At 32.9% G+C, this 115,343-nt stretch carries 115 protein-coding genes, 2 tRNA genes and 1 pseudogene (2 of these 118 cut by a window edge); 38 read left to right on the top strand and 80 right to left on the bottom strand.

The genetic code is table 11. The features are described from left to right. From fdhF to hxlB, 4 genes are all read right to left on the bottom strand, one after another. Positions 1-1,387, bottom strand: partial view of a formate dehydrogenase subunit alpha gene (gene fdhF, locus QZU90_RS05140; protein ID WP_295608003.1) — the 5' portion only. The gene continues 665 nt to the left of window position 1, outside the view; only the first 1,387 of its 2,052 coding nucleotides appear in the window; its start codon is at positions 1,385-1,387; its stop codon lies beyond the left edge, outside the window. A gap of 517 nt (positions 1,388-1,904) precedes the next feature. Beyond that, positions 1,905-2,726 (bottom strand): formate/nitrite transporter family protein, encoded by an 822-nt coding sequence (locus QZU90_RS05145; protein ID WP_296855920.1) that lies wholly within the window; start codon positions 2,724-2,726, stop codon positions 1,905-1,907. Between the two features lie 865 nt (positions 2,727-3,591). After that, positions 3,592-4,164: an FmdE family protein gene (locus QZU90_RS05150; RefSeq protein ID WP_295607998.1), complete on the bottom strand. Its 573-nt coding sequence runs from the start codon at positions 4,162-4,164 to the stop codon at positions 3,592-3,594. A gap of 147 nt (positions 4,165-4,311) precedes the next feature. Continuing rightward, positions 4,312-4,902 carry a 6-phospho-3-hexuloisomerase gene (gene hxlB / locus QZU90_RS05155; protein ID WP_296855921.1) on the bottom strand — a complete coding sequence of 197 codons (591 nt, stop codon included), beginning with the start codon at positions 4,900-4,902 and terminating at the stop codon, positions 4,312-4,314. 246 nt (positions 4,903-5,148) lie between these two features. Here hxlB and QZU90_RS05160 point away from each other — a divergent pair, with 246 nt between their 5' ends. Further along, entirely contained in the window at positions 5,149-6,084 is a 936-nt protein-coding gene (locus QZU90_RS05160; protein WP_296855923.1) for a LysR family transcriptional regulator, read from the top strand. Between the two features lie 161 nt (positions 6,085-6,245). Here QZU90_RS05160 and thiC read toward each other — a convergent pair whose 3' ends face one another. Both thiC and QZU90_RS05170 read right to left on the bottom strand, forming a co-directional pair. Further along, positions 6,246-7,544, bottom strand: coding sequence for a phosphomethylpyrimidine synthase (gene thiC / locus QZU90_RS05165; RefSeq protein ID WP_296855925.1), 1,299 nt, complete (start codon positions 7,542-7,544; stop codon positions 6,246-6,248). 477 nt (positions 7,545-8,021) lie between these two features. Next, positions 8,022-8,951, bottom strand: a complete 930-nt coding sequence (locus QZU90_RS05170) for a carbohydrate kinase family protein (RefSeq protein WP_296855927.1) — start codon at positions 8,949-8,951, stop codon at positions 8,022-8,024. A gap of 686 nt (positions 8,952-9,637) precedes the next feature. On the opposite strand from QZU90_RS05170, the gene QZU90_RS05175 reads away from it, so the two are divergent. Next, positions 9,638-10,462: a hypothetical protein gene (locus tag QZU90_RS05175; RefSeq protein ID WP_296855929.1), complete on the top strand. Its 825-nt coding sequence runs from the start codon at positions 9,638-9,640 to the stop codon at positions 10,460-10,462. 350 nt (positions 10,463-10,812) lie between these two features. Here QZU90_RS05175 and lysS read toward each other — a convergent pair whose 3' ends face one another. From lysS to QZU90_RS05205, 6 genes and pseudogenes are all read right to left on the bottom strand, one after another. Beyond that, entirely contained in the window at positions 10,813-12,399 is a 1,587-nt protein-coding gene (lysS, locus tag QZU90_RS05180) for a lysine--tRNA ligase (RefSeq protein ID WP_296855931.1), read from the bottom strand. 483 nt (positions 12,400-12,882) lie between these two features. Further along, positions 12,883-15,119 (bottom strand): annotated as a pseudogene (nrdD, locus tag QZU90_RS05185) (anaerobic ribonucleoside-triphosphate reductase). Between the two features lie 391 nt (positions 15,120-15,510). Further along, a complete protein-coding gene (polC, locus tag QZU90_RS05190) occupies positions 15,511-18,924 on the bottom strand; it encodes a DNA polymerase II large subunit (RefSeq protein ID WP_295607980.1) in 3,414 nt (1,137 codons plus the stop codon). A 373-nt stretch (positions 18,925-19,297) separates the two neighbouring features. Further along, the gene (locus tag QZU90_RS05195; protein WP_295607977.1) at positions 19,298-19,459 is read right to left on the bottom strand and encodes a preprotein translocase subunit Sec61beta; all 162 of its coding nucleotides are present in this window, start codon (positions 19,457-19,459) and stop codon (positions 19,298-19,300) included. A 201-nt stretch (positions 19,460-19,660) separates the two neighbouring features. Next, entirely contained in the window at positions 19,661-20,266 is a 606-nt protein-coding gene (locus QZU90_RS05200; protein WP_295607974.1) for a site-2 protease family protein, read from the bottom strand. Between the two features lie 118 nt (positions 20,267-20,384). Next, complete coding sequence (locus QZU90_RS05205) at positions 20,385-21,188, bottom strand: CPBP family intramembrane glutamic endopeptidase (protein ID WP_295607971.1); 804 nt, start codon at positions 21,186-21,188, stop codon at positions 20,385-20,387. Positions 21,189-21,317: 129 nt separating this feature from the next. On the opposite strand from QZU90_RS05205, the gene QZU90_RS05210 reads away from it, so the two are divergent. Next, positions 21,318-21,701 carry a hypothetical protein gene (locus QZU90_RS05210; RefSeq protein ID WP_295607968.1) on the top strand — a complete coding sequence of 128 codons (384 nt, stop codon included), beginning with the start codon at positions 21,318-21,320 and terminating at the stop codon, positions 21,699-21,701. Between the two features lie 140 nt (positions 21,702-21,841). Here QZU90_RS05210 and QZU90_RS05215 read toward each other — a convergent pair whose 3' ends face one another. The 6 genes from QZU90_RS05215 to QZU90_RS05240 form a co-directional block, all read right to left on the bottom strand. Beyond that, positions 21,842-22,651 (bottom strand): hypothetical protein, encoded by an 810-nt coding sequence (locus QZU90_RS05215; RefSeq protein ID WP_295607965.1) that lies wholly within the window; start codon positions 22,649-22,651, stop codon positions 21,842-21,844. 59 nt (positions 22,652-22,710) lie between these two features. Beyond that, positions 22,711-23,574, bottom strand: coding sequence for a DUF4013 domain-containing protein (locus tag QZU90_RS05220; RefSeq protein ID WP_295607962.1), 864 nt, complete (start codon positions 23,572-23,574; stop codon positions 22,711-22,713). Positions 23,575-23,655: 81 nt separating this feature from the next. Further along, entirely contained in the window at positions 23,656-24,390 is a 735-nt protein-coding gene (locus QZU90_RS05225; protein ID WP_295607960.1) for a DUF4013 domain-containing protein, read from the bottom strand. A 63-nt stretch (positions 24,391-24,453) separates the two neighbouring features. Beyond that, entirely contained in the window at positions 24,454-24,696 is a 243-nt protein-coding gene (locus QZU90_RS05230) for a helix-turn-helix transcriptional regulator (protein WP_295607957.1), read from the bottom strand. Between the two features lie 237 nt (positions 24,697-24,933). Further along, positions 24,934-25,734 (bottom strand): CPBP family intramembrane glutamic endopeptidase, encoded by an 801-nt coding sequence (locus tag QZU90_RS05235; protein ID WP_296855935.1) that lies wholly within the window; start codon positions 25,732-25,734, stop codon positions 24,934-24,936. A gap of 95 nt (positions 25,735-25,829) precedes the next feature. Continuing rightward, positions 25,830-26,636 carry a CPBP family intramembrane glutamic endopeptidase gene (locus tag QZU90_RS05240; RefSeq protein WP_296855937.1) on the bottom strand — a complete coding sequence of 269 codons (807 nt, stop codon included), beginning with the start codon at positions 26,634-26,636 and terminating at the stop codon, positions 25,830-25,832. A gap of 349 nt (positions 26,637-26,985) precedes the next feature. Between QZU90_RS05240 and purB the strand changes: the two genes are divergently transcribed. Together purB and QZU90_RS05250 are read left to right on the top strand one after the other, a co-directional pair. Beyond that, positions 26,986-28,335, top strand: a complete 1,350-nt coding sequence (gene purB, locus QZU90_RS05245) for an adenylosuccinate lyase (RefSeq protein ID WP_295607949.1) — start codon at positions 26,986-26,988, stop codon at positions 28,333-28,335. Positions 28,336-28,477: 142 nt separating this feature from the next. Further along, positions 28,478-28,951 carry a pyridoxamine 5'-phosphate oxidase family protein gene (locus QZU90_RS05250; RefSeq protein ID WP_295607946.1) on the top strand — a complete coding sequence of 158 codons (474 nt, stop codon included), beginning with the start codon at positions 28,478-28,480 and terminating at the stop codon, positions 28,949-28,951. A gap of 5 nt (positions 28,952-28,956) precedes the next feature. Here the strand turns inward: QZU90_RS05250 and QZU90_RS05255 are convergent, their stop codons facing one another. Then, entirely contained in the window at positions 28,957-29,670 is a 714-nt protein-coding gene (locus QZU90_RS05255) for a tRNA threonylcarbamoyladenosine dehydratase (RefSeq protein ID WP_295607943.1), read from the bottom strand. A 141-nt stretch (positions 29,671-29,811) separates the two neighbouring features. Here QZU90_RS05255 and QZU90_RS05260 point away from each other — a divergent pair, with 141 nt between their 5' ends. Further along, positions 29,812-30,561 carry a TatD family hydrolase gene (locus tag QZU90_RS05260; RefSeq protein ID WP_295607941.1) on the top strand — a complete coding sequence of 250 codons (750 nt, stop codon included), beginning with the start codon at positions 29,812-29,814 and terminating at the stop codon, positions 30,559-30,561. Positions 30,562-30,596: 35 nt separating this feature from the next. On the opposite strand, the gene QZU90_RS05265 is transcribed toward QZU90_RS05260, so the two are convergent. Further along, entirely contained in the window at positions 30,597-31,223 is a 627-nt protein-coding gene (locus tag QZU90_RS05265) for a sister chromatid cohesion protein PDS5 (RefSeq protein WP_295607938.1), read from the bottom strand. A gap of 252 nt (positions 31,224-31,475) precedes the next feature. Here QZU90_RS05265 and QZU90_RS05270 point away from each other — a divergent pair, with 252 nt between their 5' ends. The 7 genes from QZU90_RS05270 to QZU90_RS05300 all read left to right on the top strand — a co-directional run bounded on the left by QZU90_RS05270 (position 31,476) and on the right by QZU90_RS05300 (position 38,931). Beyond that, on the top strand, positions 31,476-32,801 hold the full coding sequence (locus QZU90_RS05270) for a GNAT family N-acetyltransferase (protein ID WP_295607935.1): 1,326 nt from the start codon (positions 31,476-31,478) through the stop codon (positions 32,799-32,801). A gap of 20 nt (positions 32,802-32,821) precedes the next feature. Beyond that, the gene (locus QZU90_RS05275; protein ID WP_295607933.1) at positions 32,822-33,559 is read left to right on the top strand and encodes an NAD(P)H-dependent oxidoreductase; all 738 of its coding nucleotides are present in this window, start codon (positions 32,822-32,824) and stop codon (positions 33,557-33,559) included. A gap of 92 nt (positions 33,560-33,651) precedes the next feature. Continuing rightward, positions 33,652-34,761 carry an acyltransferase gene (locus tag QZU90_RS05280; protein ID WP_296855940.1) on the top strand — a complete coding sequence of 370 codons (1,110 nt, stop codon included), beginning with the start codon at positions 33,652-33,654 and terminating at the stop codon, positions 34,759-34,761. A gap of 54 nt (positions 34,762-34,815) precedes the next feature. Beyond that, positions 34,816-35,508, top strand: coding sequence for a uracil-DNA glycosylase (gene ung / locus QZU90_RS05285; RefSeq protein WP_295607927.1), 693 nt, complete (start codon positions 34,816-34,818; stop codon positions 35,506-35,508). 133 nt (positions 35,509-35,641) lie between these two features. Then, a complete protein-coding gene (locus QZU90_RS05290) occupies positions 35,642-36,091 on the top strand; it encodes a MarR family winged helix-turn-helix transcriptional regulator (RefSeq protein WP_295607924.1) in 450 nt (149 codons plus the stop codon). Between the two features lie 33 nt (positions 36,092-36,124). Then, a complete protein-coding gene (locus QZU90_RS05295) occupies positions 36,125-37,489 on the top strand; it encodes an MATE family efflux transporter (RefSeq protein WP_295607921.1) in 1,365 nt (454 codons plus the stop codon). Between the two features lie 56 nt (positions 37,490-37,545). Then, a complete protein-coding gene (locus tag QZU90_RS05300) occupies positions 37,546-38,931 on the top strand; it encodes an MFS transporter (protein ID WP_295607918.1) in 1,386 nt (461 codons plus the stop codon). A gap of 185 nt (positions 38,932-39,116) precedes the next feature. Here QZU90_RS05300 and trpA read toward each other — a convergent pair whose 3' ends face one another. The 7 genes from trpA to QZU90_RS05335 all read right to left on the bottom strand — a co-directional run bounded on the left by trpA (position 39,117) and on the right by QZU90_RS05335 (position 45,971). Next, positions 39,117-39,902 (bottom strand): tryptophan synthase subunit alpha, encoded by a 786-nt coding sequence (gene trpA, locus QZU90_RS05305; protein ID WP_296855943.1) that lies wholly within the window; start codon positions 39,900-39,902, stop codon positions 39,117-39,119. A gap of 17 nt (positions 39,903-39,919) precedes the next feature. Beyond that, positions 39,920-41,104, bottom strand: a complete 1,185-nt coding sequence (trpB, locus tag QZU90_RS05310; protein WP_296855945.1) for a tryptophan synthase subunit beta — start codon at positions 41,102-41,104, stop codon at positions 39,920-39,922. A gap of 91 nt (positions 41,105-41,195) precedes the next feature. Beyond that, complete coding sequence (locus tag QZU90_RS05315) at positions 41,196-41,837, bottom strand: phosphoribosylanthranilate isomerase (RefSeq protein ID WP_296855947.1); 642 nt, start codon at positions 41,835-41,837, stop codon at positions 41,196-41,198. 15 nt (positions 41,838-41,852) lie between these two features. Next, the gene (gene trpC / locus QZU90_RS05320) at positions 41,853-42,629 is read right to left on the bottom strand and encodes an indole-3-glycerol phosphate synthase TrpC (protein ID WP_296855949.1); all 777 of its coding nucleotides are present in this window, start codon (positions 42,627-42,629) and stop codon (positions 41,853-41,855) included. Positions 42,630-42,657: 28 nt separating this feature from the next. Continuing rightward, positions 42,658-43,665 carry an anthranilate phosphoribosyltransferase gene (gene trpD, locus QZU90_RS05325; protein ID WP_296855951.1) on the bottom strand — a complete coding sequence of 336 codons (1,008 nt, stop codon included), beginning with the start codon at positions 43,663-43,665 and terminating at the stop codon, positions 42,658-42,660. A gap of 96 nt (positions 43,666-43,761) precedes the next feature. Beyond that, the gene (locus tag QZU90_RS05330) at positions 43,762-44,331 is read right to left on the bottom strand and encodes an aminodeoxychorismate/anthranilate synthase component II (protein ID WP_295607299.1); all 570 of its coding nucleotides are present in this window, start codon (positions 44,329-44,331) and stop codon (positions 43,762-43,764) included. Continuing rightward, a complete protein-coding gene (locus QZU90_RS05335; protein ID WP_296855953.1) occupies positions 44,328-45,971 on the bottom strand; it encodes an anthranilate synthase component I family protein in 1,644 nt (547 codons plus the stop codon). Before QZU90_RS05335 ends, QZU90_RS05330 begins: the two co-directional genes overlap by 4 nt. Before the next feature lie 356 nt (positions 45,972-46,327). On the opposite strand from QZU90_RS05335, the gene QZU90_RS05340 reads away from it, so the two are divergent. Together QZU90_RS05340 and QZU90_RS05345 are read left to right on the top strand one after the other, a co-directional pair. Beyond that, entirely contained in the window at positions 46,328-47,806 is a 1,479-nt protein-coding gene (locus QZU90_RS05340) for a TrkH family potassium uptake protein (protein WP_296855955.1), read from the top strand. A gap of 64 nt (positions 47,807-47,870) precedes the next feature. After that, positions 47,871-48,710: a hypothetical protein gene (locus QZU90_RS05345; RefSeq protein ID WP_295607305.1), complete on the top strand. Its 840-nt coding sequence runs from the start codon at positions 47,871-47,873 to the stop codon at positions 48,708-48,710. Between the two features lie 93 nt (positions 48,711-48,803). Here QZU90_RS05345 and QZU90_RS05350 read toward each other — a convergent pair whose 3' ends face one another. Together QZU90_RS05350 and QZU90_RS05355 are read right to left on the bottom strand one after the other, a co-directional pair. Continuing rightward, complete coding sequence (locus tag QZU90_RS05350; RefSeq protein WP_296855957.1) at positions 48,804-51,284, bottom strand: heavy metal translocating P-type ATPase; 2,481 nt, start codon at positions 51,282-51,284, stop codon at positions 48,804-48,806. 128 nt (positions 51,285-51,412) lie between these two features. Beyond that, on the bottom strand, positions 51,413-51,625 hold the full coding sequence (locus tag QZU90_RS05355) for a heavy-metal-associated domain-containing protein (protein WP_295607308.1): 213 nt from the start codon (positions 51,623-51,625) through the stop codon (positions 51,413-51,415). 227 nt (positions 51,626-51,852) lie between these two features. On the opposite strand from QZU90_RS05355, the gene QZU90_RS05360 reads away from it, so the two are divergent. Next, positions 51,853-52,104, top strand: a complete 252-nt coding sequence (locus QZU90_RS05360; protein ID WP_295607311.1) for a hypothetical protein — start codon at positions 51,853-51,855, stop codon at positions 52,102-52,104. Positions 52,105-52,193: 89 nt separating this feature from the next. Here QZU90_RS05360 and QZU90_RS05365 read toward each other — a convergent pair whose 3' ends face one another. After that, positions 52,194-53,432, bottom strand: coding sequence for an amidohydrolase family protein (locus QZU90_RS05365; RefSeq protein WP_296855960.1), 1,239 nt, complete (start codon positions 53,430-53,432; stop codon positions 52,194-52,196). Positions 53,433-53,534: 102 nt separating this feature from the next. Beyond that, the gene (locus tag QZU90_RS05370) at positions 53,535-53,924 is read right to left on the bottom strand and encodes a DUF126 domain-containing protein (RefSeq protein WP_295607314.1); all 390 of its coding nucleotides are present in this window, start codon (positions 53,922-53,924) and stop codon (positions 53,535-53,537) included. 261 nt (positions 53,925-54,185) lie between these two features. Here QZU90_RS05370 and QZU90_RS05375 point away from each other — a divergent pair, with 261 nt between their 5' ends. Genes QZU90_RS05375 through QZU90_RS05385 form a run of 3 tightly spaced genes read left to right on the top strand, consistent with a single transcriptional unit; the run spans position 54,186 to position 56,900 of the window. Then, positions 54,186-55,031, top strand: coding sequence for a pyridoxamine kinase (locus QZU90_RS05375; RefSeq protein WP_295607317.1), 846 nt, complete (start codon positions 54,186-54,188; stop codon positions 55,029-55,031). A gap of 26 nt (positions 55,032-55,057) precedes the next feature. After that, complete coding sequence (locus QZU90_RS05380) at positions 55,058-56,260, top strand: cytosine permease (RefSeq protein ID WP_296855962.1); 1,203 nt, start codon at positions 55,058-55,060, stop codon at positions 56,258-56,260. A gap of 58 nt (positions 56,261-56,318) precedes the next feature. Then, positions 56,319-56,900 (top strand): TMEM175 family protein, encoded by a 582-nt coding sequence (locus QZU90_RS05385; protein ID WP_295607323.1) that lies wholly within the window; start codon positions 56,319-56,321, stop codon positions 56,898-56,900. Between the two features lie 31 nt (positions 56,901-56,931). Here QZU90_RS05385 and truD read toward each other — a convergent pair whose 3' ends face one another. From truD to QZU90_RS05435, 10 genes are all read right to left on the bottom strand, one after another. Continuing rightward, complete coding sequence (gene truD / locus QZU90_RS05390) at positions 56,932-58,290, bottom strand: tRNA pseudouridine(13) synthase TruD (RefSeq protein ID WP_296855964.1); 1,359 nt, start codon at positions 58,288-58,290, stop codon at positions 56,932-56,934. A gap of 90 nt (positions 58,291-58,380) precedes the next feature. Then, positions 58,381-58,454, bottom strand: a tRNA-Arg gene (locus tag QZU90_RS05395). Between the two features lie 140 nt (positions 58,455-58,594). Continuing rightward, a complete protein-coding gene (locus QZU90_RS05400) occupies positions 58,595-59,050 on the bottom strand; it encodes a hypothetical protein (protein ID WP_296855966.1) in 456 nt (151 codons plus the stop codon). Positions 59,051-59,351: 301 nt separating this feature from the next. Beyond that, positions 59,352-59,738, bottom strand: coding sequence for a hypothetical protein (locus QZU90_RS05405; RefSeq protein ID WP_296855968.1), 387 nt, complete (start codon positions 59,736-59,738; stop codon positions 59,352-59,354). A gap of 85 nt (positions 59,739-59,823) precedes the next feature. Continuing rightward, positions 59,824-60,234: a pyridoxamine 5'-phosphate oxidase family protein gene (locus QZU90_RS05410; protein ID WP_295607337.1), complete on the bottom strand. Its 411-nt coding sequence runs from the start codon at positions 60,232-60,234 to the stop codon at positions 59,824-59,826. A gap of 91 nt (positions 60,235-60,325) precedes the next feature. Continuing rightward, positions 60,326-61,699, bottom strand: coding sequence for an AIR synthase-related protein (locus QZU90_RS05415; RefSeq protein WP_295607340.1), 1,374 nt, complete (start codon positions 61,697-61,699; stop codon positions 60,326-60,328). Between the two features lie 54 nt (positions 61,700-61,753). Continuing rightward, a complete protein-coding gene (locus QZU90_RS05420; protein ID WP_295607343.1) occupies positions 61,754-62,011 on the bottom strand; it encodes a 4Fe-4S dicluster domain-containing protein in 258 nt (85 codons plus the stop codon). A gap of 219 nt (positions 62,012-62,230) precedes the next feature. Next, positions 62,231-63,229 (bottom strand): GGGtGRT protein, encoded by a 999-nt coding sequence (locus QZU90_RS05425; protein WP_296855970.1) that lies wholly within the window; start codon positions 63,227-63,229, stop codon positions 62,231-62,233. An 11-nt stretch (positions 63,230-63,240) separates the two neighbouring features. After that, positions 63,241-63,933 carry an iron-sulfur cluster assembly scaffold protein gene (locus QZU90_RS05430; RefSeq protein WP_295607349.1) on the bottom strand — a complete coding sequence of 231 codons (693 nt, stop codon included), beginning with the start codon at positions 63,931-63,933 and terminating at the stop codon, positions 63,241-63,243. A gap of 230 nt (positions 63,934-64,163) precedes the next feature. After that, positions 64,164-64,700, bottom strand: coding sequence for a cytochrome c biogenesis CcdA family protein (locus QZU90_RS05435; RefSeq protein WP_296856165.1), 537 nt, complete (start codon positions 64,698-64,700; stop codon positions 64,164-64,166). Here QZU90_RS05435 and QZU90_RS05440 point away from each other — a divergent pair. Then, positions 64,627-64,791, top strand: a complete 165-nt coding sequence (locus QZU90_RS05440; RefSeq protein WP_296856174.1) for a hypothetical protein — start codon at positions 64,627-64,629, stop codon at positions 64,789-64,791. The genes QZU90_RS05435 and QZU90_RS05440 overlap by 74 nt on opposite strands. 17 nt (positions 64,792-64,808) lie before the next feature. On the opposite strand, the gene QZU90_RS05445 is transcribed toward QZU90_RS05440, so the two are convergent. The 4 genes from QZU90_RS05445 to QZU90_RS05460 all read right to left on the bottom strand — a co-directional run bounded on the left by QZU90_RS05445 (position 64,809) and on the right by QZU90_RS05460 (position 68,679). Next, complete coding sequence (locus tag QZU90_RS05445) at positions 64,809-65,423, bottom strand: thioredoxin family protein (protein ID WP_295607355.1); 615 nt, start codon at positions 65,421-65,423, stop codon at positions 64,809-64,811. A 176-nt stretch (positions 65,424-65,599) separates the two neighbouring features. Further along, positions 65,600-66,193 (bottom strand): imidazole glycerol phosphate synthase subunit HisH, encoded by a 594-nt coding sequence (gene hisH, locus QZU90_RS05450; RefSeq protein ID WP_295607357.1) that lies wholly within the window; start codon positions 66,191-66,193, stop codon positions 65,600-65,602. 176 nt (positions 66,194-66,369) lie between these two features. Then, complete coding sequence (gene cfbD, locus QZU90_RS05455; protein WP_296856168.1) at positions 66,370-67,479, bottom strand: Ni-sirohydrochlorin a,c-diamide reductive cyclase catalytic subunit; 1,110 nt, start codon at positions 67,477-67,479, stop codon at positions 66,370-66,372. A 12-nt stretch (positions 67,480-67,491) separates the two neighbouring features. Next, positions 67,492-68,679 (bottom strand): redox-regulated ATPase YchF, encoded by a 1,188-nt coding sequence (locus tag QZU90_RS05460; protein ID WP_295607361.1) that lies wholly within the window; start codon positions 68,677-68,679, stop codon positions 67,492-67,494. Between the two features lie 243 nt (positions 68,680-68,922). Here QZU90_RS05460 and QZU90_RS05465 point away from each other — a divergent pair, with 243 nt between their 5' ends. Beyond that, entirely contained in the window at positions 68,923-69,552 is a 630-nt protein-coding gene (locus QZU90_RS05465) for a DUF1847 domain-containing protein (protein ID WP_296856170.1), read from the top strand. Positions 69,553-69,708: 156 nt separating this feature from the next. Here QZU90_RS05465 and QZU90_RS05470 read toward each other — a convergent pair whose 3' ends face one another. From QZU90_RS05470 to hpt, 14 genes are all read right to left on the bottom strand, one after another. Continuing rightward, positions 69,709-70,500 (bottom strand): proteasome assembly chaperone family protein, encoded by a 792-nt coding sequence (locus QZU90_RS05470; RefSeq protein WP_296855973.1) that lies wholly within the window; start codon positions 70,498-70,500, stop codon positions 69,709-69,711. Positions 70,501-70,670: 170 nt separating this feature from the next. Then, entirely contained in the window at positions 70,671-70,841 is a 171-nt protein-coding gene (locus QZU90_RS05475) for an RNA-protein complex protein Nop10 (protein ID WP_295607407.1), read from the bottom strand. A gap of 12 nt (positions 70,842-70,853) precedes the next feature. Next, complete coding sequence (locus QZU90_RS05480) at positions 70,854-71,636, bottom strand: translation initiation factor IF-2 subunit alpha (protein WP_295607410.1); 783 nt, start codon at positions 71,634-71,636, stop codon at positions 70,854-70,856. 153 nt (positions 71,637-71,789) lie between these two features. Beyond that, entirely contained in the window at positions 71,790-71,969 is a 180-nt protein-coding gene (locus QZU90_RS05485) for a 30S ribosomal protein S27e (RefSeq protein ID WP_292788071.1), read from the bottom strand. Between the two features lie 9 nt (positions 71,970-71,978). After that, positions 71,979-72,257 (bottom strand): 50S ribosomal protein L44e, encoded by a 279-nt coding sequence (locus QZU90_RS05490; protein WP_295607415.1) that lies wholly within the window; start codon positions 72,255-72,257, stop codon positions 71,979-71,981. 464 nt (positions 72,258-72,721) lie between these two features. Further along, positions 72,722-74,086 (bottom strand): hypothetical protein, encoded by a 1,365-nt coding sequence (locus QZU90_RS05495; RefSeq protein WP_296855977.1) that lies wholly within the window; start codon positions 74,084-74,086, stop codon positions 72,722-72,724. Positions 74,087-74,307: 221 nt separating this feature from the next. After that, on the bottom strand, positions 74,308-75,042 hold the full coding sequence (gene pcn / locus QZU90_RS05500) for a proliferating cell nuclear antigen (pcna) (RefSeq protein ID WP_295607420.1): 735 nt from the start codon (positions 75,040-75,042) through the stop codon (positions 74,308-74,310). Between the two features lie 386 nt (positions 75,043-75,428). Then, positions 75,429-77,123, bottom strand: a complete 1,695-nt coding sequence (locus QZU90_RS05505; protein ID WP_296855979.1) for a hypothetical protein — start codon at positions 77,121-77,123, stop codon at positions 75,429-75,431. A 183-nt stretch (positions 77,124-77,306) separates the two neighbouring features. Beyond that, a complete protein-coding gene (locus tag QZU90_RS05510) occupies positions 77,307-77,642 on the bottom strand; it encodes a transcription factor S (RefSeq protein WP_296855981.1) in 336 nt (111 codons plus the stop codon). A 390-nt stretch (positions 77,643-78,032) separates the two neighbouring features. Beyond that, on the bottom strand, positions 78,033-78,467 hold the full coding sequence (locus QZU90_RS05515) for an NUDIX hydrolase (protein ID WP_296855983.1): 435 nt from the start codon (positions 78,465-78,467) through the stop codon (positions 78,033-78,035). A 147-nt stretch (positions 78,468-78,614) separates the two neighbouring features. Next, complete coding sequence (locus QZU90_RS05520) at positions 78,615-78,887, bottom strand: DNA-directed RNA polymerase subunit L (RefSeq protein WP_296855985.1); 273 nt, start codon at positions 78,885-78,887, stop codon at positions 78,615-78,617. 73 nt (positions 78,888-78,960) lie between these two features. Continuing rightward, positions 78,961-79,527, bottom strand: a complete 567-nt coding sequence (locus QZU90_RS05525; protein ID WP_296855986.1) for an exosome complex RNA-binding protein Csl4 — start codon at positions 79,525-79,527, stop codon at positions 78,961-78,963. A 423-nt stretch (positions 79,528-79,950) separates the two neighbouring features. After that, positions 79,951-80,958: a diphthamide biosynthesis enzyme Dph2 gene (gene dph2 / locus QZU90_RS05530; protein ID WP_296855988.1), complete on the bottom strand. Its 1,008-nt coding sequence runs from the start codon at positions 80,956-80,958 to the stop codon at positions 79,951-79,953. Positions 80,959-81,086: 128 nt separating this feature from the next. Beyond that, positions 81,087-81,653 (bottom strand): hypoxanthine/guanine phosphoribosyltransferase, encoded by a 567-nt coding sequence (gene hpt, locus QZU90_RS05535; RefSeq protein WP_295608208.1) that lies wholly within the window; start codon positions 81,651-81,653, stop codon positions 81,087-81,089. A gap of 310 nt (positions 81,654-81,963) precedes the next feature. Between hpt and QZU90_RS05540 the strand changes: the two genes are divergently transcribed. The 10 genes from QZU90_RS05540 (at position 81,964) to QZU90_RS05585 (ending at position 90,048) form a co-directional block, all read left to right on the top strand. Then, a complete protein-coding gene (locus QZU90_RS05540) occupies positions 81,964-83,304 on the top strand; it encodes a signal recognition particle protein Srp54 (RefSeq protein ID WP_295608210.1) in 1,341 nt (446 codons plus the stop codon). Positions 83,305-83,367: 63 nt separating this feature from the next. Beyond that, positions 83,368-84,501 (top strand): tRNA pseudouridine(54/55) synthase Pus10, encoded by a 1,134-nt coding sequence (locus tag QZU90_RS05545; RefSeq protein WP_296855991.1) that lies wholly within the window; start codon positions 83,368-83,370, stop codon positions 84,499-84,501. Positions 84,502-84,953: 452 nt separating this feature from the next. After that, a complete protein-coding gene (locus tag QZU90_RS05550; protein WP_292788089.1) occupies positions 84,954-85,244 on the top strand; it encodes a 50S ribosomal protein L21e in 291 nt (96 codons plus the stop codon). Positions 85,245-85,249: 5 nt separating this feature from the next. After that, positions 85,250-85,600 carry an RNA polymerase Rpb4 family protein gene (locus QZU90_RS05555; RefSeq protein ID WP_295608214.1) on the top strand — a complete coding sequence of 117 codons (351 nt, stop codon included), beginning with the start codon at positions 85,250-85,252 and terminating at the stop codon, positions 85,598-85,600. A gap of 406 nt (positions 85,601-86,006) precedes the next feature. After that, a complete protein-coding gene (locus tag QZU90_RS05560) occupies positions 86,007-86,744 on the top strand; it encodes a DUF655 domain-containing protein (RefSeq protein ID WP_295608216.1) in 738 nt (245 codons plus the stop codon). Between the two features lie 132 nt (positions 86,745-86,876). Further along, positions 86,877-87,680: a 16S ribosomal RNA methyltransferase A gene (locus tag QZU90_RS05565; RefSeq protein WP_296855994.1), complete on the top strand. Its 804-nt coding sequence runs from the start codon at positions 86,877-86,879 to the stop codon at positions 87,678-87,680. Between the two features lie 56 nt (positions 87,681-87,736). Further along, entirely contained in the window at positions 87,737-88,321 is a 585-nt protein-coding gene (locus QZU90_RS05570; protein ID WP_296856172.1) for a HemK2/MTQ2 family protein methyltransferase, read from the top strand. An 8-nt stretch (positions 88,322-88,329) separates the two neighbouring features. Next, entirely contained in the window at positions 88,330-88,926 is a 597-nt protein-coding gene (locus QZU90_RS05575) for a DUF6434 domain-containing protein (RefSeq protein ID WP_296855996.1), read from the top strand. A gap of 102 nt (positions 88,927-89,028) precedes the next feature. Then, entirely contained in the window at positions 89,029-89,757 is a 729-nt protein-coding gene (locus tag QZU90_RS05580) for a 4Fe-4S double cluster binding domain-containing protein (protein ID WP_296855998.1), read from the top strand. An 87-nt stretch (positions 89,758-89,844) separates the two neighbouring features. After that, a complete protein-coding gene (locus tag QZU90_RS05585) occupies positions 89,845-90,048 on the top strand; it encodes a hypothetical protein (protein ID WP_296856000.1) in 204 nt (67 codons plus the stop codon). Between the two features lie 134 nt (positions 90,049-90,182). Here QZU90_RS05585 and dapF read toward each other — a convergent pair whose 3' ends face one another. Together dapF and lysA are read right to left on the bottom strand one after the other, a co-directional pair. Beyond that, complete coding sequence (gene dapF / locus QZU90_RS05590; RefSeq protein ID WP_295608226.1) at positions 90,183-91,046, bottom strand: diaminopimelate epimerase; 864 nt, start codon at positions 91,044-91,046, stop codon at positions 90,183-90,185. Between the two features lie 16 nt (positions 91,047-91,062). Further along, positions 91,063-92,346 carry a diaminopimelate decarboxylase gene (lysA, locus tag QZU90_RS05595; protein ID WP_296856002.1) on the bottom strand — a complete coding sequence of 428 codons (1,284 nt, stop codon included), beginning with the start codon at positions 92,344-92,346 and terminating at the stop codon, positions 91,063-91,065. A gap of 696 nt (positions 92,347-93,042) precedes the next feature. Here lysA and QZU90_RS05600 point away from each other — a divergent pair. Continuing rightward, positions 93,043-93,480 (top strand): NUDIX domain-containing protein, encoded by a 438-nt coding sequence (locus tag QZU90_RS05600; protein WP_295608230.1) that lies wholly within the window; start codon positions 93,043-93,045, stop codon positions 93,478-93,480. Positions 93,481-93,545: 65 nt separating this feature from the next. On the opposite strand, the gene QZU90_RS05605 is transcribed toward QZU90_RS05600, so the two are convergent. The 8 genes from QZU90_RS05605 to QZU90_RS05640 all read right to left on the bottom strand — a co-directional run bounded on the left by QZU90_RS05605 (position 93,546) and on the right by QZU90_RS05640 (position 100,149). Next, complete coding sequence (locus QZU90_RS05605) at positions 93,546-94,190, bottom strand: YitT family protein (RefSeq protein WP_296856004.1); 645 nt, start codon at positions 94,188-94,190, stop codon at positions 93,546-93,548. A 131-nt stretch (positions 94,191-94,321) separates the two neighbouring features. Beyond that, positions 94,322-95,335: an NADH-dependent flavin oxidoreductase gene (locus tag QZU90_RS05610; protein WP_296856006.1), complete on the bottom strand. Its 1,014-nt coding sequence runs from the start codon at positions 95,333-95,335 to the stop codon at positions 94,322-94,324. A 60-nt stretch (positions 95,336-95,395) separates the two neighbouring features. Then, positions 95,396-96,169 (bottom strand): ABC transporter ATP-binding protein, encoded by a 774-nt coding sequence (locus QZU90_RS05615; protein WP_296856008.1) that lies wholly within the window; start codon positions 96,167-96,169, stop codon positions 95,396-95,398. Between the two features lie 8 nt (positions 96,170-96,177). After that, positions 96,178-97,260 (bottom strand): ABC transporter permease, encoded by a 1,083-nt coding sequence (locus QZU90_RS05620; protein WP_295608236.1) that lies wholly within the window; start codon positions 97,258-97,260, stop codon positions 96,178-96,180. Positions 97,261-97,530: 270 nt separating this feature from the next. Then, positions 97,531-97,851: a hypothetical protein gene (locus QZU90_RS05625; RefSeq protein ID WP_295608238.1), complete on the bottom strand. Its 321-nt coding sequence runs from the start codon at positions 97,849-97,851 to the stop codon at positions 97,531-97,533. 202 nt (positions 97,852-98,053) lie between these two features. Beyond that, complete coding sequence (locus QZU90_RS05630) at positions 98,054-98,479, bottom strand: hypothetical protein (protein WP_295608240.1); 426 nt, start codon at positions 98,477-98,479, stop codon at positions 98,054-98,056. Positions 98,480-98,490: 11 nt separating this feature from the next. Further along, on the bottom strand, positions 98,491-98,823 hold the full coding sequence (locus QZU90_RS05635) for a DUF2085 domain-containing protein (protein WP_295608242.1): 333 nt from the start codon (positions 98,821-98,823) through the stop codon (positions 98,491-98,493). A 150-nt stretch (positions 98,824-98,973) separates the two neighbouring features. After that, positions 98,974-100,149 (bottom strand): aspartate aminotransferase family protein, encoded by a 1,176-nt coding sequence (locus tag QZU90_RS05640; RefSeq protein ID WP_295608243.1) that lies wholly within the window; start codon positions 100,147-100,149, stop codon positions 98,974-98,976. A 231-nt stretch (positions 100,150-100,380) separates the two neighbouring features. Between QZU90_RS05640 and QZU90_RS05645 the strand changes: the two genes are divergently transcribed. Then, positions 100,381-101,424: an aldo/keto reductase gene (locus QZU90_RS05645; RefSeq protein ID WP_296856011.1), complete on the top strand. Its 1,044-nt coding sequence runs from the start codon at positions 100,381-100,383 to the stop codon at positions 101,422-101,424. A gap of 132 nt (positions 101,425-101,556) precedes the next feature. Continuing rightward, positions 101,557-101,985, top strand: a complete 429-nt coding sequence (locus QZU90_RS05650; protein ID WP_295608247.1) for a peptidylprolyl isomerase — start codon at positions 101,557-101,559, stop codon at positions 101,983-101,985. A 188-nt stretch (positions 101,986-102,173) separates the two neighbouring features. Here the strand turns inward: QZU90_RS05650 and QZU90_RS05655 are convergent, their stop codons facing one another. Further along, positions 102,174-102,308, bottom strand: a complete 135-nt coding sequence (locus tag QZU90_RS05655) for a hypothetical protein (RefSeq protein WP_295608249.1) — start codon at positions 102,306-102,308, stop codon at positions 102,174-102,176. A gap of 155 nt (positions 102,309-102,463) precedes the next feature. Here QZU90_RS05655 and QZU90_RS05660 point away from each other — a divergent pair, with 155 nt between their 5' ends. Both QZU90_RS05660 and QZU90_RS05665 read left to right on the top strand, forming a co-directional pair. Beyond that, positions 102,464-103,144, top strand: a complete 681-nt coding sequence (locus tag QZU90_RS05660; protein ID WP_295608251.1) for a TIGR00266 family protein — start codon at positions 102,464-102,466, stop codon at positions 103,142-103,144. 201 nt (positions 103,145-103,345) lie between these two features. After that, a complete protein-coding gene (locus QZU90_RS05665; RefSeq protein WP_296856014.1) occupies positions 103,346-103,936 on the top strand; it encodes a TetR/AcrR family transcriptional regulator in 591 nt (196 codons plus the stop codon). Between the two features lie 349 nt (positions 103,937-104,285). On the opposite strand, the gene QZU90_RS05670 is transcribed toward QZU90_RS05665, so the two are convergent. The 4 genes from QZU90_RS05670 to QZU90_RS05685 form a co-directional block, all read right to left on the bottom strand. Continuing rightward, positions 104,286-105,302, bottom strand: coding sequence for an SLC13 family permease (locus QZU90_RS05670; protein ID WP_296856016.1), 1,017 nt, complete (start codon positions 105,300-105,302; stop codon positions 104,286-104,288). Positions 105,303-105,463: 161 nt separating this feature from the next. Then, positions 105,464-106,855 (bottom strand): MFS transporter, encoded by a 1,392-nt coding sequence (locus tag QZU90_RS05675; RefSeq protein WP_296856018.1) that lies wholly within the window; start codon positions 106,853-106,855, stop codon positions 105,464-105,466. A gap of 103 nt (positions 106,856-106,958) precedes the next feature. Then, complete coding sequence (locus QZU90_RS05680; protein WP_296856020.1) at positions 106,959-108,347, bottom strand: MFS transporter; 1,389 nt, start codon at positions 108,345-108,347, stop codon at positions 106,959-106,961. 21 nt (positions 108,348-108,368) lie between these two features. Then, positions 108,369-108,818, bottom strand: a complete 450-nt coding sequence (locus tag QZU90_RS05685; protein ID WP_295608261.1) for a MarR family winged helix-turn-helix transcriptional regulator — start codon at positions 108,816-108,818, stop codon at positions 108,369-108,371. 215 nt (positions 108,819-109,033) lie between these two features. Between QZU90_RS05685 and dtd the strand changes: the two genes are divergently transcribed. Further along, complete coding sequence (gene dtd / locus QZU90_RS05690) at positions 109,034-109,477, top strand: D-aminoacyl-tRNA deacylase (RefSeq protein WP_295608263.1); 444 nt, start codon at positions 109,034-109,036, stop codon at positions 109,475-109,477. An 83-nt stretch (positions 109,478-109,560) separates the two neighbouring features. On the opposite strand, the gene QZU90_RS05695 is transcribed toward dtd, so the two are convergent. Genes QZU90_RS05695 through hisF form a run of 3 tightly spaced genes read right to left on the bottom strand, consistent with a single transcriptional unit; the run spans position 109,561 to position 112,766 of the window. Further along, complete coding sequence (locus tag QZU90_RS05695) at positions 109,561-110,781, bottom strand: succinylglutamate desuccinylase/aspartoacylase family protein (protein WP_296856023.1); 1,221 nt, start codon at positions 110,779-110,781, stop codon at positions 109,561-109,563. A gap of 39 nt (positions 110,782-110,820) precedes the next feature. Next, the gene (locus tag QZU90_RS05700) at positions 110,821-111,900 is read right to left on the bottom strand and encodes a DNA glycosylase (protein ID WP_296856025.1); all 1,080 of its coding nucleotides are present in this window, start codon (positions 111,898-111,900) and stop codon (positions 110,821-110,823) included. A 32-nt stretch (positions 111,901-111,932) separates the two neighbouring features. Beyond that, positions 111,933-112,766: an imidazole glycerol phosphate synthase subunit HisF gene (gene hisF, locus QZU90_RS05705; protein WP_296856027.1), complete on the bottom strand. Its 834-nt coding sequence runs from the start codon at positions 112,764-112,766 to the stop codon at positions 111,933-111,935. 246 nt (positions 112,767-113,012) lie between these two features. On the opposite strand from hisF, the gene QZU90_RS05710 reads away from it, so the two are divergent. Beyond that, positions 113,013-113,088: transfer RNA gene (locus tag QZU90_RS05710), tRNA-Arg, on the top strand. Between the two features lie 94 nt (positions 113,089-113,182). Here the strand turns inward: QZU90_RS05710 and QZU90_RS05715 are convergent. The 3 genes from QZU90_RS05715 to QZU90_RS05725 form a co-directional block, all read right to left on the bottom strand. Next, positions 113,183-113,350, bottom strand: coding sequence for a hypothetical protein (locus tag QZU90_RS05715; protein ID WP_296856028.1), 168 nt, complete (start codon positions 113,348-113,350; stop codon positions 113,183-113,185). A 74-nt stretch (positions 113,351-113,424) separates the two neighbouring features. After that, complete coding sequence (locus QZU90_RS05720; RefSeq protein ID WP_296856030.1) at positions 113,425-114,123, bottom strand: M48 family metallopeptidase; 699 nt, start codon at positions 114,121-114,123, stop codon at positions 113,425-113,427. Positions 114,124-114,192: 69 nt separating this feature from the next. Continuing rightward, a protein-coding gene (locus tag QZU90_RS05725) for a helicase C-terminal domain-containing protein (protein ID WP_296856032.1) crosses the window boundary here: on the bottom strand, positions 114,193-115,343 show its 3' portion. It continues 793 nt past the right edge of the window; the window shows 1,151 of its 1,944 coding nt (coding positions 794-1,944); the start codon falls outside the window, past its right edge; it ends in the stop codon at positions 114,193-114,195.

Here is a 115,343-nt window from a genome sequence, read left to right on the forward strand (position 1 = left end):
CTTTACGTAACCATTGAACTCTTCTTTCACCGGAAGTGAAGGTACCTTCTTGTTCACCCCAACCTGCTGCAGGTAATACAACATCTGCTTCAGCAGCGGTATCGGTCATGAACAATTCTTGAACGATTAACATTTCTAAGTTTGCAATTGCTTCTTTGGTGTGTTTAATATCTGCATCGGAGAGTACAGGGTCTTCCCCGTGGATGTATAATACTTTTAAGTCACCAGAGTGAGCAGCATTCATCATTTCAACTAAGGTTAAACCAGGAGTGGTTGGTAAGTCGATTTGGTAAGCTTCTGAGAATTTTTTGGTAATTTCAGGGTTTGCAACTTTTTGGTAACCTACATAATCAGAAGGTAATGCACCCATATCACAAGCACCTTGTACGTTGTTTTGTCCTCTTAATGGGTTTACTCCTCCACCGATTTTACCTAAGTTACCGGTTAACATTGCTAAGTTAGCAGTGGACATTACGTTGTCTGCACCGTGAGAGTGTTCGGTAATACCTAAGGAGTATACAATAGCTGCGTTTTCAGCTTGTGCATATTCAATAGCTACACGTTCAATTTGTTCAGGGTCGGCTTCAGTAATTTCTGCTACTTTGTCAAGGTCGTATTTCATTGCAACTTCTTTCATTTCTTCGTAACCTTTGGTTCTGTTCTTAATGAACTCATCATCTTGTAAACCGTTTTCAATGATGATTTTGATCATACCGTTCATTAAAGCTACGTCAGTACCGGTTTTGAATTGCATGTATTCGTGTGCTAATTTTGCAGTAGGAGTGTATCTTGGGTCTGCTACTACTAATTTAGCACCGTTTTTAATAGCTCTGATAATTTTACGACCGAATAATGGGTGTGCTTCCATGTTGTTAGAACCAATACAGAAGATGAAATCAGCTTCTTCAATACTGTCATAACCGTTGGTGGATGCACCGGAACCGAAGGTGGTTGCAAGACCAGCTACAGTAGGACCGTGACAGATACGTGCACAGTGGTCTACGTTTTGAGTACCACATCCAGCTCTTGCTAATTTCTGGGTTATGTAAATGTTTTCGTTAGGAGATCTAGCACATGCGTAGAAACCTAATTTGTTAGGGTCAGTGTCAGCATATTTTTTAAGGGTGCTAGCTACTAAGTCTAAAGCTTCATCCCAGGAAGCTTCTCTGAATTCACCATTTTCTTTGATTAACGGAGTAGTTAATCTGTCTGGGTGGTTAATGAATTGCCATCCAAAGTTACCTTTTGGACATACTTTTCCTTCATTAACAGGGTGTCTTTTCCATGGTTCGACACCAATGATTTTTCCATCTTTGACTACAAAGTTAATACCACAACCGGTACCACAGTAAGGACAAATAGATGGTACATATTTTATCTCAACCATTTTATAATCTCCATAATAAAATCAAGGTTTTATTTTTGTTTAGTTTACATATTGACAAAATCAATTATTGACTAACAACTGAAAACTTTTTAATAATAATTTATTAAAATCTTTCCTGGATTATTGTGAATTGTGTCGAGTATTGTGAATTGTGTCTTTTGTTATAATCCAATAAAAGATTATTGGCAATAATATCAAAGTACATTTATAATATAATATTATATTATCATGAAATGTGAAATTTAGAGTCTTTTAAAAAAAGCTCTAAATTGAGAAACAATCAAGTTTCTAAAGTATCATGAGGAATTTTAAATTCCCCTATAAATATGATTTCTATTCAATTGAAATTTTTTAAAGAAATTTCTAAAAACTTTAATAAATTATGTAAATACTTATTGATATTTGAATTAAATAGGTTTCACTCAAATATTTCAATAAGTAAATACAAATTTAGGGATTTATAAAAATCCTTTGTGTTTGACTAATAGAATATTAGATCCAAACTGATTTTGTACATTTAGTCACGTAAGTATACGAACCAGTATGCACATGCTACAAATACTGCAGCACCAACGATGTTACCTAAGGTTACAGGTATTAAGTTGTTGATGAAGAATTGTGCCCAGGTTACTTCAGCACCTAAGAAGATACCTAATGGGATGAAGAACATGTTTGCGACACTGTGCTCAAATCCAATACATACAAACGCCATGATTGGGAACCAAATACCGAAGAATTTACCTACTACATCATCAGCTGCGTTAGCTAAGTATACTGCTAAACATACTAACCAGTTACAACCAATACCTCTAAGGAAACATTGTACCCAAGTTAAAGAAGCAGTTGATTTTCCAGCTGCCATAAAGGTTGCTCCACCTAAAGCTTTGGTGTTAGCAATGGTAATTGCACCGCCAGCGAATGCTTCAGGTACCATAATACCAGTTAAGTAAGCAAGTACGTAAGCAACAAAGAGACCACCGACTAAGTTGAATACCCAAGATCCAACCCAGTTTTTGAGTAATCCCATAATATCAGTTTTACCATCTAAAAGACCCATAGTCATAAACATTACGTCACCAGTGAATAATTCAGATCCACAGATAACAACCATAATTAAACCTACAGGGAACACTCCCCCGAAGATTAATTTAGAAATACCTATTGGTACGCCACCAGCTACTGCACCAGTGTTTGCTACTTCTGCAAGTAATCCACCGAATGCAATGTAAGCACCTGCTAAGAAACCTAAAACAGCAAGTTTTAAGATAGGCATTTCACCTTTTGCGGTAGCTGCAGATGCAATTGCTTTTGCAGTATCTGCAGGACTTTTAAAACTCATATATCTCAACCTCTTTTTTAAATTATCCCATATAATAATCAATACTCTCGAGGTTCATGTCAAACCTTACATAAAGAGAGCATTAATTATAATTATTTATCATTCATATAAAAAGACTTTGCTATTAAAATAAAAACAAAACATTTATATAGTAAGGATGTGCATTTTTTCCAATAGAAAATTAATTCATATCGATAAAAAAATAACAAAAAATTAAAAAATATTCAATTTGTCCATATTTTTGTGAAAAAGTGTGTAAAAAGAAATAAGTAAAAATTATTTTATTAAATAAAAAATTAATAATTTGTTTCCATATAAAAATATATTCATATTGATAAATAATGATAAATTAAAAAATCCTCATTAAAGGATTTAAAATGGTTAAAAAAGAATTAAAATATTTATTTTAAGAATATAATAAATATACATATCATTGAACTATTAAAAATTATTAAATATATTACGAACATAAGGAATATAGCAATTGACACTACGAATTAAAAAATCTTGAAAAAATTCTTAAAAATACAACAGTTAACTCAATTAAATTCGTTATTTTGCTAAAATAAGCGAAAATAGCCCAACATGAAAGACATATGTAAAACGATAGAAAAAATTGCTTGAAAAATTTTTTTAAAACAAAGCCCCGACATTAAAGAAATCATGATAAATCATGATAAAATAATCTAAAAAATAGTAAAAAATTAATGAAAAAAAGTTATTTGAAAGTTTTTTTGAAAAAAATTCAATGAGAAAAATTTATTTGAAGCTTATTTTGAAAAGAATTCAATGAAAATTAATAAAAAATTAATGAAAAGAAGAATGAAAATTGGAAGTTGGGGGTTATGAAAATGAATAAATGCATTTATTCATCAATGATCTCATAATAAGCCCCTTCAGCACATGGCATGCATACTGGCTTTCCACCACGATTCAAGTGACGCCCATCAGTGATCTTTTCACCACAAACTGAACAGAATACACTGGTGTGTGGCTTACCAGGCATTTGAGAAGGGTTTAAGTCAACATGAACCTTTTCCACTTTAAATAAATCTTCAGCAGGAGTCATTTTAAACCTTTCAATCATTTCATCTTTGGTTTCCTTGATCTTTTCTTGCTTATTGGCATCAGCATCAGAAACCCTGATGGCTTCACCTGTATCCATATTATAGAAAGTTGCTGCAAACTTGCCATAATACATCTGCTTTAGGGTCCTTTTACCCATGGTGCATCTGGTGACAGCTTGAACTGCATCTGCCATGCATCTATCAATTTCCAAAAATACGATAAGATTCTTATGACGCTTGTTCAATTCAAAGCCCATTAATTCCATACCGTACATTGCAAGCTTGGTTCCGATGGCAATCCCACCGCAAATCTCTCCATGGAATTCACCAGCTTTAGCTAATTGCTCTTCATAGTCTTCTACACTTACCATATTAACACCCTTAATAAAAATCAATAGAATTTGAAAAATTAAAAAAAATAAAAAAATGAAATTGTTTATGAAATATTTTTGAATAATTTATGAATATTTTATGAATGATAAAAAAATTAAAAAAAGAAAAAAGGAAAATAGATAGGCTTATTCTAAAACAGTATGCCTATTTTTCAAGTCCTCTTCAGTTTTTCCCATAGCTTCCATCAATTCAGAAACCAATCCATCAAGGAAAACCAAGGAAGTCAATTCAAAAGCAGTTCCAAGAGGAGTCAATGAAGTATAATTTCCCTTAATTTGTCTTTTAAGGTAATTTTCATCATCCACTTCAACTTTTGTTCTGCCTTTAACATGAATTATACCATCTGCCAATTGACCTAAGCTGCTTTCTGGATAAGAGGTCAATGCCAATACTTTTGCTCCTCTTTTTTTAGAAATTCTAGCTGCGGTTACGATGGTATTGGTTTCTCCAGAACCTGAAATGGCCAAAATGCAATCTCCTGCATTGATAGCTGGAGAAATGGTTTCACCTACAACATATGAACTTAGACCTAAGTGCATCAATCTCATTGCAAATGCCTTAGCTGCAAGCCCAGATCTGCCTGCACCAGTTACAAAGATGTTGTCTGCAGTTGTAATGATTTCAATAAAATTTGCTATATCCTCTTCAACTAAATAATCTTCTGCATCACGAATATTGTCTAAAATTGCCTCAATTGCTGATAACATAAACTCCATTTAAATCTCTACCTAAACTTAATACATAATTTCAATAATTATTAAATTAACTTAAAAAGCATGAAAAGAAAATAAAAAAACAAAAATTTAACAATTTAACTAATAAATATTTTGAAATTAGATAATAATATTATATTCATTAATATATTTAAAATTAATCAGTGCTAAAAACAAAAACTTTTTTTAATATTTTAAATAAAAGAAAATATATATTTTCAAATTAAAAATGGATTTTAGAGGGAGTATATGCCAAGCAGTGAAAATCAAAATCAGGAAGATGTATTCACAGATGATAAGAACAACATTAAGCCTGAGATTGGAATTGAAATAGATGGAATATCATTTAATTACAAATTCTTTGAAACCCTGGAATCATTATCAAAAACATATTCCCAAAGAAAAACCGCAAAGGAATTGAAAGTGTCTCACTCTGTGCTTAACAGAAGAATCAAAAATGCTGAGGACAAACTTGGCGAGAAATTGGTCATTACAGTAGGTTCCGGTTCTGAATTAAGCGAAAGGGGATATGAACTCCTGGACATTTACTACAAATACAAAAATCGATTGGAGGATAGAAAAGAGATCATAATCGCCGGAGGACACATCATTACAGGCCTGCTTCAGGCAATAAGTTATGACTTGCCATTCAATACATTGATTTACAGCAGTGATGACGAAAGCGCATATGAGCTTGCAAAACAGGATTTGGTTGACATTTTAGCATTGGACGACCCATTACTTGCTTTTGAAAATGACTTGAACTTTACAGCTATTGCATATGACCATCTAGTGTTAATCTCTCCAAATCATGGAAAGACAATTGAAAAGATAGAAGATTTGGAAGGATTGAAATTCATTGGAGTCAAAGGAAGTGCTCAAAGGTTGGCATGGAGCACATTAAGACAGGAAAACATTAATTTTACAATAGATAGAGAAGTGAAATCACAATTTGATGCATTTAAGATTGTTAAAAACTCTGACGAATACTATACTTTCTTAAACGCAAGCTATTTCAATGGAAATGAAATCCTAAAAAATGAAACCCGCCACGTAATAAGTTTGGTTCAAATCAATGATACAAAAGATGACATTTATAATTTAATTGAATATTTACTTTTTGATGGGCAAATAAAAATAGGGGAACAAGGATTTATACCAATGAAACCTTGGAAAACTAGGTAAGTATTCAAATTTTATAATCAGATTATCATTAAAAAAAAATAGAAAAGTAGAAAATTACTCCCAACTATTAGAAAAAAATTTTGGTCCAGGTTTTGAGCTTCAGCTCAAAAGCTGGGAAAAAGTTTTGGTCAAGGTTTTTAGCCGAAGGCTAAAAAGCTTGTCTATTTAATTAATTCAGAATCAGATTGGTCTAACCATTGATTTACTATTTTTACAGCACAATAGTTACCGCACATGGTACAGGTGTCCTCTTCTTCAGGAGGTCTTTCATCTCTTTTTGCACGTGCAGCTTCAGGGAACATTGCACATTCATATTGAGCTTCCCAATCTAATCTTTTTCTTGCTTCAGCCATAGCCAAGTCTTGTGAACCATCAATTTGGCCGCTAGCTAAGTCACCTGCATATGCACCTATTCTAGTTGCAATTACCCCTTCTTTTACATCTTCAGGAGATGGTAAAGCCAAGTGTTCTGCAGGAGTTACATAACAAATGAAGTCTGCTCCAGCTTTTGCAGATGAAGCTGCACCGATTGCAGATACGATATGGTCGTAACCAGGTGCCACATCACATACAATAGGCCCTAACATATAGAAAGGAGCGTTGGAACACATTTTCTTTTGAATCATTACATTGGTTGGAATTTCATTGATAGGAATGTGACCTGGACCTTCAATCATACATTGCACTCCAGCATCACGGGATCTGTCAATCAATTCTCCTAAAATAATCAATTCTTGGATTTGAGCCCTATCGGTTGAATCAGCAATTGAACCTGCTCTCATACCATTTGCAAGAGAAAGAACAACATCATGTTCCTTTGCAATTTCCAATACATAATCAAAGTTAGAGTATAATGGGTTTTCCTTTTCATTTTCTACAATCCAACCGGACATGAATGATCCTCCACGGGATACGAGTCCAGTTACACGGCCTTGTCTTTTAAGTCTTGTCAATGTTTCAATATTGATACTGCTGTGAACAGCCATGAAGTCAATACCGTCTTTTGCTTGCTTTTCAATGGTATTGAATAAGTCATCTTCATCCATATATATTACAGAGCCATGCTCTCTAATGCTTTCAATTGCAGCTTGGTATACAGGTACGGAACCTACTGGCAAAGGAGACATGTCCAAAACTCTTCTTCTGATTACATCCAAGTCTCCACCAATACTCAATTCCATTAAACAGTCTGCACCATGGTCAATTGCAATTTGTGCTTTCAATACCTCTTCATCAAAGTTTACGATATCTGTAGATGTTCCTACAGTTGCATTCACTTTTGTTCTAAGTCCTGCACCGATACCTGATGCTTCAATATCCCTATTTACGTTGGATGGGATTACAATGGTACCGTTAGCAACGGAGCTTAATATAAAATCTTCGCTAACCCCTTCAATTTTAGCGACATGTTTCATTTCTTCTGTTAATATGCCTTTTTTTGCATCACTTATTTGAGTCATTATTTATCTCCATTGTATTTTGATTATGCTAGATTATTATAAAATCAATATTCCTAAGAATCCTTTATTTTCTTTGAATCATGTTGAGGAATCTCTAAATTTAAATTCAAATATATTTTATTAAAGTAAAGTTTAATTTAATTCTATTTGATTTGATTTTATAATTTTATTTAATATTTTTATCTATATAAAGATATCTATTTTATATGGCCTTTATTCGCAAAATAAAGCACTCACAGACCTTTTTTATCAAATAGTTTTGATATATATCAAATACATTTTATAAAATTTTAAGTTTTTTTAAAAAATGAAAAAGGAGATAATAATTTGAAAAATATGATGAAAAAAATAAAAAAGGAATAAAAATTAGTAAAAATTATGAAAAAAATAAGAAAAAAGAAAAATTATCACTCCACAGTCGTGGAAAAAGTTTTGGACAAGGTTTTTAGCCGAAGGCTAAAAAGCTTGGCAGAAGGCTCAAAAAGATTGGTTGTAGAAATCAATCATTCTATTATATGCATCATCATAAGTAGGCATATTTGTTTGGCATCCTTGCTTTTCAACAACAAATGATGAAACGGATGAAGCAAACTTAGCCGCTTCCTCTAATGAAGCACCGTAAATAAGTCTAGATACAAATCCTGCCTTGTAAGAGTCTCCAGCACCAGTAGGGTCTACAGCAGGCCTATAAATAGATTCAACTTCTATTTTGCCTTCATCAGGACTATAGATGATACTGCCTTTTGAACCACAGGTCATTAGAACAACCTCTGGACCTAAATCCATCAAACCATTGATATCAACATTCATTGACTCTTGAATGCGTTTGATTTCATGATGATTACCAAATAAGATATTTACATTGGAGATGACTTCCTTCAATTTCTTAGGACTGTACATTCCTAAGTCTTGACCTGGATCGAAGGATACCAATCTTTCCTCTTCCTTAGCAACGATTCCTGTTTTGCAATTGAAATGAGGATCACCTGTTGCCAAATGAACTGCCTTAAATTCCTTTATCTTATCTCTTGGAACTTCACTGTCATGAAACTCCTTTCCTGCACCCCAGTAGAAATAACTGATTTGATCTTGATTGTTGTTAGTCATTACAAATGCTGTTGGAGTACTCTCCTCTTGGGATATGATTAAAGCTTCAGTGTCAACACCTAACTTTTGCATATTCTTGTGATAATGAGAATCAATGAATTCACATCCTACAGCAGAAACCAATCCAGTTTTCATTCCTAAAGTCGCCCCAATCATTGCAACATTTGCTGCTGCACCACCATTCAAGTTTTTCATGGTTTTCATAGGTGCAGAATTATTGGCTTTAGGAAACTCATCAACTGTGATGATATAATCCAATGCAGTATGTCCCACCGCTAATAAATCTTTTTTTACACTCAAATAAATACAACCCTTTCACTCTTGTTTTTAACTGTTTAAACCGTTTTAACTGTTAATAAAAAAATCACTGATAAAGATAAGAAAACTCCCCTCAATGACTTTTTTTAGATAAAATAAGATTAAATATGATTATTTTTAAAAAAATAATGCCAATTATCATCTTATTAATGAATTAAATAATATTTGCTGATTTAAATTTAGAAAAAATTCAATCAAAAAATATTATTGAATTGAAAAATTTTTTTCTAAAATTAGTACAATATTATTTTAGACTTCCCAATATTTAATGATTTTTATTAACATATGTTATGTGCTAATTTTCAATAAAATCGAAACAAAAAAATCATCAAGAATCAAGTAATAAATACTTTATTTTTATAATAATTTTAACTTGCGATAGCATTTGAAAACTAATATTTTAAAATTAAAAATTTTTACAATAAATGAATCAGAACAATCGATTAAAAAGCATTTTTATTATTAAAAAAAATTTATTAATTAAAAATTACCATATACTAATATACAGATAACATTTAATTAAATTTATAAAAAATTTAATTTTTAGATAAAAATCAATTTAGCTGTTTAAAAAATCAATGGTTAAGTTGAGAAGTAAACAAATTATGAAAAATAATTGATTTTCTGATATCCTATGATTAGAATATTGGATAGTTGATAAGAGGACGGTGGTTTTTATTTCCGAAGAAGAAATTGAAACTTTAAAAGAGAAATTAGCTAAAAAAGATGAGAAACTTAAAAATCAGGCAAGTGAATTGAATCATTTAACCAATGAAGTAATTCCTGATTTGAAAAAGGAGAACAAAGAATTAAAAGCACTTAAAATTGAACTTACTGATGCATTGGAAACAAGCACAAAGAAATATTTTGATCAGCTTGAAATCAATGCAGACTTAAGTGAAAGCGTTGCAAAAAAAGGTGCTGGTCTTCAATTAGCTAAAGTCAGATTGGATGAGATTGAGAAACTTGTTGTCGAACTTGAAGAAAAGGCTAATGAAAAAGAGGTAGAAATTGCATCTGAAGAAGGATTAAGCGAAGATGAAAAATCAATTATTGATGAGCTTAACAAGGAAATCAAGGAATTGAACAAGGAATTGGATGCAAAAGACAGAGTCATTGACAACAAGGAAAAGGAAATCAAAAGAAAGCAAAATCAATTGAAAGATAAAAACGCTGAAATTGATGACTTGAAAGAAAATCTAATTCCAAAACTCAAGGCGGAATCCGCTGAACTTAATGCTAAAATCAAATCCAATCAAGCAGAGTATGAAGCAGAAAAAGCAGGAGTTGGAGGAAGAATCGCCAAATTAGAAGCGGAAATTAAAGACCTAAATGAAAAATTAGACAATAAGCAGAGAGATTACAATAAGTTAAGCACTGCATTGAATGCAAAAGACAAAACAATTAACTCTCTTAAAAACAAAAACAATCAATTATCTGAACAGCTTAAAGAAGATAGCAAAGGATTCTTTAGCAAAATCCGAGGCAGATAATTGTATTTCGATTAATTAATTTTTATTAATTAATCACTTTCTCTTTTTTTACAAATTTACACACAATGCTATTTTTAGAATAATTATTTTTTCTAAACATTCTATTTTTAATAATAAAGTTTTAATATTATCGAACAAATAATTGTAGGATTATTTTAAAAATAATGGAAAGATGAGGTATAAAAATTTACAAAAATAGAAAATAGATAATAAAAAATAAGAAAAATAGTTGAAAGTGACTTACTCACAACCATTAATAAAAATTTTGGTCCAGTTTTTGAGCTTCAGCTCAAAAGCGGGGAAAAAGTTTTGGTCCAGGTTTTGCAGGCCGAAGGCCTGGAAAAGCTGGGCTAAGCTTCTTGTCTTAACCTTTTAACAACAAAGTCCTTATCTAAAGAGAGTAAGAATGAAGCTGCTCTTGGTCCTTGTTTTTGACCAAGAATCATTTTATAGATAGCTTGGAAAGCTTTTTGCGGTTTTAATCCATGGCTTTCTAAAACTTCATACATAGCATCATGCAATTCTTCAGCAGATGAGAACTCTTTTTCTTCCATCAAATCAGCAAGGTCTTTCAAGAATGCAATTTGATCATCTGGAAGAGGCAATTTTGGAATGGAATCGTATTGAACTTGGAACTTGACGAATTTAGGAGCATATTTGTCTAACCAAACGATTACATTATCCACTCTTTCATCATATTGAGCCAATTCAAGTTCGCTTAAGTCACAGAAGTCCTTATCCTTAAAGCTTTTGGTTAATTGTGAATTCTTTTTCAAAATTCCAAAGATCTTTTCAAGGTCCTTTTCTCCAACAATTTGATAAGCATTTACCAAGAATCTGAAAGGAGGTCTGAATGGTAAAGGAGCATCAGCCTTGATTTGAGCGTTTTTATAGATGCTTTTGAATTTTCTTCCTTCTTTTTCAGATGGAGCTTCTTCCTCACCGTAGAATACCCTTTCAACCTTATCAAAGGTGTCCATGAAGTCTAACCATGGCATTTTTGGAGAGAAGTCTTTGGATTTCATTGGTTTGCTTCTGAATAAGTAATAGTTAAGACTTTCTGCAGGTCCGATTTCCAACCATTGTTCTGGAGTGAAGAATACACCATGAGATTTACTCATTGCTTCACCATCTAATGTGATCCATTCGTATGGAACTGGATATGGTGCTGGGTAATCAAAGATCTCTTCAGAGATTACGCTACTTACATCGTAAGATCCACCAGCTGCTGCATGGTCTTTTCCGAATGGTTCACAAGTGGTTCCGAAGATTTTCCATCTTGCTGCCCATTCAACTCTCCAAGTAAGTTTACCGTTACCTGATTTAATGTCCATTTCACCATCGTGACCGCATTCACATCTGTATTTTACAATGTCTCCATCGAAGTCATATGCTTCGGTGGTGTTTACTCTTCCACATTTTTCACAGATTGGGTTGTATGGCAACCAGTGGTCTGCGAGTGGCTCTCTTCTGTATTGGTCAAAAATGGCTTTGATTTCATTGTGCTTTTCAAGGGAGATTCTGATTGATTCAAGATAAGATCCATCCTTATACATTTCAAAACCAGATTTAGGAGTTATTTCAATACCATAAGCATCAAGAACTTTGAATAAAGGTTTTTCAAAGTGTTCTACAAAGTTTTTACAACATCCTTCAGGACATGGAATCATAGAGTATGGCATACCAAGGTATTGGTCATAAGATTCAGGAAGTGGGAAAGGAACTTTTCTAAGTGGGTCATGGTCATCTGCAATCCAGATGGTTTCGGCATCATTTCCCAATTCACGCAATGCTTTTCCAATAGCATTTGCAATGAATACGTCACAAGAATTTCCAATATGTATAGAACCTGATATAGATGTACCACTTGCTATGACATGTTTTTCTACATCCATTTCATTTAATTCATCAGCGATTCTTTCAATCCAATGTTTCATTGTTTCACCATAATAATTATAAAAGCTGCTTTCAATTTAATGAGTTTTATATTCCAAACCGTATATGAAAGCCATAATGAAGTAATAAATTAATATAAATTCGATACTATTGATAATAAATATTCAATATAAATATCCAATAAAAATATCCTAATAATTTATTATATTATATATTTTTATTATCATCTTATAAAAAATTAATTACGAAAATTTGAATTAATCAAAAAAATCATGATAAAAATTATATAAAAATAGATTTGGAAAATTTTTTAAAAATTTATAGAAATTTTATAAAAATAGCCATTAAAGGATGTAAATAGGATTCTAAAATAAGAACCCTATTAAGTGGAAAAATAGAGCCAAGCTCTATATAAAAATAAATTTAAAAAAATAGGCAAAAAACAATGCCTATGAAATTAATTAATAAAATAAATTAACTTCAAGATCAATCAACAAATAAATCAACAATTAGGTAGATTGAACTTATTGTTCGAATCTACGTCTGTCGATTAATTCTTGACGTTTACCTGCGTTCCAACCACCGTTTGCAGATTTAGCGTGACCTACTTGTTGTACGTAACCAGTAATTCTGTCATACCATTCTACATCAGCAGTTTCACCACAGGAAGGACATTTGTTGCTTAATCCTTTCATTAAGGTCTTACAGTGTAAACAGAAACTGAATGCTGAACTGTAAGCCCAGAAACCAATGTCAGATTTTCTTGCAATCTTATTGGTTAAGCTCATTAATGCATCAGGATCAGAGTATGATTCACCCATGAATGCATGGAAGATGTGTCCACCAGGAGTTAAGCTGTGGTATTTGCCTTCGATTTTGACTTTGTCTGCAAAGGAAATGTCACTGTTTACAGGTACATGTGAGGAGTTAGTGTAGTAGTTAGCTCCATTGTCACCTTGTAAGATTGCTTTATCTCCGAATTGCTCTTTATCTAAGGTTGCAAATCTGTATGCAGTGGATTCTGCAGGAGTTTGCAATACAGACCATCTGAGTCCAGTTTCTTCTTGTAAGGATTTTGCTCTTGCATTGATGTATTCTAAACATTTGATACCGAATTTGTTTGCATCAGGGTTTTCGATACCTTCACCGAATAATGCAAGCAACATTTCATTAAGACCACAGAAACCAAAGGACAAGGTAGCGTTTTGGATTCTGTAATAGGTTTCACCATCAACTTTTTGATCTAAGAATGGTAAGATATCAAAGTTGTTTAAACAGTTAAGACCTTGGTTTCTTCTAATCATTAAGGTTTCAACAGCTAAATCCATGTAGTTGTCTAAGTATTCGAATACATCGTTTTCATCTCTGGATTGGTATCCGATTCTTGGTAAGTTCAATGTTACGTAAGCTAAGTTACCGGTTCTTAAACAGTCTTGTTCCCAGTCACCGGTCCAGGTGTCTTGGAGACAGGTTCTGCAACCCATATAGTTAGCCATTTGACCTCTGTATTTAGGTAACATGTTTACAAAGTAGGATGAACCGTATTTTGCAGAAAGTTCATGAACTAAACGTAAATCATCATCATAGTCACCTTTTAAGGTCTCTTCACGTAAAGTGTAAATCTGGTTTCATCCTCAAAGTCAGCGTAAGTTCCTACAACTTGTCCTTTTGGACCGTATGCAGTTACATCCTGCAAGAATTTTGGAACTCCAAATTCTAATTGCATGCTTGTAAATGGAACTTGGGAACCTCTTGCTGCATAAGCCATGTTCAAGTTGTATACTAACATTTGAATGGATTGTTTTACTTCATCATAGCTTCTGCCTGTTGCAAATGGTGCAACAAATACGTTCCAGAGGGACATAGCTTGTCCACCAGACATGTTTTGCTGTGCTGCTAACATGATTTCACCAGTGTGGTTCATCAATGTTTCCATATGGGAAGGAGGTGCAGCAACTGAAGTGTGATCTCCAGTACCGTCAACTTTAAGACCATGTTTAATGAATGCTCTTATATCATGTTGGAGACAGTTCAATGGTCTTCCAGCAAAGAATTCCAAGTCGTGAATGTGAATGTCACCAGACATGTGTGCATCTGCTAAGTGAGCTGGTAACATGTGTAAGAGTGCATATTGTTTTAATGCTTCATCAGCAACATACTTGTGAATGGATTCAGGGTTATGCATCATGTTTGCATTGTCTCTTGAACCGTTTTCAATTAAGGAAGTGATGTTGTAAACAGGAATACCTAAACGAGTGTATCTGCTTCTTAAATCTTCTAATCCATATTCTACAAGTTTTGTGTTTACGATTTCCCTAATCATTGGAGCGGTAAGGTATTCGACATTGAGTTTTTTGAGTTCTTTCCAAACTTCAGTAGCAATTTCAAAAGCGGTTTCTTGGGAAGCGCCGGTTTCTTCAACTAAGGTACTTGCAATTTTTGCCATGTCGAATGGTTCAATTTTATCTCTTGAAGAACGTACTTTTAAAGTAGTTTTTGCTAAGTATTTGTTAGCTGATTCAGAATCTACTTCTTCTAAGCATTCGTAAACAATCTTTTTGATCTCTTTAGTGCTGATTCCATCGTATAGGTTTTCAACAACAGTTGAAACAATTCTTTCAGATTCAAAGTATGGAGCATCTACCATCACTAAAGACTTTAACAATTTCTCATAACTGAAAGCTTCACAAACACCGTTGTTTTTCTTAACGGTGATTTTAGCTCTTCTAATATCGTTTTCTACATTATCGACTTTTTCCACTTTAACACCTTCATTTAAAATAAAAATCTAATAATAATAATTAAATTAATAATTATGTAATCATGAAAATTTAGATAAAACTTTCAAAGTGATTACTAATAACTATGTACTTACATGTATAATATCCGTTAGAAATTATACGAAAGTTAGTAACTATACAAAATGTTAGTTACTTCACGAAATAATATATGTTATAAGATGTATATAAATCATTCGTTTTTATACGAACAATATTTATTATGACAATATTCAAAATTAGAAAACACTTAAAACTTGTTTAAAATTAAAAATAATTAAGGAAAACCCTTAATTAAAAAACAATAAAATTAAAGAATCCAGTGAAATTCACTATCCAAATATGAAAATCAAATAAAGACCCATATCAAATTAATCATTTTCCAAAGAATACATCCAATGAACTTTGCTTGGATTTGTCACTTTCAAATAATGAATTAATACCAAATTCCTGAATTTCCAATCTTTGCTCAAGATAGTGGGATACAGGATACCTGTTTACAAGGTTCTGTGAAATTTCAAGATACTTGACTACAGATCCCTTGGAAACACTGAGAATCAAGTCCCCACCACATTTGCATTTACCTGTTAAAGGCATTCTCCTATACTTAGCACCGCATTTAGGGCATCTTACCTTCTGCTTGGAGAAAGCTCTTGAATTTCCCATAATGTCCGGCAAGAAGTGAGAAGACAATACTCCCTCTACAACTCCCCTTTGGTCAACTGCCCGGATAAGTTCAGCTAAATTGATTTGAGCTTCCACCTTCTCCTTCATGGATCCTAAACGTTTGTATAAGCAAACTTTTGGCCCTGCATGAATGCTTGAAGTGTGATGTGAAAACATCAAATCGTGATACTGCCTGTCAGTACCTAAATGCTTAGCAACATTATCCACCAAATCCAACATGTCAGCAGGCTTTAAAGGTTCTTGAGACCTTTCAAAGAATTCAAGTGGGAATCTTTCAAAGATGTCAAGGTTATGGGATTCGTCATCTATCTCCTCTGGGTCTATACGAGTTGATAAAACCAAAGGAGCATCCATACTTCCTCCACGAGTGCTTGGCAAGTATGATTTTGAGAAATTGATCAATGCATCCAACAGCAACAGCACAGAATCCTCATCACTGTCACAGTTTCTCCTTTTTGCAGAATGGAAATAAGGGTGAGCATAACATCCTAAAGCCTTGGTGAACCCTACAATACGGCCCAATACTCCTGCAGATGTGTGGGGAGCAAGACCTGCAATAAGATGCCCAATCAAGTCATATTTGTCCTTTACATTATAGAACCTTTCCATTCCATAATATCTCTCAAGCAAATCATCAACGAAATTAGCTACACCTACCAAATACTCACCGCAATTATCGGAAACTACAATATCCTGAACCTTAAGTTCAATAATTTGGTCTTCACTAACAATGTCTTCACCATAGCAGTCTTTAGTATATCCCATTTCCAATAATTTAGGAACTGTTACTCCAATTTCTTTTGGAATAAAGTGAGTTAGTGGCAAGTCAGTGGAGTCATGACGGATAGTTCCTTCCTTAAATGTGAACACATTATTTTTAGCCCTTAAGATACCTTTTTCCAAAGGTTCAGGGAGCTTATCTTCAGAAATTAATCCAACAACCCCTTTAACTTCATCAACTTTACGAACTCCCACATTATTTGAAGCCTTGGAAAGCATATGGGCCAAATTAATATCTTTTTGGCCGGATTTCCCAATGACAGTAGGGGATCCGCAATGTGGACAAATGGCTTGGAATGAACTTAATCTGCAATCAGGATTTGTACATTCCCTTCTTGCAAATTCCACCTTAATCTTTTTCTTTTTGGCAGCTTCTGCAACCAAACGTCTGTTTCCACCATTGTTTCCAATAGGGAAGAGCACATGAGGAGCCGGCCTCATCAATCTTTCCTTGGATTTTTCAGGACGGCCAACCCTTGTACCTATATAACATGGAGCCTTATCCTTTATCTCGAAATCTATATTCTCATTGATGATGTCAACAACTTTCATCTTGTAATACTCATCAGCAAGATATTTTGAATAATCTCCATTTATTGTCTTAAGTAAACTAAAACCATGATTCTTGTCAATTATTACTTTTCCATCCTGAAGCTTGTGGCATAAGCCCATAACTTCCAAAATTCTTTTTTGATATGATAAATCAAGTTCTAAATCCTCTCCATTTAGATATCCATTTTCCAAGTAGTCTCTTTTAGTATCCAACCACTGGCTTAAATCAACTAAATCCTTAATGGAGATGTCATTATAATAATAAGTGTATTCCGGATGCAAAGGCACATTAAACTCTTCAGTGATTTTAAATGCTTCTTCGACTGTGAATTTCTTGGTTTGCAATGAATTTAAATTGAATGCCTCTTTTTCCTCATCGGTGAATGATTGGTATTTTGCGCTATTTCTTATTGTTTCAATCCACCATTCCTCACACCAGCAAGCGCCTAACATTGGCTGGTTGTTCCTTAGGAATTCACCAAATGCAACAAGCATATCTCCTAAAAAAAGGATTTCAACAACTTTTCCTTTAACCTTTCTTGCATCTTCAATGGAATCCAATCTGCGGACTTCACCTGATTTCAACTTAACGGTTGGACCTTCAATAGAATCTACAGGTACTACACAGTTACCTTTTCCAGGCCTTTCAATCTTGAGCTGTGTTCCAACCGCCAAGAATTCCAAGAGTTCCATTGTTGCAGGGTGAACCCCCATGGTTGCAAGACCAGTGTTTCTTGAACGGCCATACCTAAGCCTGAATCCTCCCTTTTCAGAAGGATATCCTAAAACAGGCCTTCCACCGATGATATCATGAGCATATTTGGAGTGTTCAAAGAGTTCCTCCTTATCAATGATATTGTCATCAATTTCCTCAACGATTTCCTCGCTATCAGATTGGGAACCTTCTTCTTCCTTAGAGGAACCTACACCTTTAGCATATTCAGCTAAAAATTCCCAACTGTCCAAGTTAAGTGTGTGAGCATATTTTAAGATCTTTTTGGATTTCTGAATAACTCCCTCTACCATCGCAAGAAGTGCTCCACCTCTAATGTTATTGGTCTCTACACGAGGCAAGTCTCTGTGAGACACTTCAACTTGGTCTGTTGGCTCACCGCTGACTTCAACTGGAATGCTTCTTGCAGCTAATCTAACCTCTTCAGGGGTTGGAGAGTATTGCAAGTTAGTAACTTCTGATTCGTAAAGCTCAACTTCTTCCACATATCTTTCTATCTCATCATCAGTAGGTTTATAAATGTCAAGTCCAGTAGCTACACGTATCTTATCACCTAAAAGAACGGATAAAGCAGCTGCAGTACCTCCTGCACTACGAATAGGGCCTGCAAAATATACAGCAACATACTTGCTTCCATCAGAATTGCTTTTGATCTTTACTCCAGAAATCCCTTCCAAAGGAGCTGCTACAACCCCTTCTGTTAAAATAGCTAAAGCGGTTCTAAGTCCTTGGTCTGCAAAAGCCTGTTTTTCAGCCTCAAGCTTAGCACCTGTTTCATTTGATTCCTGAGATGCGATTTCAGCAGCAATTTCAAATGCAACCTCTTCCCTAGACATATCCTTTTCCAATTCTTTGATACGTTTTGCAATACCTTTAGGACCTACAAGCCCTTCCACTCTCTCTGCTAAGTCCTTTGCCAATGGAATTTCAGTCTCTAACTCAACATCAAACCCTTTGGATCTTGCCTCATTAGCTATCTCATAGAGCTTGAGAGTTTCACTTTCCAATCTTTCAAAATAATCCATTCCAGCATCCATTATAATCACTGATAATAAAAATAATAATCTGACTAAAAATTTACTAATAATTTAACAAATAAGTGAAGTAATGATTTAATTTTTTCCTTATTTTTTCTCTAATATTATTATATTCCTTATCATATTTAAAAATATTAAGAGAGCATATAAAAACTAATATGAAATTGAAATATCATGAAAAATATCCTGAGAACTATCCTGAAAAAATATAAAAAATAATAGTGAATAATTTAAAAAAAATAGAATTAAATAGAATTGAATAAATTAAATTGAGTGAAAAAATTAAATAAAGTAAATAAATTAAAAAAAGAAACTAGTAGAGCAAATACTCAACTAGTGAAAATAAGTTTAATCAAACTTTCTAAAAGTTTGTTTATACAGAGAATCTTAAGATGAAACAGAAGATTCCTAAAATTACACTAAGTGCGATGACTATTTCTGGAGCGATTTTTGGACCTACACTTTCGTCATCAAAATATCTTACTAAACCTGCCCCGCTCATAGGCATGCTGATTTTATTATCTTTTTTTGCCATAGATATCACGTTAAAATAATTGAATAAATTTGAATTTTTTTATTGAATTTTAAATTTGATTAATTAATTAAGCATCAATATACTATATCAATACACTATAATATTAATATAAATTTTATAAGTATTAACTATTTCTATCATTTCTTATATTAAAACTTTTAGTTTATAAAATTTTCAGCTAAAAATTCTAATTTAGAGGAATTATAAAAATCCTCCGAAGATTAAAACTAAAAGTGCAGCGATTGCAAATGTAATCAACCAAATAGGAATGCTCCAAGACATTACTTTAGAACCATCTAAAGGAGGTATCGGCAATAGGTTGAAAGCTGCCAAGAAGAAATTGATTCTTGTACCAAGAACGCAAGTCAATCCGACAAGATATCCAGTTTCAGTATATGCGAAATCCCCAAGAGATACTAAAATAAGGAAGAAGATTAAACCTAAAATGATATTTACAATTGGTCCTGCAATGGAAATGATTCCATTTGTTTTCTTTTCCATACCATTACTATAAATAACAACTGCTCCAGGAGCTGCAAATATGAATCCGAAAAATGAACTGACCAACGCAATAATGAGTCCTGTAGGCCATAACTCATATTCAGCATAATATCCATAATGCATTGCTACGAATTTATGTCCTAATTCGTGGAAAATGAAACCTGCTCCCACTCCAATCATAACTATAGGGAAAACCAAGCCTATATTGCTGTAATCACCATTGGAGTAGAGAATGGTAAATCCTAAAGCAATCACTATAAAGGATATGATTAAATCTCTTATCTCTTTACCTGTAAATCTAAACATAACTTAAATTATATTTTATAGTCATATAAAGTTTATGATTATATAAATCAATGAAAAAAAAAATAAATGAAAAAGAAATTGAAAAAAAATATGAAAAAAAACAAAAGAAATAATCATATTATTCCATATCTTTAGGCCATTCACTGAAAATTGCCTTAAACAATACAAAATTAGAGACAATGGCTAAAATGATTATCAAGATAATTATTATCAAATTGGACTGAATCAAGTATTCAACTCCGCTTAATGCTAAAAGGAATGATAAGAGATTATTCAAAAAGTGAGCAAATATTGGCACCAATATGTTTTTAGACTTTATATAAAGAATTGAAACGCAAATACCGAATAGTATAGCTCCTAAAATTCCTCCAAAGTTATGGCAAACACCAAACAACACTGAAGAAATCAAAATAGCTAAAGTAACATCCAATTCCTTATTGAATCTTCTTAAGAACAATCCTCTAAACAATAGCTCCTCTATAATCGGAGAGAGCATAACTACAGTGAAAAAGTAAAGAGCCAATATTGCAATGCCCAATGCTCTGAAATCTCCAAAAAGAGGAGAATTGAAGCTAATTATTGACAAATTGCTTAAATATCTCAATATAAAATACACCGCGGAAACAAATAGGATATTTGCAATCACAATGAATGAGATGTGATAAATGTCAGAGACCTTGAATATTGAATCATATTCCTTTCTTAAGGCATCTTTAAATGAGATTTCATCAAAATCGATATTATTCAATGCATAAGCAAAAAACAGTAGCATTATTCCATACAATATGAATTTGAAAAATAAGCTTCCTAACTGAATCTTTAAGACCATAGGAATTAAGGTAAGAAGTAATATAATCAATAAAAAGAAAGATAAAACCTTTATTATGGATAATCTATCTAAGAAATCATTTAATCGAAGCATATTAAGTTCACCTTTAAAAACATGTAAATATGTAAATAATATTTATTTATTTAAATCTTTAGTTTTATAATATATAAGTTTAAACGAACATATTTTAAATAAATAATAAGAAGGTTTAGGTATAAAATCATGACAATTAGCTACATTCCCGAAGAATTTGAAATCAATTACAAGCACGATTTGAATGGAACAAAATCCATTAAGCTATTGAACAATTCTCTTTTGGTAAACAATCCAAATCCAGAATTGATTGACATAAAAAGAATAAGCAGTGAAAAGTGGATTCAATTTTGGGAAGATGTTGAAAAAATAGGTCTTTGGGATCTAGAAGAGGAATATCAATCCTGCACTTTAGAGGGAGGATTCACTTGGAGCATAAAGATCGTTTACAAATCCAAAGAACTCAATAGCTATGGAGCAAATATGGAACCTAAAATAGTCATTGGAGATAAGATTTATTCTGTATTAGAAGAGCTCTACAAGTCAATTGAAGAGTTGATTGACTTAGAATAAAAATAGAAAAATTAAAATAAAAAATAGAAAATTACTAAAATATTAAAAAAATAAAAAAACTAAAATAAAATAAATCTAATCAAAAAAAAGAAAGTAAAAATAAAAAAATGAAAAAATAAAAACTAACTAAAATAATGATTTTAATTAGTAAAAGAAGCAGTTTCTGCAATTGATTTTAATAATTCCAAATCATTACCAGCAATTACAATTACCTGATTGTTATCTGGACTTTCAATGCAGATTGCATAGTCTGCATTATCAATATTTGAAATAATATCCCCATCAAATGAAGCATTTGCATCTACTGAATTTTCACCGTTTGAATCATTTACCTTTACGCCATCAGTTGAAATGGAAACATCATCGCCATTTGGATCTGAAACCGCCAATCCATTAGTGTTTAATGAAACTGTACTATTGTCATCACCAACAATATGAATTCCTTCATCTTTAGAAACCTGTACATCAGCATCTTCAGTTGTGACATTCACATTGGAATCATCTGAAAAGATTCCAGTCGCAAAGTTCCATAAGGTGTCAATGTCATTTCCAAAGCCAAAATCAAAGAAATCCCAATTATTTGCATCTTTGGTTTCTACAATGAAATACTTGTCATTTTCTTCTACGATAGGAGCATCCTTTTTCAAATCATTTATCACATCTGAAATGATGCTTTGATCTTTAGAATCGTCTTTCAAATACATGATGGCATTTACATCATTTGCATTGTCCCCATGGTTTGCAAAGACTTCCATGTTCATAGCCACATCACCAACATTCAAGTTAGTTGTTGCCTCTTCAGCAAAGTCACTGCCTGATGGAATGTCAATTGCAAAGTTAGCACTGCCTATACCATTGCTTACCAAATCAACTGCACCAACACTTGAAATTGCTATTGCAACAACAAGGAGTGCAGATAATCCTGCTAAAATTCTTGAATCAATTTTCAATTTATCACCCATTTTACAATTATTAGTTAAATCACCCATAGTTTCTAATTTTCTCATTTTTAGATAGTTTCTAATTCAGTTTTAGTTGCTTCTTTGTAAATTGATCCATAAATCCTGCTTATTACAATGCTGACATATGGATTGATAAGCAATGAATTAAGAATCATGTTGATTAAAGCCATTACAAATGCTGAACCCACAATAATGCTGATAATTCCAGCAATAGCTCCAAATATAAAGCTAAAGAATACGGAAATGATCATAATTGCAATAACAGTGAAGAGTAAAATTCCTATGAATCTTCCCCATCCTAAATTTTTAATTAAAGCTAAAATCTCTTTAAATCTGAATGCTGCAGCAAGTTCATCCTTATCAACCATATTGCATAATGCCATTACATTCACTAAAGAAACGAATATTGCAAATATGATAGCAATGAGCAATACAATTGCACCAATTGCATTTACAGAAGCGCCTACAGATTCGTTTACAGTTAACATCAATCCAAGGAAGAAAAGGATCATAGGCAAAATGGAATAAGCCAAACCAACAACGAATGCACGAAGACCTTTCACTAATAATCCTTTAATGTCACTGAACTCTGGAAGTTCAGATTTTCCTTCTATACCATATTTGATAACATCATAAATGTATCCTGAAGCGAATACCATCAATATAAAGGTTACAATCCATGACAAGACAATCAAAGCCATGTTGCTTGGAGGCATAGCTGATATTGCTGCTTGAACTGTATCAACAGGAGCCACATTCGCTAAAATTCTCATATTGTCAAAGACCAAAAATTCCATTGCCATTGAGACAAGACTTGAAACAAGGAAGATGATACCTAAAATCAAAACCTTTTTTCCATCATTAAAAGGATATTTCAATCCTTCCTTAACTACATCAGTAATACTAGCCATAAAATCACCAATTAAGAAAATAATAAAATATAACTTAAAAATTTTTATTTTAAAGATTTTTATTTTAAAGCTTTTAATTATTTAATGAAGATTGTATAATAAACCGCTTACTCTAGATTGCATTATCATGGTGTAAGGACCTACAATAAACAACATTACAAGGTAAGCTATAAAAAATCCTGCAACGAATATTCCACCAGCAGCCATAGCAAATCCTAAAGTTCCGGTAAATATTCCGAAGAATCCGAATACGAATAAGATCAAGAAGAAAACAACCGCAAAAATTGCTGAACAAATTATAACTAAACCAATGTAAGCCCCTAAACTTCTTGTAACGCCAACAGATTTTATGATTTCAATTATTTCCTTATAATTAAATGCTTTAGATAATGAATCTCCATTATTTGCCATGTGTGCTACTCCAAACATGCTCATTACATAAGCAAATAAGATTAACACAACAGTAATGACAGTGCCGATAGCCATTAATGCAGATTCACCATATCCTCCGATTGAACTGGATATCACTGCAAACAGGAAGAATATTATAAATGGAACTAGCACATAAATCAGATAGACCAGAACAACCTTTATACCATCTACAAACATGTCAATGATGTTATCAAATTCTGGCAATGGATCATTACCATTAATCATACCTTCTACAGAGATTTTGGTTACTCTGTAGGAATAACCGTAAATCAAGAAAATTGGAAGCAAAAGGAAACTTAAAAAGTAAGTTACTCCCAATACCAATAAAGTCTTTAAGTCTTTAGCAGAATACTCTAAAGAATCCTTATAAATATCTAATATCATTTTTTTACCCCTAAACAATATGTAACAAATAAATTTAAATCAAAGCATCAAACTTTGATATATTTAATTTTTAAAGTCGCCATCACTAAATTTAAAAATATCCTCTATGCTTAAATAGGAATCCTTATCTTCACCATAAGTGGCTTCATTCAAGATTCTTGTTATTTTATATGCTAAAAGCAAAGATGGATTATACCGTCCGTTTTCTAAGGCATTGATTGTTTGACGAGTAACACCAACAGATTCCGCTAAATCTTGCTGACTTAACTTAATCTCCTGCCTCAAATATCTTATAATTGTTTTCATATGATCACTTAAACAATAGCCGATTAAATATAGAAATATAAACATGTAACAAATACATTCCAAATGTAATAAATAAATTCCAAATGTAAAAATTATATTACATTTCTATATGTAAAAATTATATTACATCCTATATAAATGTTTCTATAAAAATAGCCAAATTTAAAGATTTAAAAAAAAAGTTAAAAAAAGTAAAAAAAGTCAATGAATTAATGCAAAAACATATAAAAAAACAATTTAAGCCCTTAATCGCTTAATCTCTTCAAAGATATAGACTATTATCAAAAGCCCTGCAATTACGGAAACTATTCCTGTAATAGGTGCAACTGGCATTTGGAACAGGAATGCATCTGCATTAACAGCTTCAAGAATAACCGCTACAAGATTATTTAAGAAGTGGATTGACATTGTCATGAGGATGTTATCTGTTTTCAGATAGATTATGCACATACAGATTCCAAATACAAATGCACTGGTTATTCCACCGAATTCATGTCCAATAGCAAAGAGGGCTGAAGATATGACCATAGCAGCTATTATGCCAGTTCTTATTTTCAATCTGTTGAATAGAACTCCTCTAAAGAACAATTCTTCAAGAATAGGCGCCAATATGACTGAAGAAATCACTTCCAAAATGAAAGATAATGGGTCAAGAGCATTTGGAGTGAAATCCAACAAGGGCTCCATATCAGGATATACTGAACCGTAAAGTATGTCAAAATTTGCAAAGAATGCCACTATCAGGAATACAAATAAAAGATTTATTAGGAATATATAGAATATCTCTCTACGATTATCCCTTTCAAAAAGCTTTGAAAAGTCATCACTTAAGCCATGAGTGCCTCTTAAGGCCCAAATGAAGAACAAGAGAACAAAAATGAAAAGAGGCATGATCATTAAATTATCATTTTTCCCTAATGAAGGAAATATTCCAATTAGAACTACATTTAAGATAAATCCTATTGCAATAGCTAAAACTGCCTCCCTTAACCTGATTGTTCTAAGCCTTACATTAAAGTCAGTAACATTAAAGTCCATTTTATGCACCTAAGATTTAAAAATCATTTTGAATAAGTGTTTTAATATTACATACTACCCTTAATAAACTTTTTCCATTAATTTTAAATATGCTCTTATTTCATCTTATAAGTGAAATAAATAATATAAACTGGAATAAATATCAATGATGAAATAAGGAGCAAACCCATTAATGAACTGAATTCTCCACCTAAAATCAAATATTGCAATGGAGTGTACACAAGGAGATATGATAAAAGATTATATGCAGAATGCACAACCATATTCAACAGTAAATTGTCTGTTCTTGAATACAGAATGCATAGGGTCATTCCCATTATGCAAGTATAGATAATATGTGAAAAATGATCAGGATAATTGAAATGGCATAATCCAAAAATGACTGATGAAACAACTAAACCAAAGACAAACCCTTTTCTGATTTTTAATCTGTTGAATAAAACTCCCCTAAAGAACAATTCTTCAGATATTGGTGCAATGATAATTGCTGAAAACATCTCAAAAATGAAAATCAATGGATCATTTGTTCCAGTAACCACATCCAATAAAGGCAGGGAAATTGAATTGACCATATTTAAAAGGGAATCCAAAGGGAAGAACATAGTTTGAATGAAAATTGCCACAAACATGTTTGAAATGGCTAAAATCAAAACCCTTATAATGCTACTTGCTTTAAACAAGTCATTGACATCCTTATTGAATCCTGTAGTGCCATATGTGGCAATCAAAAAGAATACCATCATAAAGCAGAAGAAAAGGATGTATTCTAACTCTCCAGAAGAAATATTGAAATATCCCTCAACAAATAAAGTTAAGAAAAAAGAAATAACTATTGCAATGATTATTTCCCAAAGCTTAATTGTTCTAAGTCTCACATTGAAATCTTTAACACTGAAATCCATACATATCACCCAATAAAGAAATAATTATCTTTTATTATTTATTTTATTAATTATTATTTTTAAGAATATTATTAACTTTCTAAATAATAATTTATTATAGTTATTAATAAATCTTTATAAATAATGAAAAATAATATGAAAAAAATAATATGAAAAAATAATATGAAAAAATAATATGAAAAAATAATATGAAAATCAATAAAATATATTTAATCAAAAATTCAAAAATAGATATGTATTTTAAAAAAATATAATATTTTATTTAAAAATTTATATTTAATTTAAAAACTATATTAATTTAAAAAAATTATATTTAATCAAAATTATCTACAATCAAAGGAGAGTTTAAATGGCAATACATCCAATAGAATTTAGATATGGAACTCCAGAAATGAAAAGAATCTGGGAACAGGAAAACAAGCAGCAAAGAATGTTAGATATTGAATCTGCATTGGCTCAAGCTGAAGGAGAGCTTGGAATCATTCCAAAGGAATTTGCAGATGAGATTAAGGCAAAGGCAAATACCAAATTTGTTACTGTAGAACGTGTAAGTGAAATTGAAGCTGAAACCAAACACGATATCGCTTCCCTTTCAAAAGGATTAAGTGAAGTATGTGAAGGAGAAGCAGGAGAATATGTTCATTTCGGAGCAACCTCCAATGATATTGTAGACAGTTCAAACTCATTGCTTTTAAAGGATTCCATTGAAGTATTGGAAGAAAAAATCGAAAGATTAACTAAAATAATCCTCAAGTTAGCTGAAGAGAACAAAATGAAAGTCTGCATTGGCCGTACCCATGGTCAACATGCACTTCCAACAACTTATGGTATGAAATTTGCAATCTGGGCAGATGAATTGCATAGGCAATATGACAGATTATTGCATGCTAAGGAAAATGTCTGTCTTGGTATGATGGACGGTGCTGTAGGAACCACCGCAGCTCTTGGAACCCAAGGTTGGGAAGTTCATAAGAAAGTATCTGAAATTCTTGGATTAAAACCTGCTCCAATCACTAACCAAGTATTGCAAAGAGACAACCATGTTGAATTTGTAGCAACCCTTGCAAACATAGCAACTACCTTAAGCAAAATAGCTCTTGAGGTTAGAAACTTGCAAAGAACTGAAATTCAAGAATTAGGAGAATTTTTCGACCCTGAAAAACAAGTTGGAAGCAGTACCATGCCACATAAGATGAATCCAATTACTGCAGAACGTATTTGTGGTGTTGCAAGAATCATAAAATCATATGTAAATGCTGCAATGGAAAACAATCCATTATGGCACGAAAGGGACTTGACCAACTCTTCCTGTGAAAGAATCATGTTCCCTGAGGCTTGTATTCTTACTGATTACATTCTCAACTTAACAATCAAACTCATGAACAATCTCATATTCTATGATGAAAACATTGAAAGAAACCTTAATTTCACAAACGGATTGATCATGGCAGAAAGATTGATGGCAGAACTTACCAGAGCAGGAATGGGTAAACAGACCGCTTATGGAGTAGCAAGAAAGAACGCTATCAAAGCAAACAAGGAAAAATTGCTACTTGCAGACCTAATCCTTGAAGACCCTGATGCAAGTCAATTCTTAACAAAAGAAGACGTTGAAAGAATCATGGATCCTCATACATACATTGGTTCTGCACCAATAATCGTTGATGAGATTCTAGAATCATCAAAAGACTGGTTTTAAATAACCAGTTACTTTTTTCTTTTTTTACTATTTTTAGCTATTTTTATACTCTTTTTCTAATTTTTTAAAGTCTTATAATGGTTTTATAAACGAATATTAATTTTAATTAACTATTTTTATAAGTAAATTTAAACTATTAAATATGTTTAGAGAAATGAGAAGAAAGAAACAGGCTTTAAGTGAAGAAGAGTGCATTGATATTTTAATTAAAGAACCACGTGGTGTCTTAGCCGTGCTTGGAGATAACGATTATCCTTATGCAGTACCATTAAGTCATGTTTATGTGGATGGGAAAATATATTTCCATGGGACTGTAAAGGAAAGCCATAAAAGAGATGCTATTGAAAAGCATGAAAAGGTATCCTATTGCGTGATGAATAAAGGTATAAAAGCAGCAGATGACTGGTGGTACACATTCAAAAGCGTTATTGTCTTTGGCAGAATGAAAACAATTAAGGACAGGGATACAAAAATAGAAAAATTGACTCATTTAGGAAACAAGTTCTTCCCAACTGAAGAAGAGACCAAGTCAGAAATAGATAATCTTTTGGATGTAACAGAACTTTATGAAATCACAATAGAGCATATGAGTGGGAAGATAGTTGAGGAAAAATAATTAAATCATCTGACGGCAATATCCTTTATTACCTCACCAGCAATCATTAATCCCGCTACAGGAGGCATGAAGGAAACACTGCCCTTGACCTTATGCTTCTTTTCATTTTGATTTATTTCACACTCATTTGTGTTTATAGGATGTTCCTTTGAATACAAGACCTTTAACTTCTTTATATTTCTCTTTTTTAAATCTTTTTTCATTATTCTGGCAAGCGGACAATAGGAAGTCTTATAAATATCATCTATTTCAAAACTTGTAGGATCCAACTTGTTTCCAGTACCCATACAGGACATTACTGGCACCCCAATTTCCTTGGATTTGCATATGATTGCAATCTTAGCCATTATAGTGTCCACACAATCAACGACATATGACAAATCCTCTGTAATGATGTCGGATTCTGAATCAGCAAGGTAGAATTCATTATAAATTTCAATATTGGCTTCAGGATTGATATCCAAGATTCTCTCTTTCATGACATCAACCTTATTTCTGCCGATTGTTTTAGTTGTGGCTATTAGCTGCCTATTGATATTGCTCTCATCAACCTTATCGAAATCCACCAGCACAAAATTGCCTATTCCGCTTCTTGCAAGTCCTTCGCAAACAAAGGAACCGACACCACCAAGCCCAAAAACAGCAACTTTGGCATTCTTTAGTTTTTCCATTCCCTCATTTCCAATTAACATTTCTGTTCTTGAAAACTTCTCATCCATCTATGCTCACCAAAAATTTAATTTAATTCAATTGATTATATAATAATTGAGGTTAAAAGAATAAAAACTTAATGCAATAATTTTCTAATCAACAGAAATTTCTAATCAACAGAAAAAATAATCTCTTATGTGAGGAATTTGATGATTATCGATACACATTGCCATATTTACAATAGTGAAATGGAAAATGCAGAGGAAATAATAAAAGAGGCTCAAAAGAACAATATAACCTTAATATTGAATGGAACTGACCCAAAAAGCAATGAAGAAGTATTGAAATTGTCAGAAGACTATGAGAATGTCTATGCTGCTTTAGGTTACTTTTACACTCTTGCAAATGAAATCACAGATGAAGACATTGCGATATTGGATAATCAACTAAAAAAGGATAAGGTCATCGCAGTGGGAGAAATAGGATTAGATTATTACAAAGGAAAAGAAAATAAGGAAAAGCAAATTGAGCTCTTTGAAAAAATGCTTGCCTTAGCCGAAAAACATGAGCTTCCAGCAATAGTCCATTCCAGAAAGGCAATGCAGGACACTTATGACATCTTGAAAAAGCACAGCGTAGTGGGATCCATGCATTCCTATCAAGGTTCAGGAGAAATGGCTGAGGAATTCATCAAATTAGGTTTCTATATAGGAGTGGGTGGAACAATCACTCACAAAAACAACAAGAAAGCAAGAAAAATGCTGAATAAGATAGGCATTGACCAGGTGCTTCTTGAAACAGATTCCCCATATTTACCTCCAGAAGAAAAAAGAGGGGAAATGAATACACCACTGAACATAAAATACATCATAAGAAAAATAGCTGAAGAATTGGATATTGAAGAGTCTGAAGTTATTGAAATAACTGCAAAAAATGCTAAAAGATTGTTTAAGATATGAAGAAATATTTTCAATACTCATGCATGCCCTAAAACTCATTGTTCCAATGCCTTTTTTGTAATTCTGATTGCTCCAGCACTATGAATTCGAACAATTCTGTTTTCATCATTTTCAGCAAAATATTCTAGCTTTTTCAAGTAATGCTTTACACAATTTGGTCTTGTTTTTCCAATCACTCTAAACATTTCAGGAGCTTCTATCCTAACCTTATCTTCAGAATCTGAAATCATTTCATAAAAGATATCCAATTTATCGCAAAATAAGTCTGGATTGCTTGTAGCTATATTTTCACAAGCCCAAATGAATGCATGTCTAACATTAAATGATTCATCATCTTTCAATTTCATCAATTTGTCCATATAAACGATTACTAAATCATTATCCGCCCTGCCTATTCTTCCAATTGCATTAGCAGACCTTTCTCTCAATTTAGGATCATTATCCTCTAAGTAACTTGCAATATCCTTAACATGACATTCTATTTCTTCCGGATACTTCAAACCCATTTCACCAAGAAGCCATAACACCTTTGCTTTGACATCTGCAGAATAATCATAATTCAACTTAAGCGCAACATCATCGATATTTGCTTTCCAATTTTCCTTATCCTTTGTTAATTCTCTCAATTCATTTAGTATTTCAATATCTGCATTAGTTGACATTTTATTATTTTCCTTATTTTGGATAATAAACTTCTCTAAAAGAAGATATTTAAAAATATCTATTTTCTAATATTTAAAAAAAATATCATATCTAAAAAAAAATATTAATTCTGAAAATAAAAATATCTAAAAATTTACTAACAATCGTTAGTTTTATATATCAATGCCAATATAATAAAATATGAATTTAACTAACAAGTGTTAGTTTAAATAATTTTACTTTAATACTATTAAAATATTTAAAATGATAAAATGGCTAGAAAAAATACAAAAGAAAAGATATTTGATGTTTCCATTGATTTGTTCTCACAAAACGGATATGATGGAGTTTCCATACGCCAAATAGCTAAGGAAGTTGGAATAAAGGAAAGTTCCATTTATAATCACTACCAAAGCAAGGAATCAATATTAGAATCCATATTAAGCTATTACATTAACGAAATGCTAAAGGAAGAAGCTCCTGTAATGCAACCTAAGGAAAATCTGAATATGGATTTTGACCATTTCTATAAGGAAGGAAGCGATAGATTCATCTCAAAGCTCTCTGAAGAGAAGATGATGAAGATTACAAGGATATTCCTGGTTGAATCCTATCATAACGAAAAGATAAAGAAATTTGTAAAGGAAGCAATTATAGGGTATGCAATCAATGGCTGGGAAGACCTCTTTAATCTAATGAAAGAAATGAATTTCATCAAGAAAGATGCTGACATCAAGCAGCTCGCAGAGTCATTCTATTACTATGGATTATTCCTATTATACGAACATTTCATAATAAATTATCCTGAAGATGATGAAAAATTCCTAAAGGATTTCGAAAGAAGAACAACAAATCATATGAAGATTCTCTTTAATTCAGTAAAGATAGATACAAAAAATCCAAAAGATTCACTGGAAAAAGAAAAAGAGTCTGAAGAAACCATCAGATTAGAAGAAGAAAAAGATTATCTGAAAGTTGAAAACCTTGTAAGAGATGCATTTTGGAACGTTTATAGACCAGGAGCCTATGAACATTATATAGTCCATAATTTAAGAGATGACTCAAGTTTCATTTATGACTTGGCATATATTATAGAGAAAAATGATGAAATCATCGGCCATATAAACTATTCAAATGGAAGATTGGATCTTTATAGGAAAAATAGGTATGGAGTAGACATTAAAGTTGCTGATGGAAGTGAAAAGGCAAGTGTCCTTGGGCCAATATCTATCAATTCCAAATATCAAAGCAATGGCTACGGGTCCAAATTAATAAGACATACCTTAAAACTTGCAGAAGATATGGATATTCCTTTTGTTTTTGTAATAGGTGATGAGGATTATTACCATAGATTCGGTTTTGAAAGTGCATCAAAATACAATATTTACCTTGAAGGAACAGACACTGAAGACGAAAATCCGTTTTTCATGATAAAAATATTAAATGGCAATGAGAATATTATCAAAGATCTGGATTTTGATAAGGGAATATTCTACAATCCAGAAGTCTTTGGTGTTGATGAAGATATGGTGGATGAATTTGATAAAAACTTTGAATATAAGGAAAAGAAGGTCCTTGAAGGGCAACTAGACATATGATAAATCTAATAGGTGTTACAATGAAATACATTATTATCAATGGATCTCCAAGAAAGAAGAATACATGGAGCATGGTTAAGCAAGCAAAAACCAATTTAGGAGATGACGCTGAATTTGAAGAGATACAATTGATGAAAGCTAAAATGCCAATGTGCAATGGCTGCTTTAAATGCATTATGGAAGGTGAAGACCATTGCCCTCATAATGAGATTGTGCAAGAAATTATGGAGAAGATCAAATGGGCAGATGGATTAATAATAACAAGCCCAGTTTATGCAATGAATGTTACTGGACTGCTTAAGAACTTCTTCGACCATACCGCTTACCTATACCATAGGCCAGAATTCTTTGACAAGAAAGCATTGATTGTTGTATCTACAGCAGGAGCTGGCCAAAAGGATGTTGCAAAATACATCGATGAAACATTAAGGCATTGGGGATTCAATAAAAACTATAAGATAACTTATGCCTGTGGCGGAAAGGACGACATCAATAGGGAAGAAATAAACAAGATTTCTCAAAAGTTCCATAAGGATGTATCTTCCAAGAAACTTCATTCACCAAAACTTATGGATTTGATTTTCTACAATGTATGGAGAGCTATGGCATTAAGTGAAGACCCAATAGAAGCTGATGCTAAATACTGGGAAAACACTGGCTTGGTGAATCATGATTTTGCTCCAAATGTAAACTTGGGAATATTGAAGAAGGCCTTTGCAAAAATAATGTTTTCCATACTTAAAAAAGTAATGAAATAAAATGCATAAATTGAAAGGCAGTATCATACTAGAAAATTATTAAAGTCTTTAAAAATATAAAGATTATTGAAAAAATAATTCTTGGTAATCCTATGAATCAATCTAAAAACACTGAATTATCTAAAACACCCTCAAAAAGAATATTCTATTACGATGTACTTAGAGCATTGGCAATAATTGGAATTGTATTTTGCCATGTATCAGTCTCATACGTATCTAGAGATATAAATGGCCCTAATCTTTATATTTCTGTATTCTTTGACTGTTTTAGAGATTTTTCAATCCCTATATTTGCAATGCTTAGTGGAGCCTTGCTCTTAGGTAAAAAAGACACTTTAATAAAATTCTTTAAAAAGAGATTATCAAGATTATTCATACCTTTCCTGTTTTGGGTATTGATTTATATAATGTTTACAAGCATAATGAGCCATGGATTTAACCTAGATAGTGCACTTAAGATATTCTTTGGAACAGCAGGAACATTAGGAGTTCATTTCTGGTTTGTTTGGATGATTATAATAGCTTATGTTGGAATATTCATAATAAACAAAGTGATGCAATTAGATATGAACATAAATGATTTCAATAAGAAATTCATCACAATTTTAGCAATTCTTTCTGTAATTTACATTGGATTAAGCCATTATCAGCTATTCGATCCATATAGCCCTAAATTAATATATTACCTTTCTTTCCTCACTTATATAGTAATAGGTTACTTCTTGGCAAAATGTGACTTTTTGGAAAAGAGAATTGATAGAAAATACCTGATAACAATCACAGCTTTGCTCTTCATTGGATCTTACCTATGGTACATATTCTGTTTTGTAGTTCCAAGGTCTCATCTAGTGCATCAATTCGTTAGATTAAGCTATTTCAATTTATTGATACTATTCATGTCTGCAAATGCATTTTTACTATTTAAATACTTATCCAAGACCAAATCATTCATTGATATGGAAAATAATAGATTAGGAAATGCATTTACAACAATAAGCAATTACAGTTATGGAATTTATCTTATTCATTACTTGGTTTTATATTGCATAAAAATCAATTTAATAAAATTCATCAATTTCACTCAAGGCAGCTCATTGATTTGGATACCTGTTTTAGTGATTCTTACAACAGCAATCAGTTTAGCAATTCTATCAATATTAGACAAGATTCCTTATTTAGATAAGGTGACTGGAAAGAAATAATAAATAAAAAATGTTTATAATTAGCCCTAAAAATACATATTAAAAAGTGATTTTATGATTGGAAACAGTTGGGATAATGTTTTAGAAGAGGAATTTAAAAAGGAATACTTCCTAAAAATAAAAGAATTTGTAGAAGCAGAATACAAAACTAAAACAATCTATCCGCCAAAAGAGGAAATATTCAATGCCTTCAACCTATGTCCAATAGAGAATGTGAAAGTTGTCATATTAGGCCAAGATCCTTATCATGAAGAAGGACAAGCTCACGGCCTTGCATTCTCAACACCTGAAGGACATCCAATCCCAAGGTCTCTGAAAAACATCTTCAAGGAAATAGAATCAGAATATGGCTATCCGATTCCAGATTCCGGATGCCTTGAATCCTGGGCAAAGCAAGGAGTTTTCCTACTCAATACTGTACTCACCGTTGAAGAGGGAAATGCAAATTCACACAGCAAATGCGGTTGGCAGACCTTTACAGACAATGTAATCAAAATATTGAACAGCCAAAAAGCACCAATCGTTTTCCTTTTATGGGGAAAACAGGCAGAACTCAAAAAGGAATTGATTACAAATCCTAATCATTTAGTGCTTATATCCTCTCATCCAAGTCCATTTTCTGCAAGAAGAGGGTTCTTTGGATGCAATCATTTCAAATTGGCTAATGAATTCCTACAAGAAAACAATTTAGAAGAGATTGATTGGAGAATCAATAGCTCAAATAAAGGCCAGCAAACTCTTTTTTAATTTTAATTTTAATTTTTTATTGAACTTCCCTTAAAATATTTTTTTTAATTTTTTAAAATCTAATTTTTATATTGTTCATCAATAAACAGTTTCCTAAGAAACATTTATATATTTGTAAAATCAACTATTAATTATGAAAGAAAATGAAAAAACATTGGATAAATTTGATTCAATGCCTTTTATAGCACTAATTCATCACATTTCCAAAAACAAATTAAGATATGCGCAAAAAAACCCAAACCATATAGATATGGTTCATGAGGGTCGCTACTTAATGGAAATTCATAAAAGAAAAGACTTATCTCAAGATGACCTAGCAACTATTTTTGGCCAAAGCAAAGGAACAATAGCGAAAGCTTTGAAAAAATTGGAAGATAAGGAATATGTTGAAAGGATTGTAGATGAAAACAATAGAAGAAAATACATCTTAAAAACAACAGAGAAAGGTGAAGAACTAGCTATTCTATTAAAAAATGATTTAGAAGAATGGGAAAATGCTGTTGGAATTGACAAACTGGATGAGAATGCAAAATGTCAATTAAGGGAAATAGCTAGAAAAACAGAGGAAATACTTAAGGAATAATAATTAAATTAATTTTTATTGATAGGGATTAAAATGGCAAATAAAAATGTGGAATTAATGAGAGGAAATCCGGAAAAGGCAGTGAAGACCCTTGCTATTCCAATCATGATATCAATGCTTTTGACAGCATCATACAATATCATTGACGGTATTTGGGTAGCAGGTCTTGGACAGGCTGCAATAGCGGGGATAGGTTTCGTAACCCCTATCTTCATGATATTGAATGGGGTAAGTGTAGGTCTTGGAAGTGGTGCTACAAGCAGCATTAGTCGTTTTGTAGGAGCTAAAAACCATGAAGGCGCCAATAAGTCTGCAGCACATGCTCTTTTAATATTCTTAGTTGCTTCAATCATTCTTACTGTAGTCCTATTATCCGTTCAGGAACCTTTGCTTCGAGCTTATGGAGCAAGCGGACAAAACCTTGCTGAAGGAATTAAATATGGAACCCCTCTATTTTTAGGCCTTATTGCCTTTATGTTCGGTAACGGAGGAAGCGGTATTCTTCGTGGGGAAGGTGATATGAAAAGGGCAATGTATGCAATGATTGTCTCTGTAACCCTTAATGCCATTCTTGATCCTCTTTTCATTTATGTATTAGGATTAGGTTCTGCAGGAGCATCCCTTGCAACAATTGTCAGTGCTCTTGGATCAGCATCAGTAATCCTGTACTGGATACTCATCAAAAAGGACACATATGTGAATGTCAACTTAAAAGAGTTTAAATTCGACTCCAAAATAGCTAAAGACATCTTAAAAGTAGGTATTCCTGCATCTATGGACATGTTCATGATGTCCCTTGCAGTAAGCTTATACTTAATGTTCATCTCAACAATTGGAGGAGAATACGGTATTGCATCATTCACCTCAGGCCAAAGATTATACCTATTTGCAATAATGCCCCTTACAGCTATTGGTAGTGCAGTAGCTGCAGTTTCAGGAAGCGCATATGGTGCTAAAAATGGCGATTACCTATCAAGAGCCCACTTATATGGAGTTAAATTTGGAATAGCATTTGGAACTGCTGTAACAATAATATTGATTGCATTTGCACCACAGCTTGCAACATTGTTTGCATACACAAAAGAAACAGCCGCTTTGGTTCCAGAGATTACAAGATTCTTAAGAATAGCTAGCCTTTGCCTTCCACTAACTGGAGCGGGAATGACTTCAAGTTTCCTCTATCAAGGAATGGGTAAGGGAACCATAAGCTTGATGTGGACCATTATTAGAGAGGTTATCTTTACTGTTACCGCAACATACACCTTAGGAATAGTCCTAGGATGGGGACTTGTTGGTATTTGGACAGGTCTGGCTGTGGGAAGAATCACTGCAAGTATCTTGAACTTCGCATTTGCAAGATTTACAATCAGGAAAGTGAGAGAGAAATTCGGCACTTAATTATCAATTATTACAATATTAACAAATAACTATTAAAATCTAAAGGAAAAAATACTATGCAAAAAACACTAGATACAAAAACACGGAATTTGATACTCATATTATTTTTAATAGGAGTGTTTATGGGCTCATTGGATACTGGAATCATAGGTCCAGTACTTCCATCAATCGAACAAAGCTTCCACTTGACAAGTAGGGAATCAAGCTGGATATTTACACTATTTGTAATATTTTTCATGATTGGCTCTCCAGTCATGGCTAAATTTTCAGACTTTTATGGAAGAAAGAAGGTCTTTATATTAGATGTAATCCTTTTTGGAATAGGATCATGCCTAATAGCGTCTGCATTTAGCATAGAGGCAATATTTTTAGGAAGAGTCGTACAGGGTTTCGGTTGTGGAGGAATTTTCCCTGTAGCTGGAGCATTTGTAGGAGATGCATTCCCACTTGAAGAGAGAGGAAAGGCATTGGGAATTCTTGGAAGTGTATTCGGTATTTCTGCAATTGGAGGCCCATTGGTTGGAGCAGCTTTGATTCCCTATGGTTGGAATTGGTGCTTTACAATAAACATTCCAATAGCCATATTCATAATAGCATTTGCATGGTACATCCTTCCTGAGATGGAAGATGAGAGAAAATTGAAGATAGACTATTTGGGAATCATAATTCTAAGCCTGCTTGCAATATTTTTAGCTTATGGCCTAAACCAAATCGATTCAAGCAATTTCTTAAACAGTCTATTGTCTTTGAATGTTCTACCATTCCTATTGGCATTTATTATCCTAATCCCAATATTCCTAAAAGTGGAAAAAAGAGCAGAGGAATCAATTGTGCCAATACACATGCTCAAAAACAGGGAAATTAGCATTGCATGTGTTGAAACATTATGCTATGGCATAATCTACTCTTCAGCAATATTCATCCCATCACTTGTAATCCTTTCTATGGGATTGAATGAACAGTATGCAAGTCTTATGCTAATTCCAATTTTGGGAGCAAATGCAGTTGCAGCACCAATACTCGGTAAGATTCTGGATTCTGCAGGTTCCCGTAAGATCATGGCAGTGGGAACAATAATGTTAGCTATAGGATTATTTGCAATTGCAGTTTACCCAAGCAATTTGATATTTTTCATAATAGCAGGATGCATGATTGGTGTAGGTCTTGTAACAATCATCGGCGCTCCTTTAAGATACATAGTTTTAACTGAAGCAAAACCATATGAAAGAGGTGCAGGCCAAGCTATTGTAAACATGCTCTCAAGTGCAGGACAATTGATAGGTGGAGCCCTCATTGGTGGAATAATCGCATCATTTGCGGGAATTTTAGGTTATAAAATCAGTTTGCTTTTAGCAGCGATTGTTGCTCTCGTTGCATTTGCATTCACATTGAAATTAAAAAGCCGTGACGAGCAAATAGCTACCATGAAAGCAAATCAATGAAAAAATGAAATTATGTAATTAAAAAATAGAAAAAACTGAATAAAAAAATAAAATATTAATAAAAATAAGATAAAAAAGAAGGAAACATAAAATAAAAAAAATTAATAAAAATAAGATAAAAAAAGAAAGAATCACAAAATAAAAAATTAATAAAAATTTACTATTAAAAATATTAAAGAAAGATGTTAGGAAATAGCATCTTTCATAGATTTGACATAATTTACAAGTGGCTCTTTTGCATTTTCTCCATGCTCTGCAATAATATTAACAATTGCACTTCCTACAATAACACCATCAGCCACTTTTGCAATATTTTCTGCCTGTTCCGGAGTATTGATACCAAAACCAACTGCTGCTGGAACATCAGTAACTTCCTTAATATCTTTTAAAATGGATTTTAAATCAGTTCTAATCTCACTTCTCATTCCTGTGACCCCTAATGATGAAACAACGTAAATGAAACCGCTTGCTTCCCTTGCAATCATTTGAATACGTTCTTTTGAAGTAGGTGCAATCAAGCTGATTATATCAATGCAATACTTTTGAGTCACTTCAAGAATCTCATCCTTTTCATCATATGGAAGGTCTGGTGAAATGATTCCACAAACATTCAATTCCTGACATCTCTTGAAGAACTTGTCATAGCCATAGTAGAATACTGGATTGATATAAGTCAAGAACACCAAAGGAACATCTGACTTTTCCCTAATTTGACGGATTGCCTCAAAAACATCATCAGTGTTTGTATTGTTTGAAAGCGCTCTTATATTTGCCTCCTGAATGACAGGCCCCTCAGCTACAGGATCTGAAAATGGAATTCCTATCTCGACCAAGTCACATCCTGCCTCTTCCATAGCCAATACATATTCCACAGTCTTTTCAATTGTAGGGTCTCCTGCAGTCAAGAATCCTATGAAAGCCTTTCCATCCTTGAATGCATCAGCAATCTTTATATCTTTCTTATCACTCATTTAAAACACTCCTACAATTATTCGTATAATTCAACTCCTTTATAGCGAGCAATAGCTGCTACATCCTTATCTCCACGACCTGATACATTGATGACAATAATATCATTCTTATCCATATCCCCTGCAATTCTCATGGCATGAGCTATTGCATGTGATGACTCAATAGCTGGAATGATTCCTTCCATTCTAGATAAGTATTCAAATGCTTCCACTGCCTCATCATCAGTTGCTGAAACATACTCTGCTCTTCCGATATCATGCAAATAGGCATGTTCAGGACCAATTCCAGGATAATCAAGTCCTGCAGAGATAGAATAAACTGGAGAAATCTGACCATAGTTTCCTTGACAGAAATAAGATTTCATTCCATGGAAGATTCCAAGCTCACCTTTAGCAATTGTTGCTGCATGGAATTCAGTATCAATTCCTTTTCCTGCAGCTTCAACACCTACAAGCTTTACCTCTTCATCTTCCAGGAAATTGTAGAATGCTCCCATAGCATTGCTTCCACCACCAACACAAGCGATAACCATATCTGGCAATTTGCCTTCAAGCTCCATGATTTGCTCTTTTATCTCTTCACTGATTACAGCTTGGAAATCCCTTACAATTGTTGGAAATGGATGTGGCCCCATAGTGGATCCTATTACATAGTGAGTGTCATCAACTCTTGAAATCCATTCTCTGAATGCATCATTCACCGCATCCTTAAGCACTTTTGAACCGGTTGTTACGGTGTGAACCTTAGCTCCGAGAAGTTCCATTCTAAATACATTCAATGCTTGACGCCTGGTGTCCTCTTCACCCATGAACACTTCACATTCCATACCTAATAAAGCTGCTGCAGTAGCAGTAGCCACTCCATGCTGACCTGCACCGGTCTCTGCAATGACTCTGGTCTTTCCCATCTTTTTAGCCAAAAGGCATTGGCCAAGCACATTGTTTATCTTGTGAGCACCAGTATGGTTCAAGTCTTCACGCTTAAGGTAAATCTTCGCTCCACCAAGGTCTTCGGTCATTCTCTTTGCATAATACAATAATGAAGGTCTTCCTGCATATTCCTTCAATAGAGTGTTCAATTCCTCTACAAATTCAGGATCTTCCTTAAAATGATTATATTGTTCTTCCAAGTTCAGGAGTTCATTCATCAATGTTTCAGACATGTATTGTCCACCATGAACTCCAAATCGTCCTCTGCTCATATTTTATCTCCAATTTTAAAAATCAATATTTTTTGTAATTATCTCTTAATTTCTCCAATCATAAAATCCAAATATTTATTAGTAATTATTATTATCTATAATTTTCCATAATTTCAATGATTTTCTTGATTTTCTCTTCATCCTTGAATCCTTCAGTTTCAACGGAACTGCTTAAGTCAACTGCAAATGGATTGAATTCCTCAATAGCTAAAGCCAGGTTTTCACTGTTTAGACCTCCAGCTAAAAAAATGGAATTCTCAAAGAATTCACTCTCTTTATCTAGTAGACTCCAGTCGAATGTTTTGCCAGAGCCTTTTCCACTGTCTAATATAAAATAGTCAGATGCTGAATCTCGCCACTTCAATAGCTCATCATCATAATCAGCACCATCTTTTATTTCAATTGCATTTATAACAGGTATTTGTTTTCCAGTTTCTTCAATTGATTTATCTTTTAGATTCCTTATATACTTTTCATCTTCATCTCCATGAAGCTGGGCCATTTCGATTATTCCATCCTTGAACAAATCTACAATTAGCTTCATGTGCTCATTCACAAAGACTCCTACAGGAACTATATCCTCACTTAAAAGGTCTGACAATTCCTTAGCCTGCTCATATGATACCTTACGTGGACTCTCTGCAAAAACAAATCCAATGTAATCCGGCTTGTAGCTATTTGCCATTTCTATATCTTCAGCCCTTCTCATTCCACAAATCTTAAGCTTAACCATTCTTTAACTCCAAAATTAAGCGTTCTTCAACTCCTCAATCATAGCCTTTTTATCATCACTTCTCATTAAAGTTTCACCAATCAAGACTGCATCAACATTGTTTTCCTTTAATTTCCTTACATCTTCAGCAGTTTTAATTCCACTTTCTGAGATAAATATGATATCATCACTAACCAATCTACGTAGGTTTATGCTGTTTTCAATATCAACAGTGAAATCAGCAAGATTCCTATTGTTTACACCTATTATCTCTGCACCAGCATCTATTGCAGTCCTGATCTCATTTGCATCATGAGTTTCAACAATAGCAGAAAGACCTAAATCATGAGCTAAATCCAAATATTTCTTCAATTGAACATCCTCAAGTATTGAAACAATCAAAAGAATAGCTGAAGCCCCTAATGATTTAGCTTCCCATATCATATATTCATCTATTGTAAAGTCTTTTCTTAAAATTGGAATAGATACATTTTCAGCAATTTCCTTAAGGTAATCGTTAGATCCCTTGAAAAAATATGATTCTGTCAAAACTGATATTGCAGATGCTCCTGCTTGCTCATAATCCTTTGCGATTTTAATGTAATCAAAATCTTCAGCTATTAATCCTTTTGAAGGAGAAGCTTTCTTGACTTCCGCAATGATGGCAATTTCAGGGTCTTTCAAAGCTTCCTTAAAAGGGAAGTCATCATTGATATCCAGTTTTGATACTTCCTCTTTGAGTTGGCTTAAAGGCTTATTCCTTTTTGATTCAACCAATCTCTCTTCAGTCTTTGCAACAATTTTTTCCAGCATATAATCATCTATTAGTAAGCTAAGGTATTTATCTATTTGTAACTTCAATGAATCTTTCAAGCTGATTCAATGCCTTGCCTGAGTCAATGACCTCTTCAGCTAACCTGATTCCATCTTCCAATGAATCCACTTTCCCTGCAACATATAATCCTGCAGCTGAATTCAAAAGGACTGCATTTCTTCTTGGACCTTTTTCTCCGTTCAACACAGCTAATGTGATTTCTGCATTTTCCTTTGCATCCCCTCCAACAAGGTCTTCCTTAGATGAAATAGACATGCCAAAGTCCTCTGGAGAAAGTTCATAAGTCCTTGTCTTGCCATCCTTGAGTTCACATACTGCAGTCTTGTCACTAGCTGAAATCTCATCCATCACATCCAATCCATAGACAACCATTGCAGACTTAACCCCTAAATTTTTCAAAACATCTGTAAGGGGCTCCAAGAGTTCCCTTTCATACACTCCCAACACTTCCATTGAAGCACCTGCAGGACTTGTCAATGGTCCTAAAATATTGAATATTGTTCTAATGGAAAGCTCTTTACGCACTCCTGCAACATATTTCATTGAGAGATGGTAGTTTTGAGCAAAAAGGAAACATAAGTTTATTTCCTTTAGGCAACTTAAGCTTTTTTCAGGACTTATATTGATATTGACCCCTAATGCCTCAAGCACATCTGCTGCACCACATTTGCTTGAAGCGGATCTGTTTCCATGCTTTGCCACTGGAACGCCTGCAGCTGAAATCACAATGGAAGAGGTAGTGGAAATATTAAATGTATTTGAACCGTCCCCACCAGTTCCAACAATTTCCAAGACTTCCTCATCATTCAATAACCTTACACAGTGAGCCCTCATAGCTTCAGCAGATGCTGTGATTTCATCAATAGTTTCACCTTTCATTGACATTGCTGTTAAGTATGCGCTCATTTGAACTTCACTTGCCTTTCCGCTCATGATCTCATCCATTGTCTCATAAGCTTCCTCATAAGTTAAATCTTCATGTTTATATACCTTTAAAATTGCTTCTTTAATCATAAAAAATCCCTTTCTTGCTTTTTAAAAATTCTAATGTCTTCAATTAATCAGTTTTACTATTCTTTATTTAAAATAATATTTTTAAACAATCAATTACTATACCTTATTTAAAAAATTCTCTATAATTGTTAATCCATCTGGTGTCAATATTGATTCTGGGTGAAATTGTAGTCCATAGACATCAAATTCCTTATGCTTTACAGCCATGACTTCACCATCATCCTCTGATTTGGATATGATTTTCAATGAATCTGGAAGTGTATCCTCCAACAAGCTTAATGAATGATATCTTCCTACGGTTATCTCATTTGGCAACCCTTCAAAAAGGGAATCTAAGTCTAAGGAAATTCTTGAAGACTTACCATGCATCAATCTTTTTGCATATGAAACCTTAGCTCCAAATGCTGTGCAGATTGCCTGATGGCCTAAACAGACCCCCAAAATTGGAATTTCACTATAAAATTCCTTAACTATATCTATGCAGATTCCTGCATTTTCACATCTTCCAGGACCTGGGGACAATATGATTGCTTCAGGATTCAAAGCCCTAATTTCATCAATGCTAATTTTATCATTCCTATAAACCATTATATCTGGATAAACTTCACCAATCAATTGGAATAGGTTATATGAAAAGCTGTCATAATTGTCTATAAGTAGAATCATTCTATCCCTCCATCTGCTAATCTTAAAGCATTCATTACTGCTCTTGCCTTATTGTTGCACTCTTCAAATTCATTCTCAGGCACACTGTCTGCAACAATGCCTGCACCAACTCTAATGAAAACCTTTTTGTCCCTTGCAAATGCAATTCTGATTGCAATGCAAGTGTCTAAATTGCCGGTTAAATCTATGTATCCAATAGCTCCACCATAGATTCCTCTCTTATTGTCTTCAAGCTCATTGATTATCTCACAAGCCCTTATCTTTGGGGCTCCGGATAATGTACCCGCGGGAAGGATTGAATCAATTGTGGATAAGTAGTCATAATTCTCTCTTAGAATTCCTTCAACAGTTGAACCTATATGCATCACATGGGAGAACCTTACAATATCCATGTATCTATTCACCTTAACAGATCCTATTTCACTTATTTTACCAATGTCATTTCTTCCCAAATCAACCAGCATATTATGTTCAGCCAATTCCTTTTCATCAGCAAGCAAGTCCTCTTCCAATAATCTGTCTTCCTCGTCTGTTTTTCCTCTTGGCCTTGTTCCTGCAAGAGGGAAAGTGTAGACTTGATTGTCAACAAGCTTTACAAGGGTTTCTGGACTTGCACCTGCAATCTCTATGTCATCACTTGAGAAATAGAACATATAAGGTGAAGGGTTTGTAGTTCTTAAGACCCTATAAACATCAAACAGGCTTCCTTCAATATCCGCTTCAATTCTATTTGAAAGCACGACTTGGAATATGTCTCCTTCTGTAATGTAATCCTTTGCCTTTTCAACCATATCGCAGTATTCATCTTTTGAAAACAAGTATCTGAAATCGGATTTGAGTTCAATAGGTAAATGTTTGGTAATTTCCTTCCTAATCTTATCTATCTCTTCCAAGGAATCTATTTCCCTCATTTTTTGACTAGCTTCCAATGTTTTCTTATTGGTTAAATGATGATTGAAATCATCATCAAGCAAATCCACAATATTATCTGCCTTAATGATATCCACTATGTCCAAAATGGATTTGCATGCTTCAGCATAGTTTTCTTCAATGAAACGTTGATCTTCACTTATTTCCATATTAACAATGACAACAATCTTTTGCTTAAAATTGTCAAATGCAATTACCTTATCAAAAAGCATCAAATCAACATCCTTGAATGCATCCTGATTCTGTGCATCCAAGATAAGTGAAGGTTCACTGTATTTAATGTAATCATAAGAGAAATATCCTACAAGCCCTCCTGAAAAAGGAGGCATCCCTTCAATCTTTGGGGATTTGTTCTCTTCCACAATTTCTCTGATATACTCTCCAGGATTATCAGTTTTGACTTTAAAGCATTTGTCTTCATCATCTTCTATTTCACAATCACTGAAACTTGACATGCCTTTAATGGAGAGATTGCCGTCTTGACAGGTAATTTCAAGAATAGGATTGAAACCTAAGAAACTGTATCTTCCCCAATTTTTAGAATCCTCTACACTTTCAAGCATGTAGCAATGATTGCTTAAGATCCTAAGTCTTCTTAAAACTTCAATAGAAGTTTTTGTATCTGAAAATATCTCGCAGCTAATTGGAATCCTTTTATAGGAAGGATCCTTAGCTATTTCTTTTGCTTCTTCAATATTGGGGAAAAACACTTTTAATCTCCTTTATTATATTATACTTTTTAAAATTATTTTTTAATCATATATTTTAATTATATATTTTAAATAATGTATACTTTATTATGTATAATGTACTATTTAAATCTTTGTTGTATAAAAATGTACATTAACTAAAAACATTGGCAAATAGATAAATAATAAAAAATTTAAATAATGATTTAATATAATTATTAACATTATTCAATATATTTTTAAAAATAATAATTATTTCTAAAATGAAAACGATAATTATTAACTTCGTTTAGTTTATAAGTTAACTAAAAAAATAATTTATGAATAATTTCATTTTAAAAATCTAATCCAAAGCCATAAATAAAAAGGTGGACATCATGAGGATAAATTACTTATCAAGGCAAGATATAAAAATCATCTTGCATTATCTTGGATACATTATGATAGGGATAGGGGTAATATTGCTGGTTCCCATATTAATAGACCTTTGCTACCTTGAAAATAGATACTTTATTGGATTGATTCCACCAGCAATATCAATTGGATTAGGTTTTTTATTTGTTGAAATGTTTAAGCAGTATGATAAACTTAAATTCAAGCACAGCATGTTCATATCAAGTGTCGCTTGGCTATGGGCAGGATTTGTAGGCGCTATCATAATGATGCTGATATTAGACATATCATTTATAGATGCCTTTTTTGAAAACATTTCCGCATGGACCGGAAGTGGATTGACCATGTTCAGTGACGTTGAATCACTGCCAATGTCCATCCTATTTTTAAGAAGTCTTGAGCAATGGATTGGAGGATTAGGAGTGGTAATCATTTTCATTAACCTCCTTATTAAACCTGGAACCTCTGCATTCAAGCTATACAAATCAGAAGCAAGAGACGATAGGATTAGGCCAAACATTAAGAATACCCTTAACAAAACAATACAAATATATCTTATTTACACTTTATTCGGTATCATCCTATATCTTTTGGCAGGACTTCCTCTCTTTGACTCTATAAATCTTACATTTACAACCATTTCCACTGGAGGAATGTCAATAAAGAATGCAAATGTAGGATTCTATAACAACAACATTGTCTATCTGATTACAATGGTTTTAATGATGCTTGGGGCTACAAGCTTTACAGTCCATTACAATCTGGTTAAGACAAAAGGAAAATCAATAATAAAGGATATACAATTCCAAGCCATTATTCTAAGCATAATTATCAGCGGAATACTGATTGCTGCAATAACCCATATGGCTCCAATGAACGTAATATTCCATATAGTCTCAGCAGTGACAACAACCGGTGCGAATATCGCAAGTTCCAGCGAATTGGCATCCTGGGCACCTGCCTCATTGATTATCATTATGCTATTGATGGTGATGGGAGGTTCCTCTGGATCAACTGTAGGTGCTGTAAAGACAATTAGGGTAATTACATTCTTAAGAGGCATAAACCTCACTGTAACAAACGTAATCGCTCCTAAAAGGGTTGTAAATACAAAAATAGCAAACAAAACATTTAATGAAAGGGAAATAAAGGAAGCTTCTTCCTACATAGCCGTTTATCTGATGTTTTTGATTGTATCATGGATAATTATGACTTTCTATACAAATGATCCAATCAATTCATTGTTTGATGTGACATCTACAATAGGTAACGTTGGATTAAGCACAGGCATGATAAATGGAAGCTTAGCTACACTCCCAAAAATAATGCTAATATTCCTAATGTGGATAGGAAGATTGGAAATCATCCCTATTTTACTTACAATACAATTAGGATTCAGAACATTTGACCAAAGCTTAAAATTAGCTAAAAGAAAGTTCAGAAGAATAATTAACTTAAGATAATACATAAGTTAATTACTCATAAAATCATAATTATTAGTATTGAGAAGTTAAGTGGGGAAAATTAATGGTTAGTGAAACACAACTCGTATACATGGCTATACAAATAATATACATAATTTTAGGAATTGCATTTTTCTTTGGACTTTATTTAGTGAGTTCATATATACTCAAATATCTCAAGAGAAATAGGCATAAGAGATTATTGAACTCAACAGAATATTTGCCTAAAGAAGAGACTCAAACATTGAAACAAGTCTTTTATCTCATCATCATAACACTTTGTTTTGTAGATATCCTTTATTCCTTAGTGTTTTGGTCATCAGATGACTTTTACAGGCATTTTATTTTCTATGATGTCCTTGTATCATTGATATGCTGTTTGGCAATTAAAAAAGATACCCTAACAGAAAAAATAATCATGATATTCTTAATCCCCCTATCTTCATTGCTACACTCTACCCTTGATGACCCTGCAATATTATTAGTGATATTATTAGCTGTCCACTTTATAGGATTGGCTTATGTAATTAAAGTCTATTATGGCAAATTCATTCATTTCACTGAATCAAATGGATTGGGAATAAGTATCTTATTGTTATTTGGACTTGTATTTGTAAGTTTTATTTTTACCTCCTTTGCAGAAGGAAAAAATTTATTAGACTCATTGGTAATGGTTTCAAATGCATTCACAAGTAATGGTTATGCTGTATTAGGAGACACCCCTATAGGTAAATTGAATAGCCTATTCCTTGTTTGGGGAGGATATATCCTATCAGGAGTAGGTACTGCAACATTAACCACAGCACTTCTCTCAAGACACTTCAATAAGAGATTTGAAGAATTGGAAGAGCTAATCAAAAACAATAACGATGAAAATGCTGATGATTTAAAAAAAGATGATTAATAAAAAATAAGAATAATAAAAATAAGATTAAAAAATAGAAAATAAAATTCCATCCATTTAATTAAAAGTTCGATTAATTAAACAATGAAATAACTAAGCAACTTGTTTTTTAATTGGTGGCACATAGCGTTTAAGCAATAGTGACAAACTAATTACTGTAACTGAACTTAATGCCATAGCTAGACCTGCCCATTCTGGACGGAAAACTATGCCCCAAATAGGATAAAGTATACCTGCAGCTACAGGAACAAGTATCATATTATATGCAAATGCCCAGAATAGGTTTTCCTTGATTCTTGTCATGACCTTTTTAGAGAACTGTATTGAAGCCACCACATTTTCAAGATCCCCTTCCATAATGACAATGTCACCGCTTTCCATAGCAATGTCTGTACCATTGCCCATAGCTACACCAACATCCGCTTGAGATAATGCAGGAGCATCATTGATTCCATCTCCAACAAACAAGACTCTTTTTCCTTCCTTTTGAAGTTGGCGAACCTTATCGAGCTTATCATTAGGGAGCACATTTGCCATTATATTGTCAATTCCAACTGCATTCGCCACAGTGGAAGCGGTTTTTTCATTGTCTCCTGTAAGCATATATGTTTCAATGCCCATCTTATGCAAGTGATCAATGGCTGATTTGGAACTGCCTTTAATCTTATCCATTAAAGTGATTATTCCCTTGACTTCACCATCCACTGCCATTACAATGGTTGTTTTAGCATCTGAAACAAAATCATTGAACTTATTTAAGACCTCTTCACTAACTTCCACACCTTCTGATTCCATAAGCTTAAGGTTTCCTGCAAGTACTGAAGAATTGGCACCGTCAATTGATACATTTGCCTTTAAACCTTTACCTGTGACATTTTCAAAGTCTTCCACATCCAATAATTGAAGGTCTTCTTTTCCTTCATTTGCCAATTTAATATTGTCTGCTTTGAATCTGTTTAATATGGATTTTGCAATTGGATGGCTTGAATTGTTTTCAACACTTGACAATATTTGAAGGAATTTGCCCTCATCTATGTCAAAGCTTTCAATGTCAGCAACTTCAGGTTTTCCCTCAGTGATTGTACCTGTCTTATCAAATACACATACATCAACATCCTTAGAGCTTTCCAAGGTTTCCCCGTTTTTAATGAGTATTCCATATTCAGCTGCCCTTCCAACACCTACAGTAACTGCAGTTGGAGTAGCAAGACCCAATGAACATGGACATGCAACAACAAGCACGGATATGAGACATGTGAGCGCAAACAGCAAGCCAGAACATGCAACAAAGTACCATAATAGGAATACAATGATAGCTATTGTTAAGATAACTGGTATGAACCAAGCCACTATCTTATTTGCAAGCCTTTGCACAGGAGGTTTAGACCCTTGTGCCTTTTCCACAAGCTGAATGATTTGAGATAAAACTGTTTCTGAACCAATCTTTTGCGCTTCAATCTTCAATACCCCATCCTGATTGATTGTTCCTGAAAAAACATCAATTCCTGCCTTTTTAAGCTTAGGAACAGGCTCACCTGTAATCATAGCCTCATCTACATAGCTTTCACCATCAACTACAATGGAGTCTGCTGGAATCTTTTCACCAGGCTTAACAAGCAAGATGTCACCGATATTGATATCTTCAATATCTATCTCCTTTTCAACTGGATTTCCTTCTGCATCAACAGTTAATAAAGTAGCTGTTTTTGGTTGTAAACCAATAAGCTCTTTGATTGAAGAGGAGGTTTTTCTTTTAGCCCTTGCTTCAAGATAACGACCTATTGTCAAGAAGGAAGGTAACATCACTGCAGATTCATAAAGCATGAAACTTGAATCGAGAACAATGCCAAAAGTACCCAATACACTTGATACAAATGCTACGAGAATACCCATTGAATACATTACATCCATATCCAAGTTTTTATGCTTAAGGGAATTCCATCCTGCCTTTAAAATTGGATAGCTTACATAACAAAATGGGAAAATAGCTATAATCAATGAAAGTTGACCCATAGTGAGTGGAGGAAGCATTATATGGAAGTGCATTATAGCCATTAAGATTGCTGCAAATACAAGACCTACGATGATCCTATATAATTTGCCTTTTAGATCCTTTTGGTATCTTTCCTCTTCATCCATCACATCAAGTTCACCATCAAGGCCAAGATATTCAAATCCCAACATTTCAATGGTCTTTTGAATCTCCTTGAGATTAAGCATATCCCTATAATACTTTATGGTGACTTTTTGATTGGACAAATTAGCATTTGCCTCTACAACACCATCAACACGTGGAAGGAATCTTTCAACATTGTTTACACAGGATGCACAATGCATGCCATCAATTTGAATTACAACTTCATCTTTTGGAACTGTAAATCCCACTGATTCAACGGTCTTATCGATTATATCAGGAGAAATCTTATCATTCAAGACAATATGTGCCTTGTTTGTATTCAAATCCACATTGATGGAATCCACTTCCTCAAGCTTGCCAAGTGATTTTTCTACAAGCAATGAGCAGGATGAGCAGTGCATGCCATCCACTGGAATATCCAATTCTTTTTGAGCCATATTATTCCTCCCAATTAATCATCTGAAAAAAATTAGTTTTTGAAATAAATAAAATTATAAATAAATTATCTGAATATGAACAGAAAAATTAATGAAAATAAAAAAAATAGTTTAAAAAACCATTTTAATTATTCTACATCAAATCCTGCTTCCTTAACAGCACCTGCTAAGTCCACATCGGATACTTTTTCATTGTCATATTCGACTTCTACTTTATTAGCATCTAAATCTACAACAGCAGATTCTACACCATCCAAATCCATCATGCAAAGTTCAACTGCTTTTGCACATGAAGGACAGTGCATTCCGACGACTTTTACTTCTTTTTTATCGATTGCCATATTTTCACCTTTAAATTCTTAATATATAATCTATTATTGTTTTATATAATTATATATATCGAAACATAATATAAAGTTTTGGTATGCCTAAATATCTTATAAATAGTATTTTAAACAATATTCAAGAATTTATAAATAAATTGAAAACAATTCATAAAAATAGAAAAATACCATCATATTAAAAAAATAGTATGGTATTAAATATAAATAATTACATATATTTTATCATGCCTAACGCAGATCTTATTCAAGAACTTATGAAGCAAGCTAACTTGACAGAAGACCAAGGAAATATCGTTAGCGATATTTTTGCACAAAACTTCACCGCAGGTGGTGGAGCGGAAGACGTGATAGTTAACTTGATTGCTGAGAAACTAGGAGTAGATAAAGCAAGAGCTAAAGACATTTACGCTATCGGTGTGACTGTTCTTACTACTACTGGTATCTTGGACAAAATTAAAGGAATTTTTAAGAGATAATAATTTTATTATCTCTTATTTTTTTAAAAAAATAAGTTATTTTTCTGATTTTAACTTCATCCCTATTTAAAAAACTCTTTTTAAGCTGCTTAAAAAATAGGATTATGCTTTAGGATTTCTCCATCTTGAATTACAGTCAAAATATTATCATTATTTTCTAAAGACTCAATTTTATCAATTGGATTCTCTTTTACAATAATCATATCCGCTATTTTACCTACTTCAATGGAACCTAAGTCATTTTCCTGATTGAAGAATCTTGCACCTTCAATTGTTCCTGCTTGAATAGCTTCAAGTGGACTTAATCCTACATCAACAAGGTATTTCAACTCACCGAGGTTTCTTCCATGGTCTATTACACCACAGTCAGAACCCATTAGGAAACTCACTCCCTCTTCATAAGCGGTAGCTATGTTTTCCTTTTGTATTTTAACAACTTCTTTAAGTTTTTTGACCTTGTCATCTGCAAAATTATCCCAAACTGGGAAACCTTCTTTAATTAATGTGTGGTGTACAACCAATGTTGGAGTTAGATACATTCTCTTTTTGGCAAGTAGCTGTGAAATCTTCTTATCAATGAAAGTACCATGTTCAATGGATTTCACCCCTGCCTTTGCACATCTTTCAATTCCTTCCAAACTGTGACAATGAGCCACCACTTTCAAGTTATGATTTTCTGCCTCATCAACAATTGCTTTAAGCTCTTTCTTATTGAATTGTGCAATGTCTGGAGAAGTGTATGGGGACAGAATGCCTCCGCTTGCCATGATTTTAATGAAATCTGCACGTGCCCTTATGACTTCACGGGTTTTTCTTAAAACACCTTCCACTCCATCACAGGTTCCTACTGGAAAACCAGGATATGCAATTTCCATATCAAATCCTGAATTTAGATAATGGTCAAAATGCCCTCCTGTAATGGCTAAAGGCTTTATTGAAATATTCAATCTTGGAGCTGGAAAAATCTTCCTTTCCTGCGCCATTTTTACTCCAATGTCTGCAAGTCCTGTGTCACGTACAGTGGTTACTCCTGCATCAATTGTTGCCTTCATATTGGAAACTGCATTGTAAAAGTAATATGAAAGAGGATCCTTCATTATATCCTCTTTATGAAATCCATTTGCCATGATATGAGCATGTGAGTCTATAAAACCTGGCAAGAGGTAGTTATCTTCACCATCTATAACAATATGGTCTTTGTAAAGGGAAGATTCCTCTGTATGCAATGACTTAATTCTGCCATTTTCGATTAAAACATGACGCTCTTCAAGAGGTTCCTCACTAAAAGGATTGATGATGTTTACATTTTTAATATAAATAGAAGACATTTTTTCATCTCTAATAAATCAATATAAAATAATCAAATAAAAATAATCCAACTAATTATCCGTGCAAAATAAATTAAATAAAAATTAAATAAATTAAAATAATTATAATAAAGTTATTTTACCGTTATCACTGTCTACTTCAACCATTTGTCCATTTACCAATTCTTTAATGCTTGATGGAGAATCAACCATTGGAATGTCAGACATGATTGCACCAGTTGCTATAATCGGTTCAGCTTTTAGGCAAATAATTGCTTTAGGCGCTGTGTTGTTTTTCATCATCTGAAATATAACATAAGACCCTACAGTAGAGCCTTTCCCTCCTGGAATGAAAAGGACTTTATCCTTAATGGATTCTCCTTTGAGTTCATGATTTGGGTCAATGACTACACCAGTTTCAGGGTCAACTCCACCTAAAAAACTGATAGCCTCACTAGATACAATTAATTCCCCTTCTGCTTTTCCTTTAGAAATATTTCTGCATTCAATCATAAAATCACATATGAAAATAAATAATTATTTAAAAATTAACATTAATCATAATTAGTTTATTAATTCTATTATAAAAATTTTTAAAATTCAGGTATTGTATCTTTTTGTACCCTATAACAAATATTTATATACTCTAATGTATATAACAATTGTTATAAATTATTATTTGAGAATTAACTAAGTTAATTACGAAAATTATTATATACTAAAAATAAAATACTAATTAACTGTAATTATTAAAATGAGATGAGGTTTGAAAAAATGAGTAAAACAACAAAAATTTTAACTATTCAAGATATTTCATGCTATGGGCAGTGCTCAATAACTGTTGCACTTCCTGTAATTTCTGCTTTTGGAATAGAAACTGCAGTTCTTCCTTCTGCTGTTCTATCTACACACACTTCAGGTTTCACAGACTTCACTGTGAGAGACTTGACTGAAGACCTTCCTGAAATTAGAAAACATTGGGAAAAGGAAGGAATATCCTTTGATGCAATTTATACTGGTTTTATTGCATCACAAGAACAATTGGATTACATTAAAGACATTATAGACTCAAGATTAAATGACAATGGACTGGTCTTCGTTGACCCTGCTATGGCAGACCATGGAGAATTCTACAATGGATTTGACCAGAAATTCGCAGATGCAATGGGAGAGCTTTGTAAATTAGGAGATTACATTCTCCCTAACACAACTGAAGCTTGTTATATACTTCACAAACCTTGGAAAGAAACATTTTCAAAAGAGGAAATGCTTGAAATGGCTAAAGAACTAGCACAATTCACTAAAAGATATGTTATCCTAAAAGGATACGAAAATGATAATGATGAAATGGGAATGATTGTTTTAGACAAACAGGAAAATACCATTGATATGGTGTATAATGACAAGGTAAATTATGTTTCTCATGGTACAGGCGATGTCTTTGCTTCATCATTTGTAGGATCTGTAATGTTAGGAAAATCCCCTTCATCTGCAGCAAAAGTGGCTGGAGAATTTACTAAAAAGGCAATTGAAAAAACAATTGGGGATAAGACTCATACCTATGGAGTTAAATTTGAACAAGCAATTCCAGAACTGTATGATCTATTAAAAACAATTTAAATTAACTAATTTTAAAGTGGAATACTATGGAAAATCGTACTGGCCTTTTTTCAAATGGAGTTATCTGGTTTGGGGTTGCAGTCTCTGTTTCAGAAATAGAAGCAGGGATACAACTTGCTTCTTCATCTCCAATTGATTCCATTTGGCTTCCATTGGTGCTTGGACACATTATAGGTGGGATATTGCTATTTTTTACCGGCTTAGTCGGTGCACGTCTACGAGTGAATGCAATGGAGACAATCAAATCCACTTTTGGAAGTTTTGGATCCAAATTCTTTTCCTCATTGAATGTGATGCAGCTTATAGCATGGGTAGCTGTGCTGAATGCTCAAGGTGCAGCGGCAATGATGGGTTTGAATTTACCTATATCCTTCACTCTAACATGCATAATCCTCTCTCTAATCATTGCAATATGGGTTTATGTTGGACTTTACCGTTTATCAAAAGTAACCACTGTAATGATGGTGGTGCTTACAATATTGCTGGCAATCCTATCCTTTAAGCTATTGGGAGGAGACATTTCAAATGCATTGCCTATTGCATCAATCACAAGTGCAAAATCCACAGCACTGAGCTTTTGGAACATTTTTGAAATATCTATAGCTATGCCAATCTCATGGCTCCCTGTAATTTCAGACTATACTAAGGATGTTGAAAATCCGATAAATGGAACTATGATTTCTGCAGTTGCATACACTATAGCAAGCCTTTGGATGTACATTTTAGGTATGCAAATTGTTGGAATAGGAACAACAAGCATTGCACAATCAATACTTATGGCAGGTCTTGGAGCTACAGGAGTGATTATCCTAGTGCTTTCAACTGTAACATCCAACTTTGTAGCAGCAAATTCAGCAGGAGAATCTGCAAAAGCTATCGTCAATAAGATAAATCCAAGAATAGCTGGAGTTGTAGTGAGCATATTAAGTTGTGTACTTGCCATTTCAGGAATCATGGACCATTACATTGGATTTTTATATCTTATCGCATCAGTGTTCGCACCTATGGCTGCAGTGCTTTTGGTTTCATTCTTCATTTCAAAAGAAGAGACTGGAAACGCAAGGACTTGGTACTGGAATATGTTTGCATGGTTTGCAGGTTTTATCGTGTATCAATTGACTGTGGGACTTGATTCAATTCCATTAGGTCCAACATTGCTTGCCATAATTGTATCTGCTGTACTTGCTTATATTGGAGTTTTAGTAAAAGATAAGTCTCAAGCAATTTAATTGAAGCATGAAAGTGTATTGGAAATGTATAAATATACTTTGATAAAAAATAATAATTATGGCTATAGAAAATTTTATGGAAACAGGTAGGCTCGAAGCATTTTATGATGCAATCATTGCAATTATTGTAACTGTGCTAGTTTTAGAATTGCCTCAACCAGCAGCCCCAACCCTTGCATCACTTTGGGCCTTAAAGACCTCTTATTTTGCATATTTGCTAAGTTTTTTAGTATGTGCTAACCTTTGGCAATACCATCATTTAATCTATAATCACGTTGAAAAGATCAATAGTAAGATAATATGGTTGAATATATTGCTAATGCTTGTATTCTCTTTGGTTCCATATTTAACAATCTTTGTAGCTAATAATCCAAATTCATTCATTCCACAAGCATTATATGGATTAGACTTTATTATTGTAGATATTATTTTATTTATAATGTCAAAATCATTGCTAAAAATCAACGACGAGAACAAGGATAATATAAAAGAAGCATTCAGTATCCAAGAAGCATTGCATACACCTTTAGTGATATTTGCATTTGGATTTATTTTAGCTTTATTAGGTTACCCAATTGCAATTAGCATATGTTGTCTAATAACAGTAGGCAGGTCTATTATCTCTTCTTTAAGAGCTTAAATGATATTTAAAATAATATTTTTAAATATGATTAATAAACATCCTTTTTCATGACTTCCCTTAATACTGCAGTTGCATAGGAACCCTTGTCAATGGAAAACTCGCACATTACACCATCTTCCACAGCTTTAGCACTTGCATCCCATACCTGAAATCTCATAGCTCTTCTTAAACCATGACTTCCTAAACGAGGCATTTTAGGAACTTCAAAATCAGCTTTAGTCAATCCATAACTGTCTAAAATAGCCTCTTCCATCTTGCCCACTTCTCCACCTGCAAATGGAACTTTTGTACCATACAATGGACAGGTCTGGTTTATTTCAAATGAGGATACCATTTCCTGAAACTCTTCATTGGTCTTATCCCTTACGATACGTTCCCCCTTATCGATTACTATATCTCCTTCAATGTATTTGTCCATTCCCATAGCAACCCTTTCACTTACTGCGGCATTGAATAAAAATGATTGGTAAGCATGAACAAACATTCTTTGAAGCGGCTTTGGAAGTGCATGAATGGCATTCTTATAAGCCTTATCTGATAATTCCACTTGAGTTTTGTCTACTTCTTCAGGTTCTATACCCTTTTTTTCAGCAATTTTTCTAATGGCTCTTTTCTCTTCCTTGATCAATACTTTAAGCATCATCTTTTCATAACGCATTCCAGGATGCATCAATTCCAAGGACTTATCCCATTCACCATCATCGTATGCTTGACGAGCTGCTCTTGCTTCTTCACCTTCTTCTGGAGAAGGATTACCGATATATCTTCTTACAGCTTCCTTTAAGTCATTTTGAATGAGAGCTTCCCCAACCAAATGAGTGTTGGTTCTTGGCTTTCCGAATCTTTGCCACCCGAAGTAATTAGGAACGCCTGTTTTCTCAAGAGTCTTTAAAATGGCATCCGCTCTTAAAGCTGCATCTTCAATAGCCAATCTTCTTTCTTCCGCATCTTCTGAGTCCATACCATCGATATCCTTAACAAGGATTCTAAATTTATTGCCTTTTAATTGGCCCATTCTTAGCTTTTTCCTTCCTCTAACAACCTTTAGGAATTCAGTGTTATGAATGGTTCCTTCCAATGCCTTGACTTGATTGAACTGCTCTTCAGAATCCATATTAGCTATGCAGATCCATTGGCGAGTAATGGCTTTCTTGTCCTTCATTCCTGCAAAACCCATTCTTTTTCTGTCTATATGAAGGTCTCTTGCAATATCAAGCAAAACATCAAGAGTTGTTCTTCCCAATTTCTCAATCCAAATGTAAATGTTTGGACCTTCTCCATCTGGAATAACTTCAGGGATTTCCTCTACATAAAAGTCTTCCCATCTGTTTCTTATTGTTCCACCGATACCTTCTTCCTTTGTTACATAAGTATTTGCATTTAGCATAGCCATTCCTCGAAAATAAAAATAATAAATCTAAATTAATGATTTATTAATTCTTTAAAAAAGTTAAAATCAGTCATTAAATATAAAAAATGCCCTGGCCGGGATTTGAACCCGGGGAATGGGATCCGCAGTCCCACGTGTTATCCAAGCTACACCACCAGGGCAGGAACAAATGAAAAATAGTTTAAATATGAAAAAGATTAATTCTCTTAACCTTTTAACTTATTATAATATGTTAATTCAAATATATAAATCTTAGGTAGAAGAAATTAAAGATTAGATAGAATTAAATTGATTGGATTGCTCAAAAGACATACAATTTATAGGAATAAATTCCATAGTTCCTAATAGCTACATTAACTCTCCCTGAACTTGAATAATCTCCGTTTGAAGATAAGACCTCTCCATTCAACTGATTTGTTTCAACAAAGGAATAATGATACCTATCATCAAAATAAACCATGAAAAACTCATCCAAAATAACTTTAACTTCCCTTTTTGAAGCAATTGAATTATTGTTTTCGGATAGGATATAAGTTATTCTCTCTAGGACAGTGTAATCCCTGCCATCCACTTTTGATGACATGATTTCCATAATGTCCTGGCTTGTCTTAAAATCATTGCTTTCTTCACTTAAAGAAGGAACTTCAATATCGATCATCATATTGAAAGCCATCAATACCATTAAAAGTATGAAAATGGAAAGCATTGCATCCGCCAAAGATACAAATCCCTTATTGTCCTTGATTAAATTAAACATAAGATCACATAAATTATTGTAAAATATTGTAAAATTATATTTGATTTAATCTTATAAAAAGCTTTTTAAAGCATTAAAATAACTTTAATATTGATTTAAGATTGAAATATTGATTTAAATTACAAAATAATGATTAAATTGAAAAATAAAAATAAAATAAAGAAAAATAGATAAAATAAATAAAATAAATAAAATAATTAAAATAAAATTTAAAAAAAATAATAATTAAAAATGTTTAACTCATTTTATAGCAGTTATAGTCCTCCATTGAACGAATCTGTCTGAAAGTGAAAAGTGATTATTAATCAGAAAATCTTAATCCTTCTGATTCCATTAACTTGACATTTTTCTGAACTTCAGTTTTATACCATTGCCTAAGTTCCAGCTCTTCCTTATCTAATGAGTCAGTGCCAAGGGTATCAAAGAATTTTATATTTCTCTCCATGATGCTTAAGTTATTAAGCCTATTTGGAGGCACTTTGAAAGGATCCTCTTTATACAAAAGAATGATATAAATCACCATAGAGCAGGATGCGTAATAAGAATCAGGATAATGATCGACAAATTTATCTACAACTGATTTCATATTTTCCAAATTATTAGCTTCATATTCCAATTTAAAGTCTTTAGCTAAATCCAATTCATCATGCTTTTTAAAAATTCCCATAAAATTTTGAAGCAAACTCATAAATACACGCCTTTTACTTAAAAAATATTAAAAATAGATAAAATAAAGAAAATAGAAAATAAAAAAATAAAAAAGTTAATTTGAATTAGAAATTATAGGATTCATTGATTTTACCGGTTACATCACGGATTTCTGCAGTAGCTTCTTCCAAGTGGAAAATAGCCATTTTAAAACCGGTTTCATCATTATAGATTCCTTGCAAGAATTCATTTCCTGCAACTATAGCATCTGCCATATCATAAGTTTCTTCAAATACAGCTTTTCCATAGTATCTTAAGAAATCAGTTTCTACAAGTGCTACAATTTCTACATAAGGATTTTCCTGCATTTGTTTATAAACATCCTTAAAGTTTCCCACACCAAAGTAAAGCTTACCATCCTTGAGAAGATGGAAACCTAAAGGCCTGTTTTTTGGTTTGTCCCCATCAACAGTTGCCAAGAAAAACACTTTTGCTTCATTCATGAATTCATCTATTCTTTCCGCACCTTCTGCCATTTATATCACCTGTTTAATTTTAAAGAATAAAAATCTATAAAATAAAAAAATTAATAAAAAAATAATTAAAAACTTTATCTTTAGAAATAAATTATTTATTGTTTGATAAAATATAATCAATAACTCTTTCTTTTTTCTTAATGGAATTATCCGCTGCCTTTTGAACCTTTTCCTTCATGATTTCAAAGTCTTCAGGGGTTGTATCTCCAACCAATTTCTTGATTTTGGTATATGCAGCTTCTCTAAATAGTGGAACCAAAGTTTCTTCTGTTCCATCTTCCTTAAGGAGTATAGGGGAACCCTTATTGTTTACCTCACCGATTTCAGTAATGTAAACACCAACATCAGAAACAACCTTTTTAACATCTTCAGCAATTTCTGGAGGAACAACAAGCATTAGAGAGTCTGTGGAAACACCAAGAGGATCAATATCCAAATCTTCAAGCATATTCAATACATTTGGCGCTACAGTTGACTTGATCTTGTCATGGTAGAACTCCAATCCTACACCAGTTGTTTCACAAATCTCATGAGCATCTCCTCTAAGACCTCCATTGGTCACATCAGTCATTGCATGAACGTCCTTAACGAGATCTGCTGCAAACAATGCCTTGGATGCCTTTACAAAACTGATGTTCATTGTATCCCATACAACATCAAAGTAACCGTTATAGAGTGCAGTTGTAGTGATTGTTCCACCACCGGCACCTTCAGTCATAAGAATGATATCTCCTTCAGTTGCTCCTTTTCTTGCAGTTGGAGGGTACTGTGAAACTCCTACACTTCCAACACAACTGACTAACCTATCACCAAGGACCATATCTCCACCTACACGTAGAGTACTTCCAGCTACAAGAGGAACATCAATGAGCTCAGATACTGCACATACACCTGCAGTATAGTCAAATAATTTGCCTATATCCCCATCATCAGCCAAGTGAAGATCGCTTAGAATAGCTACTGGATCTGCTCCCATTACACAGACATCCCTTAAAGTAGCTCTTGTTACATGGAAACCACCTAAAAATGGATATTCACTGAGTCTTGAGTGAATTCCATCAACTGCAGTGGTTATATAAACATCATCTCCAGGAGCAGGAACCTTAACCACTCCTCCATCATCTTGAGCATTTGGATCCACTACAGATTGGACATTTGTACTTTTGACAATCTGTGCAATCTTTCTGTGTACAAAGAAGTCTCCTGCACCACGGGAACCTACACCCATCTTTCCCATGCCAACATTTGCCTTTGGCACAGTGATGATGTCCTTTAGAAATTCATCTTCAGTATTGTTAAGCTCCATTGTGGTCTTGACTTCATCAATGACACTTTCAGCCATCAATAATGAATGTTCATCTGAAATGTCCTTAAATTCTCTTATTCTTTCTGCAAGGATAGACTTAAGCTCTTCTTCATCTTCACCTTTAGTAAGTCTTCCTCTTACAAAACCTTCTATATCCATGTTTACACCATTTAGATAAAATATTAATTAACAATTTAAAAAATATGATTAAAATTATGATTTGAAATTAACGAAATTTATACATTCATTCGGACAAGCTGCAACGCATACCTTACAGTCTCTGCAAATGTAATCCTCTTTAAGTGATGATTTCCCATCCATAATAACAAAACTGTTGTTTGGACAGACTGAAACGCATCTTTGGCAAGCTTTACAGTTTTCTCTATTGATTTCAATATGAGATTCTGCTAAATCTTTTTCCTTCTTTTTTTCTTCAACATTATCTTTCTTAAAAAATGAAAATAATCCCATGAACTTACTTTATTAAAACAAATTAATAAGTTTTTATCAATTAAGTTAAAAAAAATGCAAAAAGAAGAAAATAAAATATTGAGATAAAAAAAGGGGGAGAATAAGAAAGAAATGAAATTTAAGATAAAAAAGACACCCAGATAAAGAAAAAAGTAAAATAAATGTGAAATAAAAAAAAAAGAAAAAATAATAAAAATAATAGTTTAAATATCACTTAAACTATTTTAAAGCCTCTTCTACAGCCACTGCAACTGCTACAGTTGCACCGACCATAGGGTTATTTCCCATACCAATTAATCCCATCATTTCCACGTGAGCAGGTACGGAACTTGAACCCGCAAATTGAGCATCAGAATGCATTCTTCCTAAAGTGTCAGTCATACCATAGGAAGCAGGACCTGCTGCCATATTGTCCGGGTGCAAGGTTCTACCGGTTCCTCCACCAGAAGCAACTGAGAAGTACTTTTTGCCTTCAAGGACACATTCCTTCTTATAGGTTCCAGCTACTGGGTGTTGGAATCTTGTAGGGTTAGTTGAGTTACCTGTGATTGAGACATCAACACCTTCAAGGTGCATGATGGCTACACCTTCCCTTACATCGTCAGCCCCATAACATCTGACTTTAGCTCTTTCACCATCGGAATAAGCCTTTTCTCTAACCACTTTAACTTCACCGGTGAAGTAGTCGAATTCGGTTTGAACATAAGTGAATCCGTTGATTCTTGAGATGATTAAAGCTGCATCCTTTCCTAAACCATTTAAGATAACTCTTAAAGGCTCTTTTCTAACCTTGTTTGCAGAGTTTGCAATACCTATTGCACCTTCTGCTGCAGCAAAACTTTCGTGACCAGCCAAGAAAGCGAAACATTCAGTTTCATCAGAAAGCAACATTGAAGCAAGGTTTCCATGACCAAGGCCCACTTTTCTGTCATCTGCCACACTTCCTGGAATACAGAATGCCTGTAATGCTTCACCGATTGCAGTTGCAGCATCACTTGCCTTTTTGCAATCCTTTTTGATTGCAATTGCTGCACCTAAAGTGTATGCCCAACAAGCGTTTTCAAAACAAATAGGTTGAACAGACTTTACAATATCATATGGATTGAATCCCTTTTCATTACAGATAGATTTAGCTTCTTCAAGGTCTTTAATGCCGTATCTTTCAAGTACAGGAACAATTTGATCTATTCTTCTTTCATAACTTTCAAATAAACTCATTATTATTCCTCCTATTCCTTCCTTGGGTCAATCTTTTTAACAGCATCTTCAAATCTGCCGTATTGACCGCTTGCCTTTTCAATAGCTTCCATTGGATCTACACCATCTTTGATTAAGTCAAGCATTACACCCATATTGATGTATTTGTATCCAATGATCTCATCATCCTCATCAAGACCGATTTCAGTGATATAACCTTCAGTAAGTTCCAAATATCTTGGTCCTTTCACTTTAGTTGAATAAATTGTACCAACTTGAGATCTGTGACCTTTACCTAAGTCTTCAAGGCCAGCTCCAATAGGAAGGCCCCCTTCTGAAAATGCAGATTGGGTTCTACCATAAACAATTTGCAAGAATAATTCACGCATAGCTGTGTTGATTGCATCACATACAAGGTCTGTATTCAATGCTTCAAGTATTGTCTTTCCAACAAGAATTTCACCAGCCATAGCTGCGGAATGAGTCATACCGGAGCATCCGAGAGTTTCAACCAATGCCTCTTCGATGATTCCTTCCTTAACATTTAAGGTTAATTTGCAGCATCCTTGTTGAGGTGCACACCATCCGATACCGTGAGTGAGTCCGGAAATATCGCTTATTTCCTTGGATTTTACCCATCTGCCTTCCTCAGGTATTGGTGCAGGACCATGGTCTGCTCCCTTATGAACAGGACACATATTTTCAATTTCTTTTGAGTAAATCATTTCAATCTCCACTTAAAAATCTTAAAATTTTTTAAAATATTTTAAAATTGTTTAAAATTATTTAATTATTAAAATTATTTAAAAATGATAATAAAAAATTTAATAATTTTATAATCTTTATGTAATTATATTTGTTTTATTCAGTATATAATATTTGATTTTTAAGTTTAAAATTAAATAAAAAAGAGTGAAAAAAAGTAAAATAGAAAAAATAGATAAAAGTAAAAAAATTATAAAAATACTTGTATTGAAGTGTAGAACAAATAAATAGCTCCAATAATAATCAAAATCGCAAATATTTTAGGAATATAACTTGCTTTGGAAATCAATTTTTCCAAATCTATCCTTGAAATCGCCAAACATAATACAAGCAAAGTCAATGCAAATCCTAAGACGTAAATAAGTATATTCCCAACTGCATATAATGGGCTATTTGTACTTACAAGCAAGCTTATAAGAGAAATAAGGTATGCACTGTAGCAATCAGCCCAAGCAATTGAAGTTAGAAATCCTAATATAAATGAATTGAGCTTGCCTTCACCTGTTTTAGCACTGATTGATTTAAATGGCAATTTATAATCAAAAAACATCAGTATTCCTATAATCAACAAAAGAATCGCAGCAATTACCCTTACATAAACGATGTATTTATAGAGAATAGCTGTAAAGAACCCTGTCAAAAAGATGATTATTGTGAAAATGCTAAATAATCCAAGGATAAAAGACAATATTTCCACTTTTGATTTGGTCTTTAAGCTAAATCCCACAATTATCGGTATAGTGGGTATGATGCAAGGAGATAATATTGAAATCACTCCTGTAAAAAATGAAATAATCGGCATTATCTCCATTTTATAATCTCCCATTAATCAAAATTATTTTCCACTGATCTCTTTCAAGTGAGCCAAATATTCCTCTGGAGTTTCATACTCCTCAATTCTGCCTAATTCATTTGCATTTTCATCGAAAATAACAGTTGTAGGAGTTCCATAAACACTTAATTGAGATGAAAGCTCTGGACTTTCACTTGTTTCTGTAATCAATATAATGTAATTATCATTTATCTCCTTTTGAACAGCAGAATCTGTCAAGGTGTCCTCCTTGAGATATTCACAATAGATGCATGCTGCTCCATCAAATACAATCATAACATTCCTGTGATGTGCCTTAGCATCCTCGAATGCATGTTTTAAATCATTGCAGAAATACAATCCCTCAATGTAAGAGCCTTCATAATATTTGGAATCATAATTTAACTTATCATCTTTACTATCTTTATCTGCAGTTTTAGCGGAATTATTAGTTTTATTGGAATCAGCTAAACAAATTCCATTTTCACAATTGGATGAATCTGCATCTACACTTGAATCTGAAGTAGGTATAAGGCTTACTGAATCATCAAAAGAGCTAGGTGCATCTACAACCATAACAATTCCACATACTAAAAATAGAGCTAAAATTAGAATAATTAGAAATTTAAATTTTCCCATAATATCTCCCCCAAGGATAATATGTGCAGGGTTATTTAAATAATTTACTAAAAAATTTAAAAAATTAAAAAGAGTTCTTAACTAATAATAAAAAAATGAAAAAATATGAAAAAATATTAAATATTAAAAAATATTAAAAAATAGGATTATTTGAAAAAAAGAAAGTAGAATAAAAATTATTCTAAACTAACAAAGTTCTTAAGTATTTTCAATCCTGGAACTCCACTTTTTTCTGGGTGGAATTGGGTTGCAAATACATTATCCTTTGATACTGCAGCAGTTAAATCAATGCCATAATCCACAACAGCAGATAAATTGCTCTCATCATCAAGCACAGCATGATAAGAGTGTACAAAATAAAAGTCCTTGCCATCTACACCATCTAAGATAGGGCAATCTTTAACTTGCTTCAATTGATTCCATCCCATATGAGGAATTTTCCTACCTTCTGGAATCTTAGCGACATGACCTTTGAAAATGTCAAGCCCCTTTACACCTGGAGACTCTTCACTTGAAGATAAAAGCACCTGAAGACCTAAACAAATTCCTAAAAATGGCTTTCCATCATCAATATGTTCGAAAATCACATCCTTAAAAGGTTCTATGTTTTCCATAGCTGTTCCAAAAGCACCGACTCCCGGAAGAACAAGATGTTTCGCATTTGCAATCTCAATTGGATCGCTTGTAATGATGGCTTCAACACCTATCTTTTTAAAGCTATTGGAAATGCTTCTAAGATTTCCACTTTTATAATCAATAATTGTAATCATAAAATTACCTGCAAATAAATATTAAATTGAAATTTTTAAATTTTTTAAATATTTTAAAATTTTAGATATTGAAATTTTAGTTTAATATATTAAACTATTTTTTGAAAAAATTATTCTATAATTTAAATTAAAATAACGATTAATTAAAATGATAGTTAATTAAATAAATACTAATTTTATTCAAGCTCCCATTCAATAACTGAACGTATCATCATACCAAAGTCGGAATCAACTATCTCATCTACACCTAATGTCTTAGAATGAGCATCTAATTCAGCTATGACATGTGAGTAACCCAATTCATTAAGTGGTTGGACAAGTCTTGGACCATCTGTAACTGCAATGGTTTCACAGTCAAGCCCTTCAACATACAATGCATGTGGAACACCAACAACAATTACAAGATCTGGATTGATTTCTTTAAGATATTCCTCTGCCTTTCTTGGGGTGATAGGATATTCATCAAGGCCACCAGTGATGCATTCAATGTCAATTCCAGTTTCATTAAGTTCTTTAGTTATATTAACTGCATGCTGTCTGATTCTTGGAAGTCCAATGTTTTCATCCAAATTAGCAATGAAATGAAGATTTTCTATATCCTTATTAGAATTTATATTAGAATCATCAAATAATCTGGAAAAGTCACAATTTAGAATATCTGCAAAAAGATAAGAGGTTTCCTTTTTAGCATTCAATACAAATGCTACCTTCTTGCCTTCCTGAATTGCCTTTACAATAATCTTTGCCACTTTTTCCTTGCTCTCTCCAAAATTAGGCTTTATGTATTTTCCTTGAGCCATACCACGAGTCTTTTCAACATGGGTTGCAAGTCTTAGCATTTCATTTTGACGATCAGCTTCCTCTTGAGGGATTACACCATATTCCACAGCAGCGTTGAGAACGGCAATAGCTCCTTCTGTATTGTCCCCTTCACCGAAACCCCCATGAGATTCCACTGGCAAGATAACACAATCAAGGCCAAGGTTTTCAATTGGCTCCTTTAAGTCTTCACCAATAATCATACTTGCACAAGTTCCTACAATACCCATTAATTTTGGATTGAATGTATCATAAGCCTCTTGCAAGGTTTCCTGAAGCTTTTCGCCTGCACCTAAAATAAAATCATTTTCAGCCATAGCTGTTGTGACAACTCTAACACCATCACTTTCAAGGAGCCTTCCTGTTCTAAAGCAACAGCCATGTGGCCCATGCATAACAATTACATCTGCATTTAAATCTCTTAAAGTGTATAAAGAAGCTGCTATTGGACTTGGACGTGGATGCATCATTTTATCACCTTAGTGTGTCACAATCTTAATGATATCTCTATCTTGGAGTTCGTAATCACTTGCAATTCTCATGCTCTTTCTTGCATCTACTGCATGCATGAACTTATCACCGATATCTGTGTGAATGATATATGCAAATTCACGAGGAGTTGAACCTTTAGGAACCAAGAAAGCATCTGGGAGCACATTTCCCTTTTGGTCTGTAAGCTTATGCTCATCTCCTACTGGATAGACAACAATCATGTCTAAAAGATCAAAGACTGCAGTGTTCAATGCCTCTTGAATGCCTGTGCTTCCATAAACATCAAGGATATTGGTTTGAATGTATTCCAATGCCTTGATTTGGTTAGCGTTTAATTTGTCCTTTTCAAGGATTTCAAAACTGCTGTCTCCAGAAATGTATGAAATCAATCCTGCTCTTGTAGCGTTCATAAGTGCAAGCTCGGATTCAGCAGATGTTGGAATTACACGAGGGTATTTCTCTTGCATTCTTTCAATGTTCTCACGTGCTCCAGGCAAATCTGCCTTGTTTGCAATTACAAGGGAAGGTTTTGCAATATTCAAGAGGTTGCGTACAAATTCAATCAAGTCTTCCTCTTCCCATTTACCATAATCAGGACTGACTGTTCTTAATGCTTCAATTACATCTTCAATTAGGATACCAGTACCGGATAATTGGTCAAAAAGAACCTTGGAAATGTCCAAATGTTCCGCTTCAACCTTACGGATAAGCCTTACCCAATTCTTGCTTACGATTCCATACATCCACATGACTATTTCATGTTCTAAAAACTCAATGTCTTCCAATGGGTCATGTGAACCTGGATCAACTGGGTTTCCTTCAGCATCAGTAGATCCTGAAGCATCAATTACATGAATGAATACCTTAGCTTGCATCAAGTCATCGAGGAACTTGTTTCCGAGTCCCTTTCCTTCGTGAGCTCCTGGAACAAGCCCTGCTACATCAATCAATTCTATTGGAATCAATCTTGTTCCATCAATGCACTGGGAGTTGTGTGGATTGCATGTGACATTCATTTCCTTACATGGACATTCACTTATAACATGAGCAACAGCCTTGTTTGCATCTATGGTTGTAAATGGATAGTTTGCCATTTCCACTTGAGATGCAGTGGCTGAATTAAAAAATGAGGATTTTCCTACATTCGGTTTACCTGTAACTGCAATTTGAAGCATAATATCATGATTAAAATTAGTTTCTTTGATTTTTTCAAAAAACTTTAAATTATTATAATTATTATAATACTTTATTATATCTATTTTACAAAGTATAAAAAATTATTTAAAAAATTTAGTGAAATCAAAAAAGAAAGGCAATTATATAGAATACTCAAACCCAAATCAGATTTGTAAAAAACATTATTTAGGAAAAAAATGAAAAAAATAATCAAAGAATAAAATATGTTTGAGGAAGATGACATGAAAAAATACTCCTGCAGCAATTGTAGAATTCTAAACTGCAAACACCAAAACAAGAAATACCCTGATTTCTGTCCAACAAAAGAATTAACAAGTGAAGAGAAAACTGAAATTGAAAAACTTTACAATGAAGACAACAACAATGAAATATCACGAATATCTGCTGAAATAGAGGAAGAATTTTACTGCAAATACACAAGAGTGGAAGAAATTATAGAATTTGCCAAAAGACTAAAAATGAAAAAGATAGGAATAGCTGCATGTGTGGGGCTGATGGAAGAAAGCAGAACATTTGCAAAAATTCTAGACAAACACGACTTTGAAGTATATTCTGTAGCATGTAAAGTTGGTGCAATGAAAAAAACAGAAATAGCGGGTGTTGATGAAGAAAAAACAGTGACCACTGGAAATGTAATGTGCAACCCAATACTGCAGGCAAAAATACTAAACAAGGAAAAAACTGACCTTAACGTAATAATAGGATTATGTGTAGGCCATGACAGCCTATTCTATAAATATTCTGATGCCCTATGCACAACACTTGTAACAAAAGACAAGGTACTCGCACACAATCCAGTAGGGGCATTATACCAAACAAACACATATTATAAAAAGTTAATGAAAGAGTAAATAATGTTTAATTATAGAAAAATAGCTTATTTGTTCAACTGAACATTCCAAAAGTTATAAAATTAAATAGGAATAAAAAAGAATTAAATAGAAATAAAAAGAATAAAAAAAGAAATAGCTAATTCCATAGCTAAAATTTAAAATTTAAAAGTTTAATTAACCTATGTATCTGAGGTCATCTTGAGTTTGTTGTGGTGCTTGTTGACCCATAGCCCTTTGAAGCATTTCTTGCTCCATTTGTTGAGCTTGGCTAATCATTTCACGGATTTCTTCAGCTTTTGCTTCTAACTCTTCAGTACTTACTTCGAGTTTTACAAGAATAGCTAATTTTTGCAAAATAGCTTCAGCCGCTTCAGCATCAATGAAATAACCCGGAGTTTTACCCATTAAGCAAGCCCCTTTCATTCCTCTGAGTCTACCTAAACCTAAGAATAAACCAGAAGCACCAACGATACCACCATCTGCAGATCTGATTTCAACATCTGCTTCCTTAAGCATTTCAATACGCTCTTCATCAGTAGCAGCACCTAAAACACGACCATCTGTACCTTCAATAGGTTGACCAGTAGCAAGACCACCTAAAGTATAAAACTCTTTAGCCCCTTTTGATTCAACGAAGTCAAGGATAGAACCACAGAGTTCGTATTGACCTTCAGGTGCTAAAGCTTGACAGTTACCTACTAAAAATATGAAATCCCTTTCATCTGCACCAGCAGACTTCAAGTAATACATTTCATTTGTCATATCCTCTACAATTCCCCCTTCACCAACAAGAACTTGTGGAGGGAAGTAAGGAGAATAGATTTCCACAAATTTAGTAGCATCAAGTTCATCAATGACATGATCAATTGCTAATTTACCTACATGACCGATTCCAGGAAGTGCTTCAATAAATATAGGATTGTTTAAACTAACTTCTTCTAATACTTTAAATTGAGTTGTTCTCATAAGATCACCTTTAAGAACATTTTATAATATAATCAATAATCGCAAATCAAATAATTGTAAATCAATAATTGTAAACCAAATAATAGTAATCGTAAAATCCAAAAAATAGAAAAATAAAAAAAATAGAATAATGGTTTTTAAACTAACAATAGCTTGCTAATCAAAAACTTTTATTCCTTATTAAGCATCTCTTTCTTTAATTGTCTACGATATTTACCATACTTATCCTCAACGGAAAATTTTGGAGGGTAAATCACTTTAAGTTCACCACCACATTTTGGACATTGGGATTTAAGTGTGTAAATATTACAAACAGGACACTTCTTCATTTTCATTTTCATCTGATTCACTAATTAATTTTCAATTTCACGTAAGAATTCTCCAGTTCCATCTGCATCTTCTACAATAGCAATAGCTTTTTCTGCTGCTTCTTTCAATTGCTTTTCAGCAACAAGATAATCGGTAGAAGTTACAGTGATTCTGTAACGAGGAGCTCCAACACATTGAACTTCAATGTTTTCAGCTTCTGCTGCCATAAGTGCTTTCTTAATAACCTCTACACCATCTGGGTTGTAGTTTTTAATATCTACATAACCGCTGATGTGAACTTCAGGAGGTTGAATGTTTTTCTCAGCAACTTCAGTTATGGCATCAGCCCACTCTTGGCTAATTCCCTCTTCAGTAAGAGTTTCTGCCCCTTCTTCAGAAGCGCTTTCAAATGCACCGTAGATATCACCGAAGATATCCATAAGCTCATATCCCACTTCATCGTAAGCGGTATCCAAGTCCTTATCTAAAGATTTAGCAGCTAATTCCAAGAATTTTTCAGCTTTTTGTTCAATTTTCCATTGTTGAATCTTTTTAGTCCTTTGGTCTTCTCTAATTCTTTTTAAAGAAGCATCTACATGACCTTTTTTAGGATTAACTCTTAAAACACGAGCAACAATCTTTTGATTTTCTCTTACATGATCTCGAATATTTTTTACCCAACCAGAAGAAACTTCAGAAATATGAATGAAAGCTTCCTTGCCTGCGTATTCTTCCAAGTTAGCAAATGCACCATAGTTAACAACTTTGTAGACAGTTCCTACAATAAGTTCTCCTTCATCTGGCCATTCTTGACTTTTTCTTACCAATTAAAACACCGAAATAAAAACAGTTAAGATATGGTTAGAATAATTAGAATAATCATCATAACCAATCTTTATTCTAAGATCACATAACAGCCAATTACATATTCGGCCAAAATAGCGTGTTTTGATAGTAATTGGCTATTAATAATTTTAAGCTTATTGTAAAACTTCATCGATGTGAGCCATGATTTTAGCTTTTCCACCACGGGATTTTACAATAGTTTTACCGCAGATGATACATTTTACATCAGAAGCTGCACGATCGAAAATGATTTGTTCGTTATCACAATCTAAACATTTAACTCTTAAAAAGTTTCCTCTTCCATTACTTGCCATACAAATCACCTAGTTAGATACCCATTCAGGTTTTCCTACTCTGAAAGATTTTCTGATGTGGGATTTTCCACATTCTTTACATTTGTATCTTAAATCTAATTTTTTAACCGGCTTGTTACCACCTGGTAATGGTCTTGGATAACCTCTGTACCCTGCAGTAACTCTTCTGAATTGTCTTTGTCCCCATTTTAATTCACTAGCTTTTCTCTTTTTGGAAGTATGCACTTCATGCATAGTGTGTTTTTTACAATGTGGACAGTAAGTTCTTTTTTCTTTAGGCATTTTCATATTTTTCACCTTTAATTGATTTCTCTGTTAAAAGACTTTTAGAACTTAATTAACAGATTATATAATAAATAATTACAACAAACCACTTGGAACTGTTTAGGTTTCCATTTAGCATGAGGATAAATTATAACATACTAATAAGAACATCTTTCAGTTTCCTACGAGCATGAGAGCATCTACACATCTTATAAAAATATTTTTACTTAACATTTCTAATAGATTGAACATTATAGTCCCTATTCATTCATAGGATAAACTAAATTGAAAGTTTAAAAACTATAAAAAAAGATTTAACAAACTGTAAATCTTGGAATCTAATAATTAAAAAAATATTTTAAAATAAGAAAATATCATATTATTATAGATACATTAATTATATATGATTATTATCTATATATAAACCTTTGTAATGTTTATATAATTTTTATATAAAAATAGTGAGTTTAAGAAAATAGAAATAGAATTTAATATTTCACTAAACTTGCCTTATTGTTGCCAATGAGAATTTGAGCAGTTATATTAGGCAAGATAACAACATCATTCGCTAAGAAAGGACCATAAACCTTTCCATCAATGCCTACCATCTCACCGACATCCTCACTAATGACAACAGTTGCATTCTCTATTTCATCTCTAGCAAATAATCCTCCTCTTGTCTTATCAACTGGTTTTTTAGGAGCATTATCCTTTTTAGAACCATCATTATTATCATCAATAGCTTTATTAAAACCATCAGTACGACTAATCTTCTTTTCCTTGACATCAAGACCAGATGAAAATCCTAAATCTGATTTCGCAGATTCGTCCTTAGGCTTTTTAGGTTTTGCAAAAATAAGATTGAAGTCATCTTCACTTGGAGCAGCATAATTGGATCCTGCAGCTATTGAATTATAATAGTCATCATCATAATTAGGTTCCAATTTGTCCAAATCCACAAACTGACTGTCTGGATTTTTGTAAAAGTCCTCTGGATTAGTGGAAACAGAAGTCTCAGTTTTAATGTCTTCTTCCACATTGGATTGAATTTCTTTAGTTTCTTGAGACTCTTGGCTAAGAACTGGAGTTTCTTCTTGTTTTTCTTCCACTTCTGCAACTGCTACTTCTTCAGCTTCCTCTTCAAGCTCTTGAGCAGTTTCTGCATTGCCTTGGTCGGGATACATTTGATTAGCTACTTGCTTATCAATGTTTTCATAAGTTTCATCAGTGATTACTTTTGCATTCTTGATCTGATTCAACCTATCCAAAACTTCATCAGATTCACCAAGAGCATCTGAAATCTCATCTTCCATATCCTCAGAAACATCACTTTCCTCTTCAACAGAACTTCCAGATTCGTAGGAATCCTCTACAAAAGAACTTTCCTCATCCTCATCGAAATCCTCATCGTAGTCTTCATCATCTTCATAATTTCCTTCAATAACTTCTTCAGTATATTCATCTAAGGAAATTCTATATCTGTGATTTTTAAGAGCATCCATCAATGAGAAATACAATGTTTCCTCTTCATCTGTAAGATTCAAAGGAGTTGTATCCAAGAGATCAAATTGAGGATTGTCCTTCTTGAACAAAAGAAAAGATCTGTAGATATTGTTATTGGCTGCTTTAGTAATTTTAGATTCCCTAAGCTCACAGATTTCAGTAGCAATTCTTTGAGCATTATTAAGCAGCAATTGCTCATTTCCAAAAGGGTCGTTAGCTACAGAACGTTCTAGATCTTTAATGTAATCACGTAACTGCTTATAGAAATCATTATCCACTCTAGCTAGAGAAGATTTGTTACGTTCTTCCTTTTGAACTCTGCGTAATACTTGAAAAAAGTCGCCTTGCATAAGAATCATAAATTTGAAATAAAGTCGCCAAAACTTAAGAAACTAAAAATTTAGTTAATACTGATTTAATAGATTTAGTTAATACTGATCGTTTTAATAAAGTTAATAATGTATAAAAAATTTAATGGTGTAATAGCTTTAAAGCTATAAAAAATAAATAAAATAAATTAATTTAAGAATAAATTAATTTATTGACTTTAAAAAAGCTTAAATCTTCTCAATTAGTCTTCAGATTCTATTCTTGGAGCAAGCAAGAAACTGAGTTCCCCGTCTTCGGATACCATTTTAAGACTTAAGGTCAATGGCATGTCATTTCCAAGAGAGATAGTAGCGATTTCAGAGAATTTGTCTGCTTTAAGCATTTCTCTGATTTTTTCTAAAGAGAAAATGGATTTAGCTTTAGTGTCTATTTTTTCACCATGTAAATATTCAATGTTTGCATCTCCAAACTCACCTTCAGCAGATGCATAGAAGTTTTCTTGATCTACCATTAAAGTGATTTTATCAGAGAAAATATCCATATCTTGAATTGAGTCTTTTAAAAGTGTGAAAGGAATCTCAAATTCAGTTGGATAATCCAATGAAGGAGGTGCAGGAGAATCATATTCTATATCAATCAATCTGATCTTGAAAGTTCTTGTAGCTTCACCAACAAAAGTGAGAATAAGATTTCCTTCATCTAATGACATCAATACACGGTCATTAGATTTTGAACGTTTCAATACTTTCATTAACTCATCTGTGTCAATATTGATCTTTTCCGGTTCATCACAAATGAACTCATCGAATAAACTGGATTTAAGTTCGAGATGAACAAAAGTAATATGACTACGGTCTAAGGCATCTAAACGAAAACCTTCACTGTCAGTTTGGATTTGTACTTCATCTACAATAGATGAAATAGCATCAAAACTGGTTTTTAAAATACTAGAATCACTTAACTCTGCTTTAAACATTAAAAATCAACTCTTGATTTAATTTTAAGCATTGATTATTTATTTTATAAATCAAAATAGCTAAATTGAGCCATATTTTATTTATAAAAAATTTATTAAAATAATGCATAATTTAATTTTTTAAATTCTTTAATTTAATAAAACCATATTATTTTATTATAATATTATATAAGTATTTAATCATTTATAAATCTAATCAAAAGTGAAAATTTTTTAAAAATTTTTATATGAAAAATGAAAAAATATTGAAAAAAATAAAAGGAAATTATAATAAATTTATGAAAAATATTGGAAAAATCGTGAAAAAAAAACGAGCATGTGCTCTAAGTAAATAAAAAATAGCGGGTAGAAGTTTAGTAAAAATAAAAAAATAAATTTAAGAAAAATTAATCTTTTCTTAAACTATTATCAAAATTGGTACCTTCAATGATTCTTCTTTTTTTCTCTTCCAATTCTCGAGCTTTTCTTTGTTTTTCGGCTAATTCCTCTTCACTTAAGGAATCGCCATCAAATTTTGACAAGTCAACAGACTTTTTGAATTTAGGTTTAGAATTTTCAGCTTCTTCGAAAGTATCTTCAGAATCATCTTCAAAATCATATTTAGAATACTTATCTTCTAAACCGTTCCTTCTTTCAGCCTCTAAATTGGAATCAGCATCATCTTCAACAAGATCTTCCTCAAGATAATCCTCTTCAATAGCTTCATCTACAGAATCTGACACAGGCTCATCTATAGATTCATCTACCGGCTCTTCAATAACTTCCTCAATAATCAATTCATCTTCTTCAACTAAATCAGAGTCATCAACAAGAATATCTTCAGGAGCATCCTCAGAAATCTCAACTGAATCAAATTCATCCTCATCATCTTCAAAATCGTATTTGGAATACTTATCTTCCAAATCAGACTCATCAGATTGTTTGTTTAGTCTGGAATGAATAGGAATGATTTCATCGGGTTCATCATCAGTTTCATCAAAGTCATCTGAAAGTTCTGTTGAATTAGCATTTTCATGCTCTTTAAAAGAAGATTGATTTTTTTGAGATGTTAAATTTGAATCAGAATATAAAGAATTGATATCATCATCAGAAAGTTCATCTTCATTCTCATTCTCAAATAAATCTTTAGGGGAATCAACAGATTTGTCATTATCGCCACTATCGGAAAAATTAGAATCTTTTTTTCTCTTTAAAACGCTAAAAATAGCATCAAAGTCTTCACGAGTGATACCGTCCTCGCTTACTTCGTCATAATCAATACTCTTAATGCTGTTGAACGTATCGATAATTAACGAAGACTTTGAGGAAGAGAAGAACTTCAATAAAGAAAATCCAATAATAATAAGTCCAATAATTACCAAGAAAATAGCAAGCCCTGCAGTTTCACCGGATAAAACATTATCCACAACCCTGTCAGAACTTGAAGCATAATAAGTTATTCCAATGATTAGGATTGCCAAACCTACAATAAAACCAACAAGGGTAAAAATTGTAGAGGAATCAAAAATATCTAAAGATTTTTTAGAGTCAGAAGATTTTTCCTTATTGTTTATCAATACACCTTGAGCAGAAGATTTGCCAATTTTCTCTTCCACATCCTCATCTGCTAACGCAACATCACTATCTTTTACAGCAATAAAGGAATCTTCATCATCAATCTCTTCATCACTATCAAATGATTCACTAGACTCATCGCCAGCTTCATCATTAATAGAATCAGTATTTTCTTTTAAATCAACATCCTCAGTTGATTCTATAACATTTGCTTCAATTGAATCATCTAAATTAGGATTAATGATAACTCCTCCTTCAATAGATTCATCATCGAAAGCATCAGATTCTTCTAAATCTTCATATTCATTATGAATAGGAATGATCTCATCTACAGAATCATCTTCAAAGTCATTAGAAACTTCATAAGATTCATCATCTTCAAATTCCAATTCCTTGAAAACCTCAGAGATGGATTTGGATTTATTGAATCTAGTTTTTTTAAGAGAAGTGGAATCATTAGCTCCGGGAGCTGATTCATCATTTCCCTTGGAAACGTCTTCTAAATTACTATTTTTTGAATTAGTCATTTTATCTCCTTACTTAAAAATACTAAGAATACTCACTCATCAATAATAAACACACCATAATACCCTTAGTAAAATCGCTATAAATACGATTAAATGAATAATAAATATAAATATTAATTTAAAACTAAAATATTAGATTAAAAGCATTGCATCAAAGCAATGCAAAAAAATGATTAAAATTAATTAATCATAGCCTCTCCATTTATGACCGCATTTTTCACAAGTGAAGAAACGAGTTGGCGCTTCATCAGCACTTCGGGTTTGAAGCAATTCGTATGAAGCACGATCATGTCCACATTTAGGACAAATTTCTCTTACAGTAGAACGTAAACCGCTTTCATCTCCTCTCATTATAACAGTTTCTTTAGATTCTACTTTTTTTTCGATTGAATATTCGGCTTTATCCACTTCAGTTGAATCATAGCCGCAGGTGGAACATTTCAATACAATCTTTTTATCATCTTCCTCTCCTACTTCCTGAGGAAGAATCATGCCACCACAATTTGGACAAAATTCCATTATTTACCTCCAATATTTAAGATACTACTCTCTAAAAACAGAAATTAAAAAATTTTAAATTAAATGTAAACACAATTAGAAACTGATTATAATCTCCAATAATTATAATCGAAACATTTACCTTTTCCTATAATAATTCAACTTAATTAAAATTCTAAAATTTAAGTTTTTTAAATTTCGTAAATGATTAAATACTTTATATATAACATACTTATAAATAAAGATTATTAAGTCATAGTATTTAAACTTAATTTAAAAATAGGGTAAAAAACGCCTAAAAATTAAGAAAAATTGTAAAAATTTAGTAAAAAATAATAATAAAAACAGATTGTTAGTAGATTGAAAAATACTAAAAAATTTACAATTTTTTTGAAAAAATTTATTCAAAAATCAGTCAGTTTTTTCTAAATGTTCCTTGACTTCACTCAAAATTTTTGCATGGTCAAATGCAAGTTCTTTTTCCTTCAAAACATCAAATGAAAATACACCGATATCATTAGCATCATCATCTGCCTTTGCATCATCAAAATTTCCATGAGCCAAATAAACTATAGAAACCGTATGCCTTCTTGGGTCACGGTCCGGCTCGGAATATACACCGAATAATTCAACAGATTCAATATCAATGGAAGTTTCTTCCTTTGCTTCTCTTATAGCTGCATCTTCTGTTGTTTCACCATAATCAACAAAGCCACCTGGCAATGCCCAAGAGCCTTCAAACGGAGGATTTTTCCTTTGAATCAATATGAATTCATGATTTTCATTATAAATAAAAATATCAACAGTCAATGATGGAATCTTATATTTAATACTCTCACCCCACATAAAAATTATAAAAAATAATAAATAAATCAATAATACATCGAATTTAAAACAAAACCTAAAAAATAATTTAAAAATGATAAGAAAATAATAAAAAAAGATTATTAAAACTAAATAATAAAAAAATAAAAAAGAAGAAAGAAATCGAAATTAGATTCCTTCAAGCAATTCTTTAAATTCAGCAGTTTCTTCTTTTAATCTTTGAGCCGCTCTTAAAAGAGAATCTCTTGGTCTTTTTGTTCTTTTAGTTTTAATGGTCATGATAGGTTCACCGGTAAGAGGGTGATCAATACCATAAACCGCATATTCTACATCGCTATCTTCCATGAGATATTTTCTTAAAACATTACAAAGAGAGTGGTTTTCTCCATGAATAATCATTTCGAGTTCTAATTTGGTATCTTTTACAACTTCAATTTCCATGTTATCTTTTCCTTAAAAGTTAAATGACTTCAACAATAAAATTTACAATTTGGATGTAAGTTAATTATAAAAATTAATAATCATAATTTTTAGAAACTTTTCTTTTTTCCTTTCTATCACATACAGGACAGTATACTTCAGATTCATTGCAAGGATCCATAAAGCTTCTGCATCTGGTACACATAGCCTTTACAACACCAGAAGTAATGTCTTCTGTATTTAAATCAAGGTTATCCCCCATAATCTTAACTACTTTTGCTTCAATTAAATCTCCAATTCTAAAAGCATCAGTAAGCTTATCAATATAACCTGGGGTTACTTGAGAGATGTGAATAGCTGCCAAATAAGGAAGAGCCAATTCACGTTTGGTTCCCTTCTTAGCATAAATAGTTATTAAAGCTCTTTGGCCACGTACATCTTTTACTTCACCATATACAATATCTCCAACTTTCAATAGGTTTGGACCACCAGATTTTGATATTACAGAGATTTCCTTTTCATCTTCATCAATCAATACATTTCCAGGAACACCAGATTTTACGCTACCATCATCTTCGTATGCTCCTTGACCTGGTAAAAACTGTTCACTTACACTTAAAAAGTCACCAGGCATTACAAAATCTCCAGATTCCATTTTCATCTAAACACCTCATAACAGGCAATTTTGCCAATTTCAACATTTTATAATTCCTTTTATAAAATAGGACAATCATCCGAATAATCCCATAACTCCGTTTATAGAATTAGGATAATCAATCCAGAATAAATCCCATAATTCCATTTATAGGATTTATTAAATTATGAAATTAAATTTGATATAAATTTTCATCCATAAAATTATCAATTATTTATATGTAAATTATTTATGTTTTTTAGTAATATATAAAAAATTCGGTTTTTAGAAATAGTTTTGAATTTATAAAACAAATGAAAGTAGCATAAACTGATAAAAATAGTTTAAAAAATAATTAGGGCAATTAGAAAAATAGGATAAAAAAATAGAATAAGTAGAAAAATAGGATAAAAAAGAATTGACGGAATAAAATAGAATAGATATCAAAATTTATTGATAATACCTATCTTCAAACAATATTTCATCTAGTTGGTATTTTTCCCATTCTCTTTTATTTAAGACTATTTCAAGTTCTTTAGGAGTTATAACCGGCTTTTTATACATTTGAGAATCATCAATAGCTATTCTAGGACATGCAGTTACAACAAATCCTTCAAGTTCCATATATGGAAGCAATACATCGGGGTTTACATGGTCCATGAGAAGAATAAAAGCTTCCATTCCCTCATCTTCAAGAAGTTTCTTAATTCCCTTAGCCAATTTCATCCTGTATTGGCCTTCTTTAGAAGAAACTATAATTCCCCATTTTGTAACTTCCCGTGCCTTCACGATTCTTGCAAATCTTATTCTCAATATCCTGTCTGCATAGGCACTCATTTCACGAATGTCACCACTATAAGGATCAATAGCTAAAACTGGAGCTTTTGTGAATAGATAAATCCCTAAGGGATGGAAATTGCCGCTGCCAATGAATAGGTAAACATCTGCTCCCAAGTTCTTTACAGAAGCGAAATTGCAACCTAAAACCTGGCCTTTTTTTGTGCTTCTTGAAGAACCAATAACAACTTCCTTGCCGTTATCCTCTAAAAAGTCTACAATCTCATCAAGCAAATGCAAGTGCTGTGCAGTTGTTGCAATAGCTATTTTGGAATAATCCTTCAATTGTTCCAATGCCTCTTCAAGGTAATCCTTGATTTTGACATTGGCTTTAGCTTCTATAAACATTGTAGGAATGCTATATCTAAGAGGGAGAGGAGTATGTCCATAATGAACAATGAAATCCACTATTCCATTCATCTTTCTGTCTGAAACATCACAGGCCCCAAAGCATGGATCTGCAGATACAATAACAGTAGCTTCTGTTTGCTTTTCAATTTCTCTTGCAAGAGCTACAGCTTGCATCTTAAGTCCTTCTGGAAACTGCAATCCTACATTCCTAACATTTAAAGAGTTTATTTTCTTTATGACCCTTTTAAGCTCCATATCATATAATGCCATTTTATCAACTAACAATGAAAAATAATTATAAAAAACAAGATTAAATCTTTAGACTAAATCTTAAAAATAGAAATAAATAAAAAAATAAAAAAGTTAGCCATTGAGACTAACAGATTAAAAGCGGATAATTATAACAATGAATCAGCTACAACTTTTCCATCAACGACATCCAATTTTACAAGAGTCTTGATTTCTTCACCGGTAGCCTCTTCAACAATACCTTTACCTTCACCTTTTTCTACAACCACTACAGTGTCAACCAAGTTTACACCAATGGATTTCAATTCATTGATTACAGCAGTGAGAGTTCCTCCTGTACTTACTACATCATCCACTAAAAGGATATTGTCTTCCTCTTTCAAGTCATTGATGTATAATTTGGAAGTTGCATAACCAGTGGATTTGACGATTTCATGTTCACCAGGCAATCCGTATTGTCTTTTACGAATAACTACAAATGGAATGCCAGTCTCTAAAGACAATGCAGTTGCAATGTGAATACCCATAGCTTCAACACCTACAATCTTATCGATTTTGGACAAATCCAATATTTCATCTAAAACTTGTGCAATTTCCTTTAAGACATTTGGATCCATTGCAGGTATTCCATCACTGATACCGTGAACAAAGTAATCATATTCCCCTTTTTTAACAACTGGTGCCTCTCTTAATGATTCTACTAATTTTTCAAGCATTTTTAAACCCTCTACTACTATAAATATATCTTTGACATAATATTCAATTCAAAATTTTAAATTATCATAAAAATAAAAAACTTAAAATCAAATTTATGCATCTATATCAATAATTTTATAATAAAAGATAAATAAACTTTTATATAATATTAGTTTATACATTAAAGTTAATAAGATAAACTATTATTTTGTTTTAGAAAGGTGAAACAAAAATAAGATTTTTGAGAAATATTAACTAAAATAAAAATTAAAAAATAAAATTATCAAACAATAATTATTTTAATCCATTATCAAATATCGGAGAGATATTATGTCAATGTTAGGAAGTTTAGGAGAAAACCTTACAAACACCATGAAAAAATTGGCTGGAATGAGTGTTATTGACAAAAAGGTTGTAAAGGAAGTAGTTAAAGACATTCAAAGAGCTTTAATCCAATCAGACGTAAATATCCAGCTTGTATTAAAATTATCCAAAACAATCGAAGACCGTGCACTTAATGAAGAGCCACCAAAAGGAATTACCCCTAGGGAACATGTAATCACAATTATCTATGAAGAAATGGTTAATTTGCTCGGTAGTGAAGCAAAAGAGCTTGAAATCAATAAAAAGCCATTCAAAATATTGTTCTTAGGATTGCAAGGTAGTGGTAAAACCACCACAATCGGTAAATTATGCAAGTACTTGCAAAGAAAAGGTTTCTCTCCAGCCGTTGTTTGTACAGACACATGGAGACCTGCAGCATATGAGCAGTTAAAGCAACTCACTGAAGATATGCAAATCCAACTTTATGGAGACCCTAATAATAAGGATGCATTAGACCTTGCAGAAAAAGGTTTAAAACAATTTAAAAATCAAAAGATCATTATTTTCGATACCGCAGGTAGACATAAGAACGAAGAGGATTTAATTGAGGAAATGAACAAGTTGGATAAGATCATTGAACCTGATGAATCCATTCTAGTTATTGACGGTACAATAGGTCAACAGGCCGGAGAGCAAGCTAAAGCATTTTCACAAGCGACCGATATCGGTTCCATAATCATTTCAAAATTAGATGGTACCGCTAAAGGGGGAGGAGCTCTCTCTGCAGTAGCTGAAACTGGCGCGCCAATCAAGTTCATCGGTACTGGGGAAAGAATCGATGAGTTTGAAGCATTCGATCCTGAAAGGTTCATTTCAAGATTATTAGGTATGGGAGATATCAGAAGCCTTATCGAAAAGGCTGAAGAGGTTATTGATGAGGATGTAGCTACCAAAACCATGAACAACATGCTTAGCGGAAAGTTCACACTTATGGATATGCAAAACCAGTTTGAAATGATGAACAGCATGGGGCCTATGCAACAGGTCATGAACATGATCCCTGGTTTAGGAGGCAAGATTCCTAAAGAGGCCAGCCAAATGACTGAAGATAAGATCAATGAGTTCAAGATCATCATGTCTTCAATGACTGAAGAGGAAATGCTCAACCCTAAAATAATCAAGACTTCCCGCATTACCAGAATCGCAAGAGGTTCTGGTGTAGACGAGAACAGCGTAAAGGAACTGTTAAGATACTATAACAATACTAAAAAAGCGATGAAAGGTATTGGACGTAGAGGAATGGGCGGAGGATCCATGAATAGACTCATGGGCCAATTCATGAAATAAACATTCCAAAAACAACTAAACTACTTTTATTTTTTATATTCATTTTTTTAAAGAGAGATTTTAATGAATCATGAAATACTTAATAAGGCTGAAGAATTAATCAATTATGCAAATGGAAATATCTGCAATCATTGCCTTGGACGTAAGTTTTCAGATTGCGTAGAAGGAAATGGCAATGAGGATAGAGGGATTAAAATTAGAGAATCCCTAAATTTGGAAGCTTACGATGGAGAATGTGAAATATGCCACAATATCTTCAATTATATTGAAAATGATGTTCTTGATTTGGTGAATGAGAAAATAGGCCTCTTGAAAGTTGAATTTGACACTTTTGTTGTTGGCTGCAAATTGCCTAAGGAAATAGTTGAAAAAGACCAGGAAATCAGCGATGACCTTGATTTTAATGTAGAGATAATCAAAAAGGAAGTCAATAGGGAAATCGGCAAATTGCTTGAAGCAAATCTCAAGCAGAATGTTGATTTTGATGGAGAAGATGTTCTTGTGATGGCTGATTTTAAGTGGCCATGCACCAAATGTAAAGGAAGAGGCTGTGAGGAGTGCAATTTCACAGGAAAGCAATACCCTGAATCAGTGGAGGAACTTCTATCCGAAACTGTCTTAAAGCACACAAATGGATATGAAGCCAAGTTCCATGGCGCTGGAAGGGAAGACATTGACGTTAGAATGTTAGGCACTGGAAGGCCATTCGTGCTTGAAATCAAGGAGCCTAAGATTAGAAAGATAGACCTTGAAAGAATTGCTGAAGAGGTTGCTGAAGTCGCTAAAGGGAAAACTGAATACTTGAATCTCAAGTTTACAGAAAGGAAGAGAAAAGCTGAAATCAAAGTATCCTCACCAGACACCTATAAGGTTTACAGAGCATTGGTCAAATGTGAAGATGACATCAAGGAAGATGACTTGGAAAAGCTTCAATCACTTCATATGATTCAACAAAGAACTCCAATAAGAGTATCCCATAGAAGAGCAGACAAGATTAGAGAGAAGGAAGTGAAAAACATTGAAGCTAAGTTCATTGATTCAAAGACCTTTGAAATGATCATTAAGACAGAAGGCGGACTGTATATCAAGGAACTTATCTCAAGTGATGAGGGGAGATCCAATCCTAGCGTGACTGAAGTCCTAGGCACACAGGCAATCTGTGCAGAATTGGATGTGATTGAAGTTGGAATTAAATAATTCCAATTTTAAAATTAAAAAAGCTATTTTTTAAAAATTTAAAAATAATTTTAAATATACTTTAGAAATCTTTTAAAATATTATAAAATACCTAAAAAACATAAACTTTATTAATATCTTAAAATATATAGTTTATTACTATCAAAAATAGAAGATTGGATTATTGCTGAAATTCAGTCACTAAAATTTTATGATATTTTATAATATTTTTGATATTTTTTTCTTTCAATATATAAAATTTAGATATGTCTTAATCAATTAAACCTACGGTTAGGGCTAAGTCTAAATAAGACTTATATATTGGCTTTTACAATGAATAGCTAAACCGAAGGGCTTAAGCTATGATATTCAACTTAAATATCGTACTGGGCTACTAGCTATTTAAAAAGATATAAAATGATGGGTTTTATATTTTTACTACACAATTAATTAAATATTAAAGAGGTATAAAAATGCAAAGATCCAGAGGATTTAAAAGTAGAAGTAGAAAAAAATTGACCAAAAGAGTAAGACCTGGTCGTGCAAACCCAATTACCAGAAGAATTCAACAATTCGAAAACGGTGATATGGTACACATTATCATCGACCCAAGTATCCAAAAAGGCCAACCTCATTCCAGATTCCATGGAAAAACCGCTAAAGTAGTGGACAAAAAAGGTAAAGCTTACATACTTGCATTAAAAGATGGTAATAAAGCAAAAGAATTAATCGTTACTCCAGAACACTTAAAATTACAAGAGTGAGTACAATGATTGGGAAAAAAACATTAGAAACAGAACCAATACCTGCAGCTAAAGTAAAGGAAATTCTTGAAGAGTTTTCAGAAAAACATGAACTTAGTTATGAACAAAATTTAACTTTAGCTCATGTAACTAATCTAAATAAACTTTCCCTTGAAGATACTGAAAAATTAATCGAAGAACTTGAAGCTTATGTCGACCACAAGCAAGCTGTTCGTATGGCAGACATTGTGCCAAGAGACATGGCTGACTTAAGATTAATTTTCGCAAAAGAAAGAAATGCTCCTTCAAACGATGAAATGAAGGAAATTCTTGAAATCTTAGAAAAATATGATATTGAAGAAGATTTATTCTTATAAATCTCTTTAAATCAAATTATTTTTCTATTTTTATTCTTCAATGCAGAGATTACTTTTTTAACAATTTTTACTACTTTTAACTATTTCTTATTTTTTAATCAACAATTTTACTATTTTTTTAAATATTTTTTTAAATTATGCTAGTCTTTTTTAAATTTTTAAAGATTTTACTGTTTTTTCATTCTTAAAACTTAGATTGAACTTCAATAAATTTCACTATTTTTTAACAAAAAAGAATAAAATTATAAATATTAATAAAATTAAAATATACTAATATTATATTAAAAAGTAAAACAATAATTAAAAAAACAAATTATTAACAAAAAATTTAATCGTAGAGAATTGGCAAAATAAAAGAAGATTTGCTAGAACTAATAAACATTTAAAATTAGAATGAGGTGAAAATATGGATAATCCAAACATTGATAATCCGAATCCAAAAAAAGAGGAGTACGTAATTATTTTAGATTATCTTAAATTTGGGTATGTAAATCCAGAAAGACCAACTGCTCATGGCAAACCTATTGCACAAGCTATTGGAGTAGACAAATTCACATTAATCGAAGTTACCCCTAAAGAAGGTGTTGATTTAGATATTCATGACAAAGTCTATATAGGATCTGGAAAAAGGGATAAGGTAAATAGAGTAAAAGGATTATTAGACTTTGAAAACTTAACTGCAACCAGTAGAATAGAATTGGAATATGCAATTAAGGAAATCATATTGGCTCATGAAGACATTTATGTAAAATTCTTTAATGAAATCGATTCACTTAACATCAAAATGCATAAATTGGAGCTAATCCCAGGTATTGGTAAAAAGCACACACAAATGATTTTGGAAGAACGTAAAAAAGAGCCTTTCAAAAGCTTTGAAGACTTGAAGGAAAGAGTTCCTCTCCTTGGAGAACCTGTGGATATGCTTGCAAAAAGAGTCAGATTAGAACTTGATACAACTACCGTCAAAAGAGGTAAAAACAAGTATTACATGTTCACCCAAGTTCCTTCTAGACACCCTTCCAACAGAAAGAAAAAATTCAACAAAGGCAGAGGAAGAGGTAGAAACAATAGGAACAAAGGTAGAAAACCAAATAACAGAGGCAAAAAACCTCAAAACAAACCAAATTCCGAAAACAAGGAATAAAATTCCTGAGTGAAACTCTAAAAAGAGTTGAACTCATTTTTCTATTTTTTTAATTTTTTATTTTTTTTAAATGTAATCATCAATGATTTTCATATGATAAACTACTATTTTAATGGCTAAAAAGGTGATTAGTTGACTGAAAGAATATCCTTAGCTAAAGAGACTAAACAAATATTGCAGGAAAATGGGATTATCTTAAATAAGAATTTAGGTCAGAATTACCTTATAGATGACTTCAAAAGAAAGAAAATCATTGAATATGCAAATCTTACAAAAGAGGATACTGTACTTGAAATTGGTCCAGGTATCGGAACTAACATATTGAAGAAACGTATAGAGAAAGAGAAAATCGATAATGTGGAGCTTATCAACGGCGATGCCGTTAAGGTGGATTTCCCAGAGTTCAATAAAATCGTTTCAAACCTTCCTTATCAAATATCCTCACCAATCAGCTTTAAGTTCCTAAAGCATGACTTTGACCTTGCAATTCTAATGTATCAGAAAGAATTTGCAGACAGAATGAACGGTAAGGTAGGAACTAAGCAATATTCAAGGCTTTCTGCTATGCTATACTTTAAGGCAAACATCAAGTTCCTAACAAAAGTTTCTCCTGAATCATTCATACCATCCCCTAAGGTGGATTCATCTGTTGTGGAATTGAAACCAAAAGAAAGTAAAATAGCGGATGCCGACTTTAAGATCTATTCAAAAGTCGTTAAGGCATTATTCCAACACAGAAACAAAAAGGCGAGAAATGCATTGATTGATTCAAGACATATAATTGGTTTTAAGGACAAGAAAGAATTGAAATCAATTTTAAACAATTTAGAAGATGAAAATCCAAGAATCAAGGAATTATTATTGGAAAGAACAATTAATCTATCTCCAGAAAACATTATGGAACTATCTATCTTATTAAAAGAGCATATTAACTAAGGGCATGAATGAAAATTATAAATGCTAAAAAACCTAATTGAGGATTATTTATGAAAATGGGAAAATTTGAAATAGAAACAGATGATTTGGTTTACATTCCATCAGATGACACTTTCCTTTTGGCGGAAAATCTTGAAATCAAAAAAGGACAAAGTGTTCTTGAAATTGGAACCGGATCAGGTCTCGTTTCCATGTATGCAAGTCTCTTAACCGATGATGTTACAGCAACTGACATCAACTACAATGCCCTTGAACTTGCAGAGAAAAACTTCAAGCTAAACAATATCGGCACAATAAAACTTGAGTTCGGTGATCTCTTTGAACCTGTAAAAGATAAGAAATTTGATGTTATACTATTTAATACTCCATATCTCCCTACTGATTCAGATGACATTATCAATGACGATTTAAATTATGCATTTGACGGCGGATTAGATGGAAGGAAAGTCATAGACAGGTTCATTAATCAAGTGTCAAATCATTTAAACGAAAAGGGAATTGTGCAGATAATTCAGTCATCCCTATCTGACAATGATAGGACCTTGGATATGTTTGATAGAAATGGATTCGTTGCAGAAATAGCTGAAAGCGAGAAGTTCTTCTTTGAAGAGATTGTCTTGATAAACGCTTACAAGATTTAACTGATAAAATGAGTTCAAACAGCCACAAATTAAATAAGGATCTGAAAGTTTCAGAATTTAAGGAATACTATTTTTTAAAAGAGGAATTGAAAGAATTCTGCAGAGAAGAAGGATTAAAGATTAGTGGAAGTAAAAGCCAATTGGAAGAAAGAATTATCTATTATTTAGACACTAGAAAATCATTAGATGATTCAAAATCTATTAAAAATCATGCTAATAAAACTAATTTAAATAAAGCCACTGACTCTGAAGAAATCACATTGGATTCGATTTTAGGTGAAAACTTCAAATGCGGTGAAGATAAAAGAGAATTCTTTGAAAAGGAAATAGGAAAAGGATTCAAATTTAAGGTAAAATTCCAAAAATGGTTAAAGGTAAATCCAGATAAGACATATCGTGATGCAATCAATGCTTATTATGAGCTTCAGAACTCAAAGGAAAAAACTAAAATAGACAAGCAATTCCAATACAATCAATACATAAGGGATTTCTTCAAGGATAATGATGACAAGACATTAAAGGATGCAATAAAATGTTGGAATTATAAAAAGAGTTTAAAAGGCCATAATAAGTATGAAAAATCAGATTTAGATATTTTAAATTAATTTAATACAATAAACTAAGTAAAGAATATATTTAAAGGTTTAAAAATCATATTTAATCATATAATCTAGCAAAATTAATAAAATCAATAAGAGGAATGGTTTATGAATTTAGAGGAAAAAAATTCAAGAGAAATAGAAGAGTTTCTTAAATCAAAAGGTGCAGAAGTAGTTGGTTTTGCTAGTTTAGAAGGTATTAATAACGTTCCAAAGGAGTATCCAAACAGTATCTTGATTGGAATTCCAATAGAAAAGGAAGCATTGAAAACCATTTATACAGATGATCAGTCCAAATATGTGGAATCCATGAAAAGTTTAGCATTGAAGCTTAATGACATCGTCCTTGAAGGTGAGGATTACATTAAGGAAAACATGAATTACAATGCATTGGCAATGTCTCGTGAAAGAGTTGCAAAAGACTTTGAGGGTTTGGCAAGCAAAATCCCACATAAGACAACTGGAACAAGGTCTGGACTTGGATGGATCGGAAGATGTGCATTGCTTATCAGTCCAAAATATGGGGCTGCACTTAGATTATCCACTATTCTAACAGACATGCCTATAAAAGTAGGCACCCCAATCGATGACTCATTATGTGATGACTGTACAGATTGCCAAGACGCTTGTCCTGTCGATGCAATAAATGAAGTTAAATGGGACTCCAGAAAAGAAAGAGAAGAGTACTTCGATGCAGAAAAATGTTTTGAATTCATTAAAAAAGAAATGCAAAGAACTCATGGCAAAAGCTTATGTGCCAAATGCGGGCTTGCTTGCCCTTACACTAAAGAATACCTAGGAATAGAAACTGACAGGGAGTTAATTAAGGAAATATAATCTAAAATTTAATTAAAGTTTAATTAAGGTTTAATTTACTTCTTTAAATAGGAGTTAGGGGGTTTTACTATTTTTAATGGAAGTCCATTGGATTTTTACAAACAAGAACTGCCAAGATTCATGATTTTATCAAGAAACATTTTGAATTATTTGAAAGAGGGAAAAACACTTGAAGAAGCTTGCGCTAAGGCAGGTGTTGTTCAAAATGAGTTGAATATTTGGAAGCTTTGGGCAGATAAAGGTTTGCAGCCTTATGCAGATTTCTTTAGGGAAATTCAAAATTATAGATGATTTCAACAAGCTATGAAAATAAATTGCAATTTGAAAAAATATTAAAAATAAAGTTTAAAGAAAATAAAAAAATATAAAAAAATATAAAAAAATTAAAAAAAAGAAAAAGAAAATTTATTTAAAAATAAATAAATTTATTGGATTTCAGCATTGAAGACCAATGCTGCAGGTCCTTTCATGAATGCTCCGAGTTCTCCGTCCTCTTCATAGACATTAAACTCTAAGTCTCCACCAGGTAAGTGAAGAAGAACTTCATTATCAAAAAGACCTAATTTTACACCAGCAAGTGCAGTTGAAGTTGCACCGGTACCACATGCAAGTGTAACACCAGCACCACGTTCCCAAGTTCTCATTTTTCCTTCATTCTTGCTTATAACTTCAACAAAATGAACATTGATCTTTTCTGGGAATACTTCATGGCATTCAATAGCTGGGCCATATTTGTCAATGTCAATAGCATCAACATCATCAACAAAGAGGATTGCATGAGGATTTCCAACATTGACACAAGTTGCCTTGAAGGTGGTGTCAATAACATCAAGGTCACCGTCGACAAACTCCTCTGAATCTGCAATCATTGGAATTTGTGGAACTTTGAATGTTGATTTGCCCATATTGACCTTAAAGAGAACAGGTTCACCATCTTCTACAGTAATTTCAATGGTCTTGATACCGGATTTGGTTTCAACGGTCATTGTTTCCTTTTCAACGATTTTATTTCTGTAAACGAAATCTCCGAAACAACGGATACCATTTCCACACATTTCAGCTTCAGATCCATCTGGATTGAACATCCTGTATCCAATGTCTGCCACTTCAGATGGCACTACAAATAATACTCCATCTCCACCTACACCAAAGTTTCTGTGGCATAATTGTCTGCATGCTTCAGCTTTATCTGCTTCTGGAATTTGTTCCCCTTGACTTTCATCAATAATAGGGAAATCATTACCGATACCATGCATTTTAGAGAATTTTAAACCTTTTAAATCTACCATTCTATCACCTTAACATCTATTGTAAATGGTCAGGAACAGATTGTTTTTCAAAAATGTCATCGAAGCTTTGTGCTTCACGGATTACGAAAGACTCTCCATTTTTAACAAGAATCTCTGCAGGGAGAGGTCTTGAGTTATAGTTGGAAGCCATAGTGTAACCGTATGCACCAGCATTCAAGATTCCTAAAATGTCTCCTTCTTCAATATCTGGAAGAGGTCTGTCTCTTGCAAACAAGTCACCGGATTCACAGACATTTCCTGCAACATCCACTTCTTGAGTTGGCTCTTCATTCATTTTGTTTGCAACTACAATGTGATGGTAGGAATCATACATAGCAGGTCTGAGCAAGGTGTTGAATCCAGCATCTACACCGATGAATTTTCTGTAGCTTTCCTTTACACTGTTTACTTCTACAAGAATTACAGAAGCGTCCCCTACAATGTATCTTCCTGGTTCAAGGTATAAGGTAGGTTCTCCCATATCAAACTCTTCTAATTTTTCTTTGAATAATTTGACGTTTTCTTCTGCAAAGTGTTCCAAGTCAAGCAATTCCTCATCAGGAGTGTATGGAATTCCAACTCCTCCACCGAAGTCAATAAATTCAAAGTCAATTCCTGCTTCTTGGTGAACTTTTCCTGCAATGTTCATAGTGGATTCAATAGCTAATTTGAATGGTTCTGGGTCTAAAATACCTGAACCGATGTGAGAGTGCATACCTACAGGTTCAAATCCTAATTCCTTAGCTAATTTGTAAATCTCTACAGCTTCGGTTTCCATAATACCGAATTTACTCATTTCTCCACCGGTAATGCAGTGACCGTGGTGACCAGCACCTACCATAGGGTTTACTCTAAATGAGATTTTTTTGCCATTAGGATCAATGCTTTCTGCAAGTCTTTTAAGAGCAGAAACAGAGTCAATGTTCAAGATTACATCTTCACTGTTTACGTAATCCATTTCATCGTTTCTAATGTTGTTTCCTGTAAATAGGATTCTGTCTCCAGAGAATCCCATTTTTTTACAGATGTATACTTCTCCAGGAGATACAGCATCAATGCAGCATCCTTCTTCCTCAAGGATTTTTAAAACAGCAATGTTTGTATTTGCTTTACAAGCATAGAATACTTTGAATTTAGGATAAAATTTAGTGAAAGCGTTATAGAATCTGTTGTAGTTGTCTCTAATTCTTTCTTCATCAATTACATAGATAGGAGTGCCATACTGTTCTACAAGATCACATGCATCAGCACCGCCAATATCTAAATGGCCTTTGTCATTTATTTTTATATTTAAATCCATTTTGTGCCTCCGATAAAAATAATATATAATGAATAATTATCTTTATAATAATCTGAAAATAAGTTTTCAATAAATATCTATTTAAACTAATATATAAAATTATTTAAGGAAATGGATTAGCCGACTCGAGAAAAATATGAAATAAAGTTTATTAAAAAAGGGTGAAAGCCTACCTAAGGCAAGAGTAAACCTAAAACTTTTTGTAAAATTCGACTGTCTAAAAAATCACTTATTCAACAAACAATAAAATCATTTGTATGAATAGAATTAATAACAATAAAAATTGTTTGAAATTAAATTCCATGATTTTTCCTCCTTTTATCTGAAATGGTATTCTTTTTAAGGTAGTGAAACCTAAAAAATAATTTTTAAATGGCTATTAATAAATATAACGATTTTATGAACTTTAAATTTAAAAATAACTATTTTATTGACTTAAAAATAGAAAATTATAGTTATATTGTAAAAAATAATTAAATTGGAGAATTATAAAAAAAGTAAAAAATTATCAAGGTTTAATGAATTCAAAAGAATTCAAAAACCTTACCATTTCAGATAATTGGAGATTTACTCAAAGAGAAAAACTCCTTAAAAATACTTTAAACATCATAATATATAAATCTAATCAAAGTTAAAAACTAAAATAACGAAATAAAAGCAATATAATAATCAAATAGAATTTTCATAGGTGAAAAAATGAATGGTAAAAAGGACTGGGGATTGACAGTAAGAGGAGTAGTTAAAAAAGAGGGTAAGACACTAATCCTTAGAAGACATCCAAAATCAAGAAACAATCCTCATAAATATGAGCTTCCTGGCGGTAAAGTGGATCCTGGAGAGTTCTTTGATGTGGCATTGATAAGGGAATTCAAGGAAGAGACTAACCTTGATGTTAATATAGAAAGCTTGTTTGAAGTTGTTCAAGATGAATTCATAAGCAGAAGGACCAAACAGCCAATAAGCACAGTTCAACTGATGATGAATCTGGAAATATTAAGTGGAGAAGTTCAGATAAGCGATGAGCATGATGATTTCAAATGGGTAAGCAATGAAGAGCTAAAAGAGCTTTACAATGAGGATATGCTTACTCCTACACTTAGAAAAACTTTAGAAAAAAGAGATTTTGAGATTTGAATAAATCCCATTATCTTTTTTGTCTTACATTTTTTTAATCTTAAACTTTTTTTAAAATAAGCCTATTATTTTTCATATAAACGTTCAACATAAGGATTTAAATAAGTTTGAAGAACCTTTACAATAGGCCCAATTATTAGAGCAGAAACGATTGTTCCTTCACGGACTCCTGCAAGATATCCTAAGAATACAATTGACAAAATAGCTGCAGTAAGTACAAAGCTTGTGTCAACAAATGGCTTTACCTTTGGAAACTCCTTTTTTAAAACCTTTGAAATGGCTACAATTATCCCGTCTGGAGGAAGATAAACCACTTCTGTTTGAACTTCAAGCATCACACCAAAAGCAACCACTACACAGCTTAAGAGAAGTGTTGCAAATTGACTTAAATAATCTGCAGGATTCAAGAAACTTACCAACATCATTGAAAAGTCTAAGGTAAGGGAAAAGATTGTTCCTACAATTATCTGCAGATACTGTCTCTTTTCAAATCCGCTTCTTAGAAGGATTATCTGTACAGATATAAAAATAACATTAAAGATCAAGCATACTGTTCCAACACTCATTTTCAATATCAGACTTGAAACATATGGAAGACAAATGATAGGGGAAGTTCCTAAATTTGCTTTAATGGATATGGCTCCACCTAAAGATATTAAAAACAGTGAAAATAAGTAAATGACATATCTTGAAATCTTTTTTGTTTGCATAAAATATAGTTTGCTTTAGAATACTTAAATAATTTTTTAAAAAAATTAGAAAAGATAAACTAAATAAGAAAAAAATAAGAAAAAAAGAATGAATAAATAAAAAATAAAGAAAAAAAGAGAAAATTAATATATTATTTAAATTTAAAACAAGTGCTCTCTTTTTTGGAGTAACAGTTATTGCAGCTTTGACAAATTGAAACTCCATCTCCATTTGCTTTCCAATCAGCTAAAAAGTCTGGCTGTGCTACAAATGGCTTGGACATGGATAAGAATTCAACTTTTGAATCATTCAGAACTTCATTCATTGATTTCATATCCCTCATTGAACCGCCTAAAATGACTGGAACATCAATCTCATCAATCAATTTATCCACATACACAAGGAATGGATTCCTATCATTGCCATCATAAAGATAGGATATTGTCCTTGCAGTCAATTGAATGCTGTCAGCACCTGCCTTTTCAAGTTCCTTTGCAACCTTTATGCTTTCTTCAGGAGTCATTCCATTCTTTCTGACATCCCAAGGGTTAATTCTGCAGCTGACATGGAAATCCATAGTCTTTTTTAGAACCTTAATAATCTCTGAACAGATTCTGACACGATTTTCTGTATTGCCTTCTGTATTGCCCCCATATTGGTCCTTTCTTTGATTGAAAAAAGGATTGATGAATTTAGCAAGGTAAAAATTATTACCAATGTCTATTTGCATTCCATCAAAACCTGCAAAGGAGAACTTTTTAGCAGCCATGATAACATCTGCCTGAAGACGTCTTATCCCTTCCAAACTAATGTCATTCGCTTCAACCTTTTGATTCAATCCGTCATTATAATAAAAGAATGCCAACTGTCCGAGAACCGGCACATCATGATTATGGCATATGTCTGTAATTTCCTTATAGTCCTTTACAAAACCCTTATAGTTTACATTATTGCAGTATTCTGCAAATCTATCTCTTGGATCAAACACAAACATTTCAGAATTAATCAATCCTACACCGCTTTTAGCCATCTTTTCATATCTGTCAAAGACTTCACTTTTTAGGAATCCCCCATCTTCAGTTTGTCTTTCCCAAGTTCCTGTTCTTACAATACGGCTTTTTAGCTTTAAATCTCCTAAACTACATTCATCAAATATATCTTTCATAATATCACAATTTACCTATTAAAAAAATAAAATATTAAAAAATAAAAAGCGAGGAAAATACTAATAATTGTATTTATCCTCTATTACTTGACCATCCTTGATTTTTATGGTTCTTTCTGCCAAAGCGGCAACACCATTGTCATGTGTAACTATAATCAAAGTCACATTATAACGCTCATGCATTTCCATAAGCAAATTCAATATCATTTCACCTGTTTTTGAATCAAGAGAACCTGTCGGTTCGTCTGCTAAAATGATAGATGGGTTATTTACCAATGCCCTTGCAATAGCTACCCTTTGACGTTGACCACCAGACAATTTATTAGGCCTTTGCTTTTTCTTATCCTCCAATCCTACAGCACGGATAATTTCACTTGCCCTTTCCTTCATCTCCTTGTTGGACATTCCAGTAGGGAGCAATGGAATCTGGACATTGTCAAAAACGGATAAGTTAGGAATCAAGTTGTGCAATTGGAAAACAAAACCTATTTTTTCCTGTCTGAATTCGCTTAAGTCCTTCTCTTTAACAAGGTCGATGCCATCGATATAAATCTTTCCTCTGGTAGGCTTATCCAAAGCACCAAGCATGTTTAGGAGAGTGGATTTTCCAGAACCTGAAGGACCGATAATTGATACGAATTCCCCTTCAAAGATATCCAGGTTTACTCCATTCAATGCCTTAACAGTTCCTTTATCGTATTCCTTTACAACATCAAATAGGCTGATTAATGGATCTTCATAATAATATTCCTCGCCATCCTCACCGATGAAGGTTTCATTATAGATATATTCATCTTCATGATATGCATTCTCATTTTCTATGTAACCATCCATAAAATCACCTATTCATACCTCAATGCTTCTGTTGGAGCAAGCTTGGATGCCTTATAAGCAGGATAGATTCCACCGATTATTCCAACGATAATTGTAATTCCAAATGCGAGAATGAAGGTCTTAGGAGAGTAACCCAATGCAAAATCTGTAACATCAAACAATCTAAGGCCAACTTCAGGTATCAATATTCCAAATATTGATCCGACTATTCCGGATAAGGTTGTCAGTACCAATGTTTCCCCTAGAATCATAGTTAAGATCTTTCTGGATTTCCAACCTACAGACTTTAAAACACCGATTTCCTTTGTCCTTTCATAAACTGCCATAACCATGGTGTTTATGATTCCAATAGCTCCCACAATAATTGCAAGAGCTGAAACTGCTAGGGTGGCAGTGTCCAATATTCCTAAAACATCATTAGCTATTGAAGAGATTTCCTCACTGGTCAAAGTTGTAAAGTTCTCATAATCCTCTTCAATCTTTTCGCTTATTGCAGAATCATTTACATCTTCGCCTGTTTTTACAAGAATACGTGAAACTCCATCCTTATCTGTTATATCCTGCAAAGTATCCAATGGAACATAAATTCCACTGTCTACAAATGGGCTTCCAGTCTCAAAGATTCCTGAAACATTAAATTCCTTGCCTTGTAGGGTAATGTCATCTCCAAGACTTACATTATTTAATTCAGCGTATTCCGCTCCAACAATAGCATCTCTAGAGCCATTTTCATACACTTTCCCATCAATGTTCTTAATCCCCATCATATAAAGCTTATCCGGTGCCAATCCTACAACAGTGGTTGCAAAACTGCTTCTGGAATCTGAACTGCCAGATTTCAGCCGATCCATATTCATTTCAGTAACCGTTAAAGAACCTGCAGCATCTATGACCCCAGTCCTATTTTTCATCTCGTCTACTATTTCACTATCGATCATGCCTGTGTTTGTGCTGATAGAACTGGAATTACTGACTGTTATCTCAGCACCAACATCATTTAGTGAAGATTGAACTGAGTCCTCCATTCCAGTAGTGATAAGACCCAACGCCACAATAGTGGTAATCCCTATAGCAATGCCAATAATGGACAATGCACTACGGGTCTTATTCCTAAATGGATTTTTTAAAATTAAATTAATGAATCTTATAATAACATCCCCTTTTTATCTACTTATTATTTAACTCCTTTTAGATATTAAACTTATCTAAAATTTTATAAAAAATTAATCATATTAAGTTTAAAACTATGAAAACAGTTTTTAAATGATTTAAGTTTATTAAATAAATGGATAAAAAAGAAAAATCAAAACAAAGAAGAATAATGAAAAAGAAAAAAAGAAAGAAAGAAAAAATACCATGTTTTATTTATCTACATCTTGGAAATATTGTATTTCAATTACTGATGATTTTGGCACAATTTTAAAACCTTGTACTCTAGTTTGTATTTCAAAAGTCTGATCAGTTTCGACTATACTAATACAATCTTTTACTTGTATACAAGGGTACACATGTTTACAACCACGAGCTTTGAAATATTCAAATGTTTTTCCATTTCCCCCATTAGGGATATTCCTTATAATGGCTTGAGGCACTTCTCCAGATCTAAACCAACTATTTTGAGCGGATATTATAAATTCACAATCTGCTGCTTTTTCCTGATTACTTCTACCAAATAATGCCATACTTATTCTCCTTAAAAAGTAGTTCCTTGTTAATTATGTTTATTAAAGTTCGTTTAAAAAAAAACCATGAAAAACTTAATTATCGAAAATCTTATTTTTTAAATTATATGAAATAATAAAAATTTTAAGTTTTGTTTAATTTTTTATGCTTTGTTTAAAAAAAAACTTATTTAACATAAAAAATAAAAAAAAGTGTGGATGATTAATCCACAACAGAAACAACACCATATGCTGCAGTAGTACTTTCTTCTTTAGCTACGTTACCATCTTTAATAATTTGAACAGTCAAGTCTCCATTATCTCCCCCTTGTTTTTGGATAGTTGCACTAACCATATCCCAAGAATCACCATCTAAGTCTATAGTTTGACTACCTGAACCATCAATAGATTTTGAACTACCACCTACAAGAACGGAACCAGACCAGGACCCATCAGTAGTTATTTTTAGTTGTAATGCAGGAGTATCTTCAACAGTTCCTGATGAAGAAGTATCAGAACTTGTATTTTTATCAGTTGATCCAAAACCTCCAACAACCGCAAAGATTATTAACAAAACACAACAAACTCCAACAACAGATAAAATTTTTTTACCTGTGCTCCATTCTTTAAATGTGTCTAAAAAACTCATTTTATTAAACCTCACAAATTTAAATATATAAAAAATTTTATTGCCTTGACAATAATGCCTAAACCTAAACCCCCTAACAAACCTGTAATTAACCTTAAATTATTATTACTTTCTCTTAACTCTAAAAGTTGTGTAGTTCCATCTATAGCTGAAGGGACTAATAAAATAACTGCAAAAGTTAATAAGTAAATATCATAGTTAATAAAATAAAAGTAAGCATATATGAAATAGGAAATTAAACTAATATAAAATCCAGTACATCGCGCACATACTGGAAATTGATGTCCTTTAAAAAAAAAGCTTCTTTCAGGTTTTCTATGACAAATAAGTTTAGTATAATCCATTATTATCAAAAATAGATTTGTCGATATATATATAGATTGTGATTTGAATTTGGGTGCGAAAAATAGTCTAAAAGTAAAAAAAGTATAAAATATTAAAAAATTTAAAAAAGAAAAATTAAAATAAAAAAGAGAAATAAAATTATGATTGGACTATAAAGAAGCAAATACCTTATCAAGTGCTTCCACTAGTGCATCAATTTCCTCTTCCTTAACCACTAAAGGAGGTGCAAACCTTAATACGTTTCCTGCTGTACAGTTGATCAAGAATCCTTCTTCAAGCATTTTGCCAACTATATCTGCTCCTTCAAAGTTAAGTTCCAAACCTACCAAAAGACCAGAGCCTCTTGCATCGGTAATGAACTCATATTTCTCTTTCAATTCAGCTAATTTTTTAAGGAAGTATTCTCCCATTTCCTTACTGTGCTCAACAAGGTTTTCCTCTTCAAAGACATCAAAAACAGCATTTGCTGCCGCACCTGCAAGAGGACTTCCTGCAAAGGTTGTACCATGGTCACCAGGTACAAAACCGCCAGCTACATCCTCTTTTGCCAAGAATGCAGCCATTGGGAATCCTCCACCAATACCTTTAGCTACAGTCATGATATCTGCATCTATGCCGAATAATTCATGAGCGAATAAAGCACCGCATCTTCCGAAACCGGATTGAACTTCATCTACAATGATTAAAACTCCTTTTTCCTTACATAAGTCATTCAATCCTTTGTAGAACTCTTCGCTTGCAACATGAACTCCACCTTCACCTTGAACAGGCTCAATAATAATAGCTGCAGTGTTTTCAGTGATAGCTTCCTTTACACTGTCCAAATTGCCGAATTCAACTTTCTTGAATCCTCTTGGCAAGTTTTCTGTGTAAGGTGCACTGTATTCTGGATGGTCTGTTACAGATAAGGTCAAAAAGGTTCTTCCGTGGAATGAGTCTCCGCAGAACAATACCTCATGCTTGCCGCTGTATTTGATTGCAAGCTTAAGTGCTCCCTCATTAGCTTCAGCACCAGAGTTTGCAAAGAAAATTCTATCAAAATTGGTTGCATCCACCAATCTTTTAGCATAAATGGTAGCAGGTTCATTATAGTAAATGCTTGAAATGTGAATTAGCTTTTCAGCCTGATCTTGAATAGCTTTCACAAGCTTAGGATGATTGTGACCTAAACAGTTTACAGCGATTCCTGCTAAAAAGTCCAAATACTCGTTACCGTCAATATCCCAAACCTTAACCCCTTCTCCATGGTCAAGTACAATTGGGACTCTGTTGAATGTATTAATGAAATATTTATCTTCAATATCAATGATTTCTTGTGTATTCATGAAAATTCCTCTCATTCTTAATTTTTTAAATGAATAGATAATTGTAAGTCAAATAATCGTTAATAAGATTAAAATCAAAAATTTTTGCCTATTAAAGATTTAACACAATTATATTTATAGTTTATTATATAAAAGAATAAGTAATGAAAAGATATATGGAATTAGAAATGTAGTGATAAGAAATAGGATAAATTCCATAATATATCACATATTTATATTTGGATTGATTATATGGCACAGATAATACTAGGCAAAACTGGACTAAAGATAGAAAAGAATGGTTTTGGAGCTCTCCCTATTCAAAGGGCTTCATTTGATGAAACCAAAGAAATCGTTCAAAAGGCTTATGCAAATGGAATTAACTTTTATGATACTGCAAGAGCATACACCGATAGTGAAGAAAAGCTAAACTATGCTTTTGAAGGATTCAATGAAAAATACCCAAGGGAAAGCATTATAATAGCTACAAAAACCCAAGGGGAAAACAGAAAGGATATTGAAAAGGACATTAAAGTAAGCCTTGACAATCTTGGCACTGATTACATTGACCTTTATCAAATCCACAATCCATCATTCTGTCCTACTGAAGGTGATGGAAGCGGAGCATATGATGCCTTATTCGATCTCTATGATGAAGGAATCATAAGACATATCGGTTTTACCTCCCATAAAGCGGAAATTGCTAAAGAAGCTATTGAAAGCGGATTATACGAAACCATCCAATTCCCATTCTCTTACCTTACAGGTCCAAAGGAACTTGCTATTGTTGAAATGGCAAGAGCAAATAATGTGGGATTCATTGCAATGAAAGCAATGAGTGGAGGATTGATTGGGAGCTCTAAAGCAGCTTACGCTTACATAAATAGCTTTGATAATGTGGTTCCTATCTGGGGAGTTCAAAGAATGTCTGAACTTGATGAGTTCCTATCCTATATGAAAGATGAACCAACTCTTGATAACGAATTGGAGGAAATCATCAAAAAGGAAAGAGAGGAATTGCAAGGAGATTTCTGCAGAGGCTGCGGATACTGCATGCCTTGTCCGGAAGGAATTGAAATATTCCAATGTGCAAGAATGTCCTTATGGATTAGAAGATTCCCATCAGCTCCAAGTCTCACTCCAGAGTCTCAAGAAAAGATGAAGAAAATTGAAGAGTGCACTGAATGCAGGCAATGCGTAAGCAGATGCCCATACGAATTGGACATCCCGGAACTCTTGAAGAAAAACTATGAAGACTACAAAAAGATATTATCTGGCGAGATAAAAGTAGATTAATTTTAATTTAAAATAGTTTAAATATTAAGTAAAATAAATTATAAATAGTATTTTTTAAAAGATGTTTTAAAAATATGTTTTAAACAAAATAAAAAAAAAAAACTATCATTAAACAATTGAAACGTGATTATAATGAAAAAAGCAATTATTGAAACTGAAAAAGGAGACATCGTATTGGAATTATTCCCTAATGAAGCTCCTGGAACTGTAGCAAACTTTGAAAAATTAGCAAACAGTGGATTTTATGACGGACTAACTTTCCACAGAGTAATCCCTAACTTTGTTATTCAAGGTGGTTGCCCTATCGGTAACGGTACCGGCGGTCCTGGATACACTATCAAATGTGAAACTGAAGGAAACCCACACAAACATGGAACTGGAGCATTATCCATGGCTCACGCAGGTAAAGACACTGGTGGAAGCCAATTCTTCATTACCCACAGTCCACAACCTCACTTAGATGGGGTTCACACCGTATTCGGACAAGTTATCGAAGGTATGGATGTTGTAAATTCCATTCGTGCTGGGGATAAAATGTTAAAAGTGACCGTACAAGGTTAGATTAAAAATTAAAGCAGTTTTTAACTGCTACTTATTCTTTTTTTTTAAGATTTTTTCATGCATTATTTAAATAAAAACTTTTTTTAAAAACATTACAATACTATAAAAATGAAAAAATAGAAGAGAAAAAATGAAAAAAAAGAAGATAAAAATTAAATAAAAATTAAAAAATTAATAAGAAATCAAAATCAATAGCCATACTCTTCATCGGCTAAATCCAAATCATCAGGATTTCTAATCATATATCCGCATTCATGACATTTGTATGTATTGTAGTTGATCTCTTCAATAGCTTCAGAACCACATCTTGGACATCTTGCCATTAATCACCCTCCTTTAATGAATGATTATTTTATATGCTTTGCAGTTTATAAAACTTTCTAAAAAATTTCAGCTCGAAGAAAAAATTTATTTATAAAAACAATTATATATTATTAAAATTAATACAAAATTAAATAAAAATAATAAAGGTGAAAATATGGAATATGAAATACGTGGAGGAGCTTTCCCTATTGTAATATGCACATTGCATGAAGGGGAAACCATTAAAAATGAAACGGGGGCAATGTCCTTTATGACCTCTGGAATGAAAATGGAAACCAATACTGGAGGAGGCCTTTTAAAAGGACTTGGAAGAGCATTGTCTGGAGATAGCTTATTCCTAAACTTCTTTACTGCAGAGAACGGCACCCAGCAAATAGGGTTCTCAACACGCAGCCCAGGAAAAATCATACCTTTTAAATTGGATGGTACCAATACCATAATCGGTCAGAAAAATGCATTCTTGGCTGCAGAAGACTCTGTTGAAATTGAGATATACTTTAAAAACAAACTTGGAACCGGAATATTCGGTGGTGAAGGATTTATCCTTCAAAAGTTCTCTGGAGAAGGATTAGTATTCTTGGAAATTGATGGTGAAGTAATTGAACATGACCTCCAAGAAGGAGAAACCTTACTTTTAGATCCGGGACATCTCGCTGCAATGGAAGAAACTGTTGGATATGAGATTGAAAGAGTCAAAGGTGCTAAAAACATATTATTCGGTGAAGGACTCTTCTTCGCTAAAATACAAGGCCCAGGAAAAGTTTGGATTCAAACCATGCCTATCAGCAAATTAGCTGAAGCAATCATCCCATTCATTCCAACAAGCACTGGATAATAATGATAATGTAATAAAAAATTTTAAAAAGTTTATTATTTAATAAACTTTTTTTCTTTTTTAATATTTGAACCATCCAAAAATCAATATTAACTTCATTCCCTTTTTTTAATTTTTCTAAACAATTTATCTCATTATTTCTCGTCTTTTTTTAAAAAATTTTTAAACAACATTAAATGATATAAACTCATATTAATAATTATGTTATTTGAAAAGGAAAACACCGAAGAAAAAATCATAACCGCTACTTTTAATATTGTGCAAAGAGAAGGTGTTCAAAAAGCAACCACTAAGAAAATAGCTGCTGAAGCGGGAGTGAATGAGGTAACTATCTTTAGGAAATTTGAAAATAAAAAAAATCTCATAGAGGCTACTAAAGATTACTATATGACAAAGCTTCTTTCCAGACTGGAAGAAACCTTCGATTATGATGAGGATGAGAGCATCGAAGATTATCTTAAACACTGTTTTCATGGAATTCTAGATTTTTCACAAGAGGACATTAGCATTATCAGAGTTGCTATGCAAGAAATTAAAGGAGAAACAGATAAAAAACTTTTAATTTCCCACATCACTGATACAATTATCAATAAAATGGAAGAATTCTTTAAATTGCAATTGGAAAAAGTCGTTATAAAAAATGTTAACTCCAAAGCAATATCCGTAATGTGCTTTAGCATAATATTCCAATCCACTATTTTATGGCAGATATACGGAAACAATGCAGATATTGATTCAGACATTTTCGCTGATGACTATCTCGATATCATCTTTAATGGAATAAAACCTTAATTAAAGACTAAATTACTACTTATTAATCAAATAACGACTATTTATCGTTGTTTTTAGCATTTTAACATGCAAGTAAGCACTTACATTCGAAAATCTTTATATAATAAGGTTTTTAAATATAGTAGTGTGAACTATAATCACACTATATCCAAAAAAAGAATTCATATATTAGACCTTTAAAAATTCGTAAAAAATTAAAAAATTTGTTTAATTTTTTTATCAACCTTAATTACTGTAAGAAGTGTTTCTGCATCTATGATGTGGATCACTACAGTAATTCTATTTATAAAATACTTTTTTTCAATATAAAATTTCCTAAAAATAATAATTTATTTCTATTTTTTCAAGATCAATTAGTTAAAAAATATACTGCTAATAAAATTAAGAGCAAAGCTATATTCAGAACTGTGAATACTATCAAATATCTGATTTTAAAATCATTGAACTCTCTAGCAAGTATCTTATAGGAAATAAGATTAGCCATTGACGCAATGAGAGTGCCTAATCCCCCGATATTGATTCCAACAATAATGGATTCATAATTTGAACTGAAGCCACTGAGCAATATTGCAGCAGGAACATTTGAAATGACTTGTGATGAAATAATACCAAATATGACCTCATTACCTATAATCCATTGCTTAAATAGGGAATTGAAGAAAGGAATGCTTTGCAGATTTCCTATCAAAACAAATAATGCTATAAAAGTTAAAAGCAAGTAATAATCCACACCTAAAAACACTCTTTTCAAGAATCCTTCCCACTCAATTTCAATCTTTCCAAACCTCGGTAAACTGACCTCATCACTTGGAATAAAGAATGACAATATAATCAAGAATATCACTGATACGATTATATAAGGCAGAAGCAGAAGGAAAAATGATTGAAATGGAATACGGGACACAGTATACATTACAATATTGTGTGGAGCACCGATAGGAAGAACCATGCATCCTACATTAGCTGAAATTGTCTCTAAGCTAACTGCAAATATTATTAAATCAAGTCTTTCCACTTTTTTTAAGGCCAATAATGTAAATGGAACAAATATAATCAATGAAACATCATTTGTAATGAAAATGGAACTGAAGAAGCAAGTGAAAACCAAGAACAAAACAAGTCCACGAGTGTTTTTAACTTTATCCAATAGCTTACGAACAAATATCTCAAATACAGACAGATTCTTTAAGATCTCCACTATAAGCATTATTGCAAAAAGAAGAATGATTGTTTCCCAATTGATGTAATTCAAATAATCCCTATTTGGTAAAACAAAAAAGCATGAAACAATAGCCAATATCAAAGAAATGGAGAAGATTGTTTCCTTTTTAAAAAAGTTTAAAAATCCATCTTTCAAATTATTCATAATATTATTTTAGTGAATATATTTAATAAAGTTTTAAAAAAAGTAAAGAAAGTTTAAAGAAATGCTAAAAACCAAAAAATGTTTGAAAAAATAAATAAAAAAGAAATACAGTAAATGAAAAAAAGAAAAAAGGGAATATAATTAAAATAATTATATTCTCTCTAAGTTGGTCTATCTGTATTGAACTTATCTTTGGATCTTACACCAACCAATGAAGCAAATACGGCGAGGATACAAGCAACTGCACAGATTCCACAAATGATTTGAGATGCTTGAATGACCATTCCAGCATATTTGGTTGCAAGAGGCAAGGTGCCCATGACCCAAGCAAAGACAAGAGTAAGAAGACCTAAACTCATTGTTTGACCAATAGTTCTCATGGTTGCTTGAGATGCAGAAGCTGTTGGAGCATCCTTTGGTGGAACTGAACTCATGATTGCATTCATGTTTGGACTTGAGAATAATCCCATACCTATACCTTGAAGAACCATAGCTAAAATAACCAAGTAGATTGGAGTGTCTCCATTCAAGAATGTTAAAATCAATAGCGCTACAGTTGCAATTCCCATACCAATAGCTGCCAACTTTTGAGGATGTATCCTATCAGATAGTTTTCCTGAATTAGGAGCCATGATTGCCATGATAATAGGTGTGATAATCAAGATCATACCTGCCATCTGAGCATCCCATCCCCTTACATACTGGAAGTGGTAATTCAATATTGTTGTAACTACCATAACCGCAATGTAACTGCATAAAGCAGCAATATTTGAGGAAGTGAACTTCTTGTTTTTAAACAAGTTCATGTTGAATACAGGAGACTTCTGCCTAAGCTCATAAGCTCCAAACGCAACCAATATAATAAGTCCAAGAACAGTCAAGATAAGACCTGTGCTAGTTGTTAAAGTTGTAAATCCATAAATGAACAATAATATTCCTATTCCATACAAAATAGAACCTATTGTATCGATTTTATCGTTTTCATAGGTTTTCCACTCGTCTGTAATTTTCCAAATCATAAGTGCAATACAAAGCACTAGGAATGGAATTACAAAGTAAAACATACTTCTCCAACCAAGATTATGTACTAAGAATCCGCAAATTACAGGAGACAATGAAGTTGCCAAGTAAACACCAGTTACTGTAAATCCTAAAGCCTTACCTCTGTTTTGAGGTTTAACAGCTTGAACCACCATTGCCATAGCGGACACATTCAAGAATGCTACACCTGCACCTTGAAGCATACGGAAAATCAAGAATGATTCTGTTGAAAATGAAAGCACAGCACCTATTGAAGCGAATAGGTATAATAATACTCCGCCAAGCAAAGACTTCTTAACACCAAACTTACCTGATATCTGTCCTGCAGGAACTGTAAATACAGCAACCACTAGGAAGAATATGGTAGGTACCCAATTCTGAATAACGTTATTCATTGCAAATTCCTGTGCAATAGCTGGAACACCTATAATGATTCCATTGGATAAGAATACCGCAAAGAATGAAGTAATGAATGACACCGCTATTACCACAGTTTCTAAATCAAATTTCATAACAATCCCTCTTTTTATAAAAATTCATAAATTTAAATTGAAATATTTCTAAATCAAATTTTATTTTTCACCTTTAAAACATCATAATTATAATAAAGTAAATTTAACTTGCATTTGTATTGAATTCATCTTTAGATCTTATTCCTACAAGTGAAGCGAATATTGCAACTATACAAATTATTGTACATATTATACAAACTATTTGAGAAGCCTGAACAACCATGCCTGCATATTGTGAGGAGAGTTTTAAGCTTCCCATAATCCAAGCGAACACAAGGGTAAGAAGACCTAAACTCATTGTTTGACCAATAGTCCTCATTGCAGATTGTGCCGCAGAAGCATTTGGAGTCTCCTTTGGAGGCACTGAACTCATGATTGCATTTGTATTTGGAGTTGTGAACAATCCCATACCAATACCCTGCAAAATCATAGCAATGACAATGAGCCAAATTGGAGTGTTTGCATCCAGGAATACTAAAATCAAAAGTGCTAATGTTGCAATTGACATTCCAATAGCTGCCAACTTTTGAGGATGGATCCTATCAGAGAGTCTTCCGGAATTAGGCGCCATAATCGCCATAATGATTGGGGTTACTATTAAAATAAGCCCTGACAATTGGGCATTCCATCCCCTTACATATTGGAAATGATAATTCAATATGGTAGTTAGTGCAGCCACTGCAAGATAACTGCATAAAGCAGCAATATTAGATGAAGTGAACTTCATGTTTTTAAATAATCTCATATTGAAAGCCGGAGTGTTGACTCTTGTTTCATAATATGCAAATACTATTAGGAGAACAAAACCTATTGCTACACAAAGCTTGCCTAAAGTGGTCATTAGGCTTGTAAATCCATAAATGAACAATAAGATACCTATCCCATAAATAATATAACCTAATGTGTCTATCTTATCGTTTTCATAGGTTTTCCAATCCCCGGGAATTTTTAAAAGCATAAGTGCGATACAAACTACAAAGAATGGAATTGTAAAGTAAAACATGGATCTCCATCCTAAGTTATAAACCAAAAATCCACAGATTACAGGAGAAAGGGAACCTGCCAAATAAACACCAGTTACAGTTAATCCAAGGGCCTTCCCCCTATTTTGAGGTTTGATAGCTTGCACAACCATTGCCATAGATGCTACATTTGAAAATGCCCCACCTATACCTTGAATTACTCTGAAAAATAAGAATGACTCTGAAGAAAATGATAAGCATGCTCCTATTGAACCGAAGAGGAAAATCAATACACCTATCACCAATGATCTTTTTACACCAAACTTACCTGACAATTGTCCTGCAGGAAGTGTGAAAACCGCTACAACAAGCAATGCGATTGTAATAATCCAGTTTTGAACAACATTGTTCATTCCGAACTCATTTGCAATTGATGGAACACCAATAACTATACCAGCAGCTAAAAACACTGCAAAGAATGATGTGAGAAATGAAACCAACACTACTGATTTTTCCGCATCAAATTTCATACTATCACTCAGAACCTAAACTCATAAATCTTCAACCAATTTCATATTATTAAGAGCTATTTCCTTAATCCTTTCAATAAGCTCTTGATCATCTTCTGTTATCCCCACTTCCTTCTCCCAATCCTTAGAGATTTGTCTAAACTTAGGAACGAATTCATCACCTTTAGAAGTGGTTTTCAACATGTATTTCCGCCTATTTTCTGGATTAACCTCTCTTTCAATATAACCGTCTTCTTCTAATTTTTTTAAGGATTTGGCAATGTTTCCTTTGCTTTGGCCAGACATATTTGCCAAATCATCTTGTGAAATGCAAGGATTGTCATAAATCATCATGATATACCTTACTTCATGACCTAAATCAAATTCATCAATCTTTGACTTAAGATATTTAAAATGATTTTTAGATAAATTATGAATCCATGCAATTAAAGGAGAATTATCCCAAAGACCTTGATTTTCTTCACCTTTCATAATTTCACCTACTTTGAAAATTAAAAAATTATCATTTTCAAAATTATATTGTCTTTTATATGATATAAATGTTTCATTTGAAACAGTTAAAAATGAAACAATTAAAATTGGAGAAAAATATGATCCAAATTAAAAAAAAGTAAAAAAAGGGCAATAGTAAAATTTTAAATTATAAGAATTAAATAAGAATATATAGAGAATTTTGGAGAATAATAATGAAACTAGTCATTCAAAGAGTAACAAATGCCAGTGTAGAAGTTGAAGGAGAAATCACCGGCCAAATTGAAGAAGGATTAATGGTTTTAGTCGGCTTTGGTCAGACAGACACTGAAAAAGAAGTTGAATATTTGGCAAGAAAACTCTGCAAACTCAGAATATTCCCGGATGATGAAGGTAGAATGAATAAATCGGTTCAAGACATAGGGGGAAAACTATTACTTGTTCCACAATTTACATTATATGGAAAAACCAAAAAGAACAGACCTTCATTCCATAAGGCATTGGCTCCAGATAAAGCCACTGAATTATTTGACTATTTTGTTGAAAAATGCAGCGAAGATGTTCCATGTGAAACAGGAGTCTTTGGTGCATTCATGAAAGTAAGTCTATTGAATAATGGTCCAGTAACTATCTTGCTTGAAAAAGAGTTTGAAGAATGAAAAATAATAAATAATAAATTAACTAGATTAGAATATTCTAATTATAAAAATATAATAGGCCTTCTAGGCCTTAAATCTAAAAATCAAATAATTTTATTATATTTCAAAAGTGTTCTCATCATCAATAATGATTTGGAAACGGACCCTTTTTTAATCTTTCCGTGAGGGCTAATCACTTCACAGGTTACAGCAGGAATTCCTTTCAAATTGACTTCATCCTCTAAAGCGCCAGGATACTCTGAACCTGCCTTTTTATAAATTTTGTATTTCACTTTTGCATTTTTTGCAATGTATTTAGCGATTGTTGCACTTTTTTTAGTTGGCTTATAGGATCCGAAAACAAGATTCTTACCTGGCTTTCCACCTGGCCTTGTAGCATGAAAATCACCATAAGCATCACATTTGAACTTCTTAATCAATCGGACTGTCTTATAGGATATGGTTCCCTTCTTATTAGCCTTTTTATTCAAGTGAACTCCCTTGTAATCCCTGACATTTGCTGCAGTCCCCTTTGGATTCATGAATGGCATTACATAAACTGTTCCTTTAATGTAATGAGTCTCCAAATACTTGATCAATTTCATTGCAGCAACCTGAGAGGGTATCTCATTACCATGACATCCTGCAGTGATGAAAACAACCTTGCCATTTCCTCCTTTGAACTTGATTACAGGAGTCCCCGATTTTGCAAGTTTAATAATCTTTCTTACAAGAGCAGAGTTTGGAACATTTGCCTTAATCCTTTTATTCTTTAAGACATTAGCTCCTGATTTCCATTTGTAATTGGTTATTTTATAGTAATTCTTTACAGTGCAGTAATTTTTTCCGGAAATGCCACTTGCGTTATATTTGATAGCATATTTTCCAGCATTTAAATTAAGATAAACATAAGCTATTCCACTGGCATTCGTGTAGCGATTATAGGTTTTTCCAGAAACCTTAAAAGTCACTAATGTGTGATTAATAGCTTTACCCTCATTATTAAGGACTTTTACAGAGAATTTGGCTTTTTTTCCATAAGTTGAACTAATATTTTTAGTGGATGAAAACTTAGAAGGAACTTTTGAAGAATCAATGCTTGCATTGTTGCTAGCATTCTCTTTGGAATTGCCAGTAACATCCAAAGAACTATCTGAATTAGCACTATCACTAGAGATATCAGAAGTTTCAATTGATTGCCCTTCATCAATGACTTCAATATTTGCATTGGAATCATCAGAACCTATATCTTCAGCACTAACTGAAGATACCAATAAAAATAAGCTAATTCCAAATAATGCCAATGCTAAAAATCCTTTATTCATGTAAAAACCCTTAATCCATAAAAATATAATCATAAAAAATTATTTCTTGATTTTTTCCATTAAGCCTGACTTACGAGCATAATGGAATAAGTAAAGTTGAGCATAACCTGCATAATCTCCAAAGTGATCTATTCCAAAATCTCTTGTCTTTTCTGCAGAAATTTCCTCTCCATCAAAGTATAAGTGAGACACGATCCTTTTAATCCAAACATCAGATGGAAAAGCCTCTTCAAAACCAAAACCATATAATAATATGCAATCTGCCACTTTAGGCCCTACACCAGGCATCTTTAAAATCAAATCAAATGCCTCTTCATAATCCATATTATAAATATCACTCAATTCCATCTCATCAAGAATCATTTGACTTGCCTTTTTCATATAAGGTGCCCTATAGCCAACACCACATGACTTCAGATTATGGGTATAGCAGTCTATTTCATAGCTATGCCCCTCTTCATCAGCTTCTTCAATTGGAGTATCATAAAAGTCCAAGAACTGATTTGGACTTGGGAATCCATAAAAAATTCCACAATCAAACTCCACCTTTTCTCCCCAATTATGCTTTATCTTATCGATTGACTTTGTCCAGCGTGCAATGGAATTGTTCGCAGAACATATTGAAGAGATAATGCATTCAAATGGGTCTTTTGCAATGAATAATCTCAAGCCATTGCAAAAATCTACAGAAGGAGCCAATTTCTCATCATCCAATAGGAATTCATAGAACTTTTCCAAGTCAAAGTCCAGATTATAAATTTTGGTCAATTCCTTTTTGATTTCATTTTCAATGGTTTTGATTTCATTATTGGATAAGTTTTTTTCATCAAGAATTTGAGAAAATTGATGATTTTCCCATTTTTTAGGAAACTCATATAGATAAGAAAATTCATTAAAATTAGATTTGTCTTGTGATAGCTTTAAAAGAATTGGAAGGTTATTTAAATTAATAGTTTCATCATTAAGTTCATTAATAATTGAAGGAACTTTTAAGTAAATTAATTCATTAAACTCATCCATATTTCCAACTGAATTATGTCTCCATGGAGCCTGTGAAGTTTGACCCGATCCTTGGGTCAACTTAAGATTGATTAATGAATTGAATTTAAGATTTAGCATAAGATCACTATTTTTAAAATAGGTCTATTGAACTAAAAAGTTTCCCTGATTGGAACACCTTTTTCTTTCAAGAACTTTTTAACTACTGGAACTGGATACTCGTCAAAGTGAAAAATGCTTGCTGCAAGAGCGGCACTTGCATCAGCTACCTCAAAAGCTTCCAATATATGCTGTGGATTACCTACACCCCCAGATGCGATGACTGGAATGTCCACATTATCATTAATGGCTTTTGTTAGGACAAGATCATAACCGTCCTTTGTTCCATCTCCATCCATAGATGTAAGAAGAACTTCTCCAGCACCCCTATCTTGACATTCTTGAGCCCAAGCAATTGCATCCATGCCAGTGAATTCCCTTCCTCCGTAGATACTGCAATCAAACCATACTTCACCTTTATCCGTATCTACAATGGTCTTGCCTTTAGCAGCTTCCTTGTCATCTTCAACATATCTTTTTTTAGCATCAATTCCTATTACAACCGCTTGAGAACCTACAACCTTGGAGGCATCTGTCAATAGCTGAGGATTGTGAATCGCAGCAGTGTTTGTAGAGCATTTGTCTGCACCTGCCTTAAGCATGCGAGTGTAATCCTCCACCTTTCTTATTCCCCCCCCTACACAAATTGGAATGAATACATTTTCAGTCAATCTTTCTATAACATCCACCATGGTTCCTCTGCGTTCATGGGAAGCTGTGATGTCCAATATAACAATCTCATCTGCTCCATCTTCATAATATTTGGTAGCAAGTTCCACTGGATTTCCAGCATAACGGATCTGTTTGAATTCAACTCCCTTCACCACTCTACCTTCTGGAACCTGCAGGTCACAATCTAAACAAGGAATAATTCTTTTAGTAAGCATGATAATCACAAAATGTTAAAAATTCTAATTAAATTATATTTTATAATAAATTCATTAAATTAAATATTATATAAATTATAAAAATTATATCTAACTCTATTTATATTTTATATAATTAATATTTTTAACTAAAAATAAAAATTTATTGCTCATTAAAACTAAAATTTTAAAAAAGATAATAAATAAATTAATATAATAGACAAATTATTGATACTAATATAACATTAATATCAAAAAACTTCTTTTGGGCCTATAGTCTAGTCAGGATTATGACGTGGGACTTCGGATCCCAAGGTCGGGGGTTCAAATCCCCCTAGGTCCGTTTTAAAAAAATAGCTATTTTTAAAAAGTATTGGGAGAAAATGAAATAATCAAATAAAAAAATAAAAAAATAAATAATAGAATAATAAAATTAATTATTCGATTGATTCTAAAATCAGTTTTCCTTCATTAAACAATACAATATCTAATCCTTTTTCTATACATGCCTCTAAAATGTCTTCCAATTTTTCATATTTGGCAAGTACAGTTGCATCATAATGAGTACTGTCTATTTTTATTAGTTGATAACCTAATACTTCCATCATATCACCCCAAATTTCTTTATAATTTTAATAGTATTGGTTTTATATAAATGTTCTCTTTCTATTTTCAACAATTATTGCTCTTCATTCAGTAATTTCTTTATCTCTCTCCAGTTTGGACAGAAATTATCCATAAGTGCCTTGAATCTTGAGCCATGATTGAATTCAATCAAATGGCACAGCTCATGAATCAAAACATATTCTGTGCAGATTGGAGGTTTTTTAGCCAATTTTAGATTTAAGGTAACTCTCTTATCCTTTCTGCAGTTTCCCCAATTCTTCATATTTCTGATTTTAACTTCCTTAGGTTCCTTTCCAACAAAATAAGTGCACTTTTCAAGGAAATAGTCAAGATTTCTGTTCATTTCATCCCTGTAAAGTTCAAATAAAATCTTTTCTCTCTGTTTTATATTGGATCTTTTAGGAACTGGAAGATAAATAATGGACTTCTCACTGTCATAAAAAGCTTTCTTTGCGTCCTCATTGCCGATTAACTGAAGAGTGTATGGCTCTCCCCAAATATAGTGAGTTTCCCCGTCCTTATATTTTACCTTAGGCTTTGGTGGGTTTTCAAGCATCCTTGACCTTGTATCCCTAATCCAATCTATTCTTGATAAGACAAATTCATTGATTGCATCATCAGATAATCTCATTGGAGAAGAAACCTTAACAGTGCCGTCTGGCTTGATTCGAAGGTATAGATTCTTAATATTCTTTCTCTCTAAAATTATAGAAATTCCTTCAATTTCAATTTCTTCTCTTTTCACTGCCATATTACCACTCATTAATGAGAAAAAAGTTTTGGTTCCGGTTTTGCAGGCCAAAGGCCTGGAAAAGCGGAGTTAAATAATACGATCATCATTGATTACAATAGCTTCCTTAAAGAAATCTGGAATCAATGATTTGTACAACGGACTTTTAAGGAGCATTTGAATATCAGAATCAAGAATATAAGTTACACATGAATCATCATCCGCTCTCATTCCTCTACCATAAGTCTGCACTAAAGTCATTGCAGTCTTATATGCATACCATCTTTGGTCCTTTTTCATTCTCATATTGATTTGCTTATCACCAAGATATGGGAACGGAATCTTATAGATTATCTGGAATCTGCATTTGTCATAAGGCAAGTCAACACCTTCACTCATGGATGGACTGACAAGAACCAATGGGTTTTCATCCTCTTCAAAGAATTTCAATACCCTTTCCCTATTGTTTGTTCCATGGGCAATCAATCTGTTGTTGTATAGGTTATTGATGATATACTGTTGGCACTTATAGCTGTGAGTATGAATCAAACCCTTTTCTCCTTCATGCCTTTTCAATATTTTCTGCATTATTTCAATGGATTTTGGAGCGGATTGCTTTACCCTATTCTTAGACATCTTTCCAGCTAAATTCAATTCAATTGGCCTTTTTTCAACAGAGAATGGGCTGTCAACTTGAATATGATAGACGTCACGAGGATCGAGGCCTAACCATTTTGAAAACATTTTATGTGATAGGATTGTTGCACTTAAGAAGATTACAACATCCCCATGCTTGAATAGATAATCTTCAGCGTAATGATTAACCCTAAGTGGCTTGAATGATACTCCATTCTCATCTGCATCAATCACCCAATTTCCAGGTTCCTTTTCAAGATTGGTTTTAAGAGCCTTTAACTTCCCTATAGTGGAGTTGATTCTATCTGCCTTGTTGGTAGGCAAATCCTTTAATTCAATATCAGAATAATGGCCTTGTATCGCTTCAATTTCCATTATCCATTCGCCTTTTTCAGCACTTTTTAGGGTTTGAGGACTAATGACTTTCTTGATGTCCTTTTCAAGCTGGCGATTATATAAATTAATCTCCATTGTTCTCATTAATTTATCTTCAATGTTATGTGCCTCATCAAGAATCAATAGGCTTCTCTTTCCAAAGTGCTTTACATAATTCAATTCCAATATGGCATAATCATAATTCATCAAGGTAATTGGAGAATTGATAG

Source organism: uncultured Methanobrevibacter sp., from assembly GCF_902784195.1.
GTDB lineage: Archaea > Methanobacteriota > Methanobacteria > Methanobacteriales > Methanobacteriaceae > Methanobrevibacter.

What these genes read in the sequence shown, in the direction of transcription:
- QZU90_RS05145 (WP_296855920.1), bottom strand. Translation starts at nt 2,726, where the DNA reads ATGAGTTTTAAAAGTCCTGCAGATACTGCAAAAGCAATTGCATCTGCA.
- QZU90_RS05150 (WP_295607998.1), bottom strand. Translation starts at nt 4,164, where the DNA reads ATGGTAAGTGTAGAAGACTATGAAGAGCAATTAGCTAAAGCTGGTGAA.
- hxlB (WP_296855921.1), bottom strand. Translation starts at nt 4,902, where the DNA reads ATGGAGTTTATGTTATCAGCAATTGAGGCAATTTTAGACAATATTCGT.
- QZU90_RS05160 (WP_296855923.1), top strand. Translation starts at nt 5,149, where the DNA reads ATGCCAAGCAGTGAAAATCAAAATCAGGAAGATGTATTCACAGATGAT.
- thiC (WP_296855925.1), bottom strand. Translation starts at nt 7,544, where the DNA reads ATGACTCAAATAAGTGATGCAAAAAAAGGCATATTAACAGAAGAAATG.
- lysS (WP_296855931.1), bottom strand. Translation starts at nt 12,399, where the DNA reads ATGAAACATTGGATTGAAAGAATCGCTGATGAATTAAATGAAATGGAT.
- polC (WP_295607980.1), bottom strand. Translation starts at nt 18,924, where the DNA reads ATGGATGCTGGAATGGATTATTTTGAAAGATTGGAAAGTGAAACTCTC.
- QZU90_RS05195 (WP_295607977.1), bottom strand. Translation starts at nt 19,459, where the DNA reads ATGGCAAAAAAAGATAATAAAATCAGCATGCCTATGAGCGGGGCAGGT.
- QZU90_RS05200 (WP_295607974.1), bottom strand. Translation starts at nt 20,266, where the DNA reads ATGTTTAGATTTACAGGTAAAGAGATAAGAGATTTAATCATATCCTTT.
- QZU90_RS05205 (WP_295607971.1), bottom strand. Translation starts at nt 21,188, where the DNA reads ATGCTTCGATTAAATGATTTCTTAGATAGATTATCCATAATAAAGGTT.
- QZU90_RS05210 (WP_295607968.1), top strand. Translation starts at nt 21,318, where the DNA reads ATGACAATTAGCTACATTCCCGAAGAATTTGAAATCAATTACAAGCAC.
- QZU90_RS05220 (WP_295607962.1), bottom strand. Translation starts at nt 23,574, where the DNA reads ATGGCTAGTATTACTGATGTAGTTAAGGAAGGATTGAAATATCCTTTT.
- QZU90_RS05225 (WP_295607960.1), bottom strand. Translation starts at nt 24,390, where the DNA reads ATGATATTAGATATTTATAAGGATTCTTTAGAGTATTCTGCTAAAGAC.
- QZU90_RS05230 (WP_295607957.1), bottom strand. Translation starts at nt 24,696, where the DNA reads ATGAAAACAATTATAAGATATTTGAGGCAGGAGATTAAGTTAAGTCAG.
- QZU90_RS05235 (WP_296855935.1), bottom strand. Translation starts at nt 25,734, where the DNA reads ATGGACTTTAATGTTACTGACTTTAATGTAAGGCTTAGAACAATCAGG.
- QZU90_RS05240 (WP_296855937.1), bottom strand. Translation starts at nt 26,636, where the DNA reads ATGGATTTCAGTGTTAAAGATTTCAATGTGAGACTTAGAACAATTAAG.
- purB (WP_295607949.1), top strand. Translation starts at nt 26,986, where the DNA reads ATGGCAATACATCCAATAGAATTTAGATATGGAACTCCAGAAATGAAA.
- QZU90_RS05250 (WP_295607946.1), top strand. Translation starts at nt 28,478, where the DNA reads ATGTTTAGAGAAATGAGAAGAAAGAAACAGGCTTTAAGTGAAGAAGAG.
- QZU90_RS05255 (WP_295607943.1), bottom strand. Translation starts at nt 29,670, where the DNA reads ATGGATGAGAAGTTTTCAAGAACAGAAATGTTAATTGGAAATGAGGGA.
- QZU90_RS05260 (WP_295607941.1), top strand. Translation starts at nt 29,812, where the DNA reads ATGATTATCGATACACATTGCCATATTTACAATAGTGAAATGGAAAAT.
- QZU90_RS05265 (WP_295607938.1), bottom strand. Translation starts at nt 31,223, where the DNA reads ATGTCAACTAATGCAGATATTGAAATACTAAATGAATTGAGAGAATTA.
- QZU90_RS05270 (WP_295607935.1), top strand. Translation starts at nt 31,476, where the DNA reads ATGGCTAGAAAAAATACAAAAGAAAAGATATTTGATGTTTCCATTGAT.
- QZU90_RS05275 (WP_295607933.1), top strand. Translation starts at nt 32,822, where the DNA reads ATGAAATACATTATTATCAATGGATCTCCAAGAAAGAAGAATACATGG.
- QZU90_RS05280 (WP_296855940.1), top strand. Translation starts at nt 33,652, where the DNA reads ATGAATCAATCTAAAAACACTGAATTATCTAAAACACCCTCAAAAAGA.
- ung (WP_295607927.1), top strand. Translation starts at nt 34,816, where the DNA reads ATGATTGGAAACAGTTGGGATAATGTTTTAGAAGAGGAATTTAAAAAG.
- QZU90_RS05290 (WP_295607924.1), top strand. Translation starts at nt 35,642, where the DNA reads ATGAAAGAAAATGAAAAAACATTGGATAAATTTGATTCAATGCCTTTT.
- QZU90_RS05295 (WP_295607921.1), top strand. Translation starts at nt 36,125, where the DNA reads ATGGCAAATAAAAATGTGGAATTAATGAGAGGAAATCCGGAAAAGGCA.
- QZU90_RS05300 (WP_295607918.1), top strand. Translation starts at nt 37,546, where the DNA reads ATGCAAAAAACACTAGATACAAAAACACGGAATTTGATACTCATATTA.
- trpA (WP_296855943.1), bottom strand. Translation starts at nt 39,902, where the DNA reads ATGAGTGATAAGAAAGATATAAAGATTGCTGATGCATTCAAGGATGGA.
- trpB (WP_296855945.1), bottom strand. Translation starts at nt 41,104, where the DNA reads ATGAGCAGAGGACGATTTGGAGTTCATGGTGGACAATACATGTCTGAA.
- QZU90_RS05315 (WP_296855947.1), bottom strand. Translation starts at nt 41,837, where the DNA reads ATGGTTAAGCTTAAGATTTGTGGAATGAGAAGGGCTGAAGATATAGAA.
- trpC (WP_296855949.1), bottom strand. Translation starts at nt 42,629, where the DNA reads ATGCTGGAAAAAATTGTTGCAAAGACTGAAGAGAGATTGGTTGAATCA.
- trpD (WP_296855951.1), bottom strand. Translation starts at nt 43,665, where the DNA reads ATGATTAAAGAAGCAATTTTAAAGGTATATAAACATGAAGATTTAACT.
- QZU90_RS05330 (WP_295607299.1), bottom strand. Translation starts at nt 44,331, where the DNA reads ATGATTCTACTTATAGACAATTATGACAGCTTTTCATATAACCTATTC.
- QZU90_RS05340 (WP_296855955.1), top strand. Translation starts at nt 46,328, where the DNA reads ATGAGGATAAATTACTTATCAAGGCAAGATATAAAAATCATCTTGCAT.
- QZU90_RS05345 (WP_295607305.1), top strand. Translation starts at nt 47,871, where the DNA reads ATGGTTAGTGAAACACAACTCGTATACATGGCTATACAAATAATATAC.
- QZU90_RS05350 (WP_296855957.1), bottom strand. Translation starts at nt 51,284, where the DNA reads ATGGCTCAAAAAGAATTGGATATTCCAGTGGATGGCATGCACTGCTCA.
- QZU90_RS05355 (WP_295607308.1), bottom strand. Translation starts at nt 51,625, where the DNA reads ATGGCAATCGATAAAAAAGAAGTAAAAGTCGTCGGAATGCACTGTCCT.
- QZU90_RS05360 (WP_295607311.1), top strand. Translation starts at nt 51,853, where the DNA reads ATGCCTAACGCAGATCTTATTCAAGAACTTATGAAGCAAGCTAACTTG.
- QZU90_RS05365 (WP_296855960.1), bottom strand. Translation starts at nt 53,432, where the DNA reads ATGTCTTCTATTTATATTAAAAATGTAAACATCATCAATCCTTTTAGT.
- QZU90_RS05370 (WP_295607314.1), bottom strand. Translation starts at nt 53,924, where the DNA reads ATGATTGAATGCAGAAATATTTCTAAAGGAAAAGCAGAAGGGGAATTA.
- QZU90_RS05375 (WP_295607317.1), top strand. Translation starts at nt 54,186, where the DNA reads ATGAGTAAAACAACAAAAATTTTAACTATTCAAGATATTTCATGCTAT.
- QZU90_RS05380 (WP_296855962.1), top strand. Translation starts at nt 55,058, where the DNA reads ATGGAAAATCGTACTGGCCTTTTTTCAAATGGAGTTATCTGGTTTGGG.
- QZU90_RS05385 (WP_295607323.1), top strand. Translation starts at nt 56,319, where the DNA reads ATGGCTATAGAAAATTTTATGGAAACAGGTAGGCTCGAAGCATTTTAT.
- truD (WP_296855964.1), bottom strand. Translation starts at nt 58,290, where the DNA reads ATGCTAAATGCAAATACTTATGTAACAAAGGAAGAAGGTATCGGTGGA.
- QZU90_RS05400 (WP_296855966.1), bottom strand. Translation starts at nt 59,050, where the DNA reads ATGTTTAATTTAATCAAGGACAATAAGGGATTTGTATCTTTGGCGGAT.
- QZU90_RS05405 (WP_296855968.1), bottom strand. Translation starts at nt 59,738, where the DNA reads ATGAGTTTGCTTCAAAATTTTATGGGAATTTTTAAAAAGCATGATGAA.
- QZU90_RS05410 (WP_295607337.1), bottom strand. Translation starts at nt 60,234, where the DNA reads ATGGCAGAAGGTGCGGAAAGAATAGATGAATTCATGAATGAAGCAAAA.
- QZU90_RS05415 (WP_295607340.1), bottom strand. Translation starts at nt 61,699, where the DNA reads ATGGATATAGAAGGTTTTGTAAGAGGAAGACTTACTAAAGGTGAAGAT.
- QZU90_RS05420 (WP_295607343.1), bottom strand. Translation starts at nt 62,011, where the DNA reads ATGGGATTATTTTCATTTTTTAAGAAAGATAATGTTGAAGAAAAAAAG.
- QZU90_RS05425 (WP_296855970.1), bottom strand. Translation starts at nt 63,229, where the DNA reads ATGAGTTTATTTGAAAGTTATGAAAGAAGAATAGATCAAATTGTTCCT.
- QZU90_RS05430 (WP_295607349.1), bottom strand. Translation starts at nt 63,933, where the DNA reads ATGATTTACTCAAAAGAAATTGAAAATATGTGTCCTGTTCATAAGGGA.
- QZU90_RS05445 (WP_295607355.1), bottom strand. Translation starts at nt 65,423, where the DNA reads ATGGGAAAATTTAAATTTCTAATTATTCTAATTTTAGCTCTATTTTTA.
- hisH (WP_295607357.1), bottom strand. Translation starts at nt 66,193, where the DNA reads ATGATTACAATTATTGATTATAAAAGTGGAAATCTTAGAAGCATTTCC.
- cfbD (WP_296856168.1), bottom strand. Translation starts at nt 67,479, where the DNA reads ATGCATCCACGTCCAAGTCCAATAGCAGCTTCTTTATACACTTTAAGA.
- QZU90_RS05460 (WP_295607361.1), bottom strand. Translation starts at nt 68,679, where the DNA reads ATGCTTCAAATTGCAGTTACAGGTAAACCGAATGTAGGAAAATCCTCA.
- QZU90_RS05465 (WP_296856170.1), top strand. Translation starts at nt 68,923, where the DNA reads ATGAAAAAATACTCCTGCAGCAATTGTAGAATTCTAAACTGCAAACAC.
- QZU90_RS05470 (WP_296855973.1), bottom strand. Translation starts at nt 70,500, where the DNA reads ATGAGAACAACTCAATTTAAAGTATTAGAAGAAGTTAGTTTAAACAAT.
- QZU90_RS05475 (WP_295607407.1), bottom strand. Translation starts at nt 70,841, where the DNA reads ATGAAAATGAAAATGAAGAAGTGTCCTGTTTGTAATATTTACACACTT.
- QZU90_RS05485 (WP_292788071.1), bottom strand. Translation starts at nt 71,969, where the DNA reads ATGGCAAGTAATGGAAGAGGAAACTTTTTAAGAGTTAAATGTTTAGAT.
- QZU90_RS05490 (WP_295607415.1), bottom strand. Translation starts at nt 72,257, where the DNA reads ATGAAAATGCCTAAAGAAAAAAGAACTTACTGTCCACATTGTAAAAAA.
- QZU90_RS05495 (WP_296855977.1), bottom strand. Translation starts at nt 74,086, where the DNA reads ATGCAAGGCGACTTTTTTCAAGTATTACGCAGAGTTCAAAAGGAAGAA.
- pcn (WP_295607420.1), bottom strand. Translation starts at nt 75,042, where the DNA reads ATGTTTAAAGCAGAGTTAAGTGATTCTAGTATTTTAAAAACCAGTTTT.
- QZU90_RS05505 (WP_296855979.1), bottom strand. Translation starts at nt 77,123, where the DNA reads ATGACTAATTCAAAAAATAGTAATTTAGAAGACGTTTCCAAGGGAAAT.
- QZU90_RS05510 (WP_296855981.1), bottom strand. Translation starts at nt 77,642, where the DNA reads ATGGAATTTTGTCCAAATTGTGGTGGCATGATTCTTCCTCAGGAAGTA.
- QZU90_RS05515 (WP_296855983.1), bottom strand. Translation starts at nt 78,467, where the DNA reads ATGTGGGGTGAGAGTATTAAATATAAGATTCCATCATTGACTGTTGAT.
- QZU90_RS05520 (WP_296855985.1), bottom strand. Translation starts at nt 78,887, where the DNA reads ATGGAAATTGAAGTTGTAAAAGATACCAAATTAGAACTCGAAATGATT.
- QZU90_RS05525 (WP_296855986.1), bottom strand. Translation starts at nt 79,527, where the DNA reads ATGAAAATGGAATCTGGAGATTTTGTAATGCCTGGTGACTTTTTAAGT.
- dph2 (WP_296855988.1), bottom strand. Translation starts at nt 80,958, where the DNA reads ATGGCATTATATGATATGGAGCTTAAAAGGGTCATAAAGAAAATAAAC.
- hpt (WP_295608208.1), bottom strand. Translation starts at nt 81,653, where the DNA reads ATGCTTGAAAAATTAGTAGAATCATTAAGAGAGGCACCAGTTGTTAAA.
- QZU90_RS05540 (WP_295608210.1), top strand. Translation starts at nt 81,964, where the DNA reads ATGTCAATGTTAGGAAGTTTAGGAGAAAACCTTACAAACACCATGAAA.
- QZU90_RS05545 (WP_296855991.1), top strand. Translation starts at nt 83,368, where the DNA reads ATGAATCATGAAATACTTAATAAGGCTGAAGAATTAATCAATTATGCA.
- QZU90_RS05550 (WP_292788089.1), top strand. Translation starts at nt 84,954, where the DNA reads ATGCAAAGATCCAGAGGATTTAAAAGTAGAAGTAGAAAAAAATTGACC.
- QZU90_RS05555 (WP_295608214.1), top strand. Translation starts at nt 85,250, where the DNA reads ATGATTGGGAAAAAAACATTAGAAACAGAACCAATACCTGCAGCTAAA.
- QZU90_RS05560 (WP_295608216.1), top strand. Translation starts at nt 86,007, where the DNA reads ATGGATAATCCAAACATTGATAATCCGAATCCAAAAAAAGAGGAGTAC.
- QZU90_RS05570 (WP_296856172.1), top strand. Translation starts at nt 87,737, where the DNA reads ATGGGAAAATTTGAAATAGAAACAGATGATTTGGTTTACATTCCATCA.
- QZU90_RS05575 (WP_296855996.1), top strand. Translation starts at nt 88,330, where the DNA reads ATGAGTTCAAACAGCCACAAATTAAATAAGGATCTGAAAGTTTCAGAA.
- QZU90_RS05580 (WP_296855998.1), top strand. Translation starts at nt 89,029, where the DNA reads ATGAATTTAGAGGAAAAAAATTCAAGAGAAATAGAAGAGTTTCTTAAA.
- dapF (WP_295608226.1), bottom strand. Translation starts at nt 91,046, where the DNA reads ATGGTAGATTTAAAAGGTTTAAAATTCTCTAAAATGCATGGTATCGGT.
- lysA (WP_296856002.1), bottom strand. Translation starts at nt 92,346, where the DNA reads ATGGATTTAAATATAAAAATAAATGACAAAGGCCATTTAGATATTGGC.
- QZU90_RS05600 (WP_295608230.1), top strand. Translation starts at nt 93,043, where the DNA reads ATGAATGGTAAAAAGGACTGGGGATTGACAGTAAGAGGAGTAGTTAAA.
- QZU90_RS05605 (WP_296856004.1), bottom strand. Translation starts at nt 94,190, where the DNA reads ATGCAAACAAAAAAGATTTCAAGATATGTCATTTACTTATTTTCACTG.
- QZU90_RS05610 (WP_296856006.1), bottom strand. Translation starts at nt 95,335, where the DNA reads ATGAAAGATATATTTGATGAATGTAGTTTAGGAGATTTAAAGCTAAAA.
- QZU90_RS05615 (WP_296856008.1), bottom strand. Translation starts at nt 96,169, where the DNA reads ATGGATGGTTACATAGAAAATGAGAATGCATATCATGAAGATGAATAT.
- QZU90_RS05625 (WP_295608238.1), bottom strand. Translation starts at nt 97,851, where the DNA reads ATGGCATTATTTGGTAGAAGTAATCAGGAAAAAGCAGCAGATTGTGAA.
- QZU90_RS05630 (WP_295608240.1), bottom strand. Translation starts at nt 98,479, where the DNA reads ATGAGTTTTTTAGACACATTTAAAGAATGGAGCACAGGTAAAAAAATT.
- QZU90_RS05635 (WP_295608242.1), bottom strand. Translation starts at nt 98,823, where the DNA reads ATGGATTATACTAAACTTATTTGTCATAGAAAACCTGAAAGAAGCTTT.
- QZU90_RS05640 (WP_295608243.1), bottom strand. Translation starts at nt 100,149, where the DNA reads ATGAATACACAAGAAATCATTGATATTGAAGATAAATATTTCATTAAT.
- QZU90_RS05645 (WP_296856011.1), top strand. Translation starts at nt 100,381, where the DNA reads ATGGCACAGATAATACTAGGCAAAACTGGACTAAAGATAGAAAAGAAT.
- QZU90_RS05650 (WP_295608247.1), top strand. Translation starts at nt 101,557, where the DNA reads ATGAAAAAAGCAATTATTGAAACTGAAAAAGGAGACATCGTATTGGAA.
- QZU90_RS05655 (WP_295608249.1), bottom strand. Translation starts at nt 102,308, where the DNA reads ATGGCAAGATGTCCAAGATGTGGTTCTGAAGCTATTGAAGAGATCAAC.
- QZU90_RS05660 (WP_295608251.1), top strand. Translation starts at nt 102,464, where the DNA reads ATGGAATATGAAATACGTGGAGGAGCTTTCCCTATTGTAATATGCACA.
- QZU90_RS05665 (WP_296856014.1), top strand. Translation starts at nt 103,346, where the DNA reads ATGTTATTTGAAAAGGAAAACACCGAAGAAAAAATCATAACCGCTACT.
- QZU90_RS05670 (WP_296856016.1), bottom strand. Translation starts at nt 105,302, where the DNA reads ATGAATAATTTGAAAGATGGATTTTTAAACTTTTTTAAAAAGGAAACA.
- QZU90_RS05675 (WP_296856018.1), bottom strand. Translation starts at nt 106,855, where the DNA reads ATGAAATTTGATTTAGAAACTGTGGTAATAGCGGTGTCATTCATTACT.
- QZU90_RS05680 (WP_296856020.1), bottom strand. Translation starts at nt 108,347, where the DNA reads ATGAAATTTGATGCGGAAAAATCAGTAGTGTTGGTTTCATTTCTCACA.
- QZU90_RS05685 (WP_295608261.1), bottom strand. Translation starts at nt 108,818, where the DNA reads ATGAAAGGTGAAGAAAATCAAGGTCTTTGGGATAATTCTCCTTTAATT.
- dtd (WP_295608263.1), top strand. Translation starts at nt 109,034, where the DNA reads ATGAAACTAGTCATTCAAAGAGTAACAAATGCCAGTGTAGAAGTTGAA.
- QZU90_RS05695 (WP_296856023.1), bottom strand. Translation starts at nt 110,781, where the DNA reads ATGAATAAAGGATTTTTAGCATTGGCATTATTTGGAATTAGCTTATTT.
- QZU90_RS05700 (WP_296856025.1), bottom strand. Translation starts at nt 111,900, where the DNA reads ATGCTAAATCTTAAATTCAATTCATTAATCAATCTTAAGTTGACCCAA.
- hisF (WP_296856027.1), bottom strand. Translation starts at nt 112,766, where the DNA reads ATGCTTACTAAAAGAATTATTCCTTGTTTAGATTGTGACCTGCAGGTT.
- QZU90_RS05715 (WP_296856028.1), bottom strand. Translation starts at nt 113,350, where the DNA reads ATGGAAGTATTAGGTTATCAACTAATAAAAATAGACAGTACTCATTAT.
- QZU90_RS05720 (WP_296856030.1), bottom strand. Translation starts at nt 114,123, where the DNA reads ATGGCAGTGAAAAGAGAAGAAATTGAAATTGAAGGAATTTCTATAATT.